An 85,346-nucleotide genomic window follows, 5' to 3' on the forward strand; every position below is an offset into this window, starting at 1 on the left:
CCGGTTCCGGTATTTCCGCAGGAGCGCGCGAACTGTGTGCGCACGCACATTGTGAGACGGGCCTACGATCCTGGCGTGAAGTGGATGTCCCGGGCGTTCGGCTCGAAAGAGCTGCCGCCGCAAGTGCGTTCGGATCTGGAATCGGAAGGGATCGTCGTATTCGGCCCGGTGAGTGGATCGCTGGCCAGACGCAATTATCGGACACCACTGCACTACGGTTCTTCCAGTTGGGAGAATATCGTCGGCGGAACCATCGGGATGAGCAGAAAACGCCTGGTCATCTGGGGGAATCGGGAGGCGTTGGTCGACGTCTGGCTGGGCCATCCCGCCGTCACGATGGAGTTGCAGGGCCCCGAACGCATACTCGTCGAGGCCGACCGGGGCGCGATCGACCCGATTCGCACCGGCTGGACAACCCTCATGCTGCGCACAATTCACGCACCGCGCATCGCGCAGCTCTACGCGGAGGGCTTGCCGCGCAGCGTGTGAGGCGGCGCGGGTCGGCACTGTCGCTCGAAGCGGGGAGGGTGTTCGAGGGCAGGCCGGGGCCGAGTGATCCGGCCGGAACGGCGGGGGAGCGTCTCACCCGATCGAGTGGCGTGGGGCGTGGGGATCGGTCGGCCCGGCGTGGGAGACTGTGAACGTGTTGTTGTATCGGGACCAGGCGATTGTGCTGCGCCAGCACAAACTGGGTGAGGCCGATCGCATCGTCACGCTGCTCACCCGTCAGCACGGGCTGGTCCGGGCGGTGGCGAAGGGTGTGCGCCGCACCCGGTCGAAGTTCGGCGCCCGGCTGGAACCGTTCGCCTATATCGACGTGCAGCTGTATCCCGGACGCAACCTCGACACCGTGACACAGGTGCATACCGTGGAGGCGTTCGCCGCCGATATCGTCGCCGACTACGGTCGCTACACCACCGCCTGCGCGGTGCTGGAAACCGCCGAACGCCTCGCCGGCGAAGAGCGCGCCCCCGCACCCCGCCTGCACACCCTGACGGCCGGCGCCCTGCGCGCGATCGCCGCCGGCCGGCGCCCGCACGAACTGATCCTCGACGCATTCCTGTTGCGCGCCATGGGTTTCGCGGGCTGGGCGCCCGCCCTCGACGAATGTGCCCGGTGCGCGACCCCCGGCCCGCACCGCGCCTTCCACGTGGCCGCCGGGGGAGCGGTCTGCGTCCACTGCCGCCCGCCCGGCTCGGCCACGCCCTCGGTCGGAGTCCTGGAATTGATGAGTGCGCTCAATCGCGGGGACTGGACCGGACTCGACGCGGTCGCCGAGTCCGTCCGCCGCCAGGCCAGCGGGCTCACCGCCGCTCATTTGCAATGGCATCTGGAACGGCAGCTGCGGACCTTGCCGTTGATCGAACGCTCGCGTCCGCACGAGGCGGCGGAGCCGCCGGCCTCGCGGGTGGGATAACCCGGCCGCCTACCCGAGGTCGGCCAGCTGCGGGACCGCCGGCGCCATGCCCTCGATCCATGCCGCGGGCGAGCTCGTGGTCGGGGTGATCAGCACCGCGTCGATGCCCACTTTCGCGTAATCGGCCATGCTGCGGACGAATTCGTCGCGAACGTCCGGATTCGGGCGCGGATTGTTGGCCATGATCGTGGTGCGGATGGTGTCGAAATCGCGGCCGACGTCGTCGCAGTGGCGGCGCAGCACGTCCAGCTTGTGGGCGACATCCTCCGGCGAGGTGCCGAACAGATTGCAGGCGTCGCCGTACTGTGCGACCAATCGCAGCGTCTTCTTCTCGCCGCCGCCACCGATCAGCACGTTCGGGCGATGGATCGGCTGCGGTGAGCACAGCGTCTCGGCCAGCTGGTAGTACTTGCCCTCGAACGGCCCGTTGTTGTCCGGATCCCACATCTGCGCGCAGATCCGCAGTGTCTCCTCCAGCCGCTCGAACCGTTCGGCCAGCGGCGGGAACTCGACCCCGAGCCCGCGGTGCTCCCGCTCGAACCAGGCGGCGCCGATACCCAGCGTGGCCCGGCCGCCCGACAGCACGTCGAGGGTGGTGACGATCTTGGCGAGCAGCCCCGGATGCCGATAGGTCACGCCGGTGACCAGCAGCCCGAGGTCGATCGAGCTGGTATGTGCCGCAAGGTATCCCAGCGTGGTGTATCCCTCCAGCATGTTCGCCTCGGCCGGTAGGCCGGTCGGCTCGATCTGGAAGTAGTGATCCATGAACGACAACCAGGTGGCGCCCGCCGCCTCCGCGGCCTGCCCCACTCGCGCCAGCTCACCCGCGATCGCGGTGGTGCCGCCGTCGATATCGAAGATAGGAATGTGAAACCCGAGCTCCATGGAGTTCTCCTCGTCAGTGACTGACTTCCCGGGGGAGAACGCTATGCCCTGGAGCGCACTCCAGGTCAAGAGGTTTCCCGGAATGCGGGCCCTCCGTGCGGCTCGGACGAGGTAACTTCACTCGAAGGTCCCACCCAACCTTACGGAGAAAGCTTCGATGTCTCACGAACTGGTCGAGTTCGATACGGAGAAGGCGCATTCGGCGCGGATGTACGACTACTACCTCGGCGGCAAGGACAACTATCCGGCCGATCGCGAGGCCGCGTCGAAGGTGATGGAGGTATTTCCCGAGACCGCGCAGGCGGCACGCGCCAATCGCGAATTCGTCCATCGGGCAGCGCGTTTCGCGGCGCGCAACGGCGTGCGGCAATTCCTCGACATCGGTACCGGAATTCCGACCGAACCGAATCTGCACAACGCCGTGCAGGCGGTCGACCCGCACTGTCGCGTGGTGTACGTCGACCACGACCCGCTGGTGCTGGCGCACGCCCGCGCGCTGATGATCGGCTCGGAGGAGGGGCGTACCGAATACATTCCCTCCGATGTGCGCGATCCGGACGTGATCCTCGGCTCCGAGGCGTTCCGCGCGGTGATCGATCTGTCCCGGCCGGTGGCGCTCAACCTGGCCGCGATCATGCATTTCGTCACCGACGAGGAGGGCGCCTACGACATCGTGCGCACCTATATGGACGCGTTCGCGCCCGGGTCGTACCTCAGCATCACCCACGCCTCCAGCGATGTGAACCCGGAACGGCTCGCGAAGGTGGCGGCGGTCTACGCCCAGGCCGGAATGAAGGTCGCCCTGCGCAACAAGGCCGAGGTCACCCGTTTCTTCGACGGACTGGAGATCATCGAGCCCGGCGTGGTTCCGATGCACCGCTGGCAGCCGAATCCGGACTTCTACATCCCGGAGGAACGGCTCGCGTGGGCCGACGAGGCGTTCGGCATCTGGGCCGCGGTCGGCGTCAAGCGCTGAATTCCCACGGCCCCGGTCACGTGCGATGCGCGGTGATGCAGGATAGGTGGCGTGATCGGTAACCGCTCCCAGACCACCCGCACGATTCGTCCGCCGTCACCGCACCCGTCCGGCGCCACTCCGCCCGCGCTGCCGCCGGAATTCGTGCCCAGGCATGTGGCGCTGGTGATGGACGGCAACGGCCGGTGGGCGCAGGATCGCGGGCTGCCGCGCACCGCCGGGCACGAGCGCGGCGAGGCGGTGCTGATGGACACCGTCGAGGGGTGTATCGAGATCGGCGTGAAATGGCTTTCCGCCTATGCCTTTTCGACCGAGAACTGGCGGCGCAGCCCGGACGAGGTCAAGTTCCTGATGGGCTTCAACCGCGACGTGATCCGGCGCCGCCGCGACGAGATGCACGAGATGGGGGTGCGGGTTCGCTGGGCGGGCCGCCGCCCGCGCCTGTGGCGCAGCGTGATCAAGGAGTTGGAGATCGCCGAGGAGCTCACCAAGGACAACACCGTGATGACGCTGACGATGTGCGTCAACTACGGCGGTCGCGCCGAAATCGCCGACGCGGCACGGGAAATCGCGCGGAAGGTCGCGGCCGGACAGCTGGATCCGGAGAAGATCACCGAATCGACCTTCGCGAAGTATCTCGACGAACCGGATATGCCGGATGTGGATCTGTTCCTGCGGCCCTCCGGTGAGCTGCGCAGCTCGAACTTCCTGATCTGGCAGTCCGCTTATGCGGAATTCGTCTTCCAGCACACCCTGTTCCCCGACTTCGACCGCCGCGACCTGTGGGAGGCCTGTGTGGAGTACGCCAAGCGCGATCGCCGGTTCGGTGGCGTGAAGTGAGCAACGATCTGACCGTCGCCCGGGAATTGCAGGCCCAAGCCGCCGCCTGCCTGCGGAAATGCGATATCGCCGTGCGGGAGGAGGACGGCGGCGCCCTCGGCTTCGAATACGAGGGTGCGCTGTGCTCGCTGCGCGGCGTCACACTGGCGCCCGGCCTGGACGTTCTCACGCTGACCTGCGTCCTAGCGTGGGATCGTCCCTTGAAGCCGCAACTGCACAAGCGGGTCGCCGATCGCAACAACGCGCTGCAGTTCGGTTCGCTGACCATCATCGCCCACGAAAAACTGGCCGACGTGCTGCTGCGCTACACCTTCCCCGCGGCGGGCCTCGACGACGACGCGCTGGCGACGATGCTGCTGCTGGTCCTCTCCGGCGCGGGCCGCGCCCGCCAGGGCCTGGTGCCCTGACCGGCGGGCGGGCGATCAGCGCCCGAGGTGGGCGCAGTCGCGGCAGGTGCCGAACACCTCCATGGTGTGGCTGATGTCGGTGAAGCCGTGCTCGCCCGCGATGGCCGCGGCCCAGGCCTCCACGGTGGGACCCTCCACCTCGACGGTGCGTCCGCACTGGCGGCAGACCAGGTGGTGATGGTGGCCCTTGGAGCACTGCCGGTACACGGATTCACCTGTGTCCGTGCGCAATACGTCGACCTTGCCGGCGTCCGCGAGCGACTGCAGCGTGCGGTACACGGTGGTCAGGCCGATGCCCTCACCGCGGCGGCGCAGTTCGTCGTGCAGCTCCTGGGCCGAACGGAATTCCTCGATATCGCCCAGCAGGGCGGTGATCGCACTGCGCTGGCGGGTGCTGCGAATTCCGACAGTCTTCTCGGCGGTGCCCGTCTTCTCCGGCACGATCATCCTTCCTCGGCGTGTGCGACGGCGTCGACGACGATGCGTGCCAGATGGTCGTCGACCAGTTCGTAGATCACCTCACGGCCGGTGCGTTCACCGCGCACCACGCCCGCGGACTTGAGAATGCGCAGGTGCTGGCTGACCAGGGGCTGTGTGACGCCCAGCGTGTCGACCAGCTCGTGCACACAGCGCGGCGATTCCCGCAGCTGCAGCACGATCGCGATCCGCACCGGCGCGGCCAGCGCGCGCAGCAGTTCACCCGCGTTGTCGAGGGTGGTGCGGGCGGGGACCGCGGGGGCCGTCGGGGCGCGATAGGGATACGGGTCGTGCGGGATCGGCGCGGGCGCCTCGACGGCGACGCGGCTTCGACGCGCGGGGACACCGCTGTCGGCGGTCATCGAACCAACTCCTTATTGGAAACCGATGCCATTATTGATATGCATAAGTGCGCATGTCAAGGAGGCGGGCCGTCGATACTGCTTCGCGGTGCGCCCGGGGGTGTCGCTAGGCTGGGGCGAATCGTTCCACCCATCATCCAGAGGGAGAGCTCGTACCGTGGCACCCAAGTCGAAGATCGACACCGTCGCGAATCTCGCCAAGCGCCGGGGTCTGGTGTACCCCAGCGGCGAGATCTACGGAGGGACCCGGTCGGCGTGGGATTACGGTCCGCTGGGTGTGGAGCTCAAGGAGAACATCAAGAAGCAGTGGTGGCGGGCCATGGTCACCAGCCGCGACGATGTGGTCGGCCTGGACTCCGCGATCATCCTGCCGCGGCCGGTGTGGGTGGCCTCCGGACACGTCAGCGTCTTCAACGACCCGCTGGTCGAATGCCTGAACTGCCACAAGCGGCACCGGCAGGACCATCTGCAGGAGGCGTACGCCGAGAAGCACAAGATCGACGATCCGGACAGCGTGTCCATGGATCTGGTCGGCTGCCCGGACTGCGGCACGGTCGGCAAGTGGACCGAACCGCGCGATTTCAACATGATGCTCAAGACCTACCTCGGGCCCATCGAGTCCGAGGAGGGCCTGCACTACCTGCGCCCGGAGACCGCGCAGGGCATCTTCGTTAATTTCGCGAACGTGATGACCACCGCGCGCAAGAAGCCGCCGTTCGGTATCGCGCAGATCGGCAAGAGCTTCCGCAACGAGATCACCCCCGGCAACTTCATCTTCCGCACCCGCGAATTCGAGCAGATGGAGATGGAATTCTTCGTCAAGCCGGGTGAGGACGAGCAGTGGCACCAGTACTGGATCGACACCCGGTTGGCCTGGTACACCGACCTCGGCATCGACCCGGAGAATCTGCGGCTCTACGAGCACCCCAAGGAGAAGCTCTCGCACTATTCGACCCGCACGGTCGATATCGAGTACCGCTTCCACTTCCAGAGCAGCGAATGGGGTGAGCTCGAGGGTGTCGCCAACCGCACCGACTTCGACCTGTCGACCCACTCCAAGCATTCCGGCACCGATCTGAGCTACTTCGACCAGAACACCAACGAGCGCTACACGCCGTACGTGATCGAACCGGCGGCCGGCCTGACCCGCTCGCTGATGGCCTTCCTGATCGACGCCTACACCGAGGACGAGGCGCCGAATGCCAAGGGTGTCATGGAGAAGCGGACTGTGCTGCGCCTGGATCGCCGGCTCGCGCCGGTGAAGGCCGCCGTACTTCCGTTGTCGCGCAACGCGGATCTGTCGCCGAAGGCGAAAGACCTTGCCGCGCAACTGCGGAAGAACTGGAACGTCGACTTCGACGACGCCGGCGCGATCGGCCGCCGCTACCGCCGCCAGGACGAGATCGGCACCCCGTTCTGCATCACCGTCGACTTCGACACGCTCGAGGATCAGGCGGTCACCGTGCGCGAGCGGGACTCGATGACGCAGGAGCGGATCGCACTCGACCAGGTGGAGGGCTACCTGGCCCAGCGCCTGCTCGGCGCCTGAGTTCACCGCGGCGCGCCCGGGTATACCGAATTCGGACATAACCGAAGACCCGGGCGTCATCGGGACGAATCGCGCGCAAAAGTGGGAGCGGCGGAAATATCGCGGTGGTCCGAGTCGTTCCGGGCACTGAGAATCCGAGATTCGGCGGGCCGACTGCGGTCCGGCCGGGCCCGGCCCACAGGTGCGACGAAAGGTCCTGATCATGGCGCAGGCGGTCAAGTTCGATCGTTACGGCGATATCGATGTACTCGAGGTTCGTGAGGTGCCGGATCCGCAGCCCGGACCCGGCCAGGTCGCGGTCGAGGTGGTGGCCGCGGGCATCAATCCGGGCGAGGCCAAGATCCGCAACGGCTCGCTGCACGAGCTGTGGCCGGCCACCTTTCCCGAGGGGGAGGGCACCGATTTCGCCGGGCGCATCGTCGCGCTCGGCGACGGGGTGAGCGGGATCGCCGTCGGCGACGAGGTGCTCGGATTCAGCGACAAGCGGTCCAGCCACGCCACCCGGGTGGTGGTGCCGGCCCAGCAGGTCACCCCCAAGCCGGTGGGCCTGTCGTGGGAGGTGGCCGGATCGCTGTACGTCGCGGGCACCACCGCCTTCGCCGCCGTGCGGGCCGTGAGCCCGGAGGCCGGCGACACCATCGCGGTGTCCGGCGCGGCCGGTGGAGTCGGATCCATTGTGGTGCAACTGCTTCGGGCCCGCGAGGTGACGGTGATCGGCATCGCCGGGCCGGACAACCAGGACTATCTGCGCGAGCTGGGGGCGGTCGCGGTGGAATACGGTGACGGTCTCGCCGAGCGCATCCGGGAGGCGGCGCCGGGCGGTATCGACGCCTTCATCGATACACACGGCAACGGCTACGTCGAAATCGCCCTCGATCTCGGCGTGAAGCCTGAGCGCATCGACACGATCATCGATTTCGCCGCCGTGGAGAAGTACGGCGTCAAGGCGGAGGGCAATGCGGCCGCCGACACCATCGACGTGCTCGCGCAGCTGGCCGAACTGGCCGCCGCGGGGACCGTCCGGATTCCGATCGCCGCCACCTATCCGCTCGGCGAGGTGCGCGCGGCGTTCGCCGAACTCGAGCGCGGCCACACCCGGGGCAAGATCGTCCTGCTGCCATGACATCTGTCATGGCACAGTCGTGACGCTCGGGCCAGGTACGGCGCCGGGTTCCCCGCGACAGTGGAACCATGACATCAGCAATGACATCCGGTTCGGCGGAACGGGTCGCCGCCGCACCGGTGATCGAGCTTCGCGGATTGACCAAAACCTTCCGCAGCTCCGCCGGGCCCGTCCGCGCGGTCGACGGACTCGATCTGACCGTCACCGCGGGTGAGGTGGTCGCCTTCCTGGGGCCCAACGGTGCCGGGAAGTCCACCAGTATCGACATGATGCTCGGCCTGCTGCGGCCCGACGCCGGAACCGCCCGCCTTCTCGGCGCAACGCCGGCGGAAGCGGTTGCGGCGGGCCGGGTTTCGGCCGTTCTGCAGTCGGGTGGTCTGCTCCCGGATCTCACCGTCGGCGAAACGGTGCGGGTCGTCGCGGCTCTGCATCGGAATCCGCGCCCCGCCCGGGAGGTGTTCGTCCGTGCCGGAATCGACGGCATCGCCGACCGCATGGTGGGCAAATGCTCCGGCGGGCAGCAGCAGCGCCTGCGGTTCGCGCTCGCGCTGCTGCCCGATCCGGATCTGCTGATACTCGACGAGCCGACCACCGGCATGGACGTCGAGGGCCGCCGCGATTTCTGGAACGCCATTCGCGCCGACGCGGATCTCGGCCGCACCGTCGTCTTCGCCACCCACTACCTGGACGAGGCCGACGCCTACGCCGACCGCATCGTGCTGGTGCGGGGCGGGCGGGTCGTGGCCGACGGCAGTGCCGCGTCGGTGAAGAATCTGGCCTCCGGCCGCACCGTCTCGGCGACGCTGCCCGGCGCCGACCCCACGAGCCTGCTCGCTCTCGCCGGCGTGGACCGGGTCGAACAGCGTGGTGATCGAGTGCTGGTGCACGGCAACGACTCCGACGCGGTCGCTCGCTATCTGTTGACCAGGACACCGGCAGTCGACATCGAAATCACCGGCCGCAATCTCGAAGACGCCTTCCTCGCACTGACCGGAGACCACTGAGATGACTACATCGATCGTGCCCGCATCGCATGCCGCCCGCCCGGGCGCCGGCGGATTCAGCTGGGGGTTCCTGCTGCTCGAACTGCGCCGCATGCTGCGCAACCGCCGCACCGTCATCTTCGCGCTGGTGATGCCCGTGGTGTTCTTCGTGATCTTCGGCGCCCAGAACTCCTCCCGCAACGAAACCTACGGCTCGGCGAATGTCACGGCCTACGTGATGGTGTCGATGGCCGTCTACGGGGCGATGCTGGCCACCACCAGCGGCGGCGCCATGGTCGCGGTGGAGCGCGCCGCCGGCTGGGTACGCCAGCTCCGTCTCACGCCGCTGCGCCCGGCCGCCTACGTCGCCACCAAAGTGGCCGGCGCGATGGTGCTCGGATTGTGTTCGGTCGTGGTCGTTTTCGTCGCCGGTGCGGTGACCGGCGCGCATCTGACCACGGCGGCCTGGGTGGGCTGTTTCCTGATCGCGTGGCTGACCTCGGTGGTCTTCGCGGCCTTCGGACTGTTCATGGGCTATGTGCTGCCCTCGGAGAATGTGATGCAGATCCTCGGCCCGGTCCTGGCGCTGCTGTCGTTCGCCGGTGGCTTGTTCATGCCGCTGCACGGCTGGTTCGAGACGGTGTCGAAGGTCTTCCCGACCAACGGCGTCGCGACCCTGGCCCGATTGCCGCTCGGCGACACCGGCGCCGGTTCCGCCGCACTGGCCGTGCTGAACATCGTGGTGTGGGCGTCGGTATTCGCCCTCGGAGCCGCGGTTCTGTTCCGGCGTGACACCGCTCGCTGACCGCCGCGCCGCACCGTCCGCCTCGGTGGACGGTGCGGTAGCGTCGGAATCCGGCGGCGGCCAGGGCAGGAGACGGAGGGTGAGGATGCGGGTACCTCCGGTCGATCGGCCGATCTCCGGAGCGCTGGACCGGATCGCCCGCAGGATGGACCGCGCACCCGCCCCGCATACCGCCATCCAGCATCGACGCCTGTTCTTCGGCGCGGTGCTGGCTTTGATCTGGCTGCTCTATCTGATCGCGCCGATCGTCTCGCAATGGCAGGACGGGCATCGGATGCGGGCCGTCGCGGCGGCGGTATGCCTCGCGGTCTTCTGGGTGCTGACGGCCTCGTGCTTCGGTCCGTTCCGGCAACCGGACTGGGACGAGGGACACGCACAGGCGGTGCTGCCGGTCTCGTACGAGTGGCCGCGATGGCTCGTGGTGGGCGCGCTGGCGGCGCTCGCCGCCGCGATGACCGTACTGCTGGGTGTCACCGGCCTGGGCACCGCCATCTACGTCGCGGCCGCCGCCGTCTTCGTCCTTCCGACCGCGAAATCCGGTGCGGTGGTGGCGGGTACGGCCGCGCTGCTGATCGGCCTGTCGCTGCATTACGGCAGCGCCCCGCTGTATTTCGCCTTCATTCCGGTGGTGATGTGGACCGGTCGCGAAATCGGCCGGCGGCGCGGCCAATTGCGGGAACTGACTCGCCGCCAGCAGGGCGAGCTCGCGATCGTGGAGGAACGCAACCGGGTGGCGCGCGACGTGCACGACATCCTGGGTCACTCGCTGACCGTCATCACCGTCAAAACCGAATTGGCGCAACGGCTGCTCGATTCGGATCCGTCCCGGGCCCGGCAGGAGATGGCCGATGTGGAGAGACTCGCCCGGGAGGCGCTGGCCGGGGTGCGCGATACGGTGGGCGGCCTGCGCGAGGTGTCGCTCGCGAGTGAACTCGTCAACGCGCGCACGGCCCTGCGCGCCGCCGGTATCGAGGCGGAGCTCCCGGACCCGGCCGAACTCCCCGAGCGATACGCGGTGATCTTCGGATGGGTCCTGCGCGAGGCGGTGACGAACGTGGTGCGCCACAGCGGCGCCCGCCACTGCCGGGTACGGGTGAGCGAATCGCGGATCGACATCTTCGACGACGGTAAAGGGCTGTCCGGCAGCATCTTCGGTTCGGGACTGAGCGGCTCGAGCGACCGGGTGCGCGCCGAGGGCGGTGTGTTCACGGTCGACACACCTCCCGGCGGGGGAACCTTGATCGCCGTGGACTTCACCACGGCGGACGGGCACCGCTGAGCGAAGCAACGCAGCGGGCGGACGGCCGGAGTCGTGCCGAGTCGCGACGCCGCGAGTGGCGACGCCCGGCCGGGGTGCGGTGCCGAGGTTCGGCCGGTCGGGCGGTGGCGAGCCTGCCGTCCGGATTAGGGTCGCAGGTGTGCGATGGATGATGTCGGTCGGTGAATCACGGCGGGGGCGACGGCGGTGATCCGGTTGCTGCTCGCAGACGATCAAGCGCTGGTGCGGGGCGCATTGGCGGCACTGCTGGGTCTGGAGTCCGACCTCGAGGTGGTAGCCGAGGTGGGCCGGGGTGACGAGGTTCTCGACGCGGTGCGGCGCACCACACCGGATGTGGCCCTTCTCGATGTGGAAATGCCCGGAATGGACGGTATTTCGGTCGCGGCGCGTCTGCATGCGGAATTCCCGAACATCCGGATTCTGATGGTGACCACGTTCGGCCGGCCCGGCTATCTGCGCCGCGCCATCGACGCCGGAGCCGGCGGATTCGTCGTCAAGGACACGCCCGCACGGGAATTGGCGGATGCGGTGCGGCGCGTGCACATGGGCCTGCGGGTGGTGGATCCGGCGCTGGCCACCGAAACCCTCACCGCGGGAACCTCACCGCTCACCGCACGCGAGCGCGAGGTGCTCGCCGCCGCGGCCGACGGATCGACGGCGGCGGTCATCGCGGGCCGCCTGCATCTGTCCGAAGGGACCGTCCGCAACCATCTGTCGGCCGCGATCGGCAAGACCGGCACCCGCACCCGCGCCGAGGCCGTCCGCGCCGCCGAACGCCTCGGCTGGTTGTGAGCGGCCCAGGTTGATGCGGGCGTAGATTCGCCGATGTGCACCTGACGCAGATCCGCCTGATCGTGTCCGAATTCGACCGCTGCGTGACGTTCTATCGCGACATTCTCGGGCTCACACCGCAAACCGACGACCCGCGCCCGCCCTACGCGGCCTTCAAACCCGAGCTGGGTAGCACGCTCGCTTTGCACGAGCGCGCGAATCTGGCCGCGGCGCTGGGCGATACCTTGCGGTCCGAGGCCGGCCCGCGATCGCCATCGGGCAGCGACGTGGCACCGGTCCCGCCCGCCGACGCGGCGATGGTGTCGCTGCGGGTCGACGACCTGGACGCCTATCTCGCCGAGATCACCGCGCGCGGCGCCGAAATCTCGGGCGAACCAGTCGAATACGACGGCCGTCTCCGCTGCGCCTATCTGCGCGACCCGGAGGGCAACCTGATCGAACTCCAGCAGTGGCTCGCGACCCGCACCGGCGACGCCGTGCCACCGGCACGGTGAGACGACCGGATCAGAACCGCCCGCCCCGGCTGATCCGGCGGGAACTGTCGGATCCCCCGAAAGAGGCCGGGCCCCAGCCGGATCCGCCCATCGAACGGCCGCGGTAGCCGCTGCCCGCGCCGCGCAGCAGACTGTCGATCAGAATTCCGCCCAATACGGCGCCGGCCTGCGAGGTCCCCGACACCGGCCGGCGCGCCTGCCACTCCCGCACATCGGCCTCGGCGGCGTGCAGTGCCCGGGTGGCCAGATCGGCGGCCTGTTGCGCACTGTCCAGTGCCGCCTGCGGGTCCGTGGCCGAAAGCTGCTGCGCTCGATCCAGATTCCGCTGGGCCTCGGCCAGGCGCGTGCGGGGCGCGGCGTCGATACCGCCGCGGCGCGTGTCGATGAAGTCGGCGGCCGCCCGGACCTGGCTCTGCGCGGCGATCACGGCCTGGTCCAGGCGGCGTCGCAGTTGTTCGGCGGCGAGTTTGCGCTCACCGGCCGCCGCGACCGCGCGATCCAGTGCGGTATCGGCCGCGACCGCGCGGTGGAACGTGCCGAGCGGGTCGCGGTCCCCGGTGGTCCGGGCCGCCTCCCATGCGGTGCGGGCGCCGGACATCGCCGCCGCCAATTCCGGGCCGCCGTGTTCGGTCAGACCCCGCGCGGTCTCGAGGTCGCGGCCCAGTTCGTCGATCGCCGCCGGCAGACCGGCTCGCGCCTGCGTGATATCGGTCTCGGCGGTGTCCACGGCATCGAGCAGGGTACGGGCGGCGGTCACCGCGGCCTCCGCGCCGCGAATCGCCGCGACCACCCCACCCTGGCGTCCGACCGGCTCGGCCGCGGCCTGCCTGCCCTGTTCGATCGTGTTCTCGGCGAAGCCGATTCGCTCCCGCGCCATCGTCACGTTGTCGCGCACCGGCGCGGTGACCGATTCCGGTTGTGCGGCCAGCAGCCGCCGCAGCGTCTCTTCCGAGCGCGGCAGGCGCACGGTGAGATCGACCACATCGCGAGTCAGCGCGTCCAGCCGTTGCGGGGCGTCGATCAGCAGATTGCGCATCGCGTCGAATTCGGCCACCTTGTCGTCGAGTTCGGCATCGGCCCGCCCGCAGGTGGCGATCAGCTCGACCAGCAGATCGCGGCGCTGATCAGGAGTTTCCGGGATATCGTCGTCGAGCCGCTGGCGAATCGAAAAGGCATGCGCCATCGCCTGTTTCGCGGACTCGAGCGCGGCGGCGAACGGGGCGGTCGCGGTGGTGCCGAATTCGTCGGTGGCCAGGCGCAGTTCCTCGGCGCTGGCCCGGATCGCGTTGTCGGTGTCGACCAGCACCTGCGCCGAGCGAGCCTCGAGCAGATCCGGCCGGAGCCCGGCCAGCGCGGCGGTGTCGGTCGGGTCGACCGCCCGGGCGGCGTCGGCCTCGGCGCGCCCCCGCGCCCGCCGGCGCAACTGCGAATAGCCCAGCACCAGGCCGATCACACCCAGCACGATCACAGTGATCACGATCAGCGGCCAGATCCCGACACCACCGGAATCGCCCATGGCCGTGGACAATCCGTCGGCCGCGGCCACCGCGGCCTCGGCCCACTGGCCGTTGTGCAGCCGCGGCTCCACCTGATCGGTGAGCAGCGAATTCAGTTCCGCATCGCTCACCGAGGGCGGGAGCGCACCGGTGAAGGCATAGGAGCGGTCGCTGGTCGCGATCGACAGCAGCACATCACGCTCGCCGAACCCGGACGCGGTCGCCGTGCGCTGGCCCCAGGTCTGCGGATCCACGCCACCGAAATCGCGGACGTAGACCACCCACAGCCGCTCCCGGTGCGCGGTGTAGAGCGCGTCCACCGACGCGCGCACGGTGTCGCGCTGCGGACCGTCGAGAACCTGGGCGGAATCGGTGACGTATTCGTTGAGCCGCATCGGCTCGTCGGCGACCGCCGGGCCGCAGCAGCCGAGCACGAACCCGAAGACGATCGACAGCAGCACCGCGAGCAGCGTCGGCGGCTGTGATCGGCGAAGACGCGAGTCCGGCGGCATAGCACGAATGTATCCGCCGACACGGCGTAAAGGGCGTTGATCCGGCCGACCCGTGTCGGAACCGATGATTACCATCGGCAGGGTGATCACGCTGGATATCCCCTATACGGGCCACGTCGCGCCGGGTTCGAATCCGCAGCAGCGCGATGTGCCGGGCGCCCGGATCGTCAAGATGTCGGTCGGCGGTATGGACAACAACGTCTATCTGGTGCAGGACACCGCCACCGGTGACGCGGTGCTGATCGACGCCGCCAACGAATCCGAACGCATCCAGGCCCTGCTGGACCAGGAGGTGCCCGGCCGGCTGCGGCTGATCGTCACCACCCATCAGCATTTCGACCACTGGCAGGCCTTGAGCGCGGTGGTCGCCGACACCGGCGTACCGACCGCCGCCCACGCCCTGGATGCCGAACCGCTTCCGGTGCGGCCGGACCGGCTGCTGGCCGACGGTGACACCGTCTCGATCGGTGAACTGGAATTCGAGGTCGTCCACCTGCGCGGACACACCCCGGGTTCGGTCGCGCTGGCGCTCACCGACGGCTCCGGGCGCACCCATCTGTTCACCGGCGACTGCCTGTTTCCCGGGGGCGTCGGCCGCACCACTTCCCCGGAGGATTTCGATTCCCTCTACAGCGACGTCACCACCAAGGTGTTCGACCGCTTCGGCGACGATACGGTCGTCTACCCGGGCCACGGCGACGACACCACCCTGGGTGCCGAGCGTCCGCAGCTCGCGCAGTGGCGGCAACGCGGTTGGTGAGCGGTTCCGGTGCCCGGCAGCGGTGAGGATCCGGCGCTCCGCAATCGTGGCGTGACCGAGCACTGGCACACTCGGGGAATGCCCTCGGCCCTCACCCATCCCGCCCCGACCCGCACGCCCGTCGCGCCGCGCCGTCCGCGCGGATCGGCGGTCGCGCGCTGGGTGCGCCGGGTGATCGCCGGCACCGTCCTCATCGGGGTCGTGCTCGTCGGCGGGACCGCTTTCCGGGTCTGGCAGGTGGCGCGGATCGACGACTACAGCCGTGCCGACGCGATCGTGGTGCTGGGCGCCGCGCAATACGACGGCACCCCGTCCTCGGTTTTCGAGGCCCGGCTCGGCCAGGCCTATCACCTGTACACCAAAGGTGTTGCGCCGCTGGTGATCACGGTCGGCGGAAAACAGGTGGGCGACAACTACACCGAGGCCGCCTCCGGTAAGAACTATCTGAAGAATCGCGGCGTGCCCGCCGACCGGGTAGTGGCCGTGGAGACCGGATCGGACACGCTGCAGAGTATCGAGGCGGTCGCCTCCGCGATGCGGGCTCGCGACCTGTCCTCGGCGGTGCTGGTCAGCGATCCGTGGCATTCGCTGCGCACCCGCACCATGGCCCGCGACGCCGGTCTGGACGCGTGGACCGCGCCGACGCGCACCGGCCCGGCGGTCTACACCCGGGAGTCCCAATTCCACGGCATCGCCCGCGAAACCGGTGCGCTGCTGTGGTATCAGCTCACTCACTTCTCCGCGGATTTCAAATACACCGCGGAGCAGTGAGAAACGTACCAGGCGGTATTCCCCATGAGTTTCGACGCGATGCCCGAATGCCCGTATGTCGACAGCGATCACGAGCGCATGGTGTCCGAGACCTCGCCCACGGCGGGGTTGCGGTGGTCGCCCGCACCGGCGCGGCGCAGCGACTTCGCGCGGGACCGGGCACGGGTGCTGCATTCGGCGGCGTTGCGGCGACTTGCCGACAAAACCCAGGTGATGGGTCCCCGCGACGGCGACACACCGCGCACCCGGCTGACCCACTCGCTGGAGGTCGCCCAGATCGGGCGCAGCATCGCCGAGGGGCTGGGCTGTGACGCGGACCTGGTCGATCTGGCCGGGCTGGCTCACGACATCGGCCATCCGCCGTACGGCCACAACGGCGAACGCGCCCTCGACGAATTCGCCGACGCCTACGGCGGGTTCGAGGGCAACGCCCAGAATCTCCGGATTCTGACGAGGTTGGAGCCGAAGGTCTTCGATGCGTCGTGGGAGAGCTACGGCCTCAACCTGACCCGCGCCGCCCTCGACGCCACCGTCAAATATCCGTGGGGCAGAACGGCTTCCGGGTCGAAGTTCGGTGCCTACGACGCCGATCTGGACCGGCTGAGCTGGGTCCGCAAGGGTGCGCCCGAGCGGCGGCAGTCGTTGGAATCGCAGGTCATGGACTGGTCCGATGATGTGGCGTACTCGGTGCACGATGTCGAGGACGGGGTCATCGCGGGCCGGATCGATCTGCGGGCGCTCGCCGATCCGGCCGAACAGGCCGCCCTCGCCGAACTGGGCCAGCGCCAGCACCGCGACCTGTCCGCCGACGATCTGATCGCGGCCGGTCAGCGGCTCTCGCAGCTGCAGGTGATCGCCGAGGCCGCCGGCTACGACGGCACCCTGCGCGCCTCGGTCGCGCTCAAGCGGCTGACCAGCGATCTGGTCGGCCGGTTCGCGACCGCGGCGGTCGAGGCGACCCGTGCCGCATGGACCGGGCAGTCGCTGTGCCGCTACGCCGCCGACCTCGAGGTGCCGGCCGTGGTGGCCGCGGAGGTCGCGCTGTTGAAAACGGTCGCCCTGCGGTATGTGATGTCGGACCCCGAACATCACAAACGCCAGGCCGAACAGCGCGAGCGCATCCGATTCGTGGCCGACCGCCTGCTGGCCGGCGCCCCCCAGGGCCTCGACCCGATCCTGCTGCCGTGGTGGGAGGCGGCCACCGACGACACCGCCCGCGTGCGCGTGATCGTCGATCAGATCGCCTCCTACACCGAGAGCAGGCTGGAACGGATCGCGGCCCGCTGACCCCGGTCGTCGGCGTGGGCCGGCCGGTACGCGGCTAGACTCGCATTTTGTGGCAGGTCGACTTCCGGATCGCGATATCGCGGCAATACGTGAACGCGTACGCATCGAGGATGTCGTCGGTGAATATGTGTCGCTCAAGCGTGCCGGTGCGGACTCGCTGAAGGGGTTGTGCCCGTTCCACGACGAGAAGTCGCCGTCGTTCCACGTGCGGCCGAACCACAGCCACTTCCACTGCTTCGGCTGTGGCGAGAGCGGTGACGTGTTCGCGTTTCTGCAGAAGATCGACCACGTCGGATTCGTCGAGGCGGTCGAGCAACTGGCCGACCGGATCGGCTACAAGATCAATTACGAGGGCGGCGGGACCTCGGTGCAGCGCGACCGCGGCACCCGTTCCCGCCTGGTCGCCGCCAATGCGGCCGCGCACGAGTTCTATCAGGCGCAACTGCGCGAACCGGGCGCGGAGGTGGCTCGCAAGTATCTCACCGACCGCAATTTCGATGCCAACGCCGCGCGGCATTTCGGCTGCGGTTACGCCCCGGCCGGTTGGGATACGCTGACGAAATACCTGCTGCGCAAGGGTTTCGACATCAAGGAGCTGGAGGCGGCGGGGCTGTCCAAGCCCGGCCGGCACGGCCCCATCGACCGGTTCCACCGCCGGCTGCTGTGGCCGATCCGGAATCTGAGCGGCGACGTCATCGGCTTCGGCGCCCGGCGCCTGTTCGACGACGACCAGATGACCGCCAAGTACATCAACACGCCGGAAACGGTGTTGTACAAGAAGTCTCAGGTGCTGTTCGGGCTCGACCACGCCAAGCGGGAGATCGCCAAGAGCCACCAGGCGGTGGTCGTCGAGGGCTACACCGATGTGATGGCCATGCATCTGGCGGGTGTGACGACCGCGGTCGCCTCCTGTGGCACCGCCTTCGGCGACGAGCACCTGTCGATGCTGCGCCGGTTGCTGATGGACGACAATTTCTGGCGCGGTGAGATCATCTACACCTTCGACGGTGATGCCGCCGGCCAGGCCGCGGCGCTGAAGGCCTTTTCCGGTGACCAGAAACTGGCCGGGCAGACGTATATCGCGGTCGCCCCCGACGGGCAGGACCCGTGCGAATTGCGTCAGCGTTCCGGCGACGGCGCGGTCCGCGATCTGGTGGCCCGGCGGGTCCCGTTGTACGAGTTCGTGATTCGCGGCCTGCTCGCCGACCACAACCTAGACACCCCCGAGGGGCAGGTGGAGGCGCTGCGGCGTGCGGTGCCCGTGGTGGCGCAGATCAAGGACAACGCGCTGCGCAAGGCGTATGCCACGAAGCTGGCCGGGTGGGTCGGCTGGGACGACATCCAGCTGGTGGTGCGACGGGTCGGTGACCACGCCCGCCGCGGTAAGCCGGTGAAGGGCGTGCCCGGCCGCGAAGCGGCCACCGAGACAGCGGTCGCGGAGTCGGCCGCCGCCCGCCCGAATCCGGGCGATCCGGTGCTGCTGCCGCAGCGGCAAGTACTCGCCGCCGCCCTGCAGTATCCTGCGACCGCGGGACCGATCTTCGACAGTCTCGAGCCCGAAGCGTTCACCCACCCCGCTTACATCGCCGTGCGCGCCGCCCTCGCCGCCGCCGGTGGCACGGCAGCGGGACTCGGTGGCGCGGAATGGGTTTCGCGCGTCGCCGACCACACCGACGATCTGATGCTGCGCGCACTGGTCTCCGAACTGGCCGCCGAGCCGCTCCCGGTCAAATCGATGGACGACATCCCCCGGTTCATCTCCGGCGTGCTGGCGCGGGTGCAGGAGGCGTGGGTCGGCCGCCAGGTCGCCGCGCTCAAGTCGAAACTGCAGCGGGTCTCGTCGACCGAACAGCCGGACGACTACATGGCCCTGTTCGGCGATCTGGTCGCCCTGGAGCAGTACCGCAAGAGCCTGCTCACCCAGGCCATGGGCAACTCGGATGATTTCAACGTGGCCTGATCGTTCCGGGGGTCATGTCCGATGCCGCCACCTGGCGACCCGTGGTGGAGCGGCTCGGACTGCCCAATCCGGTGGTGACGACCAATCGCCGCGGACGGGTGCCGAGCGCCCGCTGGGAGCCGACTGCTCCGTGCGGACCGAAATCGACGACTTGCACCACATCCTCGACGCCCTCGGCGCGGCGGTGGAGCTGTTCGGATGGAGCTACGGCGGACTGATCGCCCTGGAGGCGGCCTGCGAGCGGTCGGCTCTGCGGTCGGTGATCGCCTACGAACCGGTATCGGCGCCCTTCGCCCCCGCCGCGATCCCCGCGCTGCGCGCCGCCGTCGACCGCGATGATCTGGATGGGGTCGTCCGGCTGGTCAACACCGATGTATCCGGCTTCTCCGCGGAATATGTTGCCGCCCTGCGGGAATCGCCGACGTGGGCGGTGCTGCGCCCGCTGGCGGCCCCGCTGCCGACGGAACTCGCGGCAATCGAGGCCTACCGAGTGGACCTGCGGCGGTATCGCGCCCTGAGCGTCCCCGTGACCCTGCTGGGCGAACTCAACGCGAACGCCGAACCGTACGGCACCGCATTCGACCGGATCGCCGGCGCACTGCCGCAGGCCCGCATCGACCAGCTACCGGGGCAGGGGCATCTGGCGCACGCGCAGGCGCCGCACCTGCTCGCCCGCCACATCGCCGCGGCGGTACGCGCGGGCTCGGTGGCCGACGCGGAGCCAGGGAAAATCAGCTCGGCCGGTAGGTAGGTGCGCCCAGTGACACGCTGCCCGGCGGGGACGTCGGGCAGCGAAGTCACAGGGATCCTGGCTCAGCGGCGGAGCTGGTCCTGGGGGACGAGGACGGTGGTGCGCTCGTCGATCGGTTCCATGGGCTCGAGCCGCGGCTGGGTATTGAGGCGGTCCGACAGCTTCTGGCGGCTGGCCTGAACCAGTTTGCGGGTGACCGGGCTGGCGGCGACAGCACGGGTGGTCTTGCTGATCTGCTCGTAGCGAGCCCGCCCCGCCTTGGCCCCCAGCACATAACCGGCTGCGACGCCGATGATCAACCGCAGCATTCTTTCGGGCTCCTCCCAGTAGCTGTCCGCGCCGTACATCCTGCCCGACATCGAGCCGGACTGTCGATCCGGCACCACCTTGCCAGACCCCACCGACAATTTCCGATCCTTACCGCCGGGCTCTCGAAATCTCCACCCGCACACTTTGGTTGGAGACCGCGGTCAGGGCCGTGCCGCCCGCCCCCGACACGCCGCTGCGTTCCGCATTTCCCCAGCTCCCGGGCCGATTTGGGGAGCGGACCGGACATAAGCTAAAGTTTGTGCTCGGCCGGCCCGCACGGGCTGACCGGAGCAATCCCCTATAGCTCAATTGGCAGAGCAGCCGACTGTTAATCGGCAGGTTTCTGGTTCGAGTCCAGATGGGGGAGCAGAAAACGGCCCCTGGCCTGTGGGAACGTACCACAGACCAGGGGCTGTTCTCGTTCTGAGAGTCGTGGTCGGGGCGAACGCCGATCGCCCGATTCGGGATCCTCACCGCCGGGCGGTCGCAGGGCTCGGGGATACGATGTGCGCCGCGAACGGGCTCACGAGGAGATCGATGGACGAGGCGGCATACGAGCAGGCGAGTCCCGCTGTGCAGGCACGCATCCGGGACAGTTTCGAGCGGCAGGGGCTGATGCGTCATCTGGGCGCCCGGCTCGCCCATATCGGTCCGGGGCGGGTACACATCGAACTGCCGCACCGGCCCGAGGTGACGCAGCAGCACGGGTATGTGCATGCCGGCGCCACCAGCGCGATCGCGGACAGCGCCGGCGGATATGCGGCATACACGCTGTTCCCCGACGACTCCTCGGTGCTGACGGTGGAGTACAAGATCAATCTGCTCGCCCCGGCCGAGGGGGATCACCTCGAGGCGGTCGGTGTCGTCCTCAAATCGGGGCGCACGCTGACCGTGTGCAGGCTGGAGGTGTTCGGGGTCCGCGACGATCGGCGCACACTGATCGCGACCGGTCAGCAAACGTTGATCTGTCTGAGCGGCGCATCCGATCAGCCGATCCGGAAGCCGTAGCCGACGATCCCCGGACGGGAGTTGATCTCGGCCAGCACACCCTCGATGCCGGAGAACCAGAACGGGCCGGCCGGTGTCGTGGGGTTGATCTGCGAGTCGATGCCCACCAGACCCGTGCCCTGGTAGGCGGGGGAGCCGCTGTCGCCGTTGAGGCCCGGGACGGAGGTGTGGATCACATTGTCGGTGACCGAATCGACCTGGCCGCTGGTGGTGCGGGTGGTGCTGCCGTATTTGTCGAGGCGGCTGCCGGGGGCCGGCACCGCACCGACGTGATCGATCACGGCGCCGTTCGGGGCCACGGTCGAGATGCCGATGCCGGGGCGCAGTGCGATGACGGCCCAGTCACTGGTCGAATCCGATTGCAGCAGCGCCCATTTCGATGTCCAGCTGGCGTAGCGCCCGATTCTGCCGATGGCGGGGGCGACGACGCTCTGCCCGGGGCTGAACATGCAGTGGCCGGCGGTGAGCGCCACCGCGTTGCCCGCTGCGTCGTGTCCGGCCGCGGTGATCGTGCAGAGGCCGAGCGAGGTGCCGGGCCCCACCACCCGGGCGGGCGAATCGGCGGGGGCCACCGCCGGCGCCGCCAGGACGACGGCTCCGGCCAACAGCGCGGCTGCGATGATCGATTTCTTCATCTTCTCGGTCATGGCGCCCTCGGCGTCACTCCTCCCTCCCGCCCGCGGTGCCAGTATGGCATCCGCCGCGGCCGGATCGCGGGGGTGTGGGCTCCACGCGCGGCTCCATCACCACCGGCGGCGCGCAGGCCATCCCGACCACCCCGAGTGCCCGCAACACCTCGTTCTGATAGAAGCGGTAGGCGAGGTCGCGGTCCAGCGGGGCTGCACCCTCGGCGCGGGAACCGATGCTCACCCGCGGATTCAGTTGGCGTAGAGAAGGATTCGGCCAGGCGCCGCCGCCGTGCAGCTGCACGGCCAGGTCCACCAGGCGTTCGCGGAGGCGGTCGACGAAGTCGGCCTCGGCCGCTGCGCGGGTTCGTTCCGGTCGGTGCGGGTGACCGGGAGAACCGCGACCTCGTCGACCGGTCCGGGACGGCCCCGCAGAAGTTCGGCATGCGGGGCCGAGCCGAGCGGCGTGATCACGGCGCCGGGACAGGCCGCGGCCAATGCGTACAACGCCGGCATCGCGTACAGGAGGTCGCCGAGTGTGCCGCCGCGCAGGACCACGATGCGCCGCACGTCCGGCACGATGTCGCCGATCGGGCCGATGCGCGCACGCTCGGTCGCCGGAACAGGGGCGGGCCGGTGCGGCCGTCGTGGTTGGGGCTGTCGTCGTCTCGGACATACCGCAGCCCTACCCGTGCGCGCGCGACTCAGTCCTGCCGAATCTGCGGCTCGCCTGGTCGTCGGGCAGTTCTGCTCCGGACAGTTTGCATCGCGTCTGCGCGGGCATGCCGACCACGAACCGGTTCGGAAGTCGAACGATCGAGCCGGTCGCAAGTCGCATATATCCACGGTTTCCGCGAGCTATGGCGTAGTTCGAAAGCGCGAGGTCCACCGGCGTCGCGCGGATCGGAGGAAGCGTGAAGATTGCGATGGTGTCCGAACACGCCAGCCCGTTGGCTCCCCTGGGTGGCGTGGACGCGGGCGGGCAGAACGTGCATGTGGCCGAGCTCGCCGCGGGACTGGCCCGGTTGGGGCACGACGTGCGGGTCTATACCCGCCGAGACGACCCCGACATCCCCACTGAGGTCCTGGTGGGGGCGGGATATCGCGTGATCCACGTTCCGGCCGGCCCGCCGGAGCACATCCTGAAGGACGATATTCTGCCGTTCCTCGACGATTTCGCCGCATTCCTGCGACAGGAGTGGAGTGCCGATCCGCCCGATGTGGTGCACGCGCATTTCTGGATGTCGGGTATCGCCGCCGAACGCGCCGCAGGCGATCTCGCCGTTCCGGTGGTGCTGACCTTCCACGCCCTGGGCACCGTGAAGCGTCGCTATCAGGGGCTGGCCGACACCAGCCCGCGCTCTCGCATCCAGTCCGAGCGCCGGGTCGCGGCCGGTGCGACACATATCGTCGCGACCTGTTCCGACGAGGTCCGGGAGCTGGGCAGGATGGGGGTGCCACGCGAGCGCACGTCGGTGGTGCCGTGCGGCGTGGACCTGTCGCTGTTCACTCCCGACGGTCCGGCCGAGGAACCCGGCGCGGCGCGGCGGATCGTCTCGGTCGGCCGCATGGTGCGACGGAAGGGATTCGACACGGCGATCGCGGCGTTGTCGGAAGTTCCCGATACCGAACTGGTGATCGCGGGTGGTTCGCAGGGTGCCGAGGACGAGGCCGAGCAAACGCGATTGCGTGCGGTGGCCGCGGAATACGGTGTGTCGCAACGAGTCCGGTTCCGCGGGCCGGTGCCGCGGGCCCAGCTGCCGATGCTGTTGCGCTCGGCCGACGCCGTGGTCTGCACGCCGTGGTACGAGCCGTTCGGCATCGTTCCGCTCGAGGCGATGTCGTGCGCGAAGCCCGTGGTCGCCACCGCGGTCGGCGGAATGCTCGACACCGTCCTCGACGGCGTGACCGGTCGCCTGGTGCCCTCGGGTGACCCCGCGGTTGTGGCGGAGGTCCTGTCGGGCCTGCTCGATACCCGGCAGGCGCGCCAGGCGATGGGGGAGGCGGGTCTGCAACGAGCCCGCGCACGGTATTCGTGGGATCGGATCTCCAGGGATACCTCGGCGGCCTATCGACGGACCGCCGCCACGGCCGCTGCGGGCGACATCGCATCGTCCGCTCGCTGACATCAGGAGAAAACTCGCGGATGAATCAACCGACTCGCCCCTGGGCTATGGAACTCGGCCCCTGGGCAATGTCGTCATCACCGGTGGCGTCCGGGCGCTGCGACCGTGAACGCGGCGCGCGCCGCCGGTGGCGTCCAGTTGGTCATCGATCGGAACCGCCCCGATATTGACGTGGATTGGGAGCAAGCCGATCTCGCGGATTCGGCCGCGGCCGAGGAGGCTAAATGCGCCCGGGCCGGCGGCCACATCGACGGCATGTTCACCGCCGCCGGTATCGATGCCTGCGGCCCGCTGGAGAAGATGGGCGCGGCCGCCTGGGAGCGGGTGGTCCGGGTGAATCTGCTCGGTACGGCGGCGTGATCCGCGCCGCGCTGCCGCCGCTGCGCGCGCCGCGCGGTCACGTCCTCACCTGTGCCTCGACCCTGGGATGCGGGCGCTGCCCGATGCCACCGCGTATTGCGCGTCGAAATTCGGGGTTGTGGGATTCACCCGGACGCCGGATCGCTTCGCCACCGGTGTCGGACACCTCGCCGGCGTGGTGGGGGCCGCCACCCCGATCCGGCCCATATCGCCCTGTGGGCGGGGCATATCGGCGATCCGCGCGCCACCGAACCGGACCCTGGACTGCTGCAGATCGGGACCTGTCAGGTCATCGCGGCGGCGATTCGGCAACTGCGATGTTTCGGCCCCGATTCCGGTGGTATCGCCCCGTCGTTCCATTCCCGAACGGACAGTACCGAGAGAGGAGAAACGATGAGCCAGAAGGTGAATCCCATTCAGGTGCAGAAGTATCTCTCCGGCGTGGACTATCCGTGTGACCGCCGCGATATCGTGCGCGCGGCGCGGAACAACGGCGCCGGCGCGGAGATCGTCGACGCGCTCGAGAGCATGCCCGACCGTATGTTCGACGGACCGAACGCGGTGAGCGAGGCCATGTCCTGACCTGAATGCACCTGGGCCGCCCGCGGTGCGGGCGGCCCAGGCTGTATCGATGGGCAGTGCGTGTCAGAACGTGAATTGATCGCCGTACGCGGTGGTTTGGACCAGACCCGTCGCCGTCGACACCGTGGTGGAGACGAACGGGACGGCCGCAACCGGGGACGCGCATTGGGAGACGTTCAACGCGGCGTTGTTGAAGGCGATGTGATAGGGGAACGTGGTCGTGTTGTCCAGGGTGGCCGTCGCGGTGGTGGCGGTGGTGACCTGACCGGGACCGATGTTCGCGTCCAGATTCTCGGACAGTCCCAGGGAGCCGCCGACGCTCGGCCCGAGGTCGAAACCGGGCGGCGATACTCCGGGCAGCGTCGCGCTGCCGGACGTGGTCGGCAGGGCAGGGGTGGTGGGAGTCGTCGTGGGGGGAGTCGTTGTAGGGGGAGTCGTCGTGGTGGGGGTGGTCGTGGTCGGGGTTGTCGTGGTGGTGACCGTCGTGGTGGGCGCAACACTCGTGCCGACAGCCTTGGTTTGGGTGGTCGTGGGGGGAGTTGTCGTAGTGCGGGCGGTGGTGGAGGAGGCGCCGGTACCGCTGGGGGTGGTCGTGGTCGGAGTGGCGCTACCGGTGGTCGCGATGGGCGCGGCGGCGGTCGTCAGCGACGGTGGCGTGAACGTCGGGGAGATGCTCAGTTGCAGCCCTTGGTTGGGCGAAATGCCTACGTCGATGCCGCCTGCCACGCTGATCCCGCAGCCGAGCAGGAATCCCGCGACCGCCTGACCCGAGGTGATCGGGTCGCCTTCGACGTTGACCGAGAAATTCCCGGACAACTGCGCGGCATGCGAGAACGTCATGAGATAGTTCGGTGTCCGGTCACCGGGTGGGTTCACACCTATGTTGTCCACCGACGCGGTCAGATGGACTCCCGAACCTGTCACGTCCGTGCCGGGTGGCTGGGCGTGACTCGTTTCGCTGCCGCCGGTCCATAAGATCGACGCGACGGCGGTAACCGCGGCGATACCCGTCGCGGCGGCGATGAGAGGACGTCGCATAGCTGGATCCTGTTCCTCGGTGTCACGGCAGCAGTCCCCGAACAGCTATCGACCGGCAAGCATAATGCGCGAACCCGCACGGACCCCGGATTCGCCGCGCGCCACGCCGCCCACCTCGAGATTTCAAGCGGGGTAGACATGGATTTCGGTCGCCTTGACCGCGGCCCATACCCGCATACCCGGTTGAATGCGCAGGTCGGCCACCGCCGCCGCGGTGATGTCGGCGAGCACGGGTGGAGCTCCGTCGAGGCGGACGCGGGTGAGGTTGGCGTGGTGTTCCAGGCCGCCGACGGTCACCGGCCAGGTGTTGCGGGGGCTGCCGCCGGGTTGCTGGGGATGCAGGCTCACCGCGGTAGGCGGGAAGGTGAGGAAGACGCGGCCCGTGGCCGGAGCGGCGACGGTGAGGTGCCCGCCGTTGTCGATCTCGACGCCGGTGCCCGCGGCGGTGCCGCGAAACAGATTGAGCCCCATCAGATCTGCGACATAGTCCGACCGCGGCCGCCGGGCGATCTCGGCCGGCGCGCCCTGCTGGACGATCGCGCCCTGTTCGAGGATGACGAGCCGGTCCGCCAGCACCATCGCGTCGAGCGGATCGTGGGTGACCACCACGGTCTGGCCGCGATAGTCGCGCAGGTGGCGGGCCAGGTCGGCGCGCACCTGCCCCCGGGTCCCGGCGTCGAGCGCGGCCAGTGGTTCGTCGAGCAGCAGCAGCTGCGGGTCGGTGGCCAGGGCGCGCGCGAGCGCCACCCGCTGCGCCTGTCCGCCGGAGAGTGTGCGCGGTGCGGCGTGCGCGTGCTCGGCGAGACCTACCCGGGCGAGCTGCTCGGCGGCGCGGGCCCGCGCCTGCGCGCGCCGCATGCCGCGGGCCCGCAAGCCGAACGCGACGTTCTCGAGCGCCGAAAGATGCTGAAACAGCAGGTAATCCTGGAAGACGACGCCGACCTGTCGCTGCTCGGCCGGGACGAAAACTCCCGGCGGTTCGTCCCAGACCCGGTCGGCGACGCTGAGGCGTCCACCGGTGAGCGGTTCGAGCCCGGCCAGCGCACGCAGCGCCGTGGTCTTCCCGGCGCCGTTGGGCCCGAGCAGCGCCACCACCTCACCGGGTTCGACGGTGAGCGCCAGGCCGAGGCGGAAGCGCTCCCGCCGCACCTCGAGTTCGGCCCGCAGCGTCATGCCGCTCCTCGAATCCAGCGCTCGCGCAACGACACCAGCACCGCGACCGACACCAGCAGCAGCACCAGGCTGAGCACGATCGCGGCATCGGGATCGGTTTCCAGCGCGAGATACACCGCCAGCGGCATGGTGGTGGTGCGGCCGGGGAAATTCCCGGCGAAGGTGATGGTCGCGCCGAATTCGCCGAGCGCCCGAGCCCAGCACAGTACGCCGCCGGCGAGCACGCCCGGCAGGATCGCGGGCAGGGTGACGCGACGGAAGGTGTACCAGGGGGTCGCGCCGAGAGTGGCGGCGGCTTCCTCGTAGCGGGTGTCGGTGCTGCGCAGCGCGCCCTCCACCGAGATGACCAGAAACGGCATGGCGACGAACGCCTCGGCCACCACCACCCCCGGCGTCGTGAACGGCAGCGAGACGCCGAACCAGTCGTACAGATACCGCCCGAGCAGCCCGCGGCGGCCGAACACCAGCAGCAGTGCCACACCTCCGACCACCGGCGGCAGGACCAGCGGCACCGTCACCAGCGCGCGGATCACGCCCCGGCCCGGGATGTCCGCCCGCGCCAGCAGCCAGGCCAGCGGGATGCCCGACAGCAGGCAGATCACGGTCGCGCAGCTCGCGCAGATCAGCGAAAGTCGCAGGGCGGTACCGACTTCCGCGCTGAACAGCCGGTCGGTCAGGCTCGCCCACGGGGTGCGCGCCAGCAGACCGATCAGCGGAATCACCAGGAACGCCAGCGCGCCGAGCGCGGGCAGCACCAGCACGACCGGCCGCCGTCCCGATATCGCCCGTCGCCGCGTTCCCGGCCTGCTCACGGGGCGTCGAATCCCGCGGCGGCGAACACCTTCTTCGCCGCATCGGAGTGCACGTAGTCGACGAAGGCGGCGGCCGCGGCGGCGTGCGGGGCCTTGGCGAGCGGTGCGATCGGATAGGTGTTGACCACCTTCGCCGATTCCGGGAAGTCGATGCCCTGCACCTTGTCGCCGGCCGCCTGCACATCGGTGCGGTAGACCAGTGCGGCGTCGACCTCGTCCAGGGTCACCTTGGTGAGCACGGCCTTGACATCCTGCTCGCGGGTGTCGGGCCGCGGGGTGATGCCGGCGATCTGGAAAACCTTCTCCGCAGCCGCACCGCACGGCACCTGTACCGCGCACAGCGCGATCCGGGGCTCGGGTTTGCCGAGGTCGGCCAGTCCGGTGATCTTGCCCGGATTTCCCTCGGGCACCGCGATTTCCAGCCGATTGCTCACGAACGTCTCCGGTTTCGCGGTGACCTCACCGGCGTCGACCACCTGCTGCATATTGGCCGGGGCCGCGGAGGCGAAGACATCGGCCGGCGCCCCCTGCTCGATCTGCTGGGCCAGTGCCGAACTGCCGCCGAAGCTGTAGACGACCTTCACGCCCGGGTGGGCGGCCTCGAAGTCGTGTCCGAGTTTCGTGAACGTCTCGGTGAGCGAGGCCGCCGCGAAAACCGTGACCGTGCCCGAGAGCTGGTCCGTTCCGGTGGCGGACTTCGCGTCGTCGGAACCGCATCCGGCCAGGCCCGCGGTGACTGCCACGACGGCCGCTGCGGCGCCGATGGTGCGCAAGATCTGCATCCTCGTCAACTTTCTGGAATTTCGACCACGACGTGGGTCGATTTGACCGAGGCGACGGCGATACTGCCGACCTCGAGACCGAGTTCGTCGACCGATTCCCGGCTGACCAGCGAGACCAGCCGGAACGGTCCGGCCTGCATCTCGACCTGCGCCATCACCGTGTCCTTGACGATACGGGTGACGATGCCGCGCATCCGGTTGCGGGCCGAGGCGGCCACGGTGACGCCGGGTTCGCGCGCCTCGGCGTGTTGACCACGCAAGACCTCGGCCAGATCCGCGCCACGCACCCCCTTGCGGCCGCTGTCGAGCCGGATCTCCGGCAGTCGCCCCTGATCGATCCAGCGCCGCACGGTGTCGTCGCTGACCCCCAGCAGCGCCGCCGCCTCACTGATCCGCAAATTCGTCACAATGGGAAGCATATTGCCGTGAATGCGGTACGCAAGCCCCGCAAGTCCGCTCGGTGCGGGCGCGGGTCGCCACCGCGCCCGAATATCCGGACCTGTGGCGTGAATTCGTCGCTATGACACCGGATTACGAGTTCTATCGGCGCCAGGCGGGCGGGCGCACGATCCCGCTGGTCGTTCTCGAACCGCGCTGAGCGTTCAGCAGTACAGGTCGACGAACCGGTCGAGTGAGCGTTCGATATCGCCCCGCAGCGCTCGCGCGACCGTCGCTCCGATCGGGCCGAACAGCGGTCGCCCACCCAGATCGATGTCGACGGTGACCGCCGAACCCGAGGCGTTCGGCGCGACCAGCAGTTCCAGTCCCAGTTTGGTACCGCCCTTGCCGGCGCCGCTCAGCACGAGCCGGCGCGGTGGTTCGGCGGTGCGCACGGTCCAGCGCACGCGGTTGCGCAGACCCTTCACCGAGGCGATGCCCACCAGTTCGGTACCCGGGGTCAGCTCGTCGGGCACCCGGCTGCGCCACGCCTCGTGCATGATCAGCCACTGGTCGAGCTCGCCCAGATTCGCCGCGTGCGACCACGCCCGATCGGGGGAGATCGGAACGTCCACCGAGACCTTCAGTTTCGCCACGGGTGGATGGTAACCGCCGGTGATTCGGCCATCCGACCGTGGTTACGAGGCGAGTCCGGGGTCGGCGTGGATCGGCCGGTCCGTCGCCGAGAGCGGTTGCCCGGAACCGCCGCGGCGCACCGCCACGATCTCGGCGCCGATCGACACCGCGGTCTCCTCCGGTGTGCGGCCGCCGAGTTCCAGTCCGATCGGTGAATGCAGCCGGTGCAGCTGGTCATCGCTGATGCCGTTGTCGCGCAGGTGTTTCCGTCGCTTTCGATCCGACCGCCGCGAACCCATCGCCCCCACGTAGGCCACCGGCAGTCGCAGCGCTGTCGCGAGGACCGGCACATCGAATTTCGGGTCGTGGGTCAGCACGCAGATCACCGTGCGCGAATCGACGTGCGTACCGGCCAGATACCGATCGGGCCGATCGCGCACCACCTCGTCGGCCTCGGGCAGACGCGCCCGGTCGGCGAAGACCGGGCGCGGTTCGCAGACGGTGACGCGGTAGCCGAGCAGCCGCCCGACCCGGCACAGCGCGGTGGTGAAATCGGTGGCGCCGAAGACGATCATGCGCGGTGGCGGGGCGAAGGACGTCACGAACACGGTGCGTTCACCCTCCGCGCACCCGATGGTGCGGACCGCGCTGGTGGCGGCCTCGAGCATGGCGCGAGCATGTGCGATCACCGCCGGGTCGGCGGGCCCTCCGATCGAGCGATCCGGTCGCACCGCGACGATCGCGCCGGATTCCAGATCGCGGACCAGGGCGACCGGCCGATCCGGATCCAGTGCGACGTCGATCGTCTCGTACTCGGCCGCGGTCACCCGGTGGATGAACACCTCCAGTTCCCCGCCGCAGGTGAGCCCGACCGCGAAGGCGTCGTCGGCGCTGTAGCCGAAGGTGCGCCGGACCGGCTCCCCGGATGCGAGCACCTGCAGGCATTCCTCGTAGACCGCGCCCTCCACGCAGCCGCCGGAGAGGCTGCCACGCACCTGGCCGGACGCGGAGACCGCCATGGTGGTGCCCAATGCCCTTGGCGCGCTGCCCCGTACGCCGATCACGGTGGCCAAGGCGTATGTCGTTGCGGCGGCATGCCAGTGCCGCAGGTGCTCGCCGAGTTCCCGCACGCCGACCTCCGATGAGAATTACATTCTCCTTCTACTGTAGCGACGTACTCACTTTCGGCATATATTGTTAACCGACCGCGAGGTGCCGGTCCTTGTCCGACGGCGAACAAGAGGGGATCAGTCCGATGACCGCGATGCGAGCCGCCCGATGACCTCGACGACAACAACCGCGAGCGCCTCCGTGGTCGGCGCGCGGATCCCGCGCATAGAGGACGCGCGCCTGGTCACCGGCGCGGGAACCTTCGTCGACGATGTGACCCGCCCGGGCGCGGCGCACGCCTGCTTCGTGCGCAGTCCGCTGCCCCGCGCGACCATCGGCGCGATCGACGTGTCGGCGGCGCTGGAACTGGACGGGGTACTCGCCGTCTACACCGCCGCTGACCTCAATCCCGGTGCGCACGAGATCTCCTACGACCTGGACATGGTCGGTATGCCGCCGGTGCCGCGTCCGCCGCTGGCCGAGGAGGAGGTCCGATTCGTCGGCGATCCGGTCGCACTGGTGATCGCCGCCGACCGCTATATCGCCGAAGACGCCGCCGAACTGGTCGTCATCGACTACGAACCGCTGGACCCGGTGGTCGACTACACCACCGCGGAACAGTCGCCCAATCTGGTGCACGCCGGATTCGCCGGTAATTCGGCCGGGGCGATGGGCGGGCGTCCGGCCGCCGACCTGGCACCGCTGTTCGACTCGGCCGCGCATGTGGTGCGCCAGCAGATCTTTCAGCAGGCCTATCTGCCGGTGCCGATGGAAACCCGCGGCATCCTCGCCGAATGGTCGGCGTCGACGACGGAGATGACGATCTGGATCGCCACCCAGTCGCCGCACGAGGTCCGCGCGTTCTGCGCCCGGCTGCTCGGCATCGACGAACACCAGGTCCGGGTGATCGCGCGCGACACCGGCGGCGGTTTCGGGCTCAAGCAACTGCCGCTGCGCGAGGAGACCTGCGTCATGCTCGCCTCGCGTGCGCTCGGCACCCCGGTGAAGTGGATCGAGGACCGTCAGGAGAATCTGATGGCCTCGGGCCTGGCCCGGCACGAGAACGCCGATGTGGCAATGGCATTCGACGCCGACGGCCGGATCGTCGCGGCCTCCATCGATCATGTGCAGAACGTCGGCGCCTATCCGACACCCTCGCCGATCACCGGTGGTGTGGTCGTGGGCATTCTGTTCCCCGGCCCCTACCGCATCACCGACGCCTCGTTCAGTTCGAAGTTCCTCTACTCCAACACCGTCGGTCGGGTCGCCTATCGGGGGCCGTGGCAGTTCGAATCCGTGGCGCGCGAGGTGCTGCTCGACCGCGCGGCCCGGCAGATCGGCATCGACCCGATCGAGCTGCGCCGCCGGAACATGCTGCGCCGCGACGAATTACCGTGGGCCAATCCCAACGGCATGTCCTACGACAACATCTCGCCGATGGAGACGCTCGAGCAGGCGGTCGAGAAACTGGACTACGACGCCTTCCGCGCCGAACAGCGCGCCGCCCGCGCACACGGCCGCTACCTCGGCGTCGGCACCTGCACCTATGTGGAACCGACCACCGGCGCGAGCCCGTTCCTCAGCACCGAGGGCGCCACCATCCGCATCGAACCGAGCGGCAAGGTCAACGTCTACGTGGCGGGCGGTTCGGCCGGAAACAGCCTGGAGACCACGGTCGTTCAGCTCGCGGCCGACGCGCTCGGGGTCACGCTCTCGGATGTGCGCACCATTCAGGGCGATACCGCGGTGACGCCGTTCGGCGGCGGCACCGGGGGCAGCCGGTCCGGATCGATGACCGCGGGTGCGATCGGGCAGACCGCGGCCGGGTTGCGCGAGCGGATCGTCGCGATCGCCGCCCACCGATTGGGCGTCGCGCCGGAGGAGATCGAGTTCGCCGACAGTCGCGCGAGTGTGCGCGGCGCTCCCGACAAGGGGCTGACGCTGGCCGAGATCGCCGACATCGCCTACTTTCAGGCCGACAGTCTGCCGCCCGGAGTGCCGCCGGGGCTCGAGGCCAACGGCCGGCACAAGACCTCGCAGATGGCGATCTGGGCCAACGCCACCCACATCTGCACCTGCGAGGTCGACATCGAGACCGGAGCGGTGACGCTGCTGCGCTACATCGTCAGCGAGGACGTCGGCCCGATGATCAACCCCAATGTGGTGGAGGGCCAGATCTACGGCGGCACGGTGCAAGGCATCGGCGGCGCGCTCTACGAACATCTCGCCTACGACGAGAGCGGAAATCCGGTCGCGACGACCTTCCTGGACTATCTGCTGCCGACCGCGATGGAGGTTCCGGATATCGAGGTCGGCCACATCGAGACGCCGAGTCCGGGGCCGGGCAGCTTCAAGGGCGTCGGTGAGGGCGGAGCGATCGGCGCGGCGCCGGCCGTGCTCAACGCCGTCGCGGATGCGTTGTCGCCGTTCGGGATCGAGCTTCGGGAGCTGCCGCTCTCACCCGCACGGATCGTGGAGATGGTGGAGCGGGCACGTGCCGCCGGGAAGGAGTCGGCATGAAACCGGCCGCCTTCGACTATCACGCCCCCGGCTCGGCCGAGGAGGCGGTGACGCTGCTGGCCGAACTCGGTGACGAGGCCAAGGTCATCGCCGGCGGCCAGAGCCTGGTGCCGATGCTGGCATTGCGGCTGGCGGTCTTCGACCATCTCGTCGACCTGCGGCGAGTCGACGACCTGCGCGGTATCGAGGCCGGGGCCTCGAGTGTGCGGATCGGTGCGGGGACCACCCACGCGGCGGTCGGCGCCTCCGCGGAGGTCCGCCGGGCGGTTCCGCTGCTGCACCGGGCGACACCGCTGATCGGACACTTCCAGATCCGCAACCGCGGCACCATCGGCGGCTCCATCGCCCATGCCGACGCCGCGGCCGAATATCCGGTGGTGGCGCTGACCCTGGACGCCGAGATCGAGGCGTTGTCACCGCGCGGGCGGCGCACTCTCGCGGCCGCGGACTTCTTCACCGGCATGTGGACCACCGCGCTCGAACCCGACGAACTGGTCACCGCGATCACGTTCCCGGTCCGATCCGGGCGCAGCGGCTTCGCGATCGAGGAATTCACCAGGCGCAGCGGTGATTTCGCCATGGCCGGGGCGGCGATAGCGGTCCGGCTGGACGGGGACTCCCGCATCGACCGCTGCGCGATCGGACTGTTCGGCCTCGCGCCGACCCCGGTGCGGGCGCTTCGGGCCGAGGCCGCACTGCTGGGGCGGCCCGCCGATGCGGTGGCGGCCGAGGAGGTCGGCGCCGCGGCGACCGCGGACCTGACCGCGATCTCGTCGGATGTGCACGGTTCGGCCGAATACCGCCGCCGGCTCGGTGCGGCGATGGTGGCGCGGGCGTGGGGCCGCGCGATAGAGGAGGCGAGCAATGACTGAGGTCGATATCGAGGTGCGTATCAACGGCTTCCGCCGCCGCGACAGCGTTGCGCCCCGGCTGACGCTGGCCGATTATCTGCGCGACCGCTGCGGGCTGACCGGCACCCACCTCGGCTGTGAACACGGCGTGTGCGGCGCCTGCACGGTCCTGCTCGACGGCGCCGCGGTGCGCTCCTGCCTGATCTTCGCGGTCCAGGCCGACGGCGCCGAGATCACCACCGTCGAGGGCATCGCGGGCCCCGACGGGAAATTGTCGGCGGTGCAGGAGGCCTTCCGCGCCGAACACGGATTGCAGTGCGGCTTCTGCACGCCCGGCTTCATCGTGTCCGCGACCGCATTCCTGCGTGAGAATCCCGACCCCACCGACACCGAGATTCGCGAGGCGATCTCGGGAAATCTGTGCCGCTGCACCGGATATCAGGGCATCGTGCGCGCGGTCCGTGCCGCCGCCGATGCGCGCGAGGCCGGTGCCGAATCGTCCACCGGCGACGAGGCGGCCGATATCGCACCCGCCGCCCGGCGGGCCTGATCCGACCGAGGACCTTCATGAAACTCGACAACACGTTCACCATTCCCGTTCCGGCCGCGCAGGCCTGGCCGGTACTGCTCGACCTCGAACGCATCGCACCGTGTGTGCCCGGCGCGATCATCACCTCGCGCGAGGGCGACGATTTCCACGGCCGGATCAAGGTCAAACTCGGCCCGGTGGGGTTGAGCTACAACGGGATCATCAAGGTCGTCTCGCAGGACGAACAGGCCGGGGTCGCGGTGCTCGAGGGCCGCGGCCGTGAAGCGCGCGGCAACGGCACGGCGAAGGCGACCATCACCTGCCGATTGGTCGAGAACGACGGCAGCACAGACGTTTTCGTCGATACTGATCTGGCGATCACCGGTAAGCCCGCCCAGTTCGGCCGGGGTGCGCTGGCCGATGTCGCGGGGACGCTGATCGGGCAGTTCGCCACCAATCTCGCCGACGAGATCACCGCCTCGGCACTGCCGCCGGCCGAACCACTGCGCGCCGTCACGCAGTCGCCGGACACGGGCGCGGCCACTGTCACCGCGCCACGGCAGCGCAGCGTCGCCGCCGCGCCGCGGACCCCGGCGGAGCCGCTGGATCTGCTCGCGGCCGCGGGGTCCGGAAATCTGGTGCGCTACGGCGGATTCGCGGCGGCGCTGCTGATCGTGGTGCTGGTGGCCGCGCTCCGGCGGCGAGCACGACAGGGCTGACCGGGCCGCGTCAGCGCTCGAGGTCGCCGGGTTCGTCGATATCGCGGCCGGTGGCCAGATCACCGCATTCCACGGTCTGCGCGGGGACAGTGCGCAGATAGGCGGCGGCACCGCGGTCACCGGACAGGGTCGGCAGCAGGTCGGCCCAGTGCCGGCGGGCGATCACCACGGGATGGCCGGGGCGTCCGGCGAAACTCGCGCGCGCGATACCGGACGGGTCGGCCATCGCTCGCTCGATCACCCGGGCGACGACATCCGCGCCGACATCGGGCGTATCCACCACGTGCAGAGCGACGTAGGCACCGTCGAGCCGCTGCGCCGCACCGATTCCCGTGCGCACCGACGCGCTCATTCCCTCGGCCCACTCCTGCGCCACCACCGTGGTGGTCGCGGGAATGGGTGGGACCTCGGCGGCGCCGAGCACCACCACGACCTCCGCGCACCCGCCGTCGCGCAGTGCGTTCACCGCGGTGGTCAGCCAGTCGCCGACGGTGGCCTTGGGACGGCCGAATCGCCGTCCCGCCCCGGCGGCGAGGACGACTCCGACGACTCGATCCGACATGGTTGGCCTCTCGGTGGGGAAACTGCTGTGGCGCCAATGTAATAGCGGAAACGCCGGTCCTTTGTGGACTCGGCCAATTCGCCGTCGCAAGCCGCCGAACAGGCGAAATATCGTTCGCGGGCATCCTAGGATGAGCAACCGACCAACAGGCGCGAGATTAGGTAGGAGTGCGTGATGCCGTCCAAGGCGGTCGGTCAGCGTCGACGCCCGACGCAGGAGCGTGCGAAGGAAACCCGCCAGCACATCCTCGACACCGCGGCGCGGTTGTTCGGTGAGCGCGGGATCGAGAACACCTCGACCAACCGGATCGCCGCCGAGGCCGGTCTCAGCATCGGCACCGTCTACCGGTACTTCTCCGACCGCACGGTCATCGTCGAGGAATTGCTGGAACGACTGCTGGAGAGCATCGAACGCCGCTTCACCGAACGGCTGGATCGCGCGGACCGCTCGGTCGAGGATATGACCGCCGACATCCTCGTTGCCATCTGCGACGAACTGGTCGACAACGCGAAACTGGTTCGCGCCCTGGCCGCCGGAGTGCAGTTCTACAACAGCGGCATCCCCGAATTCGAACCCCGCTTGCGCCTACTGGTGAAGGTCCTGCTGATCCAGATCCTCGGCCCCAGCGACGACCACGAACTCGACGTCATGGCCTTCGTCCTCGTGAACACCGGTTTCTCCGCGGTCCTGCGCGCCTCCGCCCTCGAGGTCGACCCCGAGGAACGCCGCGAAGCCATCGTCATGACCGCCCGCATGATCGGCGCCTGGAGCACCGCGGAAATCGAACGCCGCGCGGCGAATTCGGCCTGAGCGCTCCTTCGCGCCACCGAGCGCGGGCCGCTGGCGGGAATACCGTGCCCGGATGACGATGATTCGAGCCGGTCGCGATCTCGCGGCGGATATCCGGGTGCGCTCGCTGTTGTCGGCGGCCGTGGGTGGCGGCCGGGCCCGCCTCGACGCGGTACTGCGCCGATATCGCGACGATCCGGCGACCGGTCTGCTCGCGGTGTTTTTGGCGGACGAACCGATCGGCGTGGCCGGATACGAGCGGTGCGCGGACCGGATCGTCCTGCTCCATATCGCGACATCGCTGCGCGGGCGCGGGGTCGGCCGGCGGTTGGTGGCGCGACTCCGCGCGGACGATCCCGCGCTGCCGATCGTCGCCGAAACGGACCGCTCGGCGCTCGGCTTCTACGCGGCGCTCGGATTCACCACGACCTCGCTGGGCGAGAAGTATCCGGGCGTCGAGCGATTCCGGGTTCGCCTCGCGGCCGGTGATGACAGCGACTGACATCGAGGTGTAGCGTGATGGCAGTCGCTGACATCGGCGGCCGCCGTGCGAGAGGTGCGGCGTATTCCTCGCGGGAAGGTCTTTCCATGCGCGTATTCATCACCGGGGCGTCGGGACATGTGGGGTCCGCGGTCGTGCCCGAACTGCTGTCAGCGGGACACGAAGTGATCGGACTGGCACGATCGGATGCTTCGGCCGCGGCGTTGGAGGCCGCGGGAGCGCAGGTGCAGCGCGGAAATCTGGACGATCCGGAGGCACTGGCCGAGGCGGCGGCCGCGGCCGACGGCGTGATCCACCTGGCGTTCAAACACGAGAACATGATCGCCGGGGACTTCCTCGGTGCGGCGGATGCCGATCTCCGAGTCGTCCGCGCGTTCGGTGAGGCCCTGGCGGGGTCGGGTAAGCCGCTGGTCAGCACGTCCGGAACGGGTCTGCTCGCGGCCCTGGGACGAACCGGCACGGAGGCCGACTCGCTGCCGGCCGGCCCGCGCATCGACTCCGAGAACGAGGTGATCGGGTTCGCCGAGCGCGGAATCCGATCCAGCGTGGTCCGGCTGCCACCGACCGTGCACAGCACCCTCGACCGCCAGGGTTTCGTCCCCATCCTGATCGCCACAGCCCGCGAGAAGGGTGTGTCCGCCTACGTCGGCGAGGGCACAAACCGCTGGCCCGCCGGCCACACCCTCGACGCGGCGAACCTGTACCGCCTGGCTCTCGAATCCGCCCCCGCCGGCACCCGCCTGCACGCCGTCGGCGACGAAGGCATCCCGCTGCGCCGCATCGCCGAGGTGATCGGCCGCCACCTCGACGTCCCCATCGTGAGCATCGCCGCCGAGGACGCCCCCGCCCACTTCGGTTTCCTCGCCCCCATGGTCCAACTGGACAACCCCACCACGGCCGAGGCGACCCCGGCCCTGCTCGGATGGAAACCCTTGCACCCCAACCTCATCGAGGACCTGGAGGAGGGCCACTACTTCACCGGGCGATAACCCGGAAGCACCGGCCGGCCCACACCGGCCGCCGGCGCTCACCGCATGCGCGGACTGCCCATTCCGAACTACCCGACGGCGTCCATGCGCAGGGTGGTGTTCTCGGCGGCGGGGGCCAGCATGGGTTCGAGGGCGGTGGGCTGGTCGCGGTACTTCGACTCGTAGGCCTTGCGGACGCGGTCGTTGGCGTAGGAGTCGGTGACCGGGTGCAGGGTCACATCGGTTTCCACGCCGTGGGCGCGGATCCGTGCGCCGCGGGTGTGCATGGCGTGGCGGTACCAGTCGCCGGATCGGCCGTAGGCGGAGCGGATGTAGAGATCGTTGTCGACGCGCACCACCCAGATGGTGGTCCAATCCCGCAGTGCGCCACTCTCGTAATAGCTGGTGATCTGCAGTTCCTCGGAAGATCCGATCCGATCGAGCTGAGCGGCGGTCCAGGCCATGTCGTTACCTCCATCGATCGCGATGCAGTGGTTCGCCCAGGCTAGGCCGATTCCCGGCGGCGATGGGGCTGCCTCAGCGCGGTTCGGGGAACCTTTCGGCGACCGTGGCGATCAATGCGCCGGCCCAGCGGTCGAGGATCCGCGCGCCCTCGGCGGCGTCGGCGGTGGTCGGATCGCCGAGTATTCCGTTGGCGCTCACCGCTTTCACCCCGCCGGACCGCAGCCGCGGCATCAACTCCCGCAGCGGCTGGGTGGCGCCGGGTTCGGCGCGGTGCATCGTCACCCGCGCCGGGGCCAGGTGGAGCATGACCGAGGTTTCCCCGTGTCCGGCGTGGGTGTCGTCGGCCGGACCGGTCGGCGACCACACCAGCGTCGATCGGCCCTCCGCGGTGAGCAGGCGTTGGGCGGCCCGCAGTGGCTCGAGGTTTCCGCCGTGCCCGTTCACCAGGATCACGCCCGCGAATTCGTCTGCAGAGCGCACCAATTCGACGATCAGCAGTTCCAGGGCGCGGTGCCCGATCGACAATGTCCCCGGGAATCCGGCGTGTTCACCACTCGAGCCGTACGGAATCTCCGGCGCCGCGACGATATCCGGACGCGTGGCGACCAGACGGCGGCACAGTTCCACCGCCACGGTGGTGTCGGTGCCCAGCGGCAGATGCGGTCCGTGTTGTTCGGTCGCGCCGAGCGGAATCGCCAGCAGCGGCGCGCGGTCGGCCTCGGCGAGGTCCGCCGAGGTCAGATCAGCCAGACGCATCACTGTCTCCGTCGGTTCGATACAGCAGCGGCACCACCGGCTCGGCGGTCCGCGCCCGCAGACAGCCGGCCCACACTCCCGTCCCGTAGGCGAGATCGTCGGCGATGCGCAACAGTCCGGCCCGCGGATCCCGGCCGGCCGCCACCGCGCGGGCCATCACCGGCAGGTAGGCCGCGAGCAGCAACCGGCGGCCGCGGCGGCTGAACAAGGCTGCCGGCCACCAGATTCGGCGCAGCGCATCGGCGAGCTGACGCACCGCGGACACTTCGGCCTCGCCGACCACCGTCGCGGCCATCGACGCCGGCATCCCGGCAGTACGCAGCCGCCGCAGCTGCCGCACCGGTTCGACGGCCGTCACGATGCCGAACCACGGGCGGCCCAGCGCGATCGTGACCCAGCGGAACGCGGTGCTGCGAGGCAGGCGCGCGCAATACAGGTGTCCCGGATGTCGCCGCGCCAGGACAGCGGCCGAGGTGCCGTAGTCGTAGCGCTGTCGCAGCCATGCCCGCAGCGTGGTGCGCGGCTCGTGCCGAACGACCGAATCGGGTTGGTACCGAACGACTTTCCCGTCACCCACGAGCCGCCAGACCAGATCGACATCCTCGCCGTAGCGCAGGCTTTCGTCGAATCCGCCCGCTCGTTCCCACGCCGACCGCCGCACGACCAGCGCCGCGGTCGGGACGTAGGAGATGCGCCCGCCCGGCCGCACCACCGCCGGTTCGCCACCCATATCCAGGCTCGACCGGTGGGCCTCGTAGCTGCCGAGCACACCGTGCTCGAAGGTCCGCACCCGAGGAGCCACGGCCGCGACCGCGGGATCGTCGAACAGCGGCAGGAGCGGGTCGAGCCAGCCCGGATCGGGCACGATATCCGAATCGAGAAAGGCGATCAGCTCGGTGGCGACCGCGCGGCATCCGCTGTTGCGGGCTGCCGCCGGGCCGCGCGCGGACGCGTGCCGGACGATCGTCACGGTCGGTGTCGCGTGCGTGCGGTCCCCGTCCTCGGCGACACCATCGGTGATCGGCTCGGCCGAACCGTCGTCGACCACGATGCGGGAGCTCACGTCACCGGTCGCGGCGAGCAGCCGGGTGAGTCCAGGGAGGTTGTCCTTGACCGGGACCACGACCGTGACATCGGCTGTGGTGTGGCGGCCCTGCCCGACTACCGGGTGCGCGACGCCCGCCGCCAGCATCCGCTGCGCCAGCGCCTGCGCGCTCGTATCACTGCCGACCGGCTCGCCCGCGAACCACGCCCGCACTCGGCGGGCGCCGGCGGGAGAGAGGCGCAGCATTCGTAGCGGACTGCCGCCGAGCAGTACTCGTCCGTCGGGCGAGGACCGCAACCGCGCGTCCGGACGCAGCGTGACGGTCACAACGGCACAACCTCCATCGGCACGACTCGGCCGGCACCGGCCGCGTCCGGAACGAACCAGACCAGGCTACGTGTGCTACTGGAGGACGTGGCCGGTGGATCTATTCGATGCCGAGTGTCACCTCGGTCGATTTGATCAGCACCTTGACCGTCGAGCCCTCGGTGAGGCCGAGATCGTCCACGGCATCGCGGGTGATCGACGAGGTGATCTCGTCTCCGCCGGTGAGGCGGACCCGCACGACTGCCATGGCCTCACCGCGAGTGACCGAGACGACGGTGCCGTCGAGTTGATTTCGGGTGCTCAGGCGCATGCGGCGACCATACGCCCGCGACCTGCTGCCGCGAGGGAGGGCGGAGTCGGCGCGTTCAGCCGAGCTCGCGGAGGGCCGGCGCGATCGACACCAACTGTTCGATACCGGAGCCGAATTCGGTGCCGATCGGTGGCAGCAGCACCACATGGTCCGCCCCGGCATCCAACTGGGCGCGGATCGTGACCACGATGGATTCCGCGCGGCCGTGGGCGACGAGTGCGTCCACGACCCCGTCACCGAGTTCGTCGATTTCGATTGCCGGATAGCCCAATTCGACGAGTGTGGCGCGAAACGACGGACGGGCGGCCCACGTTCGCACCACCTCGCGGGCGGCCGCGCGGGCTCGCCCGCGATCATCGTCCACGACCACCGATTGGCCCACCACCAGCAGTTTTCCGGGGCCGAGCGCGTTTCGGGCGCGCGCGGTATGTTCCGCGGGCAGGCCGGCCGGCAGGGCGCCGTCGGCGATATCGGCCGCGAGGGAGAGCATCTTCGGACCGTTCGCGGCGAGAATGCGGGGATAGGGCGTCTCGGGCGCGGGTGGCCAGGTTTGTTCGTCCATTCCCGCCACGTAGTCCCGCATGGTCGTCAGTGGGCTGCCGAATTCGCGGCCGACGCTGTCGGCCTGCTGCGGATACCCCACACCCAGGCCGAGCACGAATCGCCCCGGATACGCCTGGGCGAGGTAGGCGGCGGCGCCGTGCGCCGTCTGCGGCGCCCGAGCCCAGATGTTGGCCACGCAGGTTCCGGCCGTCATCCGTTCGGTGGCGGCGAGCAGGACGGCCAGGTGCGCGAAGGCGTCCTTGCCGATCACCTCGTTGGTCCATACCGCCCGGACTCCGGCCTCTTCCAACCGGCGGCCCGCGCTGCGTTGCTCCTGCGCCGAGGGCGTCCGGGTGAACGACACCGGGAGGGTGACGCCGACCGCTCCCAGCGCGCTGCGTGCGGCTTCCACGACGGTGGTGCTTGTCATCGATTGTCCCTCCTGGGATGTACGGCGATTCGTTGAAATGGTTGTGCTGGTGAGGAATACGTAGGTCTCGACGGGTGTCTCGGGGTCGGCGGCCGGTGGTGCAACCGGTGCCACGGACCGGCGGCCGGTGGTGCAACCGGTGCCACGGGAAGAGGGCGCGAAGGCAGTGTCGTGGGGCGTCGGCGCGGGGTGAGTCACGATCCCGTCGACGCCGGCGCCGGATCTCCGCCGGTAACTCACTCTCGCACCGTCGACGGACGCGGTGCCAATGATTCTTTCGTCTGACGCAATACACTTTCCGTATCGCCCCAGGTAGGCGCGGCTGAGCACTCGGGCCCCACAGCTAAGCTGGCGTCATGCCCGAGACGTCGCCCGTGGACCTCGATCTACGGCTGGTGCACTGTTTCACCGTGGTCGCCGATCATCGGCACTTCGGTCGCGCGGCCGAGGCGCTGCATGTCACGCAGCCGTCGCTGAGTCGCCAGATCCACCGGCTGGAACAGCAACTCGGCGCTCGCCTCCTGGACCGCACTCCGCAGGGAAGCCGGCTCACCGAGGCCGGTGAGGTGTTCCTGCCGCAGGCCCATGCGCTGCTCCGGGCGGCGGCCGCGGCGGTCGCCAAGACCCGCGCCGCCGCCCAGCCGGGGCGCGTCGCGGTCGGCTATACCAGCGGGCTGATCGTCACCCCGGCCGTACGGGAACTGCGCCGCCGCCATCCCGATGCCGAGGTGCGCGCCCAGCACGTGCCCTGGAACGACGTCCCCACCGCGCTGCTGGAACATCGCGTGGACGCGCTGGTCACCCGGCTGCCCTTCCCCACCGAGCGGCTGCACGTCACCGTCCTCTACGACGAACCGCGGGTGGTGATCCTGCCGACCTCCCATCGGCTCGCGGGCAAGGAATCGGTCACCCTCGCCGATATCGCCGACGAACCGTTGCCCCGGCTCCGCGATTCCGATCCGGCCTGGAATGCCTACTGGCGCATCGACCCTCGCCCCGACGGACGCCCCGCCCCCGACGGCCCGGTCATCGACGCGATGGAGGACAAACTCGAGATCATCGCCGCCGGCGAGGCCATCGCCATCGCCGCCGGCTTCCGAATCCACACCCTCCGCCCGGACCTCACCGCCGTCCCCCTCACCGACGTCGACCCGGCCCACGTAGTCCTGGCCACCCGCGCCGACGACCGCAGCCGTCTCGTCGCAGCCCTCCGTAAAACCGCGCATGCCGTCCTCACCGGCCCCACCCCGGAGGGCTGATCACGCCGGGATGCCGGTCGAGCGGCGCCGAGGAGAAACGGTCGCTTTCAGTCGGCGCCGGGGACGAGGCGTACGCCGCGGCGGGCGTTGGCGATGGCGGAGACGGTGGTGGTGCCGAGGACGCCGTCGCGGTCGAACATCACCGCGGTGCCGACGGCGAGGCCGTGGTGTTCGACGCGTTCGGTGAGGGCGAGGCCGATTTCCCTCTCGGCCGGCAGCCGGGTGATCGCCATCGTCACATCGGGATTGATGTATTCCAGGCCCGCGCTGCCGAGATTGGACACCATATTCGTGACGTCGGCGACCGAGGCCGCGAACTGGAACGGGGTCGACTCCTCGCCCTCGACCACCGGAATGGCGAAGTGCCAGATGCGTTTTCGGGGGCTGTCGCGGAAGGCGTCGGACCACTCGCCCCAGCCCTCGGATCCGGTGTAGTAGAGCCGTTCCGGGTCTCGGGTAGCGCGCATGCCCGGATCGGGGGCGGTCGGGGTGGTGCCGCCGGACCACACCTGCCCGGGCGGGGCCTCGCTCGCTCGCAGGAACAGCGCACTCGCGCGAGCCGCCGGTTCGCCGTCCTGGCTCAGCACCGCGTCGACCAGGCAGAGGCGGGGACCTTCACGGACAATCGTCGCGGAGGTCACCGAGGGGCGCATCCGGACCGCGCGGAACAGATCGAGCGTCCACCGCACCGGCTGCAGATCCGGACGGCCCAGGGCCTCGACCGTCCGCTCGACCTCTCGCGCCAGCGCAGCGCTGACGGCCGGCCCGCGCATCTGGTCCGCACCCCAGCCGCTGCCCGCGCGGGGTTCGGGGTGCAGTTCCTCGGTCTCCTCGTGCTTGACGCGGAAGAACGCACTGTCCATGGCGCCGAACTCCTTCCTCACCGGCCGACGGCCGGGCACCCACGATCATCAACCGCCCGGAATCGACGATCACTTCCGGGGTAGGCGAAGCCGGGCCCGCAACCGAGGAGATCAGGGCGCCGGCACCCGGCCGGGGTGGACGAGACAACGCTCTTCGGACCCGAATACGTTGTGACAGAAGGTATCCCGCAGATCGGTGAGACGAATCAGAACCAGGCCAGCAATCGATGCCACAGGCTGCGGCGCACGTGCGCTTCGGCGGTCATGGGCTGCGCTCGCGAGGGCGCGGGCGCAGCGGGGTCGCCACCCGAGGCTGGGGACTCGGCGTCGCCGTAGGGTCCGGGCGGCGTCGCGCCGGCTTCGGTCATCGGCGCCGGTTCCGAGCGCGGGGCCTGTGACCAGGCTAGATGGGGTGGGGAATGGGGGCCGTCCGGCGGCATGAAATGGGTGAGGCGCGGCAGTTGCACGGTCGGGTCGTCCAGGTCCCGGCGCAGTTGGTTGCAGAACTGCTCGACCGAGCCGTAGCGATCGACGATCTCCTCGACCAGCAGGGCCGCCGACGGAGTTGTCGTGATCAGTTCGCCGCTCACCGTTCTCCTCACCTCACAGCCCGGACTCGATCTGCCGCATACCGGGCTCAACCGTCATATGTCTGCGAATAACCCCCAGCACATCCACGGCGAGTCGGGGAAATATCGGAATCGCTCCCGCTCGAGCGCTATCCGCGCCGCGCCGTGGTGATCGTTCTGCGAGGCAGCCTAGTCAGAAACGCGGTTATCCGCAAACTTTCCGCGAGCTGGTCGGTGGCTCGAAACAACCTGGTGTCCAGTCGTTTTCGAATGGTAGTGTTAGTTCGGTGGAAATTCGGGGGATTCGTGGTGAGTAAGCTTTTTAGCTTCAGCAAATATCGAGCACATGCTTGGTTCGGTGTTGCCGGATTTGTCCGCCGGAATATCGGGGACGCCGAAAAATCTCCGGCGGCCATCGGGAATATCGGGGGAGGGCAGCCGGGTTGCCGATGGGGGTGAAGCGTAGGTGGTGCGCGGAAGGCGGAAGGATACCCCCAAGGTGTGCAGGTCAACGGTGGGATAGGCTGGATCGGTCATGATGTCGGCTTTCCCGGGTCCGGTCGCAGCGGCGCCCAAGACGGTCTACCTCGATCACGCGGCCACGACACCCATGTTCCCGGCCGCCGTCGAGGCGATGACGGCTGTGCTCGGCACGGTCGGTAACGCCTCGTCTCTGCACGGCTCCGGCCGCACCGCGCGGCGATTGCTGGAGGAGGCGCGCGAATCCGTCGCCGCCGATCTCGGGGCGCGGCCCTCGGAGGTGATCTTCACCTCGGGCGGTACGGAAAGTGACAATCTCGCGGTCAAGGGCATCTACTGGGCTCGTCGCGACGCCGATCCGCGCCGCACCCGCATCCTGGTGAGCTCGGTCGAACACCATGCGGTGCTCGACGCGGTGGACTGGTTGCAGCAGCACGAGGGCGCGCAGGTCACCCTGCTCGACGTCGACTCCGAGGGCGTCGTCTCGCCGGGGGCGCTGCGCGAAGCGCTGTCGGCGCACGCCGACGATACCGCCCTGGTCAGCGTGATGTGGGCCAACAACGAGGTCGGCACGATCGAGCCGATCCTCGAATTGGCCTCCGTCGCCCAGGAATTCGACATTCCGATGCACAGCGACGCGGTGCAGGCGGCCGCCCAGTTGCCCATCGATTTCGCATCGAGTGGCCTGGCCGCGGCCAGTTTCGCCGGGCACAAGGTCGGCGGTCCGCACGGATGCGGGGTCCTGCTGCTGGGCCGGCAGGTCGGCTGCGTCCCGCTGCTGCACGGCGGCGGCCACGAGCGCGACCTGCGATCGGGCACTTCCGATGTGCCGGCCGCGGTGGGAATCGCCGCGGCGCTGCGGGAGACCGTGCGGGAAATGCCCGCGCGCACAGCGGAATTGATCGAGCTGCGCGATCGCCTGATCGCCGGCGTGCGGGACGCGATGCCCGGGGCGGTCCTCAACGGCGCCACCGGTGAACGGCGCCTGCCCGGAAACGTCCATTTCACCTTCCCTGGTTGCGAGGGCGATTCCCTGCTGATGCTGCTCGACGCCGCGGGCATCGAGTGCTCGACCGGATCGGCGTGCAACGCGGGGGTGGCCGCGCCGAGCCATGTACTGCTCGCGATGGGGGTGGAACCGCGTCAGGCGCGCGGTTCCCTGCGGTTCTCGCTCGGTCACACCACGACCGTGGCCGAGATCGACAGAGTGCTGGAAGTTCTGCCCTCCGTGGTGGAGCGGGCCGAAGCGGCCGGACTGGCCGGTGCGAAAGGAGGTACGCGATGAGAGTGCTGGCAGCGATGAGCGGCGGCGTCGATTCCGCCGTGGCCGCCGCGCGTGCGGTCGACGCCGGCCACGAGGTGGTCGGAGTGCATCTGGCCCTGTCGGCCACCCCCGGAACACTGCGCACCGGGTCGCGCGGCTGCTGTTCCAAGGAGGACGCCGGCGATGCGCGCCGCGCCGCCGACGTGCTCGGAATTCCGTTCTACGTCTGGGATTTCGCCGACCGCTTCAAAGAGGACGTGATCGACGACTTCGTCGCCGCCTACGCGGCCGGTGAGACGCCGAATCCGTGCCTGCGCTGTAACGAGAAGATCAAGTTCTCGGCCCTGGCCGACCGCGCCGCCGCGCTCGGATTCGACGCCGTGGTGACCGGCCACTACGCGCAGCTGTCCGACGGTGTGCTGCGCCGTGCCGTCGACGCCGACAAGGATCAGTCCTATGTGCTGGCCGTGCTCACCGCCGACCAGCTGTCACGGGCGATGTTCCCGGTGGGTGACACCCCGAAGCCGCGCATCCGCGAAGAGGCGGCCGCGCGCGGTCTCGCCGTCGCGAACAAGCCCGACTCCCACGACATCTGCTTCATCCCCTCTGGCGACACCCGCGCGTTCCTCGGCGCTTCGATCGGTGTGCGTCCCGGCGCCATCGTCGACAGCGACGGCCGCAAACTGGCCGACCACGAAGGCGTGCACGGATTCACGATCGGCCAGCGCAAGGGGCTCGGGCTGCCCGGCCCCGCCGCGGACGGCCGCCCCCGCTACGTCACCGAGATCGACCCGGACTCCGGCACCGTCCACGTCGGGCCCGCCGAAGATCTGGACGTGTGGACAGTGCGGGCGGACCGGGCCGTGTGGACCTCCGGTGAGGTGCCGTCCGGGCCGTTCGACTGTGTCGTCCAGGTGCGTGCGCACGGCGGCATCGCCCCGGCCGTCGTCGAGGCGGTCGACGGCGGTCTGATCGCGCGACTGCGCGAGCCCCTGACCGGCGTGGCGCGCGGGCAGGCCGTGGTGGCCTATCTGCCGGATCCGTTGGGAGACCGGGTGATCGGCAGCGGCACCATCAGCGGTACCGGACGCGAGCGCGCCGGGGAGCTGGTCGCGGATTCCGCGCGGTGAGCGCGGACGTCGTCCGGATCGGGGGCCACTTCGCGGAGTACGGTCGGCTCCGCGTCCACGCTCGGATACGGTTGCGCCGTGCGTGACCACGTCGTGCGGCCGCCGACGTTCGGTGCGGTGATCGAGATGGGTGACATATGACGAGCGAGAACCGATCCGGCGCGCGGCCGAGCCTGCGGGGAGGTATCGCCACGGGTGTCGGTTCCTGGCCGGGTACCGACCCCCGCGAGGCCGCCGCCACGATTGTGGGGGAGCTACCCGAACTCGCCCATCTACCCGAATTGCCCGGGCGCGGCGCGGGTTCCGATATGGTCGGGCGGGCCTCGGCGTTGCTGGTCGACATGCAGTTCGACACCACCACCCGCGGCTACCGCTTGAGCCCCCGCCCCGGAGCGACCGCGCGCCGCGCGCACGATCTGCTTCGCACCGATCTCGACGGGCTCGAAGAAGCCTGGGAGACAGCGGGTCTCACCGGTGCCGGCCGCACCTTCAAGGTGCAGGCGGTCGGACCGCTGACGCTCGCCGCGCAGGTCGAATTGGCGAACGGTCATCGCGTGCTCACCGATTCCGGTGCGGTACGCGACCTGTCGGAATCATTGGCCGAGGGGCTGTCCGATCATGCCGCCGAGGTGGCCAAACGGCTGGGCGCCGATGTCGTCGTGCAACTGGACGAACCGTCGCTGGGGGCCGTGCTGGAGGGAAGTCTGCGCGGAGCCAGCGTGCTGAACACCGTGCGCGCGGTTCCCGATCCGGAGGCGCTGCACATCCTCGACACGGTCGTCACCGCCCAGTCCGGCCCGGTGCTGATCCACAGCTGCGCCGATGCGCCGCCACTGTCGTTTCTGCGCGGAAGTTCCGCTGCCGCAGTAGGTTTCGATATGGCGGCCGTCGCCACCGGCAATCTCGACGCCGTCGGTGAACTACTGGACGCGGGCAAATATCTCGCGCTGGGGCTGGTCCCCACCACGGCACCGGCCACCCCGCCTACCTGGCGGCAGCTCGCCGAACCGGGCGTGCGCCTCGTCGACCGCCTCGGCTTCCCGCGCCGCACCCTCACCGACCGCATCCTGGTGACCCCCGCGTGTGGCCTGGCCTCCGCCCCCTTGGCGTGGGCCCGCCGTGCGCTGGACCTGTCGTCCGACGTGGCCCGCGCCTACGCCGACGACCCGGATTCGCTCACCTTCGACTAGGGTGCGGCGGGGGTCTGCGCCGGGATCACAATCCTGCGGACGGCCCCGGGTCGGGATGGCCGATCTGCCAGTGCTGAGGCTTACCCGGCGGATAGACGACGGGGAGGTCTTCACCGGGGAACGGCCACTGGTTGACGTCCCAGGCGAAGCGCCCGTACACGGTCTCGGCCGCAACGCTCGGCCCCGAGATCGTGCCGGTGATCGTCACGAACTGCTCGCCCTGCGCGGCCGGGCGCGGGCTCACGCCGGTGATCCGCAGCGTCCCCGCCTCCTGCGCGCCGCGCTGGAAACCACCGAAACGACCCCGGCCGCGAAAGTTCATCAGCAGCGCGATCAGTGCGCCGGCGATCAACACGATGAACACGATCTGCAGCAGCATGCCTCCATGCTAGGCGGACAAACGGGACAGCCTCGACGTGCCGCCCTCACCGGGGCGCCGCGGCGATATCAGCCGGCGCTGAGCTCGCTGGTGCCGGCGGCGGTGCGGCGCACCTGCCACACCCGGGTGCGCCGAGACTGTGAGCGCCCGTTGCCGCGGTCGATGAGCGTGCGGTTGCGGGTGGTGAAGATCAGCTGCGCACCCCGGGAGTTGGTCTCCGGATTCTGGAACAGCTGGATCAGCCGGTCGGCGGTGTCCCCGGTGAGGTGGGTGTCGACATCGTCGACCGCCAGGACCCGGCCGGTGTCGAGCGCGTCGAGCACGGTCGGCAGCAGGCGCAGCAGGGCCAGTGTGGCGGTGGATTCGTCGGCGATGTCGAAGGCGGCGTCGATGCCCTCGTGAACCACGCCGAGCCCGACCCCGCGGCGGGCGACCATGCGCGCGTAGAGGGTGTCGCGGGCCGCGCGCAGATTGCTCAGTTCCCGTTCGAGGGCGACGGGGTCGACGCCGAGGCTTTCGCGCACCCGCAGGGCGTGCGCGGGCGAGGCGGCACACGCATCCAATTCCTTTGCCATCCCGGCGATTTCGCCGTCGATATCGCGCAGGTAGTCGGCGTACATCGGATCGTTCTCGGCCAGGAGCAGATCCTCGATGCCCAGTTCGGCCGAGCGCAGCAGCATCAGCAGCCGCGCGGCGTTGTCGGCGGAGCGGGAGATGTGGCCGCCGAGGCGCTCGGCGATGCTGTGCGGGTCGGCGGGCCCGCGCTGGACGTCGAGCTGCGCGGAGAACCAGCGATAGGCGGGTACCAGCGCCTCGGCGTACATCTGCCCGGTCAGGCTGAGCAGCAGCGCATTCGGCCGCACCAGCGGCACCAGGGCGGTGATGCCGAAGCGCACCGGTTCGAACATCGGCCCGATCCGGATCTGCTCGCCCTCCCGTTCGAAGATGACGCGTTTGCGGTTGTGCGGATGCGTATGCAGCCATTCGGCGGTGACATCGGCGTTGTCGAGGCGGAACCCGTAGGTGTAGGGGGTGCCCTCGGCGACGAAGGTGGCGACGAATTCCGAAGGCCGGTCGGCGAATCCGAGATGCGGCGTGCGCACCGGCCCGGCGTAGGGATCCCAGCCGGTCACCGAATGCAGGACCGCGTCGCGCATGTGGGCCAGTGCGTCGACGAGACCGGATTTCCCGCTCGCCGCCGCGCCGTGGACGGCGGTGACGGGAGCGGGCAGCGCACCGGCCCGGCTCGACACCAGGCGGAGTTCCTGTGGTTCGGCCAGGGAACGGTGATTGGTCACCTGAAAACTACGCAGCACCCGAGCCATCCTGCCGTCCGCCGGGCGGCGCCGCGACATCAGGTGCGAAGTTCGCTCCGGTACAGCGAGACCAGACAGACCACGAGGGTGACGATCTCGGCGACGACCGCGACCATCGCCTGCGGTACCGGCTGCCAGCCGGTTTCGGTGAATCCGAACAGGCCGCTCGTTCGCGACAACACGAAGCCGGCCAGGGAGGCGGCGCTGAGCACCGCCGCCGCCGCGCGCAGGCTCCAGGGGCCGATGAGAACCAGTGCGGCCAGTGCGAAGGCGGCGGCGGCCTGGATGGCGAACGACGGGCCCACGTAGTCGATGGAGCGATAGCCCCGGCCGTAGAGCTGGGTGTGCACGAGACCGGTGGTGACGAGTCCGGCGCTGATCGCCAGGCGCGCCGGGAACTGCCACCGTGCGGGAGATAGCGTGTTCATCGCAGTGTCTGCTCCTTGATCGCGAGCATCTGCCGGCCCTGCTGGTAGCTCACTTCCCGGATCCCCAGGGCGTCGTGGAGCTTTCCGGCCGGCAACGTCACCGGTTTGGGCGCGGGACCGTCGCCGGGGTGCGGCAGGGGATAGGCGGTGGTCGTCCCGCTGAAGAAGGTGATGTTTCCCTCGGTCTTGGTGAAGAGTTGATGCACATGGCCGTTGAGGCAGGTGACCGAGGAGAACCGCCGCAGCAGGCTCAGCACTTGCGCGGCATCGTCTGTGCCCCAACCCCATTGGGGATACATCGCGAACAGTGGGATATGGCTGAAGACGATGATCGGGGTGTCGGCTGACAATCCCGCCACGTCGGTGCGGACGAAGTCGATCTGATCCTGTCCGAGATGGCCCAGATTCTGCGCGTTGAGCGTATTGACCAACCCGATGACGTGCACCCCCGCGATGTCGAAGCTGTACCACCCGTCACCGCGGGTGCCCTTGCCGAACACCGAGCGGTAGCGCTGTCCGCCGTCGTCGGTCGAATCGTGTTCGCCGGGCACGGTGAAGATGTGCGGTGTGGACAATCCGGACATCATCTGGCGGACCTGATCGAATTGCGCGGGTGTGGCGAGATGTGTCAGGTCACCGGTGTGAATGACGAAATCCGGTGTGTATCCGAGGGTATTGACCTGATCGATCGCCTCGGTGAAGGTGTCGGTGACATTCGCGTTGGCGGTGCCCTGGAATCCGATGTGGCTGTCGCTGATCTGCGCGAATCGCAGGGTTGGACGTTCGGCGGTGGCCGGGGCCGCGCCCGCCACATGGGAGATGACCTCGCCGCCGACCACGGTCAGGCCGACGGCCGCGCCGAACCAGGCACTGTGGCGTAGCAGCTGACGCCGGGTCATGGCGTGCGGAGCGCGCGGATCGGTGTGCTGCGGGAGTTGTTCGGTCACGGGGTCACCACCACTGTCGCGTGCATGAAGGGATGAATCGAGCAGAAGTAGGCGAAGGTGCCCGGCTGAGCGAAGGTGAAGCTGAATGTGGCCCCCGTGCCCATTCCCGGGGAGTGGAACGAGCCGTCGCGCGCCACCACCGTATGCGGTTCCTCGTCGCGATTGGTCCAGGTCACGGTGGTGCCGGCCCTCACGGTCACGGTCTGCGGGCCGAAGGCGAAATTGTCGATGGTGACGGCGTTCGGTCCGGCCACGGCGGCCGGCGTGCGAGGCGCATTCGACATTCCGGGCATATTCGGCATCGGTTCCGGGCCACCCGGGGTCATACCCAGACCGGGGTCCTCGGAGCGGACGGTGGGAGCGGGTGGGCTCGCCCCCTTGTCGGCGGGGGTCGCGCACGCCGTGAGTGTCATGACGCCGAGGGCGACCGTCGCGGCGGCGGTGAAATTCAGAACGAGGTGTCGTGGCATCGGATCCGGCCTCCATCCGGACCCCGCGGAGTGCGGGGCTTCACCGACAGATAGGCGACCGGGTTACAGACCGAGGTCGATATTCAATTCCGCCGCCGCGCGCAGCGCCCGATGCTGCAGCACCTTCGCATTGGCCACGCTGATGCCGAGCGCGGCGGCCGATTCGCGCACCGACAACCCCTGCAGGAAACGCAGTTCGAGAATCCGGCGGTAGCGTTGCGGGAGCTCGCCCAAGACCGCGCGGACGTGTTCCGGTGCCCTCGACTCGGCGGAATCGGTTGGCGCCGAAGCGGTCTCGTCCGGAATGTCGTCGTCGATGACCGTGATCTCCCGGCCCATCCGCGATCGCCAGTGCGCGGCGAGCACCGTGCGAGCGGTGGTCCGCAGATAGGCGCGCACCTCGGCGACGCTCGCGGTGATCCGCAGCGGTTTCAGCGCGGCCACGAACACCTCCGCGGTGAGATCCTCCGCGTCCGGTTTGTTGCCGACCTTGCCGAAGATCAGCGCGTAGACCCAGCCGACGTTGTCCCGGTACACCTCTTCCCAGCTGGGATAGCGATCCTGCGGTACCAGTCGCAGGTCGCGGCGCCGGGGCTCCTCCGGCGATCGCGACCCGGCCGTGGATCGCCCTGCCATCCCAACCACCCTCCTGCAGCCCGGTGACGCACGCGCCTGTCAGGGATAGATACGGGGTGTGGTTACATGCGGTTCGGTGCGCGCCGTCAGGCCGGCTTCTCCGGTGCGAACACCTCGATCGAGCCGTTCGCTTCACGGACCTGCAGCCGCGGTAGGGGAGCGGGCGTGCGGGGCAGCTCGTGGGTCACGACCTCACCCTCGAAACCGAAGGAGGTCGAGTGGCACGGGCAGCGCAGCCGAGCCGCCGTCGCGTCCAGCCATAATTTGCACCCCTGGTGGGTGCAGATTCCCGACAGCGCGTAGACGACCCCGTCGCGGCGGCGGAGGAAGCCGTTGACGGCGCCGAGATCGAACGGTGTGGTCGCGCCGTCGGGTAGTTCCGCACTGGCGAGGACCGGTTGCCAGGTTCCGTGGGACGGCACCAGGGTCTGCTGTGCGGCAGCAACTTTCGGCTCGCCGGATCCGCTCAGGACCATGTGGTCGATGACCCCGCCCGCCGCGGCCGCGGCCGCCACCGACGTGCCGATCAAGACCGCGCGCCGGGTCGGACGCCGCGTGCGCGCACCCGGATCGGCGGGCTCGTCGAGATCCTCGGACAGGCGATGATGCAGCCGGGCGATGAACTCCTCGTCGGGGCTACCGGCACCGGTCCGGGCCGCCCGCAGCGCGATCGCGGCGCGGATCTGGGCGGCGTCGTCATCGTCGGGCCGGAAACCGCGCGGGCTGCGGCCGGCCAGGATGTCGTCGACGTAGCGCTCCACATCTTTGCTGCTCACAACGAGCCTCCTGATCCGGGACGGGCAGCCGATCGCAGCGCCGAGCGCTGGCGTGCCTCGGCCTCGGGAACGCTGACACCGAGCCGCGCCGCTGTGTCGGCCATCGAAAGTCCTTGCAGGAAACGCAATTCCAGGATCCGCCGATCGGATTCCGGGAGTTCGGCGAGCAGATCGCCGACCGCTGCCGGCGTGGTCGAGGCGCGGCCGGGCGGCTCGGTGTCGATCACGGTGATCTCCCGGCCCACCCGGGAGAGCCAATAGCGGGCCAGGACCGTACGCGCGGTATGTCGCAGCAGTGCTGGAATCTCCGATGGTTCCGCACCCGGGGGCGATGGTTCCAGCGCTGTCATGAACACCTCCGTCGTCAGCTCTTCGGCATCGGGCGCGGCGCCCACCTTCGCGAGCATCAGCGCGTATACCCAGCCGACATTGCCGCGGAAGATCTCCTCCCAGTCGGCGTAGCCGTCCCCGGATGGCGACGCCGGTGTGGGCGCCGACTCGGACTGCCCGCTCATCTGCCGCCGCCCTCCTCTCCGATGTCGCCGCTTTCGAGTCCATCTCGGGCCGATCGGGTGTGCGGAAACACTGTGCCGCCGTCGAAAACTGTGCCGCCATCAATTAGATAGCAGGGCGGTTACACATACCACCGGTTACGCGCCACGAGCCGGGCCGAGCGCCGCGCCGCGTAACCCGCGCTCCTATCTGCAGGCACAACGACTGCGAGGAGTGACGAAGATGAACGTGGTATCCGGGGTGCAGTGCGCACGAGTAGTGGCGGCCGGCGTTGCCCTCGCCGGTGCGATCGCGACGGCCGCACCCGGTGGCGCTGCCGGGGCGCCGGACCATGTGGCCTTCGATCCGGTTGCCGCGCAGTGTCTTTGGGCCGACACCGCGCATCCGCGCGGAGACACCGTCACGGCGGGCGGGTGGAGTTACAGCTGCGGAACCGACGCCGCCGGCGCGCCGCGGTGGATTCGCGGGGCGGCGGCAAGGGGGCCGAGTACGGTGCCCAATCCGGGGGCGGCGAACGCGCCCGCCGGACATTTCAGCGCGGGGGCCCGGCAACCCGGCACCGAATACACCGACTACTGCGTGGGCGACCAGTTGATCGAAGGGCGCGACAACGTCTACGAAGTCACGTCGAGCGGGGACGGTCTACTGTTCTGGCGGCCCGCCGCGGCCCTGGACTCGTGGACGTTCGACCCCGGCAGTCATCCGGCGCCGCCCTCCGCGCGCGGTTCGAGCCTCTGCCGGGACGGTCAACTCCTCTGAATTCGGACCTTCCAGGCGTCGCCCGACCATGGGCCGCGGCACATCGGCGAGTGAATCACCGGCGGGCGGGTAATCGCACTGCCGAGTGAAGTTGTCGCGGTGCGGCGCCCCCGGGTGCGGTGGTCGCGACGGTTTCGGTGCGAAAGTGCGGCGGCCGGGCGGTGACGTTCGTCCGGTTCGTGTCGGTGGGACAGGAATCGGCGTGTTCTCCGTAGGGTCGCCGGTGTCGAGGAAAGGGGCCGTCCGGATGTTCGAGCGGGTAGTGCAGAAGTCGGTGGAGACGTTCGTGCGGGCGGGGACGGGGGTGCAGGAACCGCTGGCGGCGAAGTACGTGGGCCGGTTGCGGCGCAAGCATCCGGAGCGGACGCCGGAGGATATCGAGCGCGGCCTGCGGTGGCGCTATCTGGGCGCGGTGACCGTCAGTGGCACACTCGCGGGCCTGTCGGCGGCGGTGCCCGGAGTGGGCACGATCATCGGACTGGCGGCCAGCGGTGTGGAATCGGTCTTCTTCATGGAAGCCTCGGCGTTCTACGCCGTCTCGGTGGGCGAGTTGCACGGGATGCGAACGATGTCGCAGCAGCAGCGCCGGGCGCTCGTGGTGGCGGTGGTCCTGGGCGAGGGCGGGGCGCAATTGCTCGGCAAGGGCGCCGGGCAGTCCGCCAAGGATTGGGCCTCGGCGGTGGCGGACAAGCTTCCGGTGGTCCGCTCGATCGACAATCCGATGGCCCGCAAAGTCGTCGTCGGGTTCATCGCCAAGCGCGGGGCGTTGCTGTTCGGCCGGGCGCTGCCCGCCGGCCTCGGTGCGATCATCGGCGGCACCGGCAACTACGCGCTCGGCCGGGCGGTGCTCGCGAACGCCGATCGCACCTTCGAATCGGCGCCCCCGTCGTGGCCGGACGATGTCCGGGCCGCCGTCAACGCCTGATTCCGACGTGCCCGAAGGGTCCGCGAGCATGTCGGTGGGCTGGGCTAATGTGCCAGAGGTGAGCGAAACCGGGATCGAGGACGCACGTGCCGCGGAGGCGGCCGACACCGCCGAGGCGGCGACGGGCGACGAGCGCACCGAATGGCAGCGGCTGGCCGAAGAGGTCCGCGAGCACCAGTTCCGGTACTACGTGCGCGATGCGCCGATCATCTCCGACGGCGAGTTCGACAAGCTGTTCCAGCGCCTGCTGGCGCTGGAGGAGGCGCATCCGGACCTGCGCACACCGGATTCGCCGACGCAGCTGGTCGGCGGCGGCTTCGCCACCGATTTCACCGCGGTCGACCATCTCGAGCGCATGCTCTCGCTGGACAACGTGTTCGACGAGGACGAGATGCGTACCTGGATCGGCCGGGTTGTCGCCGAAACCGGGGCCGATACGCACTTCGTCTGCGAGGTGAAGGTCGACGGTGTGGCGCTGAACCTGGTCTACGAGAACGGCCGGCTGGTGCGCGGTGCCACCCGTGGCGACGGCCGCACCGGTGAGGATGTCACCCTCAACGCGCGCACGATCGAGGACATCCCCGAACAGCTCACGCCCACAACGGAATTCCCGATACCGGAGCTGCTCGAGGTGCGCGGTGAGGTGTATTTCCGGCTCGAGGACTTCGAGAATCTGAACGCCGCGATCGTCGCCGAGGGCAAACCGCCCTATGCGAATCCGCGCAATACGGCCGCCGGATCGCTGCGGCAGAAGGATCCGGCGGTCACCTCCCGGCGCCGGCTGCGCATGATCTGCCACGGCTTCGGCCGGATGGTCGGATTCAGCCCGTCCTCGCAGTTCGAGGCCTATCAGGCGCTGGCGGCCTGGGGCCTGCCCGTCTCGGCGCACACCGTGCGCGTGCAGGGCGCCGACGCGGTAATCGAACGCATTCGGTACTGGGGTGAGCACCGCCACGACATCGAGCACGAAATCGACGGCCAGGTGATCAAGGTCGACGAGTTCACCCTGCAACGCCGCCTCGGCAGCACCTCGCGTGCCCCGCGCTGGGCGATCGCCTACAAGTACCCGCCGGAGGAGGCCACCACCCGCCTGCTCGACATTCAGGTCAACGTCGGCCGCACCGGCCGGGTGACGCCGTTCGCGGTGATGGAGCCGGTCACCGTCGCCGGCTCGACGGTCGCGATGGCCACGCTGCACAACGCCTCGGAGGTCGAGCGCAAGGGTGTGCTGATCGGCGATACCGTCACCATCCGCAAGGCCGGCGACGTCATTCCCGAGGTCCTCGGCCCGGTGGTCGACGTGCGTGACGGCAGCGAACGGCGCTTCGTCATGCCCACCCACTGCCCGGAATGCGGCACCGAGCTCGCCCCCGAGAAGGAGGGCGATGCCGATATCCGCTGTCCGAACCAGCGGCATTGTCCCGCGCAGCTGCGGGAGCGGGTCTTCCACATGGCCGGGCGCGGCGCGTTCGACATCGAGGCGCTGGGCTACGAGGCCGCGATCGACCTGCTGAAGTCGGGCGCGATCGCGGACGAGGGCGATCTGTTCGACCTCACCGAGGAGAAACTGCTCGGCACAACGCTTTTCGTCAACAAGAGCGGCACCCTCTCGGCCAATGGCAAACGCCTGCTGCAGAATCTGGACACCGCGAAGGACCGTCCGCTGTGGCGGGTGCTGGTGGCGCTGTCCATCCGCCACGTCGGGCCGACCGCGGCGCGCGCCTTGGCCGCCGAACTGGGGAGTATGGCGGCGATCGAGGAGGCGTCGGCCGAGGCGCTGGCGGCCGTCGACGGCGTCGGCCCGACCATCGCGGCCGCGGTGAAGGAATGGTTCACCGTCGACTGGCACCGCACCATCGTCGACAAGTGGCGTGCGGCCGGGGTGCGGATGGAGGACGAGCGCGACGAATCCATCGAACGCAACCTGGAAGGGCTGTCGATCGTGGTCACCGGCTCCCTGCAGGGATTCTCCCGCGACGAGGCCAAGGAAGCGATCCTGATGCGCGGCGGTAAGGCGGCCGGATCCGTCTCGAAGAAGACGGCCTTCGTGGTGATCGGTGATTCCCCCGGGTCCAAGGCGGCCAAGGCCGAGGAACTCGGTGTGCCCATTCTGGACGAGGACGGGTTCCGCACGCTGCTGGCGGAGGGGCCCGATGCGGTGCGGCCGGAGTCGGATACCGAGGACGAATCGGACTGAGGATGGATCAGCTGGATACGGGGGTGCGGATTCGTCCCGCCGGCCCGGACGATTTCACGGCGATCGCACTGCTCACGGTCGACACCTACGTCGGCGAGGGGCATGTGCATTCCGAAAGTCCCTATGTGGCAGAACTTTCCGATACCGAGACCAGAGCGCGCGAAGCCGAGGTCCTCGTCGCGGAGCGCGAGGGAGACCTGCTCGGTTCGCTGACCATCGCGCGACCCGGCACCACGTACGCCGATATCGCGCGGCCGGGCGAACTGGAGTTCCGCATGCTCGCGGTCGCCAAGCGTGCCCGCGGCGCCGGTGTCGGCACCGCTTTGGTCCGGACCGTCGTCGAGACGGCCCGGGCGGAGAGCTTCGCCGCTGTGGTGCTGACCACGATGCCCGGGATGGCCGACGCACGCCGCATTTACGAGCGGCTGGGATTCGGCCATGTGCCGGAACGGGATTGGCACACCGACGCCGGGCTGCCGCTCACCGTCATGCGGCTGGAGCTTACGCGCGGGACGTAGGCGTATCCGGCGCGAGGCGGGCAGGGGCGGGTACCGCGCAGCTGCCCACCGCTGCTCTTCGCCGAGATGTGCTGCGCCGCAATCGGTTCAGCTCAGGACGGTGGCGACGATGCCCGCCAGATAGCCCAGCCGCGCGATCTCGGACGGACGGAAATCCGGCCCGCCCGGGCGGCCCAGCAGCAGCGCCTTACCGGTATTGCCGAGCGGGGCGGCCGCCAGTTTGGTGTCCATGTCCCGCCAGATCTGCGGGACCCAATCGGCCTCGGGATCGAGGGCGGTCGGCTTCTCGAGCGGCATCCACGGCACACTGCCGGCCTGCGTCTCGGGTGCGCTGGTGCTGCCGACCAGACGCTGGCCGCCACCGTGCGGCCCCAGATCCATCACGGTGCTCCATCCGACCTGCAGGACGCGCGGGACGCCGTCGACCAGCACCTGCAGCCGGTCGTCGCGGGCGGTGGCGACCTGGTCGATCAGCTCCAGCTCGCGATGGGTGTCGAGAATGCCGGAATACGGACGCAGCGAATCGACCCGCACATCGGCGAGCGATTCTGCCGCGGTGATCAACGTGTCGGGCAGCGCGCCCGACGGAACTTCCACCACCAGATCGTCGATCGCATATCCTGCGCCGCGTTCGACGACATCCAGCGAGAGGATGTCGGCGCCGACGGAGCCCAGCGCTACTGCGAGTGAACCGAGACTTCCTGGGCGATCCGGAAGCTGCACGCGAAGCAGATATGACACGTGCTTGCCTTCCTTTCCTGTGCGACCGAGACTTTCGGACGTATACCCGAGTCTCGCAATACTTACACCCACTGCTTCCAGCAAACGATTCGAAGCCGTGGCAGTGAGGTACGCCACATCCATTGTCGGCCGAACCCCGGGTGCAGTGCCAGTGCCGTTCCGATGACGTTGTGATGTCAACCTTGTTTCCGGCGAGCACCGGAACGAACGGCGCAGCCCGACCGTGACCGGATGGCTACAACGCGCACCCATTAGGCTGTGTTGTCCGACCCTAATGGGGAGGCCCTGCGTGGTTACGCATCCGCTGCCGCCTCCGGACCTTGACCCCATTAGGCTGTCCCATGCGCAGCACCCTGCGCCATCGACACGCACCAACCTGCCGAAAGGGGATTCGCGGTGTCCGCCATCTCCCGCGACGAGGTCGCACACCTCGCCCGGTTGTCCCGGCTCGCCCTCACCGACGAAGAGCTCGATCTGTATGCCGGTCAGCTGGATTCGATCCTGAGTCACGTGCAGGTCATCACCGAGGTCGCCGCCGACGTACCGGCCACCGCGTCGCCGAATCCGACCGCCAACGTCACCCGCCCGGATGTGGTCGTTCCCGGGCTCAGCCCGGACGAGGCCCTGTCCGGCGCTCCCGCGGTCGACGAGCAGCGGTTCATGGTTCCGCAGATCCTGGGAGAAGGCGAGTAATGAGCGGCGATCTGACGAAACTGTCCGCGGCCGAGCTGGCGGAGAAGATCCACGGCCGCGAGGTGTCCTCGGTGCAGGTCACCGAGGCGCATCTGCAGCGCATCGCCGAGGTCGACGGTGAGCTCAACGCCTTCCTGCACGTCGCCGGCGAGCAGGCGCTGGTGACCGCCGCCGAGGTCGACGCCGCGATCGCTGCGGGCACCGTGGCCTCGCCGCTGGCGGGAGTTCCGTTGGCGCTCAAGGACGTTTTCACCACCACGGATATGCCGACCACCTGCGCGTCGAAGATTCTCGAGGGCTGGGTGTCGCCCTACGACGCGACCGTGACGGCCAAACTGCGTGCCGCCGGCATCCCGATCCTCGGCAAGACGAACATGGACGAGTTCGCGATGGGTTCGTCCACCGAGAACTCGGCGTACGGCCCGACCCGCAACCCGTGGGACACCAGCCGCATCCCCGGCGGGTCCGGCGGCGGTTCGGCGGCGGCCCTGGCCTCCTATCAGGCGCCGCTGGCGATCGGCACCGATACCGGTGGTTCCATCCGTCAGCCCGCCGCGGTCACCGCGACCGTCGGTACCAAGCCGACCTACGGCACCGTGTCCCGCTACGGCTTGGTCGCCTGCGCGTCGTCGCTGGACCAGGGCGGCCCGTGTGGTCGCACCGTGCTCGACACCGCCTTGCTGCACGAGGTGATCGCCGGTTACGACCCGAAGGATTCGACCTCGCGCGATGTGCCGGTGCCGGCGCTCGTGGAGGCAGCTCGCGCGGGTGCGCGCGGCGATCTGACCGGCGTGAAGGTCGGCGTGGTGAAGGAGCTGCATTCCGACAGCTACCAGCCGGGCGTGCTCGCCTCCTTCGACGCCGCGGTGGCGCAGCTGAAGGATCTGGGCGCCGAGGTGGTCGAGGTGTCGTGCCCACACTTCGAATACGCGCTGGCGTCCTACTACCTGATCCTGCCGAGTGAGGTCTCGTCCAACCTGGCCCGCTTCGATGCCATGCGGTACGGCCTGCGCGTCGGCGACGACGGCACCCACTCCGCGGAGCAGGTCATGTCGCTCACCCGCGAGGCGGGGTTCGGCCCGGAAGTCAAGCGCCGCATCATGATCGGCACCTACGCGCTCTCGGCCGGATATTACGACGCCTACTACGGTCAGGCACTGAAGGTGCGCACCCTGATCGCGCAGGACTTCGACAAGGCCTACGAGACCGTCGATGTGCTGGTCTCGCCGACCAGCCCGTTCACACCGTGGAAGCTGGGGGAGAAGGTGAACGATCCGCTGGCGATGTACCTGTCGGACCTGTGCACCCTCCCGACCAACCTGGCCGGGCACTGCGCGATGTCGGTGCCGTCGGGGCTGTCCGCCGACGACGGCCTGCCCGTGGGCCTGCAGATCATGGCGCCGGCGCTGGCCGATGATCGGCTCTATCGCGTGGGCGCCGCCTACGAGGCCGCGCGCGGTCCGATCGCCTGAGCCCACGCGATCGGCGAGCTCGTTCCGGCCCGGATGCGTGGCGGCGTACCCGTCAGGTGACGCCGCCGCGCGGGCCGGACGCGGGCGCGGATCGGATCGTCGATACGCCGATTACGGCCGCGGCCATGGGCGGCCGTCGAGCCGCTCGATATCGGTGTTGAAGCGCTGCAGATAGTCGGCGAAGCGCGCGACGTCGTCGGGGGACCAGCCTTCGAGCACGCGGCCCAGACCTTCGATATTGGCGTCGCGTTCGGCGTCGAGGTTCTCCTCGCCGGCCGGTGTGATGCGGAATTTGCGGGCCATTCCGCCGTCGGGATCGGGGATGCGCTCGACGTGTCCGGCGCGCAACAGCGCCGCGGTCTGCCGGTTGAGGGTGGAGGCGTCGAGACCGAACGCCTCGCTGAGCTGGCCGATCGACATCGGACCCTCGATGGCGAGCCGGCTGAGCAGCAGGTAGGCGCTGCGATCGAGGCGGGTGCCGTCGCGGCGATAGCGCGGGTGAATGGTGTAGCGGCCGAGCAGCATGGTCTCGAATTCCACCAGATTCGTGGGCTTGTCCATGCCGTCCTTCCGCCGATTTACAGTTCTGACCTGCGAGAACCGGTATAGCACACGGCCGGGGCCGGGCGGGCACGGTGGTCGGCTGGGTGGGAGCCGGCGCCGTGGCCGCCGCGGCTGCCGCACTCGACGTCAGCAGCTCCCCAGGGCGGTGCCCTGATCGGATCCGTAGCGGTGGCCGTGGCCGGGGCCCGGTGCGAGGGCGGAGAGCATATCCGCGGTGGTGTGCACCCAGCTCAGTCCCGGCAGCCACATCGGATGGGGTGCGTCGTGGCGGGTGCCGGTGAGATCGGGGGCGCGCCAAAGCAATTGCGGCGACCACTGCACCACCGGATCGGAGGAGTTGGCCAGGACGGTGGCCCCGCCGCGGTGCACGGCCGATGCCGGTGGGCCCGCCCACAGCGCGGCGCAGACCCGGGCGCGTTCGGCCCGGTCGTCGGCGAAGATCGCGCTGCCCGCGGTCGCGCCCAGGCTCTGGCCGTAGACGTACAGCTTGGGCGGATGGGCCAGGCCGGCCAGGCGTCGTTCGATGCCGGTGAACAGGGCCCGTGCCGAGCGCTCGGCGTCGGCCCGGGCGAACAGGAAGGTCGCCCAGCTGGGAGCCTGCGAATATTGCATGCCGACCAGCGTCGCATCGCCGTCGAACCGTTCGTCCAGGCCGCGAGCGGCATTGGCGTCGAGCCAGCCCGATCCGGTCGGCACCATCATCACGAGGTGGGTGCGGTCGAATCCGCCGGATCGTTCGATCTCCCGAATCGCCAGCGCGACACGGGAATCGAGATCCGGTGCCGAGTCCAGACCGATGTAGACGCGCACCGACCGGCCGCGTTCGGCCACGAATTTGCGCCCCTCCGCTCCGAGCGAGGCCCAGCTCACTTCCGAATCCGGGCTGCCCGAGCGGGTGTAGGACACCGGTCGCACGACGCTGGGATCCATGGCGGCGTCGGCCGAGGCGAATGCCGACCGCTGCCAACTCACGACTGCCGGAAGCAGGGCGAACTGGCAGGCCAGGATGGTGGCGGCGACCAGTGCCGTCGCCCGCAGTCTTCCCGCAAACCGTGCCGCCCAGCGCAATCCACGCCCGACGAGCACGATCGGAACGACCACCGCGACAACGCCGATCGCCCAATGCAGCCAGTACCGCACACCGACCGGCGGAAAATCCATGGCCGCCCGCAGCCGGTTCTGCCAGTACCAGGCATGGGTCAGCGCGGCACCGGCCACGGCGCATGATGCGATCACGATCGCACTCCGGAACCGACTCGTCCGCACCTGCATATCGATATTCCAGTGCCTTAACACCTTCCGGACTAGTCCCGCCACACCCAGCGCAATGAGTACCAGCAGCGCGGTGAGCAACGCCTGCGCGATCGAGGTGCGCGGAAGTAGTCCCGGCGCCAGCGAGGCGGAAATCCCCGCCGCCGCAGCTACCAGGGTCCCCGTCCGAGGCGTGCCCATGGTGACGAGCCGCCGAATCGTCGCGCCGAGTGCGTGCCGTGCCCGTGCCCGCTCGGACGCGCGGGGAGGCAGCTTCGTGGGAGTCGGTTCGCCGAGCGAGGGTGGTGCGAAGCATGTCCGTGCGGTGGCCTCGGAGTCGGCCGTCGACGAGTTTCCCAGCGTGCCAGTTGAATTGGTGAGACCGTGTGAGTGCTTCGGCGTCGATCGGTGTTTACCGTTCGTGCCAGTGCCAGTGCCAGTGCCAGTGCCAGTGCCAGTGCCAGTGCCAGTGCCAGAGGCAGAGGCAGAGGCAGGAGCAGAGCCAGAGCCCGTGCCCGGCGTCGCCGTCTTTCGTAGCTTGCTCGCCGGCTGGGTTCGCGAAACCTCTCGCCGCGCACCCGGCCGCTGGAATGGTGAAAGTTCCAGCGCCGCAACGGACACCCGCGCCCGATCCGGTACCCATCCGCCGGCGCCGCCTCCCGCCGCCGCTGTCACCGGAGTGCCGAGCCACAGGCCGATCCCGTCGATACCCCGCCCGGTAACGCTGCCGAGCTGAATAGCCCTGCGCGACAGCCACTCGCGCGCTCCACGTGCGGCCTGCGACGCCACTGCACCGATGCGTGCGGCAAGCAGAACGCGCCGGTCACGATCGCCGGCACTCCCACCCGGGCGCCCGCTCCATCTGCGCCCGGCCGGTACACCGCGATTCGAATCCGACCATGGCGACCACCGATTCGCCGGTCTCGCTGTACGTTGCCCTCCCCGGCGCGGCCGGATGGTTCGGCGCACGATGGCGAACAACGCCGCCACCATCAGCAGCACCATGGCGAGCCGGGCGAGGACGTGGGCGATCTGCGGTCCGAGCTCCGTTCCGGAAAGCTGCCGGCCGAACAGGTATTCGGGCATCGGCGGGGCGTAGTTCTGGCGGCGGGAGTTCAGATCCACCGCCGCGGTGGCGACGGACGCCATCGTGGTGCAGCGAGCGCGGGCGAGCAGATCACCGCGCGTATCGCAGGCGGCGAACATCCGGGTCTCGAGGGCATTGTCGATGGCCCGGCGCGCCCACGCACCGAGGGGATGGCCGCGACCTGCGGCGTAGCGCAGCAGGTCGTAGCCGAGGTCGTGCGCCTTGCAGGCGGTGTCGAATTCGGTGGGCAACGGAATCGGCGAGGAGCACTCACCGGACGGATCGACCGGCATACCGGCCAGCTGAACCGGCCGATAGCCCTGTGTCGCAGCGAAATCCGCGGGCATCACCGCCAGCTCCGGCCGGTCTCCGGTCAGCGCCCGCACCGCATCGCGCGCGGCCGCATTCTCCGGCGCGGGTCCGACCTCGGCCGCCCCCGCCCCGGGCGACGACGACACCAGCATCGCGATCACCGCCGCGACGAGGGCGACGAATCCGGTGATCGCGCGCAAAGGCCCACGCCGCCAATGCTTTACGCCGTGCTTGCGTGCACCGCCCCGACTTGGCATCGCGGACGGCACCGTACTGTCGTGCCCGCGCCGCGCACGTCGGCCGTCGCGTCCCGGCCCGGCGTCGACCACCGTGGTCCCGCCGGCCCGGCGCGGCGACCCATCCGCAATATCGCTCATGGCGGTCGAAGGTAGGAATCGGGAACCGGCGCGCACCTCACGCTGAGGATCGATTTCGGCACCGCTACCGGGGTGCGCGCGGCCGGCCGTCTCATACCCGGGTAGGGGGCGAGATGTCGATCCCGGGGGTGAGGACGGATCGCCGGGAAATTCCTAGGCTCGTCACCATGAGACGGGCGATACGAGTGGCGCGGCAGGCGCGGGCGGCGGCGCGAACTCCGGGCCGTGCGCGGCTGTGGTTCGACATGGCGACGGTGGTGGTCGTGGGGACGCTGTTCGCGGTCGGCTGGCCGACTCTGCATCTCACCCATCAGGTGCCGGCCGCCGCACAGCCGTTCATCGCCGCGCTGGCGGTCTTTCCGCTGGCGCTGATCCGCGTCAACCCGGCGCTGGGCTGGGCCATCTCGGCCGGTGCGGCGTTGCTGATCGCGCTGGCCATCTCGCATCAGCCGGGCAACGATCTGCCGTACCAGGTCGTGCACATTCTGGTGTTGTTCGCGTTGCTGTTCGCGGTGGCGGTGCGGGCGCCCATGCAGATCGTGCTGATCGCGTGGATCGCCTCGTCACTGCTGTTCGCGACCACGATGGCGGGCACCAGCTCGTTCGCGGAGGCGGGGTTCGGCTGGCCGCTGGCGATGACCGGGCTGGTCGGATTCGGTCTGCTGGTGCGCTGGCTGGTGCTGTCGCGGCAGGCCCTGGTGCGGCAGGAGGAACAGAACGAACTGGAACGGGCTCGCCGCGCGATCCTCGAGGAGAAGGCTCGCATCGCGCGCGATCTGCACGACGTGGTCGCCCACCACATGTCGATGGTCGTGGTGCAGGCACAGACCGCGCCCTATCGGGTGCCGGACGTGTCGGAGGCGGCCCGTGCGGAGTTCGACTCCATCGGCGCCTCCGCCCGGGAGGCGCTCAACGAGATCCGCAGCATGCTCGGTGTCCTGCGCAGCGACGGTCAGCTGCCCGAACACGCGCCGCAGCCGGTCGCCGCGGACGTGGTGTCGGTTCTGGACGGCGTGCGCCGCGCGGGTGTGCGCATCGACTGGACCATCGACGGGCCGCTCGCCGCGGTCCCCGATACCGTCGGCCTCGCGCTGTACCGGATCGTGCAGGAGTCGCTGTCGAACGTCTCACGGCATGCGCCGGGCGCGGGCGTCACCGTGACATTGACGGTGGCGGCGCAGGCGGTGGAGGTGCTGGTCGCCAACGATGCCGGGACGGGCGGGACGCCGGTGGTGAGCTCGGACGGCAGCGGTATCTCCGGAATGCGGGCCCGGGCGGAATCCATCGGCGGCATGCTGGCCGCCGGTCCGCGCTCCGAAGGTGGCTTCCAGGTGTACTCGCGGTTACCGATCCTCGTCACGGAAAGAACTGTCGAGGCATCCGCCGCGACTGCCCTGCCGGGCGCGCGGAACTGAGTCCGCGGTCGTGTAAGACTTAGCGGCGATGCTCACCTATTTCCAAGCCATCGTGATCGGCGCGCTGCAGGGCGTCACCGAATTGTTCCCCATCTCGAGCCTGGGCCATTCCGTGCTGGTGCCGGCCTGGCTGGGCGGCAGCTGGGAGAAGCTGGTCACCGAGGGCGACTCCGACAACGGCACCCCGTATCTGGCCTTCGTGGTCGCCTTGCACGTGGCGACCGCGCTCGCACTGCTGGGCTACTACTGGCGGGATTGGCGCGACATCATCATCGGCTTCGTGACCACGCTGCGCACCCGGCGCATCGAGACCTCGTCGCAGCGGCTGGCCTGGCTGATCGTGCTGGCGACCATTCCCGTGGGTGTGCTCGGCCTGCTGCTGGAACATCCGCTGCGCACGATGTTCGCGACGCCGATCTACGCGAGCATCTTCCTCACCCTCAACGGCGTGGTGCTGATCGTCGGCGAGGGCCTACGCCGGCGCAACGCACCGTCGCTGGCCGAATACGGTCGCCGCTTCGCCGCGGACGAGGCCCGCGCCGACGCGCAGGCGCGCGGTGTGACGCTCCAGGAGGATCTCGAGGTCCCCTCCGACGAGCGGCTGGCGGCGCTGTCGGTCAAGGATGCGCTCGGCATCGGCCTGGCCCAATCCGGTGCGCTGCTGGCCGGATTCAGCCGCTCCGGCCTGACGATGGTCGGCGGTCTGCTGCGCGGACTCGACCACGAGGACACCGCGAAATTCGCCTTCCTGCTCGCCACCCCGGTCATCCTGGCCGCGGGTGTGCTGAAGCTGCCGGAACTGGCCGGTCCGCAGGCCGCCGGCATCCACGGACAGGCGCTCGTGGGGGCGATCGTCGCCGGCATCGCGGCGTGGCTGGCGGTGCGATTCCTGGAGCGGTTCTTCAAGTCCCGCACGCTGCTGCCGTTCGCGGTCTACTGCTTGGTGGCGGGGCTGCTGTCGATCATCAGATTCATCTGAGGCGGGTATGCCCATCACCGTATTGATCGCCGACGATCAGGCGATGGTCCGGCAGGGGTTCGGCGCGCTGCTGGCCGCCCAGCCCGATATCAGCGTCATCGGCGATGCGGCCAACGGCGCGATCGCGGTGGCCGAGGCCAAACGGCTGCGACCCGATGTGGTGCTGATGGATGTGCGCATGCCGGAGATGAACGGGCTCGAGGCGGCGCGGGCCATTCTGGCCGCCGGATTCGATCCGCCGGTGCGCGTGCTGATGCTGACGACCTTCGATATCGACGACTACGTGTACGAGGCGTTGGGCCTGGGTGCCAGCGGATTCCTGCTCAAGGACGCGCCCGCCGACGAACTGGTCCGCGCGGTGCGGGTGGTCGCCGAGGGACAGGCGTTGCTGGCGCCGACGGTCACCCGCCGCCTGATCGCCGATGTCACCCGTCGCCGCGCGCGCCCGAAACCCGCTCCCGCCCTGAACGCGCTGACCCCGCGCGAACGTGAGGTCCTCGAGCTGATCGCCAAGGGCATGTCGAACACCGAGATCGCCGAGGCGTTGTTCGTCGCCGAGCAGACCGTGAAAACCCATGTGTCCAAGGTGTTTTCCAAACTCGATCTGCGTGACCGCGCGCAAGCGGTGGTGATCGCCTACGAATCCGGCCTGGTCACGCCGGGCTGAGCGATCCGGGTAGGATCCCCACCTGGTACGTCGCCGGAAGGGGGGAACGTAGGTGTTGAACAACGGTGACGTGTTCGCCGGCTTCACCGTGGAGCGACTGCTCGGTCAGGGAGGGATGGGATCGGTCTACCTGGCGCGGCATCCGCGTCTGCCCCGGCTGACCGCGTTGAAACTGCTGAATCGCGAGCTGTACACCGATGCCGAGATTCGCGCCCGTTTCGAACGCGAGGCCGATCTGTGCGCACAACTCGATCATCCCGGCATCGTCGCCGTCTACGACCGCGGCGTCGAGGACGATCAGCTGTGGATCTGCATGCAGTATGTGGACGGCGTCGACGCCGCGACGGTGAATCCGCTGACGCTGCCGCCCGAGCGCGCGGTGCAGATCATCGAAGGTGTCGCCGACGCATTGGATTACGCGCACGGCAACGGTGTACTGCACCGAGATGTGAAGCCCGCCAACATCTTGCTGGCCCGAGCGGTGAGCGGCAAGGGAGAACGTGTCTTTCTCACCGACTTCGGAATCGCCCGCCTGCGTGAGGATTCCACGCACCTCACCCAGGCCGGCATGTTCACCGCCACCCTCGCCTACGCCTCGCCGGAACAGATGACCGGTGTCGAACTCGACCACCGCTCCGATCAGTATTCGCTGGCGTGTGCCCTGTACTGGCTGCTCACCGGAACCGGACCGTTCGACTCCGAACATCCCACCGAGGTCATTCGCGGCCACCTGCAACTGCCGGTCCCGCCGGCCAGTGCGCGGCGTGCCGGACTGTCCCCGGCGATGGACGGGGTGATCGCCCGCGCCATGGCCAAGCGGGCCTCCGAAAGATTCGGCAGCTGTATGGAATTCGCGGCCGCAGCGCGAGCCGCGCTGACCGCGCCCGGGGGGATGCCGATGGCAAGTGGTGCGGCCCCGACACTCATCCGGCCGGGCGGGCCGGCGCCCGTCCAGAACTCGGCGCGAATGCCCGCCGGACCGCAGCCCGGTAACCCTACGCGGGGATACCCGCCTGCGAACGGTGCAAGCGTGCCCGCCGGACCGCATCCCGGAACCCCTACGCAGGGGTACCCGCCGGCGAACGTTGCTCACGTTCCGACTGTGGTTCCCGTTGGGGGACAGCAGTATTCGCCGATGACCGCCGGCCCGTCGAACGCCCCCTCCGTCGCGCCGAGCCGGGCGCCGGTGCCGGCCGCGACCCACTCTCCCCCAGTGCGACCTCCTGGGATGCCCTCGCCCGCAAGTCCCTCTCCCGCAGGCTATTCCGCGCCGCCGCCGGGCTACCCACCCGCCCCTGGATACCGCCCGCGGCCGCCGAAGCGCTCGGGCGCGATGGTGGCCGCGATCATCGTCGCCGTGCTGGTGGTCGTTGCCGTCGTCGTCGCGATTGTCGTGGTGGTGCTGCAGAAGAACTCGAAGGGCAATGATTTCGCCGCTCTGAAGTCGACGTTCCCGCAGCTGGTGAAGCCCTCGGGGGTGGGAAGCAGCGGCACCGGATACGACGGCCAGTCCTGTTTCCGTGAGACCGACGGCAAAACCCTGCGCACGCCGGGTGACGCCGCCGATTTTCGTGTGGGGTCGTGGACCGCCGCGTGGGACTGCTGGGGAGCGGTGGACAAGCCCGAATACGCGGTCCTGTCCTACGACTCGTCGTCGGATGCGCAGCGCGTGATCGCGGGGTTGCCCGCCAACCGGAAGGGGGCGGGCGTCACGGGTAGCGACGTGAAGTACGACAGCTACATGTGGAAGACGGCCGACTCCGCGATCCCCAACGAGTTCTGGAAAGTCATCGCGTTCCGGGATTCGACGCGGTCGCGGTATCTGATCGTCGCACACGGTCAGTACTGGCCCGGTTTGCAGGAGGGCAAGACGTACCAGGAGTTCGACACCTGGTGCAACAAGATGCCCATGGCATAGGGCCGCGCCGCCGCCGCGGCGCCGGCCTCCCTCACCCGAAGAACGCGGCGGCCTCCCCGTGCCGATCGGTCGGCACCAGCTTGAGCTGTTTGGTGGCCTCCGCCAGCGACACCAGGCCGATCTCGGTGCCGTGCAGCGCCACCATCTGGCCGAACCGGCCGGCGTGGACCGCTTCGGCGGCGTGCAGGCCGAAGCGCGTCGCAAGCACCCGGTCGTAGGCGGTGGGCGTGCCGCCACGCTGGACGTGGCCCAGCACCGTGGTGCGGACCTCCTTGCCGATGCGGCGTTCGATCTCCACGCCCAGCTGGTGGGCCACCCCGGTGAACCGCTCGTGGCCGTATTCGTCGACCCCGCCCTCGCGCAGATGGAACGAGCCCTCGGCGGGTTTCGCGCCCTCGGCGACCACGCAGATGAAGTGTGAATCACCGCGCTGGAAGCGGCGTTTGATCATGGTGCACACCTCGTCGACGTCGAAGGGCACCTCGGGGACGAGGGTGAGGTGGGCGCCGGAGGCGATGCCGGAATTCATCGCGATCCACCCGGCGTGGCGGCCCATCACCTCCACCAGCATGACGCGCTGATGCGATTCCGCGGTGGTGTGCAGCCGGTCGATGGCGTCGGTGGCGATGGTGACGGCGGTGTCGTGGCCGAAAGTGGTGTCGGTGCAGTCGATGTCGTTGTCGATGGTCTTCGGCACGCCGACCACCGGCACACCTTCGTCGGAGAGCCAGTGGGCGGCGGTGAGGGTGCCCTCCCCGCCGATCGGGATGAGGGCGTCGATGCCGTTGTCGTCGAGGGTGCGTTTGATTCGCCCCAGTCCCTCGAGCAGCACGTCGGGATTGGTGCGGGCGGTGCCGAGCATGGTGCCGCCCTTGGTCAGCAGCCGGTCGGTGCGGTCGTCGTTGTGGATGTGGATCTTGCGATCCTCCAGTAACCCGCGCCAACCGTCCTGGAAGCCGACGATCGCGTCACCGTAGCGGCCGTTCGCAGTGCGAACGACAGCTCGGATGACCGCGTTCAAGCCTGGGCAGTCCCCGCCTCCGGTCAAGACTCCGATGCGCATGCCGCTATCTTGCCGCGCCCGGCCGCGCGGCGCAGCCCCACCCCCGTTAACCGGCGGTTACAGCAACCGGCTACCGCAGACAGCGGACATTGCGGGCGCGCAGTGGTGTCATTGCGCGGGCGCGCGGTGGTGTCATTGCGCGGGCGCGCAGTGGCCGGCCGGAAGGTCGTCGAGATGTTTGGTGATCAGCCCCGCCATCTTGTTGAGAATCTGGGTGCCGTCGTCGAAGGTGCCCGATGTCGCCTCTGCGGCAAGGGAAATGGCGACATCGCCGTTGGGTGTGGTCAGCAGGCCGAATTGGCGGACCAGGTAGTTGCCGCTCGGATCGGGGCCCCAGCCGCCTTTGAAACGTGTGTTGTCCAAATGTCCGAGGCCCCACTGCTGGCCCCAGACCACCTTGCCCATCAGTGTGGTCACGGTGTCGGCGTCGGGCAGGCAGGGCAGCCGCGATGCCCAGCGCACCTGGTCGGCCAGCGACCAGTCGGCCTGGCCGAACGCCGAGTACTCGGCGCGTGAGCGGGTCGCGGGGACGGTCGTGGTGGTGTCGCCCCCTTCACGCAGCACCGCCTGCACCGCCTTGGCCGCCGCGTCCGGGGCGCCCAGCGCCTGCCACAGTCCGTCGGCGGCGGAGTTGTCGGACTCGGTGATGGCCGCCGACATCTGATAGGTGCTGGTGTTGCCGTTGGTGCGCAGAACGGCAAGTGTCAGTGGGACTTTCATCGTCGACCAGGAGGGCCCGGTGGTCCAATCGCCCATCTGCGCGGTGCGCTGGCCGCCGACCGCCATGATCGCCATACCGGCGTGCCCGTCCAGACTCGGCCGCAGCGCGGTGAAATCGGCTGCCAGCGAACCCGGCAGCGCGAACATCGTGACGGGGGCGGACGAGGTGCTCGCCCGGGTCGTCGTGGTCGGCGTGCTGGTGTCGGAGGCGTTCGAGCAGGCTGCTGGGCTCAGTAACAGGCCCGCTCCGAGCAGTGCCGCCGCACAGCGAACAGCGCGAAAAGCCATGGCCCGCTTCGTGCTCGGCCGGAGTGGTGCGTGCACCCGTTCACCTCCACATCATGCGAATGGCCCCGCGCGGCACCATCCGTCAGACGAGGAATTGTGTGCGGTCGCGGCCCGCCGGTCAAATGCGCCGACCGTCGACGGCGCATATGAGACGACTGCGCAATCACCGCTCGCATTCTCCGCCGTGCAGTTCGTGCACGTGTTCGGACAGCAGTGCCGACATCCGGTTCATCATTTCGACCGCGTCATCATAGGAGCCCGAATCCGGTTGCGCCGCAAGGGCTACCGCGAGCTGGCCGGACCACGTCGGCACCAGTCCGAACTGGCGGACCAGATACGCTCCGGTCTCGTCGTCGGGTCCCCAGCCGCCCTTGTACTCGGCGCCGACGAACGAACCCAGGCCCCAGCTCTGGCTGTCGGTGATCTGCTGCATCAGATCCACCACCCGCGAAGCATTGTGCAGGCACGGCAGCCGGGCGGCGAAGCGCAGCTGATCGACCAAACTCCACGGGGTGGCGCCGAAGACCATGGGGTCGTCGATGGATTGGCGCGCATCCGGATTGTGCCGGTCGGCGACATCGGTGGTGGTGTCGCCGGCCTCGCGCAGCACCGCCTCGACCGCTTCGGCCGCGGGTTCACCGCCACCCAGCGCGATCCAGAGTGCTTGGGCAGCATCGTTGTCCGAGGCGGTGATGGCGGCCTGTGCGACATCGGCCAGGCCGACCGGGTCCCGGCGCAGCGCCGCGAGGGCGAGTGGCACCTTGATCGTCGACCAGGCGACTCCCGTGGTCCAGTCGCCGAGCGTGATCACGCGGTCGCCGCCCACGGCCATCACCGCCAAGCCCATCCGGCCGGGTAATTGCGCGCGCAGGTTGGCGAAGCCGGCTACCAGACCGCTGGGCAGGCTGGGCGTCGAGTCGGGAACGGGCGCCGGACGCACCATGTCGGCGGGCGGCCGGGACAGGCCCGGCTCGGTACTGACCGCGGCACCGTGCGCCGCGCACGCCGAAACGAGAAGTGGGACAACTGCCAAGAACAACCGCCGCCGACCCTGGCGCCCGGTGGGCGTCGGGTCAGTAGACATAGACCACCGCGTTGTCACCGCCCGTACAAGTGACGACCTTGCCCGAACTGGTGCAGGTCATCGGATACGACCGGCCCGTCACCGGACTCACCGCGATGATCGAGGTGCTGGCCTCGGCGGTGGCCGCGCTGGTCGCGCCGTGGGATTCGGCCGCTTGCGCATACGCCTTGCGCACCGCTTCCGCGAAACCGCAGGAGGTCACCTCGGAACCGGTCGCGGTCTTGGCGAACGAACCCTGGGTTGTCGAGGTCTGCGAGCACGGGGTCGCGCCGACCGGAAGATTGGCCGACGTGCCGGTCGTGGTCGGCGCCGCGGTCGTGGTCGGCGCGGAGCTGGTCGCCGGTTGCTGGGCGGTCACCGCCGGGGCGGCCGGGCCCGCCGCGGTCGCCGGGTGGTCGTTGTTCGACGACGAGCCGAAGACCTGCCAGCCGACCACGCCGATACCTGCCAGGACGGCCGCACCCAGCACGCCGAGCACGACCGGAACCGCGACCGATCGCGAGCGCTTCGCGGGGCGCGAATCCTGCGAATCCGTTGCCGCCACGGCGTATTCGTCATCGAAGTACTCGTCGTCGGCATAGCCGTCGTCCTCGTACCGGGCGTCCTCGTCGTAGCGAGGGTCGTCGCGGTAGCGCAGATCGTCGTCGTAGCGGGTGTCGTCGTACCGGGCGTCGTCGTAGCCCTCGTCGCCGGCGACGTCGAGGAACCGCGTATCGCCCGCTGCCTTCGCGGCGGTGCCGAACTGCGATACATCGAGGAACCGGGTGTCCTCGTCGCGGGGCGTGCGATCGGTGGCGCCGGTGCGGAACTGCGAGACGTCGATCAGTTCGGTCTTCTCGCCGGGCTGCAGGTCGGCGTCGGAGAGGGCGGCATCGGATCGGGCGTTGGCCTCGGGACGGGTGCTGAACTGCGTCGGGTCGAGCAGTTGGGTGCGGTGTTCGGAACCCGGTGCCGAATCCTGCTCGGCGTCGGATTGTTCGGCGCGGTCGCGAACCTCTTCGCTCCCGGGCACGCCGTACGCGCGGGTCGGCTCGGCCGCGGACCGCCGGGCCGGCTCGGCCGCGCGCGGCACGATTGGTTCTGCGACCGGCCGTGCCGGTCCTGCCGCGCCCGACGCGGGTGGCTTGCGCATCGGCAGGCTCGGCAAGGTCGCCGGCTTCGGCTCCGCCGCAGGGGATTCGGCGGTCAGCGTGAAGTGGAACTCGCCCGGTTCGACCAGCGTCGGATCGGCGGGGCGGATGACCGGCAGATCGCCGGACGTATCGCGCTCGTCCTTGCTCGGCGGCGGGATGATGCGCAGCGTGCCCGTGGTCTCGTACGCGCGCGACGTGGCCGCGGGGGCGTCGGAGCCGGCGGGTCGGTCCGCACCGGCCGCGTCGGTCGGAACCGGGGCGATTCCTGATGCGGCGGCTGAAACAGGCTGCGCGGCATCGGCATTCGCGGTGCCCGCAGCGGCGGTAGCCGCGCCCGCGGCGGTGTCACCGGCGGCGACGGGGCCGCGTGGCTGGAAGTTTGCCGCGATCGTCGGTCCGTCCGGTCCGAACGGCTGGAACGTCGTCGGTTCCGGCGTGCGGCGGTAGTCGTTGTCCCGCGCCGCCGCCACGTCCACCGGGCTGGGGCCGGAGGGCGTGTTCCCGCCTCGCGGGGTGTTCGCGAGCAATTCCGCGCCGAAGACCTTCGGCGTCCCGGAATCGAACGGGGTCCCCGCCGTATTCGACTCGGCGGGCATCCGTCCGCCCAGTCCCAGCGCGGCGCGCGCGGCGGCCGCGAACTGTCCGGCGGTCTGATACCGGTCCGCCGGCGCCTTCGCCATCGCGCGCGCGATCACCCCGTCGATGGCCTCGGGCACGCCGGCCCGCGCGGCGCTGGCACGCGGCGGTGGTTCCGACAGGTGCGACCGGATCAGCACACTGACGCTCTCGGCCGGGAAGGGCGTCGCGCCGGTCAGGCATTCGTGCAGGACGCAGGCCAGCGAATAGATGTCGGCACGGGCGGTCACGGGCCCCGAGTCGAATCGCTCCGGCGCCATATAGGTGTAGGAACCGGCGGCGTGGCTGCCCGTGGTGTGCGGGTTGTCGCCCTCGTCGCGGGCGATGCCGAAATCGGTGAGATACGCGAAATCGGCCGGGGTGACGAGGATGTTGCCGGGCTTGACATCCCGATGGACCAGCCCGGCGGCGTGTGCCGCATCCAGCGCGGCGGCCACTTGCTCGACGATCGCCACCGCGCGGTCGGCATCGAGCTTTCCCTGCCGGCGCAGCAGCGTGCGCAGGTTCTCGCCGCGCACCAGGCGCATATCCAGGAACAGGGAGCCGCCGGTCTCACCCCAGTCGTGGATCGGGATGATATGCGGTTCGGCCAGCCGGGCCGCCGCCTGCGATTCGCGGCGGAAGCGTTCCTGATACGTCGCGTCCTGCGCGAGCTGTTCGGGCAGGATCTTGAGCGCGACGACGCGATCCCTACCGGTATCGAACGCCTCGTACACCTCGCCCATACCACCCCGACCGAGCAGCGAGCGCACCTCGTACGGGCCGAATCTGGTGCCGACCCGTGACCTCGGCACTTCCACCGGTGAACCTCCAACTCCTGGGCAAGGTGGCCAACCTGCCCGGCGCCGCACCGGGTTGCCTGCCCCTCAGAACGCCGATTCTCCGGGTGCGACCACGCCGTGGTCAAACGCGAAGACGATCGCGGCCGCCCTGTCTCGTAACCCTAGCTTGCCGAAAATGTGTCCGACGTGGCTCTTTACCGTTACTTCGGAGATGCCGAGTTCACCGGCGATCTCGGAGTTGACCCGCCCGCGGCCGATCAGTTTGAGCACCTCGAGTTCGCGAGCGGTGAGCTCCGCCATGCGGGAGCGGGTGTCGGTGGGGACCGGCCGCGCCGTCCGGTAGGCCGACAGCACCCGGCCGGTGACGGACGGATCGAGCCAGGAGCCGCCCTCGGCCACGGTGCGCACCGCGCGGATCAGATCCTCGGCGGGGGAGTCCTTGAGGATGAAGCCCGCCGCACCCGCCCGCAGCGCACCGGAGAGCAGATGGTCGTCGTCGAAGGTCGTGAGCACCAGCACCGGCGGCGCGTCCGCGCGGGTCCGCAGCCGCCGGGTCGCGTCGATGCCGCCGACCCGCTTCATCCGCAGATCCATCAGCACCACGTCCGGCCGGTATTCGGCCAAGGCGGCCGGCACCTCGTCACCGTCGCCGCATTCGGTGACCACGAAGCCGTCGCGGCGGCGCAGGATCCTTCGCAGCCCACCGCGCACGAGTTCCTGGTCGTCGACGACGAGCACGGTGGTGGTCGCGGTATCGGTGTCGGTGAGCGGACTCTGACCCGGATTCACGTGGCCTCCTGCGTTCTACGGGACACCCGCACCCGGTCGGCCGGGTTGGCGGACGCGCCGGCATGTCTCACCGCTCCTCCTGGCGCTTGCGGGTGAGCGAGGTGATCGCGTCACGCACCTTCGTCAGGGGATCGTCGAGTCCGCTCACCGGGCACACCTCGTCGGGAGCGAGCGGGATGCGGGCGCGCACCTGCCAGTACTCGCCCGATCGGCCGGCCGACAGATTGCCGTTCAGGGTCGCCGTGCGCTGACGCATGCCGTTGATCCCCATTCCGCGGCCGGTGCGCGGCGCCGGGCCCTGCGGCAGCGTATTGCGCACGCGCACGGTCACTTCGGCGGGGGTCACGGCGATATCGAGGGACGCTTGCGCACCCGGCGCGTGCTTGGCGATATTCGACAACGATTCCTGGCTGATCCGGTACAGCGCCAGACCGGTCGACGCGGACACCGCCGCGGTGTCGCCGGTGAGGTGGTAGGTCACCGACAGCCCGGCGCCGACGAAATCGGCGACCAGATCGGCGATGTCCTCGAGACCCGGTTCGGGCGTCATCGCGGACGGGCGCTGATCGAGCAGGCCGACGGTGTGCCGGATATCGGCCATCGCCTGGCGGCCGAGCCGTTCGGCATCGCCGAGTGCGTCGATGGCCTCGTCGACATCGCGATCGGTCTCCAGCGCGTGCCGGGCCGCGGTCAGGTGCAGCAGCGTGACGCTGAGGGAGTGGGCGATCACGTCGTGGACCTCGCGAGCGATCCGGCGGCGTTCGTCGTCGGCCGCCTGCGCGGAGCGAATCGCCTGATTCTCGCGCTCCTGATCGAGTGACTGCCGCTGGAATTGCAGCATCAGGCCGACCATCCAGCCCAGCACGATCGCGACCACGTACACCTGCACCAGTTCGGCGGAGCCCAGGGCGTAGAAGATGACGATCTCCGCGACGGCGGCGATCATCCAGAACAGGCTGACCCGTTTCGGCGCGATCGCCCCGATCATGCCGACCATCACGGTCAACACCAGCGGAGAACAATCGGGTGAGACCGGCTGCAGTAGAAACAGCGCCTGAGCGGTGAGCGCGGACAGGCCGAACACCGCCGGTTTCGGGGGCAGGTCGAAGAAGAACAGCAGCGGATAGCAGGCGAACAACAGCGCCACCGCGAGGAAGGGCACCCCGGTCGAGAAGTACTGGCTGCGCAGCGCCGCGGCCGCGACCGCCGCCACCACGACCGCGATATCCGCGGTGACGACCACCGAGACGGGATAGCCGTAGGACATCTCCTCGACCCGCCGCCGCAGCGTACCGGCCGGATCGTGCACGAGGTCCAGGAGACGACGCGCGACCCGCCCCAGTGCCAGGCGAGTCCGGCCCGGGCGCCGCGACGCGTGCGGCGATACCTCCGCACGGTCGTCTGCGCTGGTCAGGTCCATAACAGTCAGGCTAGTCGCCGACGGGTGGTCGCTGCATCGTTCCCGGAAAGGGCCCGCGCTCCTACCGTGGTAGGACCCGAAGTCTCGTCTGCGGCACGACGTATCCGCCGGGCCGCGTCCGTAGCGTGAGTCGCACAGTGTCCGGCGAAAGGCCCGGACACCCGGCCCGAGGAGATGGGTGCGATGACTTGGCAAGACCAGCACGCTCGTACCGACATCCTGCACGAGGTGCTCGCCCGCGCGGCCGTCGATCCGGCCACCCCGGGACTGTTCTACGACCTGCCCGACTGCGATCGGCTCTTCGGCGGACCCGCCGGAGTGCTTGCCGCCCTGCGGTATCGGTGGGACAACCATCTGCACGCCAAGCTCGACCAGGCCCAGCTGCAGGGCCAGTCGCCGGGCGAGGCCTATCTGGAACTGGCCGCGGAACAACCCGTACTGCGTGCCGTACTCGACGCACACGAGGTCCGGCATTGGCATCGCGAGCCGGCCCTGGCACGCTGAGCGACGATCCGACCCGGTTGCGGCGCAGTCGAACCCGCGCCGTCACCGCAACCGACAGCAGAAAGAGGGTGGGACCACCGCCATGTTGGAATTGACCGACGTCGTCAAGGAATACCGGGTGGGTGAACAGCGGGTTCGCGCTCTCGACACCATCAGTCTGCGCATCGAGGCGGGGGAATTCACCTCGATCATCGGCCCGTCCGGATCCGGTAAGAGCACCCTGCTGCATCTGCTCGGCGCACTGGATTCACCGGATTCGGGTTCCATCACCTTCCAGGGCGACGAGATCGGCTCCCTCGACGACAACCGGCAATCCGAGTTCCGCCGCCACCGAGTGGGTTTCGTCTTCCAGTTCTTCAACCTGCTGCCGACGCTCTCGGCGTGGGAGAACGTCGCGGTGCCGAAACTGCTGGACGGCACCGGATTGCGCAAGGCCAAGCCGCGGGCACTGGAACTGCTCGACCGCGTGGGCCTGGCCGATCGCGCCGAGCATCGCCCCGCCGAACTGTCCGGCGGTCAGATGCAGCGGGTGGCCGTCGCTCGCGCGCTGATCATGGATCCGCCGCTGATCCTGGCCGACGAGCCCACCGGCAATCTGGATTCCAAATCCGGCGCCGCCATTCTGGAACTGCTCGGCGACATCTGCGGCGCGGGCAATTCGGTGGTGATGGTCACCCATGACATGGGCGCCGTCGAATACTGCGATCGCGTGATCACGCTGCGGGACGGGCGAATCGGTTCCAACGAGCTGGTGTCCGCGCGCCGCGGCGAGGTTCGCGACGGCGACGAGGTGGTGCGCGCGTGATCACAGCCGGCTGGGATCGGTTGCGGCTGTTCAACATCGGAGAGCTGTTCATCCACAAGGGCCGCACCGCCATGTCGATGGCGGTCATGGGGGTATCGGCGGGGCTGCTGGTGGCGGTGCTCAGCATCTCCGGTTCGGTGACCGGCTCGGTGGATCGGCTGACCTCGGCGCTGGGCGGTAAGGCGCAACTCGAGATCTCCGGCGTCACCGAGAGCGGATTCGGGCAGGACCTGGTGCCGCAGGTGCGCGCGGTCCCCGGAGTCGAGGCGGCGGTGCCGATGATCCGCACCGGGGTCGGCAACCCTGCCGACCGCACGCTGCTCATCGGCGCCGACGCGTCGGTATCGGCGCTCGGCAGCGATCTGAACGGGGCGATGAGCGGGCAGGCGGCGAAACTGCTGTCGGTGCCGGGCGGAGTCCTCGTCGGCGCGGGGCTGGGCCGGCACGAGGGCGAAACCTTCACGCTGGGCAACCAGCAGGTGACCGTGGCCGGAGTGCTCGACGACGCCACCTCGCACAAACTCAACAGCGGGCACATCGTCATCGCCACCCTGCCTGTCGCCCAGCAACTCGCCGGCCGGGCGGGCATGGTCGACTCCGTCCAGATCGTGCCGAAGCCGGGAACCGATGTGGGGCAACTGCGTTCGGCGCTGACCGCACTGGTGAACGGCCGTGCGGTGGTGGCCGATCCGAGCCTGCGCACCGCGCAGGCGAGCGGCGCGATCCAGCTCGTGCGCTTCTCCACCACGATGGCCTCGGCCGCGGCGCTGATCGTTTCGGGCTTCCTGATCTACAACGCGATGAGTATGGCGGTGGCCCAACGCCGCCCGACGCTGTCGCTGCTGCGCGCGATCGGCGGGCGGCGGCGTCCGATGGTGCGTGATCTCGTCGTGGAGGCGGCCGTCGTCGGGTTGATCGGCGGCGCGATCGGTTCGGTGGTCGGGATCTTCGCCGGGCGCATGTCGATCGACACGATTCCCTCGGCCATGGTGGCGGCGGTGGACACCCGCACCGAATACATGGTGCCCGGCTACGCGATTCCGTTCGCGATCGCGGCCTGCGTGCTGGCCAGCGTCGCCGCCGCGTCGATCGCCGCCCGGCAGGTCTACAAGGTGCAGCCCATCGAGGCGCTGGCGCCGGTGGGGGTGTCGAAGGCCGATTCGGTCGGGCTGTGGTTGCGCTGGGGTGCGCTGGTGGGCGGCCTGGCCATGGTCGGCGGCGCCGTCGTCATCGCGCGCGCCGATCTGGGCCGGGCCTCGCTCGCCGCGATCTCGCTGTCCATCGCGGGCGCTGTCGGCCTGTGTTTCGCCGCGATGGGGCCGATCGTGCGCCTGGCGGCCGCGGTCGCCCGGATCTTCGGCGCGCCCGGCGCCCTGGGAGCCACCACCATCGAACGAGCTCCGCGACGCGTGTGGGCCACGGCGATGACGGTGATGATCGGCGTGACCGCGACCGTCGCGATGGGCGGCGCGTCGAGCAATCTGGTCGATTCGGCCACGGACTCGTTCTCCGATCTCGGTCGCCGCGACGCCTACATCAGCCCCACCTCGCTGGCCGAATTCCCCACGGGGCCGATCCTTCCGCCGGATCTGAAGGAAACCGTGCGCCGGGTTCCCGGCGTCGCCGACGTGGGGTCGGCGCAGATGGCCTTCGCCACCGTCGGCGGCGATCGGGTGATGCTGCAGGCCTATCAGCCCAATATTCGGTCCTCGGTCCTCGCCGATCTGGGACCCGAGGTGTCGCAACGGATGTCGACCGGCGAGGGCGTCGTGCTGTCGCGCGACGTGGCGCGCTCGCTGGATGTCGGCGAGGGCGCGCAGCTCGAGCTGCCCACGCCGACGGGCATCCATTCCGTGCGGGTCCTGCGGGTAATCCCGTACTTCTCGGCGCTGTCGGGCATCGTGCTGATGGATCTGGACGTCCTGCGGCAGTGGTACGACCGTCCGGGAGAGACGATCCTCGGCGTCAACTTCGCACCCGGCGTCGACAAAGCCCAGGTGATCGACGCGATCCGCGCGGTGGTGCCGCCCGCCCTGCACGTGGACACCGGTGCTCAGGCGCTGGCGGCGGTATCTCGAGGGGTGCAGCAGGGTACGTCGCTGTCCGGTTCGATTCTGTGGATCGTGGTGCTGGTTTCGACCGCGGCGCTGCTGAATACGCTGATGCTCTCGGTCCTGGAACGCCGCCGCGAACTCGGCGTGCTGCGCGCCATGGGCACCAGCCGCCGATTCCTGTTGCGCACGGTGCTGACGGAGGCCGCCGGTATCGGATTGGCCGGTGCCGCACTGGGTTTGGTGACCGGCGCGGCCGTGCAGTATCTGGCCACCGTGGCGATGGGTCACGCGATGACCATCGACGTGGTGTACCGCCCGAGCCCGATGTTGCTGGTCTACGCCGCCGCCGCGCTGGTCCTGGCCCTGCTCGGCTCGATTCCGCCGTCGCTGCGCGCGGCCCGCATGCCGATCGTCGAGGCCATCGCCGTCGACTGAGCCGGCGGCTGTCGGCTGGTCGGCGCAAGTCTCGCCCGATCGAGGTAGGAGGGGAAGTCCCACGCGGCCGGGCGCGTGGGACTGCTCCGCGGTCGCGCGCCTGGTACTCCGCCGGGCGAGTTGGATGACCTCGCGGACGTGGCGGCGTCTTCGGGGCTCGGGGCGGCGGCGGCCCGTCAGGACCCGCACATAAACTGTTCAGCATGACTGCACCCACGGTGGACTTGATGGACTATGCCGACGTCATCGACCGGTACGAGCCGGTGCTGGGCATGGAGGTGCACGTCGAACTGGGCACCGAAACCAAGATGTTCTGCGGGTGCCCGACGGCCTTCGGTGCCGAGCCGAACACCCAGGTCTGCCCGGTCTGTCTGGGCCTGCCGGGTTCGCTGCCGGTGGTCAACCAGCAGGCCGTCGAGTCGGCGATCCGCATCGGCCTGGCGCTGAACTGCTCGATCACCCCGTGGGGCCGGTTCGCGCGCAAGAACTACTTCTACCCGGATCAGCCGAAGAACTACCAGATCAGCCAGTACGACGAGCCGATCGCCACCGACGGCTACCTCGATGTGGTGCTCGACGACGGCTCCACCTTCCGGGTCGACATCGAACGTGCCCACATGGAGGAGGACACCGGTAAGTCCCTGCACGTGGGCGGCGCCACCGGCCGCATCCACGGCGCGAGCCATTCGCTGCTGGACTACAACCGGGCCGGCGTGCCGCTGATCGAGATCGTCACCAAGCCGATCACCGGCGCCGGTGAACGCGCCCCCGAGGTGGCCCGCGCCTACGTCACCGCACTGCGCGATCTGCTCAAGGCGCTCGACGTCTCCGACGTCAAGATGGAGCAGGGTTCGCTGCGCTGCGACGCCAACGTGTCGCTGATGGCCAAGGGCGCCGAGGAATTCGGCACGCGCACCGAGACCAAGAACGTGAACTCGCTGCGCAGCGTCGAGGTCGCGGTGCGCTACGAGATGCGCCGCCAGGGCGCGGTGCTCAGCTCCGGCGGCACCGTGATCCAGGAGACCCGCCACTTCCACGAGGGCGACGGCTCCACCTCCCCGGGCCGTGTCAAGGAAACCGCCGAGGACTACCGCTACTTCCCCGAGCCGGACCTCGAGCCGATCGCGCCGGACGCCGACTGGGTCGAGAAGCTGCGCGGCACCATCCCCGAATACCCGTGGCTGCGCCGCGCCCGTATCCAGGCCGAATGGGGTCTGTCCGACGAGGTGTTCCGCGATCTGATCAACGCCGGTGCGCTGGATCTGATCATCGCCACCGTCGACGCCGGCACCACGGTCGACGCCGCCCGTGCTTGGTGGGTCAACTACCTCACCGAGCAGGCCAAGGAGCGCGAGGTGGCGCTCGAGGATCTGCCGATCACGCCGGAGCAGGTCGCCGAGGTGGTGGCGCTGGTCGACGCGAAGACCATCAACTCCAAGGTGGCCCGCCAGGTCGTCGACTTCGTGCTGGCCGGTGAGGGCGATCCGGGACAGATCGTCGAGGCCAAGGGGCTGGGCATGGTGTCCGACGACTCCGCCCTGCAGACCGAGGTCGACAAGGCCCTGGCCGCCAACCCGGACGTCGCCGACAAGATCCGCTCCGGCAAGGTCCAGGCCGCCGGCAAGATCGTCGGCGACGTCATGAAGGCCACCCGGGGCCAGGCCGACGCCGCCCGCGTCCGCGAACTGGTGCTCGCCGCCTGCGGCGCTGCCTGAGTGTGACGGTGTCGAATGCCCGGTCCGGTGGGACCGGGCATTCGACTGTGTGCGCCTAGTCCGGTCCGCCGCCCGCGCCGCCCTTGGGCGGTGGGATGCGCACGATGCGGTCGTCCAGCGGGCCCGCGGCGGCGGGTTTGTTGACCGTACCCACCCAGACATTGCCGTCGCCGCCCAGCGCGGCGCCGCCGAGCGAGCCGTATTTGTCCTGCGCCACCATCGTCGGGGCGGTGGTCACCGCGTGGGTGGTCGGGTCGGCGTCGGCGAAGGCCAGCGCCTTGGCGCCCGACATCGAGATCGCCACGCCGTCCACGGCGGCCGCGCAGCCGCCCGCACCCGGCTTGTCCGGCCAGGTCCATGCCGTGGCGACGGCGCCGTCGGGTCCTAGGCGCTGCAGCCGGTCCTCGGTGGCGGTGCGGTCGGTGAACCAGATGGTGTCCTTGTGGTCGGGGCACACCCCGCCCGCGGTGCCGATGCCGGACGCCACCACCTTCGGATTCGCGTTACCCGGCGCCGGATTGTCGATCTCGAGCAATTTGCCCGCCAGGGAGCCGGGATCGTTCGCCGCACCCGGATTGCCGGCGTCGCCGGTCAGCACCGCCAGTTTGGTCGGTGAGACGAAGGCGAGCGAGCCGTGGTTTCCGTTGGCGCCCTTGGGAATTCCGGTGAGAATCGGCTTCGGATCGCCGCCCGCGCCGAGACGGACGACGCGATTGTCCGAGGCGGTGGTGATGTAGGCGTAGACCAGGCCGTCCTCGCCGTAGCTCGGTGAGAGCGCGACATCGCTGAGCCCGCCGTCGCCGGCCGCGTCGACATCGACGCGGGTGACCTCGAGCGGCTGCGGTGGCGCCTGGCTCGGATCGACGGCGGTGACCTTCAGGATGCGGCCGCTGGTGCGTTCGGTGACCAGCGCCTGCTGTCCGTCCGGCAGGACCGTCAGCCCGCCGGTGGTGTCCAGGCACGACACCACGACCGCGGGATCGGGATCGATACACGGCCCGGTGGGCCGCTGCCCGGTTGGCGGCGGAGTCTTCGGTTCGCTGGTCGGGCCCTGCCCCTCGGGTTCGATGGTGGGCGCGGGAGTGAACGGTTTGGACGCGGAATCGTCGAAGCGAGCACAGCCGACCACCAAGCCGGCGGTGACGGCGAGGATCGACGCGACACGGCCGACGACAACCACACTCATTGCCCAAACGTTACGGAAATACCGCCGCGCGCGCTCGCAGGGGTCCGGACCACATCGCGCGGGCTGTCCCGGCGGCTACGGTTCGCGCTGGCGAGGCGCGCCGCGGGACCGGCCGGGCGGGGCTGACACGCCGGGAACAGACCACGCGCCCACGCGTTTGGCGTCATACTCTGTGCCCGTGACGGACAAGCCGAATCAAACACCGGAATCGAATCAGCCGTCGGGGCGGCCGTCGGGCTCCGGACCGACGGCGGGCAGCCCCTACGACAATCCGACCGGCGAATTCCCCTCGGTGAAACCCGCGGTGGGCAAGGATGTTCCGCGGACCGAGGACGATCTCGGCCTGGACCCGGACGTACCGTCCGCGGGTGCCGAGCACACCGGCGCCACGAAGAGGACGCAGCCCACCGGCGCCGCAGCCGCCGGCGCCACCGCCGCGAGCGCAGCGCACCCCG

General features: G+C 69.4%; 87 protein-coding genes, 1 tRNA gene and 3 pseudogenes. 49 read left to right on the plus strand and 42 right to left on the minus strand.

Annotation, left to right across the window (positions count from 1 at the left end):
• The first annotated feature begins 75 nt into the window (after positions 1-75).
• Entirely contained in the window at positions 76-489 is a 414-nt protein-coding gene (locus tag NE2_RS08845; RefSeq protein ID WP_146165287.1) for a hypothetical protein, read from the plus strand.
• A gap of 154 nt (positions 490-643) precedes the next feature.
• A complete protein-coding gene (recO, locus tag NE2_RS08850) occupies positions 644-1,417 on the plus strand; it encodes a DNA repair protein RecO (RefSeq protein WP_063014617.1) in 774 nt (257 codons plus the stop codon).
• Positions 1,418-1,426: 9 nt separating this feature from the next.
• Here recO and NE2_RS08855 read toward each other — a convergent pair whose 3' ends face one another.
• On the minus strand, positions 1,427-2,302 hold the full coding sequence (locus NE2_RS08855; RefSeq protein WP_063025491.1) for an LLM class F420-dependent oxidoreductase: 876 nt from the start codon (positions 2,300-2,302) through the stop codon (positions 1,427-1,429).
• A gap of 157 nt (positions 2,303-2,459) precedes the next feature.
• On the opposite strand from NE2_RS08855, the gene NE2_RS08860 reads away from it, so the two are divergent.
• The 3 genes from NE2_RS08860 to NE2_RS08870 are packed head-to-tail and all read left to right on the plus strand — an operon-like array spanning position 2,460 to position 4,525.
• The gene (locus tag NE2_RS08860; protein ID WP_036522682.1) at positions 2,460-3,278 is read left to right on the plus strand and encodes an SAM-dependent methyltransferase; all 819 of its coding nucleotides are present in this window, start codon (positions 2,460-2,462) and stop codon (positions 3,276-3,278) included.
• Positions 3,279-3,320: 42 nt separating this feature from the next.
• Positions 3,321-4,118, plus strand: coding sequence for an isoprenyl transferase (locus NE2_RS08865; protein WP_051755092.1), 798 nt, complete (start codon positions 3,321-3,323; stop codon positions 4,116-4,118).
• A gap of 8 nt (positions 4,119-4,126) precedes the next feature.
• Positions 4,127-4,525 (plus strand): hypothetical protein, encoded by a 399-nt coding sequence (locus NE2_RS08870; protein ID WP_084493910.1) that lies wholly within the window; start codon positions 4,127-4,129, stop codon positions 4,523-4,525.
• 15 nt (positions 4,526-4,540) lie between these two features.
• On the opposite strand, the gene NE2_RS08875 is transcribed toward NE2_RS08870, so the two are convergent.
• Both NE2_RS08875 and NE2_RS08880 read right to left on the minus strand, forming a co-directional pair.
• Positions 4,541-4,972, minus strand: a complete 432-nt coding sequence (locus NE2_RS08875; RefSeq protein WP_106958598.1) for a Fur family transcriptional regulator — start codon at positions 4,970-4,972, stop codon at positions 4,541-4,543.
• A complete protein-coding gene (locus NE2_RS08880) occupies positions 4,969-5,364 on the minus strand; it encodes an ArsR/SmtB family transcription factor (RefSeq protein WP_227462942.1) in 396 nt (131 codons plus the stop codon). Before NE2_RS08880 ends, NE2_RS08875 begins: the two co-directional genes overlap by 4 nt.
• Positions 5,365-5,521: 157 nt before the next feature.
• Between NE2_RS08880 and NE2_RS08885 the strand changes: the two genes are divergently transcribed.
• The 7 genes from NE2_RS08885 (at position 5,522) to NE2_RS08915 (ending at position 12,389) form a co-directional block, all read left to right on the plus strand.
• A complete protein-coding gene (locus NE2_RS08885) occupies positions 5,522-6,913 on the plus strand; it encodes a glycine--tRNA ligase (RefSeq protein WP_063025493.1) in 1,392 nt (463 codons plus the stop codon).
• Positions 6,914-7,115: 202 nt separating this feature from the next.
• Positions 7,116-8,036, plus strand: coding sequence for an NADP-dependent oxidoreductase (locus NE2_RS08890; RefSeq protein WP_063025572.1), 921 nt, complete (start codon positions 7,116-7,118; stop codon positions 8,034-8,036).
• Positions 8,037-8,104: 68 nt separating this feature from the next.
• Positions 8,105-9,040 (plus strand): ABC transporter ATP-binding protein, encoded by a 936-nt coding sequence (locus NE2_RS08895; RefSeq protein WP_063025494.1) that lies wholly within the window; start codon positions 8,105-8,107, stop codon positions 9,038-9,040.
• 1 nt (position 9,041) lies between these two features.
• The gene (locus tag NE2_RS08900) at positions 9,042-9,824 is read left to right on the plus strand and encodes an ABC transporter permease (protein ID WP_063025495.1); all 783 of its coding nucleotides are present in this window, start codon (positions 9,042-9,044) and stop codon (positions 9,822-9,824) included.
• 85 nt (positions 9,825-9,909) lie between these two features.
• Complete coding sequence (locus tag NE2_RS08905; protein WP_063025496.1) at positions 9,910-11,103, plus strand: sensor histidine kinase; 1,194 nt, start codon at positions 9,910-9,912, stop codon at positions 11,101-11,103.
• A gap of 186 nt (positions 11,104-11,289) precedes the next feature.
• On the plus strand, positions 11,290-11,895 hold the full coding sequence (locus tag NE2_RS08910; protein WP_063025497.1) for a response regulator transcription factor: 606 nt from the start codon (positions 11,290-11,292) through the stop codon (positions 11,893-11,895).
• A gap of 35 nt (positions 11,896-11,930) precedes the next feature.
• The gene (locus NE2_RS08915) at positions 11,931-12,389 is read left to right on the plus strand and encodes a VOC family protein (protein ID WP_063025498.1); all 459 of its coding nucleotides are present in this window, start codon (positions 11,931-11,933) and stop codon (positions 12,387-12,389) included.
• Positions 12,390-12,399: 10 nt separating this feature from the next.
• Here the strand turns inward: NE2_RS08915 and NE2_RS08920 are convergent, their stop codons facing one another.
• A complete protein-coding gene (locus tag NE2_RS08920; protein WP_063025499.1) occupies positions 12,400-14,397 on the minus strand; it encodes a TPM domain-containing protein in 1,998 nt (665 codons plus the stop codon).
• A 64-nt stretch (positions 14,398-14,461) separates the two neighbouring features.
• Between NE2_RS08920 and NE2_RS08925 the strand changes: the two genes are divergently transcribed.
• The 5 genes from NE2_RS08925 to NE2_RS08945 all read left to right on the plus strand — a co-directional run bounded on the left by NE2_RS08925 (position 14,462) and on the right by NE2_RS08945 (position 19,926).
• Entirely contained in the window at positions 14,462-15,157 is a 696-nt protein-coding gene (locus tag NE2_RS08925) for an MBL fold metallo-hydrolase (protein WP_030512879.1), read from the plus strand.
• Between the two features lie 78 nt (positions 15,158-15,235).
• Entirely contained in the window at positions 15,236-15,928 is a 693-nt protein-coding gene (locus NE2_RS08930) for a YdcF family protein (protein ID WP_030512880.1), read from the plus strand.
• 24 nt (positions 15,929-15,952) lie between these two features.
• The gene (locus tag NE2_RS08935; protein WP_267468903.1) at positions 15,953-17,215 is read left to right on the plus strand and encodes a deoxyguanosinetriphosphate triphosphohydrolase; all 1,263 of its coding nucleotides are present in this window, start codon (positions 15,953-15,955) and stop codon (positions 17,213-17,215) included.
• A gap of 49 nt (positions 17,216-17,264) precedes the next feature.
• On the plus strand, positions 17,265-19,175 hold the full coding sequence (gene dnaG / locus NE2_RS08940) for a DNA primase (RefSeq protein WP_063025500.1): 1,911 nt from the start codon (positions 17,265-17,267) through the stop codon (positions 19,173-19,175).
• A gap of 130 nt (positions 19,176-19,305) precedes the next feature.
• Complete coding sequence (locus tag NE2_RS08945; protein WP_063025501.1) at positions 19,306-19,926, plus strand: alpha/beta fold hydrolase; 621 nt, start codon at positions 19,306-19,308, stop codon at positions 19,924-19,926.
• A 62-nt stretch (positions 19,927-19,988) separates the two neighbouring features.
• Here NE2_RS08945 and NE2_RS08950 read toward each other — a convergent pair whose 3' ends face one another.
• Positions 19,989-20,234 (minus strand): hypothetical protein, encoded by a 246-nt coding sequence (locus NE2_RS08950; protein WP_036499775.1) that lies wholly within the window; start codon positions 20,232-20,234, stop codon positions 19,989-19,991.
• A gap of 295 nt (positions 20,235-20,529) precedes the next feature.
• On the opposite strand from NE2_RS08950, the gene NE2_RS08955 reads away from it, so the two are divergent.
• A tRNA-Asn gene (locus NE2_RS08955) sits at positions 20,530-20,602 on the plus strand.
• A 170-nt stretch (positions 20,603-20,772) separates the two neighbouring features.
• Entirely contained in the window at positions 20,773-21,243 is a 471-nt protein-coding gene (locus tag NE2_RS08960; RefSeq protein WP_030512885.1) for a PaaI family thioesterase, read from the plus strand.
• Here NE2_RS08960 and NE2_RS08965 read toward each other — a convergent pair.
• From NE2_RS08965 to NE2_RS08975, 3 genes are read right to left on the minus strand one after another with little or no spacing between them, the layout of a single operon-like run.
• Positions 21,222-21,890 carry a trypsin-like peptidase domain-containing protein gene (locus NE2_RS08965; RefSeq protein ID WP_063025502.1) on the minus strand — a complete coding sequence of 223 codons (669 nt, stop codon included), beginning with the start codon at positions 21,888-21,890 and terminating at the stop codon, positions 21,222-21,224. The genes NE2_RS08960 and NE2_RS08965 overlap by 22 nt on opposite strands.
• Positions 21,891-21,903: 13 nt before the next feature.
• Positions 21,904-22,113, minus strand: coding sequence for a hypothetical protein (locus tag NE2_RS08970; RefSeq protein ID WP_063025503.1), 210 nt, complete (start codon positions 22,111-22,113; stop codon positions 21,904-21,906).
• 8 nt (positions 22,114-22,121) lie between these two features.
• The gene (locus NE2_RS08975) at positions 22,122-22,439 is read right to left on the minus strand and encodes a glycosyltransferase family 9 protein (RefSeq protein ID WP_146165286.1); all 318 of its coding nucleotides are present in this window, start codon (positions 22,437-22,439) and stop codon (positions 22,122-22,124) included.
• Between the two features lie 344 nt (positions 22,440-22,783).
• Here NE2_RS08975 and NE2_RS08980 point away from each other — a divergent pair, with 344 nt between their 5' ends.
• The 3 genes and pseudogenes from NE2_RS08980 to NE2_RS08990 all read left to right on the plus strand — a co-directional run bounded on the left by NE2_RS08980 (position 22,784) and on the right by NE2_RS08990 (position 24,937).
• On the plus strand, positions 22,784-23,995 hold the full coding sequence (locus NE2_RS08980) for a glycosyltransferase (protein ID WP_063025505.1): 1,212 nt from the start codon (positions 22,784-22,786) through the stop codon (positions 23,993-23,995).
• Between the two features lie 40 nt (positions 23,996-24,035).
• Positions 24,036-24,539 (plus strand): annotated as a pseudogene (locus NE2_RS37000) (SDR family oxidoreductase); the annotation flags it as partial.
• A 209-nt stretch (positions 24,540-24,748) separates the two neighbouring features.
• Entirely contained in the window at positions 24,749-24,937 is a 189-nt protein-coding gene (locus NE2_RS08990) for a DUF2795 domain-containing protein (RefSeq protein ID WP_030512889.1), read from the plus strand.
• Positions 24,938-25,000: 63 nt separating this feature from the next.
• On the opposite strand, the gene NE2_RS08995 is transcribed toward NE2_RS08990, so the two are convergent.
• From NE2_RS08995 to NE2_RS09015, 5 genes are all read right to left on the minus strand, one after another.
• On the minus strand, positions 25,001-25,975 hold the full coding sequence (locus NE2_RS08995) for an MspA family porin (protein WP_063025507.1): 975 nt from the start codon (positions 25,973-25,975) through the stop codon (positions 25,001-25,003).
• A gap of 123 nt (positions 25,976-26,098) precedes the next feature.
• Complete coding sequence (locus NE2_RS09000) at positions 26,099-27,148, minus strand: ABC transporter ATP-binding protein (RefSeq protein ID WP_063025508.1); 1,050 nt, start codon at positions 27,146-27,148, stop codon at positions 26,099-26,101.
• Complete coding sequence (modB, locus tag NE2_RS09005; protein WP_373862234.1) at positions 27,145-27,909, minus strand: molybdate ABC transporter permease subunit; 765 nt, start codon at positions 27,907-27,909, stop codon at positions 27,145-27,147. Before modB ends, NE2_RS09000 begins: the two co-directional genes overlap by 4 nt.
• A 47-nt stretch (positions 27,910-27,956) precedes the next feature.
• Positions 27,957-28,742 carry a molybdate ABC transporter substrate-binding protein gene (gene modA, locus NE2_RS09010; RefSeq protein WP_063025510.1) on the minus strand — a complete coding sequence of 262 codons (786 nt, stop codon included), beginning with the start codon at positions 28,740-28,742 and terminating at the stop codon, positions 27,957-27,959.
• 5 nt (positions 28,743-28,747) lie between these two features.
• Complete coding sequence (locus NE2_RS09015; protein WP_063025511.1) at positions 28,748-29,149, minus strand: TOBE domain-containing protein; 402 nt, start codon at positions 29,147-29,149, stop codon at positions 28,748-28,750.
• Between the two features lie 50 nt (positions 29,150-29,199).
• On the opposite strand from NE2_RS09015, the pseudogene NE2_RS34855 reads away from it, so the two are divergent.
• Positions 29,200-29,340 (plus strand): annotated as a pseudogene (locus tag NE2_RS34855) (nitroreductase/quinone reductase family protein); the annotation flags it as partial.
• A gap of 4 nt (positions 29,341-29,344) precedes the next feature.
• On the opposite strand, the gene NE2_RS09020 reads toward NE2_RS34855, so the two are convergent.
• Both NE2_RS09020 and NE2_RS09025 read right to left on the minus strand, forming a co-directional pair.
• Entirely contained in the window at positions 29,345-29,776 is a 432-nt protein-coding gene (locus tag NE2_RS09020) for a type II toxin-antitoxin system Rv0910 family toxin (protein ID WP_063025512.1), read from the minus strand.
• 42 nt (positions 29,777-29,818) lie between these two features.
• Positions 29,819-30,886, minus strand: coding sequence for an XdhC family protein (locus NE2_RS09025; protein ID WP_063025513.1), 1,068 nt, complete (start codon positions 30,884-30,886; stop codon positions 29,819-29,821).
• Between the two features lie 148 nt (positions 30,887-31,034).
• On the opposite strand from NE2_RS09025, the gene NE2_RS09030 reads away from it, so the two are divergent.
• Genes NE2_RS09030 through NE2_RS09045 form a run of 4 tightly spaced genes read left to right on the plus strand, consistent with a single transcriptional unit; the run spans position 31,035 to position 35,485 of the window.
• Entirely contained in the window at positions 31,035-33,386 is a 2,352-nt protein-coding gene (locus tag NE2_RS09030; protein ID WP_063025514.1) for a xanthine dehydrogenase family protein molybdopterin-binding subunit, read from the plus strand.
• Positions 33,383-34,258, plus strand: coding sequence for an FAD binding domain-containing protein (locus tag NE2_RS09035; protein WP_063025515.1), 876 nt, complete (start codon positions 33,383-33,385; stop codon positions 34,256-34,258). Before NE2_RS09030 ends, NE2_RS09035 begins: the two co-directional genes overlap by 4 nt.
• Positions 34,251-34,787, plus strand: coding sequence for a (2Fe-2S)-binding protein (locus NE2_RS09040; protein WP_063025516.1), 537 nt, complete (start codon positions 34,251-34,253; stop codon positions 34,785-34,787). The genes NE2_RS09035 and NE2_RS09040 overlap by 8 nt, the downstream gene beginning before the upstream one ends.
• A 17-nt stretch (positions 34,788-34,804) precedes the next feature.
• A complete protein-coding gene (locus tag NE2_RS09045; protein WP_063025517.1) occupies positions 34,805-35,485 on the plus strand; it encodes an SRPBCC family protein in 681 nt (226 codons plus the stop codon).
• 10 nt (positions 35,486-35,495) lie between these two features.
• Here NE2_RS09045 and NE2_RS09050 read toward each other — a convergent pair whose 3' ends face one another.
• On the minus strand, positions 35,496-36,047 hold the full coding sequence (locus NE2_RS09050; RefSeq protein ID WP_063025518.1) for a nucleotidyltransferase family protein: 552 nt from the start codon (positions 36,045-36,047) through the stop codon (positions 35,496-35,498).
• 174 nt (positions 36,048-36,221) lie between these two features.
• On the opposite strand from NE2_RS09050, the gene NE2_RS09055 reads away from it, so the two are divergent.
• From NE2_RS09055 to NE2_RS09065, 3 genes are all read left to right on the plus strand, one after another.
• Positions 36,222-36,857, plus strand: coding sequence for a TetR/AcrR family transcriptional regulator (locus NE2_RS09055; protein ID WP_063025519.1), 636 nt, complete (start codon positions 36,222-36,224; stop codon positions 36,855-36,857).
• A 52-nt stretch (positions 36,858-36,909) separates the two neighbouring features.
• A complete protein-coding gene (locus NE2_RS09060) occupies positions 36,910-37,338 on the plus strand; it encodes a GNAT family N-acetyltransferase (protein WP_063025520.1) in 429 nt (142 codons plus the stop codon).
• An 86-nt stretch (positions 37,339-37,424) separates the two neighbouring features.
• Positions 37,425-38,327: an SDR family oxidoreductase gene (locus tag NE2_RS09065; RefSeq protein WP_063025521.1), complete on the plus strand. Its 903-nt coding sequence runs from the start codon at positions 37,425-37,427 to the stop codon at positions 38,325-38,327.
• Between the two features lie 68 nt (positions 38,328-38,395).
• On the opposite strand, the gene NE2_RS09070 is transcribed toward NE2_RS09065, so the two are convergent.
• The 5 genes from NE2_RS09070 to NE2_RS09090 form a co-directional block, all read right to left on the minus strand.
• On the minus strand, positions 38,396-38,770 hold the full coding sequence (locus NE2_RS09070; protein ID WP_063025522.1) for a DUF2255 family protein: 375 nt from the start codon (positions 38,768-38,770) through the stop codon (positions 38,396-38,398).
• Positions 38,771-38,843: 73 nt separating this feature from the next.
• On the minus strand, positions 38,844-39,527 hold the full coding sequence (mftE, locus tag NE2_RS09075) for a mycofactocin biosynthesis peptidyl-dipeptidase MftE (protein WP_063025523.1): 684 nt from the start codon (positions 39,525-39,527) through the stop codon (positions 38,844-38,846).
• The gene (gene mftF / locus NE2_RS09080; RefSeq protein ID WP_063025524.1) at positions 39,514-40,899 is read right to left on the minus strand and encodes a mycofactocin biosynthesis glycosyltransferase MftF; all 1,386 of its coding nucleotides are present in this window, start codon (positions 40,897-40,899) and stop codon (positions 39,514-39,516) included. The genes mftE and mftF overlap by 14 nt, the downstream gene beginning before the upstream one ends.
• Positions 40,900-40,999: 100 nt before the next feature.
• Positions 41,000-41,209, minus strand: a complete 210-nt coding sequence (locus NE2_RS09085; protein ID WP_030512908.1) for a TOBE domain-containing protein — start codon at positions 41,207-41,209, stop codon at positions 41,000-41,002.
• A 55-nt stretch (positions 41,210-41,264) separates the two neighbouring features.
• Entirely contained in the window at positions 41,265-42,182 is a 918-nt protein-coding gene (locus NE2_RS09090) for an LLM class flavin-dependent oxidoreductase (RefSeq protein ID WP_063025525.1), read from the minus strand.
• 356 nt (positions 42,183-42,538) lie between these two features.
• Here NE2_RS09090 and NE2_RS09095 point away from each other — a divergent pair, with 356 nt between their 5' ends.
• Complete coding sequence (locus NE2_RS09095) at positions 42,539-43,441, plus strand: LysR family transcriptional regulator (RefSeq protein WP_063025526.1); 903 nt, start codon at positions 42,539-42,541, stop codon at positions 43,439-43,441.
• Positions 43,442-43,488: 47 nt separating this feature from the next.
• Here the strand turns inward: NE2_RS09095 and NE2_RS09100 are convergent, their stop codons facing one another.
• The 3 genes from NE2_RS09100 to NE2_RS35570 form a co-directional block, all read right to left on the minus strand.
• Complete coding sequence (locus NE2_RS09100) at positions 43,489-44,304, minus strand: acyl-CoA thioesterase domain-containing protein (protein ID WP_063025527.1); 816 nt, start codon at positions 44,302-44,304, stop codon at positions 43,489-43,491.
• Positions 44,305-44,510: 206 nt separating this feature from the next.
• The gene (locus NE2_RS09105; RefSeq protein ID WP_063025528.1) at positions 44,511-44,894 is read right to left on the minus strand and encodes a hypothetical protein; all 384 of its coding nucleotides are present in this window, start codon (positions 44,892-44,894) and stop codon (positions 44,511-44,513) included.
• A 258-nt stretch (positions 44,895-45,152) separates the two neighbouring features.
• Positions 45,153-45,410, minus strand: a complete 258-nt coding sequence (locus NE2_RS35570) for a hypothetical protein (protein WP_146165285.1) — start codon at positions 45,408-45,410, stop codon at positions 45,153-45,155.
• Here NE2_RS35570 and NE2_RS09110 point away from each other — a divergent pair.
• The 3 genes from NE2_RS09110 to NE2_RS09120 all read left to right on the plus strand — a co-directional run bounded on the left by NE2_RS09110 (position 45,409) and on the right by NE2_RS09120 (position 48,937).
• Positions 45,409-46,638: a cysteine desulfurase family protein gene (locus tag NE2_RS09110; RefSeq protein WP_063025529.1), complete on the plus strand. Its 1,230-nt coding sequence runs from the start codon at positions 45,409-45,411 to the stop codon at positions 46,636-46,638. The two genes, NE2_RS35570 and NE2_RS09110, sit on opposite strands and share 2 nt — an antisense overlap.
• Complete coding sequence (mnmA, locus tag NE2_RS09115) at positions 46,635-47,747, plus strand: tRNA 2-thiouridine(34) synthase MnmA (protein ID WP_063025530.1); 1,113 nt, start codon at positions 46,635-46,637, stop codon at positions 47,745-47,747. Before NE2_RS09110 ends, mnmA begins: the two co-directional genes overlap by 4 nt.
• Before the next feature lie 137 nt (positions 47,748-47,884).
• The gene (locus NE2_RS09120) at positions 47,885-48,937 is read left to right on the plus strand and encodes a methionine synthase (RefSeq protein ID WP_063025531.1); all 1,053 of its coding nucleotides are present in this window, start codon (positions 47,885-47,887) and stop codon (positions 48,935-48,937) included.
• A gap of 25 nt (positions 48,938-48,962) precedes the next feature.
• Here the strand turns inward: NE2_RS09120 and NE2_RS09125 are convergent, their stop codons facing one another.
• The 8 genes from NE2_RS09125 to NE2_RS09160 all read right to left on the minus strand — a co-directional run bounded on the left by NE2_RS09125 (position 48,963) and on the right by NE2_RS09160 (position 54,404).
• The gene (locus NE2_RS09125; protein ID WP_063025532.1) at positions 48,963-49,316 is read right to left on the minus strand and encodes a hypothetical protein; all 354 of its coding nucleotides are present in this window, start codon (positions 49,314-49,316) and stop codon (positions 48,963-48,965) included.
• A 68-nt stretch (positions 49,317-49,384) separates the two neighbouring features.
• Positions 49,385-50,641: an AAA family ATPase gene (locus NE2_RS09130; RefSeq protein ID WP_228831064.1), complete on the minus strand. Its 1,257-nt coding sequence runs from the start codon at positions 50,639-50,641 to the stop codon at positions 49,385-49,387.
• Positions 50,642-50,670: 29 nt separating this feature from the next.
• On the minus strand, positions 50,671-51,060 hold the full coding sequence (locus tag NE2_RS09135) for a hypothetical protein (protein ID WP_063025533.1): 390 nt from the start codon (positions 51,058-51,060) through the stop codon (positions 50,671-50,673).
• Positions 51,057-51,959: a metallophosphoesterase family protein gene (locus NE2_RS09140; protein WP_030512919.1), complete on the minus strand. Its 903-nt coding sequence runs from the start codon at positions 51,957-51,959 to the stop codon at positions 51,057-51,059. Before NE2_RS09140 ends, NE2_RS09135 begins: the two co-directional genes overlap by 4 nt.
• A gap of 44 nt (positions 51,960-52,003) precedes the next feature.
• Positions 52,004-52,477, minus strand: coding sequence for a cupredoxin domain-containing protein (locus NE2_RS09145; RefSeq protein ID WP_373862235.1), 474 nt, complete (start codon positions 52,475-52,477; stop codon positions 52,004-52,006).
• A 63-nt stretch (positions 52,478-52,540) separates the two neighbouring features.
• A complete protein-coding gene (locus NE2_RS09150) occupies positions 52,541-53,113 on the minus strand; it encodes an RNA polymerase sigma factor (protein ID WP_063025534.1) in 573 nt (190 codons plus the stop codon).
• An 86-nt stretch (positions 53,114-53,199) separates the two neighbouring features.
• Positions 53,200-53,889 carry a Rieske (2Fe-2S) protein gene (locus NE2_RS09155; protein ID WP_063025535.1) on the minus strand — a complete coding sequence of 230 codons (690 nt, stop codon included), beginning with the start codon at positions 53,887-53,889 and terminating at the stop codon, positions 53,200-53,202.
• The gene (locus NE2_RS09160; RefSeq protein ID WP_063025536.1) at positions 53,886-54,404 is read right to left on the minus strand and encodes an RNA polymerase sigma factor; all 519 of its coding nucleotides are present in this window, start codon (positions 54,402-54,404) and stop codon (positions 53,886-53,888) included. The genes NE2_RS09155 and NE2_RS09160 overlap by 4 nt, the downstream gene beginning before the upstream one ends.
• Before the next feature lie 220 nt (positions 54,405-54,624).
• Between NE2_RS09160 and NE2_RS09165 the strand changes: the two genes are divergently transcribed.
• From NE2_RS09165 to NE2_RS09180, 4 genes are all read left to right on the plus strand, one after another.
• Positions 54,625-55,161 carry a hypothetical protein gene (locus NE2_RS09165; protein WP_146165284.1) on the plus strand — a complete coding sequence of 179 codons (537 nt, stop codon included), beginning with the start codon at positions 54,625-54,627 and terminating at the stop codon, positions 55,159-55,161.
• 247 nt (positions 55,162-55,408) lie between these two features.
• Positions 55,409-56,086: a hypothetical protein gene (locus NE2_RS09170; RefSeq protein WP_063025538.1), complete on the plus strand. Its 678-nt coding sequence runs from the start codon at positions 55,409-55,411 to the stop codon at positions 56,084-56,086.
• A gap of 58 nt (positions 56,087-56,144) precedes the next feature.
• A complete protein-coding gene (gene ligA, locus NE2_RS09175) occupies positions 56,145-58,283 on the plus strand; it encodes an NAD-dependent DNA ligase LigA (RefSeq protein WP_507755310.1) in 2,139 nt (712 codons plus the stop codon).
• A 2-nt stretch (positions 58,284-58,285) separates the two neighbouring features.
• On the plus strand, positions 58,286-58,801 hold the full coding sequence (locus tag NE2_RS09180) for a GNAT family N-acetyltransferase (protein WP_063025539.1): 516 nt from the start codon (positions 58,286-58,288) through the stop codon (positions 58,799-58,801).
• A gap of 87 nt (positions 58,802-58,888) precedes the next feature.
• On the opposite strand, the gene NE2_RS09185 is transcribed toward NE2_RS09180, so the two are convergent.
• Positions 58,889-59,542: an ACT domain-containing protein gene (locus tag NE2_RS09185; RefSeq protein ID WP_062962598.1), complete on the minus strand. Its 654-nt coding sequence runs from the start codon at positions 59,540-59,542 to the stop codon at positions 58,889-58,891.
• Positions 59,543-59,938: 396 nt separating this feature from the next.
• Here NE2_RS09185 and gatC point away from each other — a divergent pair, with 396 nt between their 5' ends.
• On the plus strand, positions 59,939-60,235 hold the full coding sequence (gene gatC, locus NE2_RS09190) for an Asp-tRNA(Asn)/Glu-tRNA(Gln) amidotransferase subunit GatC (protein WP_036503944.1): 297 nt from the start codon (positions 59,939-59,941) through the stop codon (positions 60,233-60,235).
• Positions 60,235-61,707, plus strand: a complete 1,473-nt coding sequence (gene gatA / locus NE2_RS09195; RefSeq protein WP_030512930.1) for an Asp-tRNA(Asn)/Glu-tRNA(Gln) amidotransferase subunit GatA — start codon at positions 60,235-60,237, stop codon at positions 61,705-61,707. Before gatC ends, gatA begins: the two co-directional genes overlap by 1 nt.
• Before the next feature lie 111 nt (positions 61,708-61,818).
• Here gatA and NE2_RS09200 read toward each other — a convergent pair whose 3' ends face one another.
• Positions 61,819-62,268 carry a MarR family winged helix-turn-helix transcriptional regulator gene (locus tag NE2_RS09200; protein ID WP_063025540.1) on the minus strand — a complete coding sequence of 150 codons (450 nt, stop codon included), beginning with the start codon at positions 62,266-62,268 and terminating at the stop codon, positions 61,819-61,821.
• A gap of 129 nt (positions 62,269-62,397) precedes the next feature.
• On the minus strand, positions 62,398-65,298 hold the full coding sequence (locus tag NE2_RS37005) for an alpha/beta-hydrolase family protein (RefSeq protein ID WP_233429718.1): 2,901 nt from the start codon (positions 65,296-65,298) through the stop codon (positions 62,398-62,400).
• A 167-nt stretch (positions 65,299-65,465) separates the two neighbouring features.
• Between NE2_RS37005 and NE2_RS09210 the strand changes: the two genes are divergently transcribed.
• The 4 genes from NE2_RS09210 to NE2_RS09225 are packed head-to-tail and all read left to right on the plus strand — an operon-like array spanning position 65,466 to position 70,277.
• Positions 65,466-66,713 (plus strand): sensor histidine kinase, encoded by a 1,248-nt coding sequence (locus tag NE2_RS09210; protein ID WP_084493905.1) that lies wholly within the window; start codon positions 65,466-65,468, stop codon positions 66,711-66,713.
• A gap of 28 nt (positions 66,714-66,741) precedes the next feature.
• Positions 66,742-67,692, plus strand: coding sequence for an undecaprenyl-diphosphate phosphatase (locus NE2_RS09215; RefSeq protein WP_063025541.1), 951 nt, complete (start codon positions 66,742-66,744; stop codon positions 67,690-67,692).
• Positions 67,693-67,699: 7 nt separating this feature from the next.
• Positions 67,700-68,359, plus strand: coding sequence for a response regulator (locus tag NE2_RS09220; RefSeq protein ID WP_036503935.1), 660 nt, complete (start codon positions 67,700-67,702; stop codon positions 68,357-68,359).
• A 52-nt stretch (positions 68,360-68,411) separates the two neighbouring features.
• Positions 68,412-70,277: a serine/threonine-protein kinase gene (locus NE2_RS09225; RefSeq protein ID WP_063025542.1), complete on the plus strand. Its 1,866-nt coding sequence runs from the start codon at positions 68,412-68,414 to the stop codon at positions 70,275-70,277.
• 31 nt (positions 70,278-70,308) lie between these two features.
• Here NE2_RS09225 and NE2_RS09230 read toward each other — a convergent pair whose 3' ends face one another.
• From NE2_RS09230 to NE2_RS09255, 6 genes are all read right to left on the minus strand, one after another.
• Positions 70,309-71,340 carry an ATP-dependent 6-phosphofructokinase gene (locus NE2_RS09230; RefSeq protein WP_063025543.1) on the minus strand — a complete coding sequence of 344 codons (1,032 nt, stop codon included), beginning with the start codon at positions 71,338-71,340 and terminating at the stop codon, positions 70,309-70,311.
• A 132-nt stretch (positions 71,341-71,472) separates the two neighbouring features.
• Positions 71,473-72,348 (minus strand): serine hydrolase, encoded by an 876-nt coding sequence (locus NE2_RS09235; protein WP_084493906.1) that lies wholly within the window; start codon positions 72,346-72,348, stop codon positions 71,473-71,475.
• A gap of 163 nt (positions 72,349-72,511) precedes the next feature.
• Positions 72,512-73,381, minus strand: coding sequence for a serine hydrolase (locus NE2_RS09240; protein ID WP_063909340.1), 870 nt, complete (start codon positions 73,379-73,381; stop codon positions 72,512-72,514).
• 40 nt (positions 73,382-73,421) lie between these two features.
• A complete protein-coding gene (locus NE2_RS37010; protein WP_233429719.1) occupies positions 73,422-75,995 on the minus strand; it encodes a serine/threonine-protein kinase in 2,574 nt (857 codons plus the stop codon).
• Between the two features lie 72 nt (positions 75,996-76,067).
• Positions 76,068-76,721, minus strand: coding sequence for a response regulator (locus NE2_RS09250; RefSeq protein WP_063025578.1), 654 nt, complete (start codon positions 76,719-76,721; stop codon positions 76,068-76,070).
• A 118-nt stretch (positions 76,722-76,839) separates the two neighbouring features.
• A complete protein-coding gene (locus NE2_RS09255) occupies positions 76,840-78,192 on the minus strand; it encodes a sensor histidine kinase (protein ID WP_063025547.1) in 1,353 nt (450 codons plus the stop codon).
• A 183-nt stretch (positions 78,193-78,375) separates the two neighbouring features.
• Here NE2_RS09255 and NE2_RS09260 point away from each other — a divergent pair, with 183 nt between their 5' ends.
• The 4 genes from NE2_RS09260 to gatB all read left to right on the plus strand — a co-directional run bounded on the left by NE2_RS09260 (position 78,376) and on the right by gatB (position 83,705).
• A complete protein-coding gene (locus NE2_RS09260) occupies positions 78,376-78,696 on the plus strand; it encodes a hypothetical protein (RefSeq protein WP_051755193.1) in 321 nt (106 codons plus the stop codon).
• 82 nt (positions 78,697-78,778) lie between these two features.
• Positions 78,779-79,501, plus strand: coding sequence for an ABC transporter ATP-binding protein (locus tag NE2_RS09265; protein WP_063025548.1), 723 nt, complete (start codon positions 78,779-78,781; stop codon positions 79,499-79,501).
• Entirely contained in the window at positions 79,498-81,990 is a 2,493-nt protein-coding gene (locus NE2_RS09270; RefSeq protein ID WP_063025549.1) for an ABC transporter permease, read from the plus strand. The genes NE2_RS09265 and NE2_RS09270 overlap by 4 nt, the downstream gene beginning before the upstream one ends.
• 203 nt (positions 81,991-82,193) lie before the next feature.
• On the plus strand, positions 82,194-83,705 hold the full coding sequence (gene gatB, locus NE2_RS09275; protein WP_063025550.1) for an Asp-tRNA(Asn)/Glu-tRNA(Gln) amidotransferase subunit GatB: 1,512 nt from the start codon (positions 82,194-82,196) through the stop codon (positions 83,703-83,705).
• Positions 83,706-83,760: 55 nt separating this feature from the next.
• On the opposite strand, the gene NE2_RS09280 is transcribed toward gatB, so the two are convergent.
• Positions 83,761-84,891, minus strand: coding sequence for a PQQ-dependent sugar dehydrogenase (locus NE2_RS09280; RefSeq protein ID WP_063025551.1), 1,131 nt, complete (start codon positions 84,889-84,891; stop codon positions 83,761-83,763).
• 178 nt (positions 84,892-85,069) lie between these two features.
• Between NE2_RS09280 and NE2_RS09285 the strand changes: the two are divergent.
• A pseudogene (locus NE2_RS09285) lies at positions 85,070-85,346 on the plus strand (DoxX family protein); the annotation flags it as partial.

The organism is Nocardia elegans NBRC 108235 (genome assembly GCF_001612845.1).
GTDB lineage: Bacteria > Actinomycetota > Actinomycetes > Mycobacteriales > Mycobacteriaceae > Nocardia > Nocardia nova.

Excerpts from the sequence above, each read along its gene's own strand:
- NE2_RS09200 (WP_063025540.1), bottom strand. The coding sequence starts at position 62,268 with ATGGACAAGCCCACGAATCTGGTGGAATTCGAGACCATGCTGCTCGGC.
- NE2_RS08890 (WP_063025572.1), top strand. The coding sequence starts at position 7,116 with ATGGCGCAGGCGGTCAAGTTCGATCGTTACGGCGATATCGATGTACTC.
- NE2_RS09060 (WP_063025520.1), top strand. The coding sequence starts at position 36,910 with ATGACGATGATTCGAGCCGGTCGCGATCTCGCGGCGGATATCCGGGTG.
- NE2_RS09030 (WP_063025514.1), top strand. The coding sequence starts at position 31,035 with ATGACCTCGACGACAACAACCGCGAGCGCCTCCGTGGTCGGCGCGCGG.
- NE2_RS08930 (WP_030512880.1), top strand. The coding sequence starts at position 15,236 with ATGCCCTCGGCCCTCACCCATCCCGCCCCGACCCGCACGCCCGTCGCG.
- NE2_RS09180 (WP_063025539.1), top strand. The coding sequence starts at position 58,286 with ATGGATCAGCTGGATACGGGGGTGCGGATTCGTCCCGCCGGCCCGGAC.
- NE2_RS08935 (WP_267468903.1), top strand. The coding sequence starts at position 15,953 with ATGAGTTTCGACGCGATGCCCGAATGCCCGTATGTCGACAGCGATCAC.
- NE2_RS08900 (WP_063025495.1), top strand. The coding sequence starts at position 9,042 with ATGACTACATCGATCGTGCCCGCATCGCATGCCGCCCGCCCGGGCGCC.
- NE2_RS09150 (WP_063025534.1), bottom strand. The coding sequence starts at position 53,113 with ATGGCAGGGCGATCCACGGCCGGGTCGCGATCGCCGGAGGAGCCCCGG.
- NE2_RS09210 (WP_084493905.1), top strand. The coding sequence starts at position 65,466 with ATGAGACGGGCGATACGAGTGGCGCGGCAGGCGCGGGCGGCGGCGCGA.
- NE2_RS08990 (WP_030512889.1), top strand. The coding sequence starts at position 24,749 with ATGAGCCAGAAGGTGAATCCCATTCAGGTGCAGAAGTATCTCTCCGGC.
- mftE (WP_063025523.1), bottom strand. The coding sequence starts at position 39,527 with ATGCGTCTGGCTGATCTGACCTCGGCGGACCTCGCCGAGGCCGACCGC.
- NE2_RS09215 (WP_063025541.1), top strand. The coding sequence starts at position 66,742 with ATGCTCACCTATTTCCAAGCCATCGTGATCGGCGCGCTGCAGGGCGTC.
- NE2_RS35570 (WP_146165285.1), bottom strand. The coding sequence starts at position 45,410 with ATGACCGATCCAGCCTATCCCACCGTTGACCTGCACACCTTGGGGGTA.
- NE2_RS09100 (WP_063025527.1), bottom strand. The coding sequence starts at position 44,304 with ATGGACAGTGCGTTCTTCCGCGTCAAGCACGAGGAGACCGAGGAACTG.
- NE2_RS09160 (WP_063025536.1), bottom strand. The coding sequence starts at position 54,404 with ATGAGCGGGCAGTCCGAGTCGGCGCCCACACCGGCGTCGCCATCCGGG.
- NE2_RS08925 (WP_030512879.1), top strand. The coding sequence starts at position 14,462 with ATGATTACCATCGGCAGGGTGATCACGCTGGATATCCCCTATACGGGC.
- NE2_RS08860 (WP_036522682.1), top strand. The coding sequence starts at position 2,460 with ATGTCTCACGAACTGGTCGAGTTCGATACGGAGAAGGCGCATTCGGCG.
- NE2_RS08905 (WP_063025496.1), top strand. The coding sequence starts at position 9,910 with ATGCGGGTACCTCCGGTCGATCGGCCGATCTCCGGAGCGCTGGACCGG.
- NE2_RS09120 (WP_063025531.1), top strand. The coding sequence starts at position 47,885 with ATGACGAGCGAGAACCGATCCGGCGCGCGGCCGAGCCTGCGGGGAGGT.
- NE2_RS09125 (WP_063025532.1), bottom strand. The coding sequence starts at position 49,316 with ATGCTGCTGCAGATCGTGTTCATCGTGTTGATCGCCGGCGCACTGATC.
- gatA (WP_030512930.1), top strand. The coding sequence starts at position 60,235 with ATGAGCGGCGATCTGACGAAACTGTCCGCGGCCGAGCTGGCGGAGAAG.
- NE2_RS08995 (WP_063025507.1), bottom strand. The coding sequence starts at position 25,975 with ATGCGACGTCCTCTCATCGCCGCCGCGACGGGTATCGCCGCGGTTACC.
- NE2_RS08855 (WP_063025491.1), bottom strand. The coding sequence starts at position 2,302 with ATGGAGCTCGGGTTTCACATTCCTATCTTCGATATCGACGGCGGCACC.
- NE2_RS09070 (WP_063025522.1), bottom strand. The coding sequence starts at position 38,770 with ATGGCCTGGACCGCCGCTCAGCTCGATCGGATCGGATCTTCCGAGGAA.
- NE2_RS09040 (WP_063025516.1), top strand. The coding sequence starts at position 34,251 with ATGACTGAGGTCGATATCGAGGTGCGTATCAACGGCTTCCGCCGCCGC.
- NE2_RS09110 (WP_063025529.1), top strand. The coding sequence starts at position 45,409 with ATGATGTCGGCTTTCCCGGGTCCGGTCGCAGCGGCGCCCAAGACGGTC.
- NE2_RS09145 (WP_373862235.1), bottom strand. The coding sequence starts at position 52,477 with ATGCCACGACACCTCGTTCTGAATTTCACCGCCGCCGCGACGGTCGCC.
- modA (WP_063025510.1), bottom strand. The coding sequence starts at position 28,742 with ATGCAGATCTTGCGCACCATCGGCGCCGCAGCGGCCGTCGTGGCAGTC.
- NE2_RS09045 (WP_063025517.1), top strand. The coding sequence starts at position 34,805 with ATGAAACTCGACAACACGTTCACCATTCCCGTTCCGGCCGCGCAGGCC.
- NE2_RS09095 (WP_063025526.1), top strand. The coding sequence starts at position 42,539 with ATGCCCGAGACGTCGCCCGTGGACCTCGATCTACGGCTGGTGCACTGT.
- NE2_RS09140 (WP_030512919.1), bottom strand. The coding sequence starts at position 51,959 with ATGACCCGGCGTCAGCTGCTACGCCACAGTGCCTGGTTCGGCGCGGCC.
- NE2_RS09255 (WP_063025547.1), bottom strand. The coding sequence starts at position 78,192 with ATGGACCTGACCAGCGCAGACGACCGTGCGGAGGTATCGCCGCACGCG.
- NE2_RS09135 (WP_063025533.1), bottom strand. The coding sequence starts at position 51,060 with ATGAACACGCTATCTCCCGCACGGTGGCAGTTCCCGGCGCGCCTGGCG.
- NE2_RS09000 (WP_063025508.1), bottom strand. The coding sequence starts at position 27,148 with ATGACGCTGCGGGCCGAACTCGAGGTGCGGCGGGAGCGCTTCCGCCTC.
- NE2_RS09230 (WP_063025543.1), bottom strand. The coding sequence starts at position 71,340 with ATGCGCATCGGAGTCTTGACCGGAGGCGGGGACTGCCCAGGCTTGAAC.
- NE2_RS09130 (WP_228831064.1), bottom strand. The coding sequence starts at position 50,641 with ATGGCTCGGGTGCTGCGTAGTTTTCAGGTGACCAATCACCGTTCCCTG.
- NE2_RS08965 (WP_063025502.1), bottom strand. The coding sequence starts at position 21,890 with ATGACCGAGAAGATGAAGAAATCGATCATCGCAGCCGCGCTGTTGGCC.
- NE2_RS09220 (WP_036503935.1), top strand. The coding sequence starts at position 67,700 with ATGCCCATCACCGTATTGATCGCCGACGATCAGGCGATGGTCCGGCAG.
- NE2_RS09170 (WP_063025538.1), top strand. The coding sequence starts at position 55,409 with ATGTTCGAGCGGGTAGTGCAGAAGTCGGTGGAGACGTTCGTGCGGGCG.
- NE2_RS09065 (WP_063025521.1), top strand. The coding sequence starts at position 37,425 with ATGCGCGTATTCATCACCGGGGCGTCGGGACATGTGGGGTCCGCGGTC.
- gatB (WP_063025550.1), top strand. The coding sequence starts at position 82,194 with ATGACTGCACCCACGGTGGACTTGATGGACTATGCCGACGTCATCGAC.
- NE2_RS08920 (WP_063025499.1), bottom strand. The coding sequence starts at position 14,397 with ATGCCGCCGGACTCGCGTCTTCGCCGATCACAGCCGCCGACGCTGCTC.
- NE2_RS08880 (WP_227462942.1), bottom strand. The coding sequence starts at position 5,364 with ATGACCGCCGACAGCGGTGTCCCCGCGCGTCGAAGCCGCGTCGCCGTC.
- NE2_RS09280 (WP_063025551.1), bottom strand. The coding sequence starts at position 84,891 with ATGAGTGTGGTTGTCGTCGGCCGTGTCGCGTCGATCCTCGCCGTCACC.
- NE2_RS08950 (WP_036499775.1), bottom strand. The coding sequence starts at position 20,234 with ATGCTGCGGTTGATCATCGGCGTCGCAGCCGGTTATGTGCTGGGGGCC.
- NE2_RS09260 (WP_051755193.1), top strand. The coding sequence starts at position 78,376 with ATGACTTGGCAAGACCAGCACGCTCGTACCGACATCCTGCACGAGGTG.
- NE2_RS37005 (WP_233429718.1), bottom strand. The coding sequence starts at position 65,298 with ATGAGCGATATTGCGGATGGGTCGCCGCGCCGGGCCGGCGGGACCACG.
- NE2_RS09085 (WP_030512908.1), bottom strand. The coding sequence starts at position 41,209 with ATGCGCCTGAGCACCCGAAATCAACTCGACGGCACCGTCGTCTCGGTC.
- NE2_RS09090 (WP_063025525.1), bottom strand. The coding sequence starts at position 42,182 with ATGACAAGCACCACCGTCGTGGAAGCCGCACGCAGCGCGCTGGGAGCG.
- NE2_RS09035 (WP_063025515.1), top strand. The coding sequence starts at position 33,383 with ATGAAACCGGCCGCCTTCGACTATCACGCCCCCGGCTCGGCCGAGGAG.
- NE2_RS09235 (WP_084493906.1), bottom strand. The coding sequence starts at position 72,348 with ATGGCTTTTCGCGCTGTTCGCTGTGCGGCGGCACTGCTCGGAGCGGGC.
- NE2_RS09265 (WP_063025548.1), top strand. The coding sequence starts at position 78,779 with ATGTTGGAATTGACCGACGTCGTCAAGGAATACCGGGTGGGTGAACAG.
- NE2_RS08895 (WP_063025494.1), top strand. The coding sequence starts at position 8,105 with ATGACATCAGCAATGACATCCGGTTCGGCGGAACGGGTCGCCGCCGCA.
- mnmA (WP_063025530.1), top strand. The coding sequence starts at position 46,635 with ATGAGAGTGCTGGCAGCGATGAGCGGCGGCGTCGATTCCGCCGTGGCC.
- NE2_RS09055 (WP_063025519.1), top strand. The coding sequence starts at position 36,222 with ATGCCGTCCAAGGCGGTCGGTCAGCGTCGACGCCCGACGCAGGAGCGT.
- NE2_RS09050 (WP_063025518.1), bottom strand. The coding sequence starts at position 36,047 with ATGTCGGATCGAGTCGTCGGAGTCGTCCTCGCCGCCGGGGCGGGACGG.
- NE2_RS09165 (WP_146165284.1), top strand. The coding sequence starts at position 54,625 with ATGAACGTGGTATCCGGGGTGCAGTGCGCACGAGTAGTGGCGGCCGGC.
- NE2_RS08875 (WP_106958598.1), bottom strand. The coding sequence starts at position 4,972 with ATGATCGTGCCGGAGAAGACGGGCACCGCCGAGAAGACTGTCGGAATT.
- NE2_RS08960 (WP_030512885.1), top strand. The coding sequence starts at position 20,773 with ATGGACGAGGCGGCATACGAGCAGGCGAGTCCCGCTGTGCAGGCACGC.